We start from the raw sequence: 115,343 nt of genomic DNA, 5'->3' as shown, positions 1-115,343 counted from the left end.
CCCTTTACTTCAAGAAGGAAGTACCGTTTAACACTGTGTACGTGCACGGCCTGGTGCGCGATAACCACGGCCAGAAGATGTCCAAATCCAAGGGCAACGTGATCGACCCTATCGATCTGATCGACGGTATCGACCTTGAGAGCCTGGTCGCGAAGCGCACCAGCGGCCTGATGCAGCCGCACCTGCGCGAAAAAATTGAAAAGCAAACCCGCAAGGACTTCCCCGAAGGCTTCTCTGCCTTTGGTACCGATGCCCTGCGCTACACCTACTACTCACTGGCATCCACCGGCCGTGACATCAAGTTTGATGTGGGCCGTATTGAAGGCTTCCGCAATTTCTGTAACAAGATCTGGAATGCCTCCCGCTACGTGCTGCAAAACTGCGAAGGGCAGGACTGTGGCCAGGACAACAGCAGCGACTTCGAGCTGACTATCGCCGACCGCTGGATTATTTCCCAACTGCAGCGCACCGAAATTACCGTACGCGAAGCGATGGATACCTACCGCTTCGACCTCGCCTCCCAGGCCCTGTACGACTTTATCTGGAGCGAGTACTGCAGCTGGTACCTGGAATTGTCCAAGCCGGTACTGTGGGATGACAACGCCTCCAACGCAGTGAAGAAAGGCACCCGCCGCACCCTGATCCGCGTACTGGAAACCATTTTGCGTCTGGCTCACCCGCTGATGCCATTTATCACCGAAGAAATCTGGCAGCGCGTAAAAACCCTCGCCGGTTCCAACGGTGACACCATTATGCTGCAGCAGTACCCGGAAGCCGACAGCAGCAAGATAGACGAAGAAGCGGAAGCAGCTGTTGCCTGGTTGAAGCAGGTTATTGAAGGCGTGCGTAATATTCGCGGTGAAATGAATATTTCCCCAGCGAAGAAAATCCCACTGATCCTGCGTGGCGGTTCCAGCCGTGACAAAGAACTGCTGGAGCAAGCCCGCAGCCTGCTGATCAAACTGGCGAGCCTCGAAGAAATCACCTGGCTGGAAAGTGGAGAAGCTGCACCAGCCTCCGCCACTGCCCTGGTAGGCGATATGGAATTGCTGGTACCCATGGCCGGCCTCATCGACGTTAAAGCCGAGAGCGCCCGTCTACAAAAAGAGATTGATAAACTTTCCAAAGAACTCGCACGAGTTGAAGGCAAACTCAACAATCCCAAGTTTGTAGACAAAGCCCCCGAAGCCGTTGTTGCCAAGGAGAAGGACAAGCTTGCAGAAATGAAAGGTGCTCACGAGCGTCTGCAACAGCAACTTGAGGAAATCAGCAACCTTTAATGGTCCTGGTAATCTGCTCCGGTAAAGAGCGGATCTGGTTTAAAAAAGGGGGCCCTGCCCCCTTTTTTAAATCCAACTCTGAATTTTCTTTGATATATCAAAGCCAGAATAAGCTGACTTAAAACAATAGTTATATCTTGAGTACCATCGTACCAAGATTTAGCTGGAAACTATTATATGGAGATTATGTTAGTGGTTAGGAGTTTTAGGAATCTTTCTATTCTGTTAGTACTACTTGTAATGCCTACTTTAACCTGGCTATCAATTGATCAATATCAATATATTCCACTACACCTAGATATTGATGGAGATGTAGAGGAATTAGATATTGCATTGAAAGTAAAGGGAGAAAGTTTTGGTGGGCCGCTAAATCAATATCAAGGCAAATACCAAAAGGCTGCCAAACTCTATATAGATTTTTCAACTGCTCTCACCACTGGGAATATAGACCAAGCACAATCTATAGCTCTTGGTAACTCCGCTTCAGAATTGGAAAATCATAGAAAATTACTACTCGATGGCGCTAAATCTTGGGATGAAACCAATTTAATTTCTATTGTTGAGTATGACCAAAAATATGTTGGTCTTTTGGAGCATAAAATAAAAGGTATCGATTTTAAGCCATTCCGGCTTTTTACCATCGCCAACACCAATGAAGGGCTCAAAGTTGACTTAAGTAGAAAGTTGGACACTATTCAGCAAGAGTTGGTTAACCTCGGTTATTTTTCTAGAAGCTGTTTCATAACTTCTTTAACGTAATTAACATGCATGCAATATAGAAAAAAGCACGATAAGTGGACAAATATCGCTCCCATCTAACAACCAAACGGCGGTAATTTCCCAACCACGCAAAAGTCCGCTCAACTTTCCAACGGCGAGTATACCTTCTGAGCTTTCTACCATCCTGCCTTGAGGCTTTTTTCCTATTTATCCTGTGTGGACAGATAAGGTCGATTCCACGACTCAACAGACTATCTCTAAGAGGATCAGAGTCCGCCGCTTTATCATAAACTAAGCGATGAATCTTTGTATTTTTATACGTAACATCAAGCAATGGATGTAATAACTTTACTTCTGCTGGTGAGGCCGAAGTAATGGTGCCTCCCAGTGGAATACCTTCGCCATCGACCACCACCATCCACTTTGAACCCTTGCCCCGCTTGGTTTTCCCGACTTCGAAGCCCCCTTTTTTGCTGGTGCAAAGCTACCATCAGAAAAGACTTCCTCCCAGTTAAGCAAAGACTGTTGATCCAATAGCTCCAGGAATCTTCTCCATGCATGTAGCCAAGCTCCTTGCTCTTCCCAAAACTGAAGCCTTCTCCAGCATGTACTCGGTGATGGATAGTGTGAAGGAAGATCTTTCCATCGAGCTCCAGAACGCAAAACCCACAGGATGCCTTCAAAACAAGCTCGATTATCAATGGGTTTTGGGCCTCCCTTTCCTCGTTTTAACTCAGGAAGACAAGGTTCGATCAATTTCCATTGATCATTGGTTAACTCTGACTGGAATCGGCTCACTATTGCTGGACTTTTTTTAAGTAATTGCGTGAGAATAACCGATTTCAAGTTATGAAACAGCTTCTAGACAAAAAAACAAACCTCTCCGTTTAGCCGTAGGGAAAAATAGACCTAAGTTAGAACTTCTTTCCTGGCTTCACGGCAGCACGCCAATATCAAGTGACATTTCAATCTTATCCCTTAAGGAAATCACATCCGATCAATTTGACCAAAAAGTAAGCTCTGCTTTTAGATCTAATAAAAAACAATCAATAGAAGAGTTTCTCAAAAAAGTAGAAATTTCAGCTACTTCAAGAAAAAAAATCGACAGCTGGCTCGCAAGATATCAATCAACCACTCAAGATCTGGGTGCAACATCTCTATTTAAATCCCCTGTATTCAATAAAAACACAATTTTAAAAAAATCATTTCGGCTCAACAAGCAATGCCATATTTTGTATTTCTCCACCGATTCTGAAAAGCAACCTCACGGCATTTATATATGCAAATCAAAGAATAAGCCGGCATTAGTCAATGTTTTATCCAGGTCAACGTATAACGCATTTTTCGATAAGCAACTGCATAAATATCAGTCTTTTTCTAGCTAAACTTCTGTGCATATAATCAGTTTCTTACATTTACTGTAATAGGTGCTGTGGATTAGAAGTTCTGGAAAACTATCTTCGGGCTGGCCCCTAAAAGCGTGGTTTCGCCACAACGAGGCCTGTACTGCGCGCGTTAACCCGCCCAGTGGACTGGACGCGCCGCTGCTTCGCGGCGATCCATAATCTCAACCAACGCCATCCCCCAACACCCTCTCCTTTTGCACACGTCTATAAATTTCCTCACGGTGAACGGGTAGAGATTTGGAGGCACGTATGCCTATCTTTACCTGATTACCCTTAACTTCCAACACCGTAATTGAGACGTTCGCTCCAATCCGTAAGTTTTCACCTGTCCGGCGCTTTAAGATCAACATAATTGCTTCCTATGAATACTCAAACCATGCGTAGCCCCCCTTAATGGAAGGATTTGAAAGTAATTGTTAAGGAAGTATCTGGTGGGGCGCGAGAACGGTAGGCATAGAGGTAGAAAAGGCGGACGCAACGCTTCCAGAGCCAGGGAACATGCCCCAAACTGCTGAATGGACTCCACTTTATTGAAGACGAGCGGGTTTCTAGCGTATGATCCATATAGCCATTTTGATAGTCTAGTTATCAATTTGGTTAGCTGGCCCCAGGTGTTCCACCACCTTGGGTCAGCGCCTTTTACTTACTCTTACGTCACGCTACCGTTCTCCTTTGAGGAAATAGTTTTTAGAAAATTCTTGATTCTCTCGAATCTCTTTGAGCATCGGCCTTCAGAAGGCTGTTTAATGGCGACTCAAATATCGATAAATATCCACCGATTTTACGTAGCTTTGACACTAAAACAAACTGAATAAAATCCAATAAGATTATTTTTGTGCCTATATTTTGTGTTACTCAAGCTTTGAAAATTTTGGTTGTGCATAAAAATGGCCGTTAAGCTTGGTACTCTTTACTGCTTTTCAGTTTGGAACCCAGAAGCAATAGTTATCCCTAGAGGCTTTATCTTGCTGTTTTTATGTGCATTCTGTTGCTTTTCTGTGCTTCCTGTTCCAAAGATCAAAAGCAGCAAAATACCAAGGCATAATGCAGTCACAATGTATCCAGTAGAGTAAATTTCCATCATTGTTAGCCAACAATGCTGATTTATTTTTTCTGGCTAGAGAGATTTTCTCCTCTTAGAGTATATTGACTGCTGGTATAATGCGGCTTCTTATGAATACACTGCTAGCAATACACGGATAGTCCGTATAGCTGAATAAGTAAGGATGTAATAATGATAAAACCTGTCATCGATGACAGCTGGGGAAAGAAAGCATGCCGTAAGCTTGTAGAAATAGCTGAAAGCTGGTTTGTTAAGCATATATTTAGACCAATATTTTTTTTACTGCCCCCAATGTTGCTAACTTTCGCCGCAACTCGAAAAGGGCTCCAGCAAGAGATTATCGATTTAGCTGGTCGATCTGTCGGTGCATTCTTAAACAATTCAGCTCTCGTAATTATTATTGGTACATACTTGTATGTGGTTATATTGAAAGCGATATTTGCTGGAATAAAAGATTATTCTAAGCCAGAGAAAGAGTTAGAGGTTGATGATTTAATTGCCTTAATAAAAGCTATTGATATCGTTGTTGGTGATAAAACTAAAAGAATGGGAAATGAAGCCAAATCAATAATAAACAAACCTGATATTTGCCCTAAATCTACATTTAAACAAATAACAAGAGCAGATCAGCAAATACCACTACTAATAGCTGGGTTGCGTAGTGTTTTTGAATATATGGACGAACACCAAGCCATATTTCGAGTCGGATTAATAAGAGTGATTAAGAATAAACCCAATGAATGGTTTTCTTTTGATCCAGCGTCACTCCCGCCAAGAACGCCAGCGAGTAATTTATCAGCACCATCAAGCACCGTAAGTCATGCAATTAAGTCTAGGTCTATCATCATCGTTGAAAATATTCAAAAAGAGCTAAAAAAGAGAGCAAAAAAAGACCGCCGATTCATGAAAGGCAATATTCAAGATAATGAAAATGGTTCTCAGATCTCCTACCCTATAATTCACTCTGCTACAGGTGAAGTAGAATACGTCATTACTATTGCTACAAATCGAGAAGATTGCCTGAAAGATAAATATAAAGAATTATACTCATGGGTGATTAATCATTTTGCAGTTCGTATTACCATGGAACATAGTTTATTACTTATGAAGGAGAAAGCAGCATGAGCCAAAATGAAAATAAACAAAAAAATGAGAATGTTAAGGTTAAATTTGTTTTGGACCAGTCTTCGAGTTCTGCTGCCAAACAATTAAATTCTGAAGAGTTTAAGCAAGTGGTAAAAAATACAGCGAAAAAAATAGCATCTGAGAAACCTGAATAATGTATTACTAATAAGTCGATTTAAGGGACAAAAAATAGTTGGCTTTTACTCCTTCGCCACTAAATTTAGTCAACTATTTTATTGCCTCTTAACGGGGCGTTAGGGCAAAGAGTTACCCACGTTTAGTAGGCACCCTGTATAGGCCTAGCACGGAGGTGCATCATGGGTAAGAAAAGAACTCAGGCGTATACGTAGGGATTCCGTAGAGAAGCAGTTAAGAGAGCGGAAAAGCCTGTTTCTAGGTTCTGGAGAGGTGGCTATACCTCGCGGTAGTTATGGATCTGTACTCTCGACGTATTGTAGGTTGGGCATTTAACTCGCAGATGACCGATGAATTGACACGTCGAGCATTGAAAATGGCTTTAGAGCGACGACTAATAAAGCCTGGACTAATAGTTCACTCTGACAGGGGTGTGCAATATCGATCGCAGAAATACCAGGATCTCTTGTCCGAAAGCAAGTGCAAGCCGAGTATGAGTCGCCAGGCTAACTGTTGGGATAATGCGGCAATGGAATCATTCTTTAGCAGGCTAAAAGTCGAGCTGGTCTATGCCGGAACATTCGTAAGCGAAGAGCAAGCAAAATCTGAGGTGTTTGAATACATTGAGATTTTCACAATAGGGTTCGTAGGCACTCTGCATTGGGCTATGTAAGTCCAGCAGAGTATGAGCGTAAATATATACATAGTTAGAGTGTCTACTTTTTATGGGTAAAACCAACAAGAACAATAAGGTACTACGATGAATGTTGATCTAGCTAGGCTATTGGAAGAGTTTGAAGAGAAAACTAGCGAACATTGTATTTCGTCAAAGATTAATAATGCAACAGAAGACGATCAAAGCCCAGAAGCTATTGCCGAAAGACTTGCATTTGGATTTTGCGAGAATTATTCGGGTAAGCAGAGTAGCTGGGGCACATATTATGGCCCGATGATGGTATGGGTTGGCGACGATGGTAAGCCCTATGAAAGCCCGAGTCTTTCCTTGGTTGACCATGATATGATTGAGTATTGGAAAAACAGATCAAAGAATACAAACAATCCAATAATGAAGGCTCGATATTCAGGGATTGTCTGGGACCTTTCAGAAGCTGCTATTGGTGAAAAACCTAGTTACAGAATTGCCATTGATTATGTAAATGCCCTTCTTGAGGTGACCGATAATGATCTATGCGAACATCCAACTGAAACTATTACAAAAATCACAAGAGCATTTTCAGTCGCTTCCGCTTTAAATAACTCTGAGTTGATAAAAAAGAGCATTGAAAGTGCTATTAAGCTAGAAGACAGAATTGCAGAGGACGATAAGGCTGGGCTATGGGGGTTCAGTTTCGATCTTTTCGTATTAGGTAAATGTCGATATTTGTCTGATATCCAAAAACGGAAGCTAATAGAAGACCTTGAATCTCGACTAGAAAGAGTGTTTAAAGATTGCTCACCTTGGGTTTGTGAGTCAGCAGGTATTCCTCTAGCTACCTATTATCGCAGCAAAGGAATGGATGCTGATGTATCTCGAGTAATTGATATTGTTGGGCGTTGTTTTGAGAATGCATGTGAAGGTTCGGCGGCGATGTTAGCTTCGTCTTGGCTCCAACACGTTCATGACATCTATATCAACTATAACATGAAGAGTAGCGCAGAAAGAGTTTCGAGAAAAATTTCTCAAATAGGCCCGGAAGTTATAGAAAGTATGCAGGAATTTTCTCACAGCACGGAAATTCCCAGAAAAAAACTCGATGCTTATCTGGATTCTATGACAAGTGGTGACCTTGAAACGACCCTCAATAGAATTGCGATACAGTTCATCCCTAAAAAAAACCAGGCTGAGCAACAGGTACTGAAGCTGGCTAGAAAGTATCCGCTAACATATTTGTTTACCAAAACCCTGCAAGATCATAAAGGTAGGCCTGTCGCGACTATTGGTGGAATTGAGGAAGATTTAGAAGGAAACATTATTCAGCAGCTATCTCAGAAAATGAATATCGACTCCTTCTTTCTCAGACATTCATTCAACAAGGCTTCGGAAGTTTACGGGATGAGTTCTGACGAATTGACTAGCTTTATTTTGAGGTCACCGATATTCGAAGAATCCAAAAACAATATTGTACAAAAAGGCGTGAAAGCTTATCTGGATGAAGATTACATGTCCGCAATCCATATTTTGGTTCCCCAAGCTGAAGCAGCTATTAGAACACTAGTTGAATTAATGGGAGGGGCTACTTTAAGAAAAAATAGGCAAGGTGGCCTACAGTTGAGAACATTTGATGACCTACTTAGAGATGAAGGTGTTGAAAATTGTTTTGGCGCAGACACATCTTTCTATTTCAGGATGCTACTCACCGACCAGAGAGGATGGAATATGAGAAATGATGTATGCCATGGAATCAGCCCAGCGGGTGCATTTAATTATTCAACTGCGGACAGAGTCATGCATGTTATGCTTTGCTTATCACAGGTTAGAGAGAGCAATACCTAAATTGGGTAGCCGGTATTTTCTAGCTACGGGCCCCCACACGGTCCATCGTACAGGTTCGCAATGGGCTGTTCCCTACCCGTAATGAATCTCTACCCAAAGATAGTGTCGAACAGCTCTTCATTTGAGTTGAGTTGAGTGTCATGGCACTGCGCTATCTCAACTTTATCCAACCGGGAACATATCGGTAGGCTAGCCCTGTCTTTTAACTCGTGGGTTTTTAGTTCAGGCCTTCATCCTACCCAAGGTATTAATCTAGGCATTTGGCTACTAGGCCATCGGCTGACCTCTGTTTAATCACCTTAGTCACTACTGACCGAGGCGCAGCTGTGTTCCACCATTTTTTTCTGTCCCCGTGATGTTGGCTAGCGGGTTTGCCCTACCTATGAGTTAGCGGCCGCGCTGACAGCTTCACAGCAGCTAGCTAAACAGATCTCCCCAGATAGGAGAATAAACTTTCACTACACATCTGCATCATTGACTCTAACCGCTAGATCACCCGGCTTCGGTGCCCTTGGCCACCTCACCTCCAGGCTAAGCCTTATAGGATGTTTCTGTTCGTCTTTGCTGGCGGTCTCCACCCAACAAGACATCACGGTATTGCAGTTGCCATTCGCTAGTAGTTAGCATTTAATGGAACCCATTAAATGGTGATCTTCCTACAGGGGACTTTCACCCCATTAGTCCACGCCCATGCTTGGCGTACCAAGCAGCAGCACGATCGCCCACAAAACATGCGGACTGGACAGCCCACGCTTCACCTCAGTTGCTCGAGTGTTGGGCATTATGCGGGAAATCTAATACGATGAAGAAAGAAGGGATTTATTATATAAAGCTAAAAAAGCCGTATTTCGACTTATCAAAAGGCGATTTATTGTATATCGGAAAAGGCAATGATGTTGATTCTCGTCTTAAAGCCGAGTTGGGCTTAAAATCCAGCCATGCAACCTTTTTTAGATCTTTAGGCTTATTATTAAAAAAAGAAGTTGCTGAAAATTCTGGTAAGAAAGGCACTGGTTATAATTTTAAGTTTAAAAAACCACATGAAATTGTTAAGTGGATCGAAGAACATATTGAGCATGAAGTAAAGTACTGTAATTGGAGGGAGTTAGAGAAAAAAGAAATATGCAAGCACAAACCTTTGCTTAACATTGTATACAATAAGCAACATTGCCATTCAGAGCTAACAAGCTTAAGAAAACAAGCTCATGAAATTGCCAAAAAGTAAAGTATCGCATAAATCGGGTAGCCGATAGTTTCTAGCTACCGCCCCCTGCGGGTCCGCAATGGGCAATTCCCTATCCGTAATGAATCTCTACCCAAAAGTGAGGCGCTGCCATGTTCTACCACTTTTTTTCTATCTCCGTGATGGTGGGGCTAGCGGGTTGGGCCTACATATGAATCAGCGGCCACGCTGACAGCTTCACAGCAGCAAGCTAAACAGATCTCCCCAGATTTGAACGTGAACTTTCAATACACAACTGTATCATTGGCTCTACCCGCTAGATCACCCGGGTACGGTGACCCTCCTCACCTCGCCTCCAGGCTAAGCTTTATAGGATATTTCTGCTCGTCAGCTCGTAGCTTTACTAGCCGCTTCCTCCCCACAAGACCTCACGGTGTTGCAGTTGCCATTCGCTAGTAGTTAGCATTTAATGGAATCCATTAAATGGAGATCTTTCGACAAAGGACTTTCACCCCATTAGTCCACGCCCATGCTGGGCGTATCAAGCGTAGGCAATCGACCTCAGGCAACTGCCACCTTTTGTGCGGGGGAGCTACACAAAAGATGGCATTTACCTCCGGTGGCTGCTGCCGGCGTTATGGGACCTTACTATCAAGAGTAAATTTATAGAATGATAGATTCAAAAAAATATGTATCTATAGCCATTCAGGAATTAAAGCAGCCTACATTTGAGATTACGAAGCAATATCTTCAAGTTATGGAGGTTGAGCTTGAAAACGAAGTTCCTCGTGTAGCGAGGATTGATTTAGACCATATCAATGACTCTATTGCCGTTTATTTTTTTATAAAGGAAGAGCAATTTTTTATCGTAGTAAACCTTTCTAAAGGGGATACTCCACAAGTGGAGTGGGTATGGATTGAGTCTGGTCACCGGGTATATTTAACAGCTACATCGGAAGCATTGGGATACGATGAGTTGTCGAGCTACCTTCCATATAATTCCCTAACTGGCTGGTCTAAAGGTGATATTGATAAAAGTGGAAAGAGAGTATACAAATTTTCGAGAGTTTCTTACGAGCCGATCGTAAATGAAGCATATGGTCTTGAGGAGAAGCTGCTTAATTTACTTATAGATTTAGAAAGGTCATCAGGGGCGATTCGCAAGTTAGTTGAAAATTCAAAAGCCTACATTTCTATCTGTAGGCATCAATATATAAGCGCAAATGCGGGTATTCACCTGGATCTAGAAATATTACATCGACTCAGCTCGCTAAACTTGGAGCTAGATGTTGATACTTATATAACTGGAAATGAAATCGAGTAGGAGATGCCCCATAAATCGGGTAGCCGGTAGTTTCTAGCTACCGGCCCCCACACCACGCATCGTGCGGGTCCGCAATGGGCGGTTCTCAATCCATAATGAATCTCTACCCAACGATAATGTCGAGTAGCTCTTCACTTTAGTTGAATGTCATGGCAGTGTGCCACCTCAACTTTATCCAACTGGAAACATATCGCTAAGCTAGCCCTGTCCTTTAACCCGTGGATTTTGGGTTCAGGCCTTCACCCTGTCCAAGGTATTAACCTTGGCATTAGGCTACTATGCCGTCGGCTGACTTCTGTTTAATCACCTTGCCCATCCTTGACCGAGGTGCTGTTATGTCCCACCACTTTTGTCTATCCCCACAATGATGGCTAGCGGGTTGTACCTACTTATGAGCCAACGACCACGTTAACAACATCACAGCAGCAAGCTAAACAGATCCCCCCAGATAAGATCGTGAACTTTCACTACACAACTGCATCATTGACTATACCCATTAGATCACCCGGCTTCGTTGACCTTCCCCACCTCGCCTCCAGGCTGAGCCTTATAGGATGTATCTGTTCGTAAGCTCGTAGTTTTGCTAGCAGCTTCCTCCCCACAAGACCTCACAGTATTGCAGTTGCCATTCGCTAGTAGTTAGCATTTAATGGAACCCATTAAATGGTGATCTTCCTACAAGGGACTTTCACCCCAATTAGTCTACGCCCATGTTGGGCGTAGCAAGCAGCAGCAATCGCTCCCGTTGGCCACTAGGACAACCAAAATACTGCGCTTATTTGTCTATCCCTGTGTGGGGCGTTAACTTGTACGGAAGTTAAATTGACAAAAGGAATTGGAATGCAAGTTTCGCATCTAGAAACAATCAATAAATATGAGAAGTTGGGCTCTCAAGCTAGAGACGTGGCATCCAGAAACTTACCAAGGCACCTCCTCGGAAAAATCACGTTAGAGGCAATAGATCACAAAGCTCTTGCTGCTTTCAAATCAATAGATTTGAATCAAGAACGCTCTGTGAGCTGGAATTGGAATTTTTCTAGCCGGTACAAAATTTTCTATCCAAAGGCGTTTGACCTTTCTGTTTGGCACGGAAGTACTTTGTGCTCATTAACTCTCGGTCGACCGACCTACAGAGGCACAGCTATACGTTTGGATTTTATTGAGCGTTTCAACAAGCATGTTTTGTTCGCAAACGATATGTTTCCTGTTTCATTATTGGCCTATGAAGCGTATGCGCGTCTAATCGGCGCGACTCAAATTAGAGTAATGGATCCACTCAACGATAAATTGGTGAAATATTATTCATCTCACGGTGGATTTTCACTATGTCCTGGTAAGCAAGGCGTACCACATTATTTGGTAAAAGATCTATGAAAAATAGTGATGAATTAAAGAAAATTGAAGAAGAATTAAAGAAATCCTCAGAAGATCTCTTTAAGCCTCGCCCTAAAGACATCGAAGATGAGTTGAGTAAAAAAGATACATTCGGTTCTCCAGATAATCTGGTGGAACGGGGCGACGAGGAAGAATAAACTAAATCGGGTAACCGGTAGTTTCTAGCTACCGGCCCTCACACCACCCATCATGCGGGTTCGCAATGGGCGGTTCCCTATCAGTAATGAATCTCTACCCAACGATAGTGTCGATCAGCTCTTGAGCTGAGTGTCATGGCAGTGTGCCACCTCAACTTTATCCGCCTGGAAACATATCAGTAAGCTAGCCCAGTCTTTTTAACTAATGGATTTAGGTTCAGGCATTCACCCTGTCCAAGGTATTAATCTTGGCATTTGGCTACTATACCGTCGGCTGACTTCTGTTTAATCACATTAGTCATTACTGACCGAGGCGCTGCTATGTCCCACCACTTTTTTCTATCTCCGCGATGGTAGCTAACGGGTTGGGCATACTTATGAGTCAGCGGCCACGCTAACAGCTTCACAGCAGCAAGCTAAACAGATCTCCCCAGAAAAGAACGTGATCTTTCACTACACAACAATGCCATTTACTCTACCCGTTAGATCACCCGGCTTCGGTGTCCTTGGCCACCTCGCCTCCAGGCTAAGCCTTATAAGGTGTTTCTGTTCGTCAGCTCGTAGTGTTGCTAACGGCTTCCTCCCCACAAGACCTCACGGTATTGCAGTTGCCATTCGCTAGCAGTTAGCATTTAATGGAACCCATTAAATGGTGACACTCCTACAGGGGACTTTCACCCCATTAGTCCACGTCCATGCTGGTCGTACCAAGACAAAGCTGCGCCAGTGTTTGAAATGTTAAGCTTCAGGGAAATCGCAATATGAATATAGTTCGTTTATTTTCAATATTGATAATAGCCCTGCTATTTTCAAGCTGCGCAAATATTGATATGCATATCCCGGATCATGAAAAATCCGGGATTAAATCTTCAGAGATTATTATCTTGCCAGTTTCAGAAAACATTGGGCTTCAAATTTTTGGAAGTAGAGCAACAGGTATGGGGGCAATTGTAGATCTTGCAGCAGAGCTTAGCCTAAACTCCCGCTTAAAGAATTCAGACGAACCAATCTCAGAATTACACACTCTTTTAGAAGGCGGTAGATCAAGAGAATCTATAGCTTTTTCTATTTCAGAGAATCTTAAGGGTATGGAGTGGCTACAAAACGCTAATATATCAATAAGAAAAGATATTGAAGGCTTTAATTTAAATAATGATGCCCAAGAAACAAAATCCGAGGTAATCATTGTTATTTCTCCTAAACATCAATTATCACCGTGGTTAGATATGATTGAGACAAGAACAAAAATTCAGTTTTTCTATTCAAACAATATCGAAAAACCTTTTTACTCTACCCTTGCAATAACGCAGTCAAAGATTATTGATATGGCCTGGTTAAATAAAGGGGCTTCATTTCAGTCAAATAACAAGCCACTTGAGTCGTCAATTGAGTACTGGAAAAAGGATAATGCACAAAGTCTTCAACAATTAATTAATGTAGAGCTTGAGGAAGCGTCACGATTAATCTCTATCTGTATTGAAGAAGCTGTTTTTCCCAACGATGATGACCGAAAGCTTATCAGAGTAGAGCATGAAAATTTAGCCGGCCAAGGTTGGGAGTTTAGTTTGGATGGTTATTCGCTGTCACGCTATTCAACAGAGGAACGTGAGATTATCCGGCGAATTCCTCAACCAATGCAATATCCAGCTCATGCAATAAATGCGATATTCTCATTGCCAAGAGATCAAAAGCTTCAGAATATCAATAACAGGCATTAAATTGTGAACAAAAGCCTAAATCGGGTAGCCGGTAGTTTCTAACCACCGGCCCCCACACCACCCATCATGTGGGTCCGCAATGGGCGGTTCCCTACCCACAATGAATCTCTACCCAACGATAGTGTCGAGCAGGTCTTCTCTTGAGTAGAGTATCATGGCAGTGCGATACTTCCGAGTCAGCGGCCACGCCGACAACTTCACAGCAGTAAGCTAAACTGATCTCCCCAGATAAGAACGTGAACTTTCGCTACCTAACTGCATCATTGACTCTACCCGTTAGATCACCCAGCTTCAGTGCCCCTGGCCACCTCACCTCCAGGTTAAGCCTTATAGGATGCTCTGTTCGTCAGCTCATATTTTGCTAGCGGCTTCCTCCCCACAAGACCTCGCGGTCTTACAGTTGCCATTCGCTAGTAGTTAGCATTTAATGGAACCCATTAAACGGTGATCTTCCTACAGGGAACTTTCATCCCTATTAGTTCACGCCCATGCTCGCGGCATTAAACATAGAGTATTGATTGAAGAATGAGTAAAGAACAACCAAATAATCCGCTACATGGTATTACTCTTGAGAAAGTTGTTACACGTTTGCAGGTGCATTATGGCTGGGATGGATTGGCAGATAGGATTAATATCAATTGCTTTAAGAGCGACCCATCAATTAAATCTTCGCTCAAGTTTTTACGCAAAACCCAGTGGGCGCGCGATAAAGTCGAGAGTCTGTATATCTCAACTTTTGAAAATAAATCTCCGTGGGCTAATCGTAAATAAGCACTATTTGGTAACCACATAGATATAGCAATGATTAGGTAGGGACAGGCGCATAAATCGGGTAGCCGCTAGTTGTTAGCTACCGGCCCCCACACCACCCATCGTGCCAGTCCGCAATGGCCGGCTCCCTATCCGTTGAATCCCTACCCAACGATAGTATCGAGCAGCTCTTCCTTTGAGTAGAGTATCATGGCAGTACGCTACTTCTGAGTCAGCGGCCACGCTGGCAGCTTCACAGCAGCAAGTTAAACTGATCTCCCCAGAGTAAGAACGTGACCTTTCACTGCACAGCTGCACCATTGACTCTTCCTATTAGATCACCCGGTTTCGGTGCCCTCGGCCCCTCGCCTCCAGGCTAAGCCTTATAGGATGTTTCTGTTCGTCAGCTCGTAGTTTTACTAGCCGCTCCCTCCCCATAAGACCTCACGGTATTGTAGTTGCCATTCGCTAATAGTTAGCATTTAATGGCACCCATTAAACGGTGATTTTCCTACAGGGGACTTTCACCCCATCAGTTCACGCCATGCTGGGCGTGCTAAATTTAGGCAAGTGGACAAATTTACCAACCACAATAAGTTGTTATTATGCAGCCTTTTAATACTCAATTTACCTTATCTAGAGATTACCTTGCCGAATGCTATGATCAGTCTCTACCCTATGGGAAAAATGTCAAGCCCAATTATCTTCTTCCTACATTATTATTATCTACTGGTGCGGGATTGCTGTTATTTACTGAGCAACCTAAGATCGCAAGTTACACCTTAATTGCATTAGGCGTACTGGAACTGATTCACATTCGATTTCGACGAGCTTGGTGGTTAGCACGGCAAATGCTTGGGAGAAGTGCCGGTAGTGAAGTGAAATTAACAATAGATAAGGATGGAATCCAGACACAGAATCCTTATACGATAACAGCTCTGTCGTGGGCAGATATCGAGCATATTATTGAAACTGATTTAGGGCTTATTTTGGTGGCTAAATCTGGGGGGCAGCAGTACTTGTCTAAATCGTTATTACCTGCTGAATTAATTAATGAGATAGTTACCAAGATTAGGGGTAAACATTGATTTAAATAAAAATTAAAATCGTGCCTACAATGCAGCTAATACAATAAATAACAAGTTGCCCAAACGCGACAACCCTACGGGGGGAGGCTTCTAAAGGCACCCAACGTCAAAGCTGCCGCTTCGCTCTGGTTTTGCCACAGGTGCTTTAGGCATTAGAAGTAAGGAGTTTCAAATGAGGGCCATTTTATTAATAACCACTCTTTTTCTTGGTGCTTGCGAAGTATCCACTTCAAAGAATTATAATATTCAAGTTGAAGGAGGCCAGAATCATGAGGAGAACCTCAAGGCCGCCCCTGTCATAGCTAATCTTGTTTAGAATGGTAATTTACGTCATCAAATTCAAAAAGAAGTTGTAGAGCTCCAGGGTCAAGATTTAAGTAATCTTTTAGGTCTTCGCTACCAAAATATGTCTTTTAGTTCTGGTGAAAAAGGTGTTTTTATTCAATGCATATTTAAATCTTCATTCAATGACGAGGTGGGCGATAAAGTAATTGAGATTTGTAGGAAAGAAGTGGAAGCTCAAATTACTGACTACTTCACTACTAATAAGTCAAATCAATAAGACACAGCTGTCGCCTCGCCCGGCGTTTGAGACGTTATAATTTGACCAATGACACAATTTATTAAAACCCAAGACTTGGATAAATCTGCAGAACTCACTCTTGCCAACATGCAGGAGTACTATGACATGTATGGCGTTGACTGGACTTTATCAAATGTACGCAGTGCAATTGAAAATCTTGAGAACTATGATGTAGTGAACGCTGATGGAGTTATTGGGGTTGTTCGACTCTCATTCGAAAACAATCGCTGTCAACTGCGAGATATTCAAGTTGTATCTACTCAACAGAACAAAGGGTTAGGCGCTTTAATTATCTCTAAGGTAATCGAGCTTGCAAGGCAAAAACAACTAAGGTTCATTGATCTACGAGTATTTAAACGTAGTCCAGCATATAGACTTTATGGTTGCCTAGGGTTTGTTATAGAAAGCGAAGATGATAAATTTTATCAAATGACGTTTACAGTCATATAAATCGGGTAGTCGGTAGTTTCTAGTTATCGGCCCCCAAACCACCCATCGAAGATGGTCTGCAATTATGTGCTTAATGCACCAGCTAATGCCCTATATCACCGAGGCAATCTGGCAGCGCGCAAAAACTCGAACTGGCCCATAGGGCGAAACCATTATGCTGCATTACTACCCAGCACCCAGCACCCAGCACCCAGCACCCAGCACCCAGCACCCAGCACCCAGCACCCAGCACCCAGCGTCGACAATATCGATGAAGAAGCGGAGGCGGCTATCACCTGGCTGGAAGACAATGAATCAACAACCTTTAAGGTGGTCATTTTTTGTTGCTAATAAAAGGGGGCTCTACCCCCTTATTGATCATTATTTCATTACCCCCCCCCCCGACTCCCTTCTAAATATCGCCTCTTCACTCATTTATTTGTCCATTGATCCTTTTAAAAATTTCCATTTTTGGAATCAATGTGAAGACTTTTATTCAGTGTCGTTAATTCTTACAGAATGCCAACTAATAAAAACTAAAAGCGTAAGAAGTAAACGTTCCTTAGTGGCACTGGCGCAATCTACAGCTAGGCCTTATAAACAGTGAACGGCCAGATAAGGTTTTGGTTTTAAAAAACGCCCATTGAAACAGATGCCAATTCAAGAATAAAAGTCCATTGTCCAATTCGCTTTCATCAACAAGGAAAGCGCCCATCAAATATTATTGATCTAGTATTTTCGCGGCAGTACTAATAATCAATTCGGGCGGGGCCCAATAGAAAACGGGGAGAAAGAAGTTGAACTATCCAGAGCAGCTTAACCCGGAAGTATGGCCGCTGGTCGTTTATTGCCTCGCCGTACTCGCATTAATCGTACTTATGCTCAGTCTCTCCTACTTTCTTGGGCAAAAGAGAAGAGACCCCGCAACCGATGAACCCTTTGAGTCCGGCATTATTTCCCAGGGCAGCGCTCGGCTGAGAATATCTGTTGCCTACTATCTGGTTGCCATTTTATTCATCGTGTTCGATCTGGAAGCGGTCTATCTCTTTAGCTGGTCAGTTGCCTTCTATGAAACCGGATTACTCGGCTTTATCGAAGCCACCATATTTATCGTCATCCTACTAGTGGGATTGATCTACCTATGGCGCCTTGGCGCCTTGGAGTGGGGAGGAGAGCAGAAAAGCCTGATCAATCGCAAAAACCATCAATAAAGAAAAGCTGGAAAGACCATGCGCTGGAAGTTGAGTAAAGCCGACGATGTCATTGCCTCCGACTCACGTAAGACAGATAGCGTAGAGATGGAGGAAGACCTGCAAAAGAATGTCCTACTCGCCAAGTTGGAAGAGTTGGTTGCCTGGGGGCGCTCTAATTCACTTTGGCCATTTAACTTTGGCCTCTCCTGCTGTTATGTGGAAATGGCCACCGCATTTACCAGTCGACACGATATTTCCCGATTCGGCGCGGAAGTGATTCGTGCAACGCCAAGGCAAGCCGATCTTATCGTTATTTCCGGCACCGTATTCTTAAAAATGGCACCAGTGGTTCAGCGTCTTTATGAACAAATGATCGAACCTCGCTGGGTAATTTCCATGGGCTCCTGTGCCAATTCTGGAGGCATGTACGATATTTATAGCGTGGTGCAGGGGGTCGACAAATTTTTGCCCGTCGATGTATACGTACCCGGCTGCCCTCCTCGCCCAGAAGCCTTACTGCAAGGGCTTACCCTGTTACAAAAGTCCGTCGCCGCCGAGCGTAGAAACTTTAGTTGGGTAGTGGATGAACAGGGAACAAGAAAAGTAGCCAAACCGAGCCAGAGAGATTTACACCGAGAAGCACGTATGCGCACAGAACTATTGCGCTCTCCAGATACGGTTTAACAAAGCTTTAGGCGCACCAAGAAAAATAACAGTGGGACTTCCATGACAGGCGTTATAGCAAAAAGTATTCACAGCGAGACTGCCTATAGCAAGGAGGCTGAATTATTTCTGCGCGACCTCGACCTGGAATATCACTTACACAATTACTGGTTACAGCCTCACTGTGACGATATGCCCACCCTATGGGTAGATACCCAGTCCCTGACTCCACTATTGCAATTCCTTAAACACAGTATTTCTCGCCCCTTTGCCATGCTCTACGATCTCAGCGCGATAGATGAGCGATTGCGGGTAAATCGTGGAGAGGGACCTGAAAAGCAGCCCGCCAGTGATTTCACCCTGGTCTATCAGTTGCTCTCTTTCACTAGAAATTTATTTATCCGCATTAAGGTCGCACTGGCCGAATCCAAGCTTTCAGCACCATCGATTTCAAGTGTTTGGCAGAACGCCAACTGGTATGAACGGGAAGTCTGGGATCTCTTTGGCATCAATTTTGAAGGGCATCCTCACTTACGACGAATAATGATGCCCACCACCTGGAAAGGGCACCCCCTCCGTAAAGATCATCATGCGCGCGCCACAGAAGTCGACCCTTTCAGTCTCTCTGAAGAAAAAGAACGCAAGGAGCAAGAGGCACTATTGTTCCGCCCTGAAGACTGGGGTATGGCCCGCGCCAATGAAGACTCGGAGTTTATGTTTCTAAACTTGGGGCCCAACCACCCTAGCGTGCACGGTGTATTTCGTATCGCCCTGCAACTCGATGGCGAACAAATAGTAGATGCGGTGCCGGATATTGGATACCACCATCGCGGCGCGGAAAAGATGGCGGAACGTCAGGCCTGGCACACCTATGTGCCCTATACAGACCGCATCGATTACCTGGGTGGCGTTATGAATAACCTGCCCTATGTATTGGCCCTTGAGCAACTCGCCGGTATACAAGTTCCCGAACGTGCCCAGGTGATTCGAGTGATGATGTGCGAGTTTTTTCGTATTTCTAGCCATTTGGTATTTTTCGGAACTTTTGCGCAAGACGTCGGGCAAATGTCGCCTGTCTTTTACATGTTTATCGACCGGGAAAAACTCTTTGGGATTGTCGAAGCTATCACCGGTGGGCGAATGCATCCGGCCTGGTTTCGTATCGGCGGTGTAGCCCAGGACCTGCCGGAGGGCTGGGATAAAATGGTTCGGGAATTCCTCGACTATATGCCCGAACGCTTGCGCGATTACGACGGCATGGTAATCAAGAACAAACTGTTACAAAAACGCACTCGAGGAATCGGTGTCTACAATACCGCTGAGGCAATGGAGTGGGGAGTTACAGGCCCAGGCCTACGTGCAACCGGGCTTGAGTGGGATTTACGCAAAAAGCGTCCTTACAGTGGCTATGACCAATTTGAGTTCGATATTCCCAGCTATGATGGTGGTGACTGTTTTGATCGATGCCGTGTACGGGTGGATGAGATGTGGCAGAGCCTGCGCATCATTCGCCAGTGCCTGGAGAATATGCCGGCAGGCCCTTATAAATCCGATCATCCATTGACGACGCCGCCGCGAAAGGGGCGCACTATGCAGGATATCGAAACGCTCATTCAACACTTTGTCAATAACAGTTGGGGGCCGGTAATGCCAGCTGGTGAGGTGTGTTTCCCTATTGAAGCCACCAAAGGTCTCAACAGCTATCAAATTATCAGCGATGGGGGCACAACATCATATCGCACTAGAATACGCACCCCCTCATTCCCACACTTACAAATGATCCCTCTGATGTCGCGGGGATTACTAATTGCAGATCTAATCGCAATTATTGCCAGTATTGACTTTGTTATGGCGGATGTGGATCGATAACAACAAATAATCACTCTTAGATTTGGGAGGGGATATTTATGCATTTCGCAGTCCGATGTCCTCTTGCCGCAATAACATCCGGCGGCAACGGCATCTTCTAGATGCCTCCATGATACCAACATAGGAGGCGCAAATGTCCAGCTTATTAGAACCGGAACTTATTGAAGTAATGGAGAAAAGCAACAAGGATCCAGAAGAACTCTCAGGAACCCTTACTGACGAGGAAAAAAGAGATATTGATAAAGAGGCCGCTCATTATGAGGGAAAATCTTCAGTGGTTTTAGAGGCTCTCAGAATCGTACAGAAGCATCGGGGTTGGATTTCAGATAGCAGTCTTCAGGCTATTGCAAACTACTTGGAAATACCTGCGGCCCAACTAGAAGGTGTAGCCACCTATTATCAACTCATTTTCCGCCAACCTGTTGGCAAGGAAGTGATTTATCTATGTAAAAGTTCCAGCTGCTGGATTATGGGCTGCGATCAATTGCAAAAACATATAAGCCAGCGCCTGCAAATTGAACCTGGACAGACATCTGCTGATGGGATTTTTACCCTACTAGAAACACCCTGCCTTGGAGACTGTGATAAAGCGCCGGTGTTGATGCTTGGAGACGAAATGTATAGAAATCTCAATGAATCGGCCATCGACGCATTAATCGATAAAAAGAAACAAGTCCATGCTGACAAATCCCCTGACTAAAAACATCACCAAAGAGAATATCGCAGCGGATATCACACGATACCTGGCTAACGATGGTTATCAAGGATGGCGCAAGGCCCACGCTATGGCGCCGGATGACATTATCAATCTCGTCAAAGACGGTGGGTTACGTGGACGTGGCGGTGCGGGATTTAATACCGGATTAAAGTGGAGCTTTGTTCCCCGTGGAGAAGACTCACCAAAACAGAAATTTATAGTTTGCAATGCCGATGAGATGGAGCCAGGTACCTTCAAAGACCGCCTCCTGATGGAACGTGATCCTCACTTATTAATAGAGGGGATGGCAATAGCGGCCTACGCTATAGGTGCATCTGTTGGGTATATCTTCATTCGCGGGGAATATCATCTGGCTGCAGAGCGCTTGGAAATTGCAATTGAGGAGGCAAGATCCCAAGGATTCATTGGCAATAACATTTTTGACAGTGCGTATTCACTGGAAATCTTCGTCCATCGTAGTGCCGGTAATTATATCTGTGGAGAGGAAACAGCGCTGCTCAACGCCCTTGAGGGACGCCGCGCAATCCCCAGAGCAAAACCGCCCTTTCCACAGGTAAGTGGCCTCTGGGGCAAACCAACGGTGGTGAACAATGTAGAGACCTTCTGCAATATCCCACATCTGGTGGCCCTTGGAATCGACTGGTATCGCGGCTTGGGAGTGGGTCAGGATGCTGGCAGTAAAATTTTTGGTGTCAGCGGCAAGGTCAAAAATCCGGGCGCCTGGGAGCTGCCCATGGGAACGCCCATTCGCGAGATTATTGAGCAGTATGCCGGGGGCATGCGAGATGGACTGAGGCTGAAAGGTTTCCTTCCAGGTGGTGGCTCTACCGACTTCCTCGGACCCGACCACCTGGACCTCCCAATGGATTACGACATAATCGGCAAGGCTGGCAGCCGCATGGGAACCGGCACAATTACTGTCATGGATGATAAGACCTGTCCTGTAGGGCTAGTGCTAAACCTTACCCAGTTTTTCGCGCGAGAATCCTGTGGCTGGTGTACGCCCTGCCGGGATGGATTGCCATGGGTTGTGAAAGTTCTACAGCGAATAGAAAACGGGGAAGGTCTACCCGAGGATCTAGAGCTACTACAAGAGCAGTGTGAACGAATTGGACCCGGTAAAACCTTCTGTGCACTGGCTCCTGGAGCGGCAGAACCCATTCAAAGTGCCCTTAAATTATTTGAACAGGACTTCCTAGATCATATAAAGAAAGGCTGTTGCCCCTATAAATAATTAACAAACTATTTGTCCAGGGCTCCCAATATTATCGATAAAGCATAATGGATTAGCCATGCCAACCATTACAATCGACGGCGAGAAATATCTGGTTGATGGTGATCAGAACTTACTCAGTAGCTGCCTGACTCTGGGCTTTAACGTTCCCTATTTTTGCTGGCATCCAGAAATGGGCTCGGTAGGTGCCTGTCGTCAATGTGCGATGATCGAATATAAAGACAGTGAAGATGAATCAGGCCGCTTGATTATGAGCTGTATGACACAAGTTCGTGATGGTGGCATTTACAGTGTTAAGGCCGAAGCGGCCCAGGAATTTCGCGGCAGCATAATTGAAGATCTGATGACCAACCACCCTCACGATTGCCCAGTTTGTGAGGAGGGGGGTGAGTGTCATTTACAGGATATGACAGAAATGTCAGGCCATACCATGCGCCGCTACAGGGGCACAAAGCGCACACATCGCAATCAATATCTTGGCCCTTTTATCAATCACGAAATGAACCGCTGTATTACCTGCTACCGCTGTATACGTTTTTACAACGACTATGCCGGAGGAAATGACTTACAGGCACTCGGCCGAAATCATCAGGTTTATTTTGGCCGAGAGCAAGAAGGCCGTTTACAAAATGGTTTCAGTGGCAACTTAGTTGAAGTCTGCCCAACTGGTGTATTTACCGATAAGACTTTTAGTGCACATTTTGTACGTAAGTGGGACCTGCAAACTGCGCCATCGATTTGTGAGCATTGTGCGGTGGGATGCAATACTGCCCCTGGAGCAAGGGAATCCAGTAACAGCTACGAACCAATGTTAAGGCGTATTACCAACCTCTACCATCACGATATTAACGGTTATTTTCTCTGTGATCGGGGACGCTTCGGATACGAATATGTCAATAGCGCAGCACGTATTACTCATGTTTTAAGTGCACAGGACGAAGATCTCATCGGTTCCACTGCAGATTCAAAAGATCAACTCCATCGAAGGGTCAGCCCCCGTGATGGCGTCCTGCATCTATCGGTACAAATTACCGCCGCGCAACGCCAGCTGCGCAGAATCATCGGTATTGGCTCACCTCGGGCATCGCTGGAAAATAATTATGCGCTACGTCAGTTAGTCGGGGGCGATAACTTCTTCTCTGGACTAAATCGTCTCGATCACCAATTGCTTCAATTAGTAAACCACATACAAAGCGACAAACGGATTACCAGCCCCAACACGCCTGAAATAGAAGCCGCTGATGTGGTTCTGATAATCGGTGAGGATATCTATAACACGGCGCCACGAATTGCTCTGGCTGTACGTCAAGCAGCACGAAATCGTCAAAAGAAACAGGCACAGGATCTAAAGATACCTCTCTGGCAGGATGCTTCTGTAAGACAGCTAGAGGGTGATCCCAGCCCGATTATCTTTCTTGGAACGGAGCTTACTGAGCTCGCAGACATTACCGCAACCACCCTGTTTGAATCGCCAGATAAAATTGCCCTATTTACCCAAGCCCTTACCCAGCAAATTACTGGGTCAAGTAATCATTTCCCAGATATTTCTCTAGAACTTCAGAAAAATGTCAAACACACCACACAGCTACTACTCAATGCGACCAATCCACTCATTATTTCTGGAATTTCCAGCAGGAACTCCAGCATTCTAATGGCGGCAGCAGAACTGGCCGGTGTACTCAGCGATCATAGAAAGATGCCCACAAAGCTGTATTTAAACTGTGGCGAAGTGAATAGCCTGGGAATGATCCAATTATTCAATAAAAAAGAAGGCTATCTGGAACAACTTTTGGAATCACTAACAGACTCAAGCGGGGATATACCTACTAGTCTTATCGTACTGGAAAATGATTTATATCGGCGACTAGACACACCATCAGTAGAAAAAATATTTACTCTCGTGGATGAAGTGATTCTTATTGATACCCTACAGACACCCACTGCCAAGAGGGCAAACTGGATCTTTCCAGCATCCACAACCGCTGAGTCACAAGGTACCTATGTTAATAATAATGGTCTGGCACAGCGCTTCTATGCAGTCTATGAAGGAAAAGACTATATACAAGAGAGCTGGCGCTGGCTCGTGGATGCCGTAGAGTTTTGCACAGAGAAACCTGACAACCTTTCACCACTCTACAGCTGGAAGCACAGCACAGATCTCAGTGATGCCATAGCGAAGGAATTTAAGACATTAAGGATTCTCACTGAGCTAGGTCCAAATGAAGACTATCGTATTGATGGACTTAAGGTTGCTCGCCAAAGTGCTCGTTATAGCGGCCGCACAGCTATTCACGCCCAACAGCATGTCTCAGAGACACCTCCTGTAATTGATCCTGATGCTCCCATGAGCTTCAGTATGGAAGGCATACACAATCCCAATAAAACGCCACTGCAGGCTAATATTTGGTCGCCTGGATGGAATTCGAACCAGTCTATTTTTAAGTTTCAGCAACAAGTTGGCGGTGAGCGCAAAGGCGGTCCATCGGGTAAATATATTGAGCGCTCCCAACAGTCTCTCCATGAGTGGAATACTTCGGACGATCAATCAATAAAACCAACCGAAAATGACAATAAATTGCAGATGCTCCCCATTTATCGCCTATTTGGCAGTGAGGAGCTCAGTAATCAATCAATGTCATTTTCTGAAGTCATAGATGCTCCCTTCGTATTGATACATCCTGATGTGATAACTCAATACACTACCCAAGAGGGAGAGCTGGTAGATATTGAAACTAACTGTGGAGTCTACAGGGCTGAGCTAAAGAGCTGTATCAGCATACCTAACGGCTGTATTGGCATTCCTTTTGGTTTGCCTGGACTGGAAACCCTAGCTCCCCAGATCCCCGGCTATGCCGCTTTACGTCCGGTAGTGACACCTGCAATTAGCGAGGGGCAATAAGCCATGAGTACATCAATCTGGATGACTCTATTAAATATTTTCGGAGTACTTATCGTTACGGTATTACTGGCGGCCATCCTCACCTGGGGGGAAAGGAGACTGCTGGGTTTCTGGCAAGACAGGCCAGGTCCAAACCGCGTTGGTCCATTTGGCACATTGCAAGTCCTTGCCGATATGATCAAATTATTTTTCAAGGAGGATTTTATTCCTCGGTTTGCGGATATACCCGTCTTTGTTCTTGCACCAACTGTTGTTATGGCAACGATGTTAATTGCCTTTGCTGTTGTGCCCATGTCACCCAGTATTGGCGTTTCTGATCTTAATATTGGCCTGTTATTTGTGCTGGCAATGAGTTCTATTGCGGTTTACAGCATAATCCTCGGTGGTTATGCCTCCAACAACAAGTATGCTCTATTGGGAGGCCTTAGGGCCGCCGCTCAAACCGTGTCTTACGAAGTCTTTATGGGATTGAGCCTGATGGGCGTAGTGATGATGTCCGGTAGTTTCAACCTGCGAGATATTGTCAATGCCCAGGCCGATACCTGGTTTATCGTGCCTCAGTTTCTGGGATTTATAGTTTTTTTTATCGCTGGTATTGCCGAGAGTCGCAGAACACCCTTTGATCTCCCCGAGGCAGAACATGAATTGACTGCAGGATTTCATACCGAATATTCAGGCATGAAATTTGGAATGTTCTTCGTTGGTGAATATCTTGCCGTCATTCTGATATCCGCACTAATCACCACTTTATTTCTAGGGGGCTGGCATGGCCCCCTACTTCCTCCTATTATCTGGTTCTGCCTGAAAACCGCTTTCATGGTTGCCATTTTCATCCTGCTGCGAGCCGCCTTACCACGCCCCCGATACGACCAGCTGATGAAATTTGGATGGAAAGTCATGCTCCCCTTATCACTGGTAAATCTGCTCGCTACCGCTGGAATCTTGTTATGGGTCGCCTAGGTATTCAATCATATCTAGCCGGCATTGTCGGAGAAAGAAAATGATCGCCAGTCAAATACGCAGCATGTGGTTGGTTTTTAAGCATCTATTTCGGCGCAATGTTACTGTTCAGTACCCCGAGGAAAAACCCTACCTAGCACCACGCTATCGCGGAAGAATTATTTTAAGCCGGGACCCCAATGGGGATGAGCGCTGTGTTGCTTGTAATCTTTGCGCGGTTGCTTGCCCTCCCGACTGTATTTCATTACAAAAGACAGAAGACCCTGATGGCCGTTGGCGTCCTGAGTATTTCCGTATTAACTTTTCTCGTTGCATTATGTGTGGACTTTGTGAAGATGCCTGCCCGACTTATGCTATCCAGTTGACGCCTGACTTCGAGATGTGTGAATACGACCGGCAAAATATGGTATACGAAAAGGAAGATCTCTTAATTGATGGACCAGGAAAATATCACGACTACAGCTTCTATCAAGTCGCCGGCAAAGCAATAAAAGGGAAAGATAAGGGCCAGGCGGAAAATGAAGCAGAACCGATTAATATTAAGAGTCTTAATTTATAGCCCGAAAAATATGGTAATCAGAGAACCATTATCTTTTAAACAGATAAATCATGTACAAAGGACATAATCTCACGACCGAAATTATTACCAACTATAAATAAATACTCATAAAAATTATTCTAGCACAGCAGAAGATGCTGTTATCGATCACCTCTAAATTGGAAAAGATTTAATCTGGAGGGAACATCCATATGAATTTTATCTTCTACTTGACAGCAGCTATAGCGGTAGCGGCCACTACGATGGTGATCTTTCACAAAAATGCTGTTCACGCCCTTCTTTATCTTGTGACGTCGTTACTGGCAGTGGCTGTCATCTTCTACCAGTTTGGCGCCCCTCTTGCTGCAGCACTTGAAGTCATCATTTATGCAGGCGCCATTATGGTGCTTATTATTTTTGTGATAATGATGCTTAACCAGGGAGATTCCACAGTGGTACAGGAGCAAACATGGCTTCAACCCAGAACATGGTTCGGCCCAGCTTTATTATCTGCCCTATTGTTAGCTCAACTGATAATACTGGTAAGTAGTGGGCAGGTTTCTTCACATCAAACTTTCTATTACATAGGCCCCAAGCAAATTGGTATCGCCCTCTTTAGCCACTATGTCCTCGCCGTAGAGTTGGCCTCAATGTTATTACTTGCGGGGTTAGTCGGTGCTTTCCATCTGGCTCGGCGTAAGAAAATTGACACTGAGGATTCCAGCAATGCCAATTGAAACTGCACCAGGCCTTGAAGCAGGTATTCTTCTCGCATCCATTCTTTTTTGCCTTGGCCTAGCCGGCTTGATGATGAGACGAAATATCATCTTCATGTTGATGTGTGTAGAAATATGTACAAATGCAGCAGCATTGATGTTTGTTGTAGCCGGTGCGCACTGGGGAAATGCGGATGGTCAAGTGATGTTTGTATTTGTGGTCACCTTAGCAGCTGCGGAAGTTGCCATTGCACTCGCTTTGGTTCTGCAGTTTTACCATCGTAAACACACCGTCGATATTGATCAACTAAATGAACTGAGAGGTTAATATGCAGGGGCTATTGGCTTGGGTACCCCTTTTACCGCTAGTTGGCTTCCTGACTCTGGTTGCTATTCCCCTCTTTCATCGAAATGAGCCTCCGCAAAAGTTAGTAGCCTGTATCGGCGTAGGAAGTGTTGGCTTAGCCGCACTATTAACTATAACCGTCGCCATAACATTGTTTTGGAGAACTCCATCCGAGTTAGTCAATATTACTTTATGGCAGTGGATGCTGGTGGACAATTTGGAACTGGTTTTCAAATTCCACGTAGATTGGTTGACCATGGTGATGTTATTGATCATCACAGGGGTAGGTTTTTTGATTCATCTTTATTCAGTGGGATATATGCGGGAGGATCTAGATTTTCGCCGCTACTTCGCCTATCTGAATCTGTTTGTATGCGCCATGTTGATTCTAGTTTTGGCCGATAATCTGGTTTTACTCTATCTTGGCTGGGAAGGCGTTGGGCTCTGCAGCTACCTACTAATAGGTTTTTGGTATAAAGAGCCAGCCAATGGCACTGCTGCACAAAAAGCGTTTATTGTTACCCGTATTGGCGATACGGCGATGGCCATCGGTTTGTTCCTGCTTTTCTATGAATTTTCAACACTGAATATTCAACAACTTACCTTTGCTGTAAATAGTCAAGATGTAAATACCGAAGTAATTACTTTAGCTTGCTTGCTTCTACTCGGAGGTGCTGTGGGCAAGTCTGCACAGTTACCACTACAGACTTGGCTGCCCGATGCGATGGCAGGTCCAACACCTGTTAGCGCCTTGATTCACGCTGCCACTATGGTTACCGCGGGAGTTTACTTGATTGCACGCATGCATCCTCTTTATATGCTATCCGAAGTAGCAATGACTGCTGTTGCACTTGTCGGCGCTATCACATTACTGCTTTCGGGCTTTAGTGCAATAGCTCAAAGCGATATAAAAAGGGTACTCGCCTACTCCACAATCAGCCAGATCGGCTATATGTTCCTTGCGCTAGGTGTCGGCGCTTGGTCGGGTGCCATATTTCATTTGATGACGCATGCTTTTTTTAAGGCTTTACTTTTTCTCTCCGCAGGTTCTGTGATATTAAGCCTACACCATGAACAGAATGTTTTCTCGATGGGTGGCCTCTACAGAAAAATACCATTGACTTTTATCTGTTTTACTATCGGCTGCGCTTGCCTTGCTGCACTCCCCTTTACATCTGGATTCTATAGTAAAGACCATATATTGCTGAGTGCCTGGGAGTACCACCAGGGAGTCAATATTTTATGGCTTGCCGGTATACTCGGAGCATTAGTAACTGGGATTTATAGCTTCCGTCTATTATTTTTGGTTTTTCTCGGAAGAGAAGGCATAGCTTCCGCCCACTGTAAGGATGCCAACACCCCTGTGATGAGCATACCTCTCTGCATTCTCGCAGTGCTGGCGTTATTTGGTGGCTTATTAGCTCCACCCCTACAGTCTGTATTTGGTGTTCGCCCAGATGAAGACCACTCACCCTGGATCGAAGTGATTGCCATAGCAATGCCATTGATTGGCCTAACCATCGCTTGGCGATTATTTCTGCATGAACAGAAAGCCGGCGAACAACGCTCGCCCCTTATGCAATTTTGGTTCTCTGGCTGGGGCTTTGACTGGTTGTATGACCATCTACTAGTTAGACCCTTCAAGTACCTTACCAAAATAAACCATAACGATATTATTGACAGCTTCTACAAAGGGACCGCGGCAGCTAGTCGGCAGATTAACGCCCTTTTAAGCTCTTCTCAAAATGGACAGGTGCGTTGGTACCTAACCTCTTTTGCAATTGGCTCCATTCTATTCCTCGCACTTCTGGTGGCTTTATGACCCTATTGACAATCATTATTATATTGTTCACCGGCGGCATAGTAGCTTGGCTGTCAGAGCGATATTTTAAGGCTGGTGGACGTTGGATTAGTTTGATCAGCCTGCTACTCTCAGCCTTATTACTCACAAACTATTCCACATTTATTCATTCTACCGAGGTGGGGATAACGGAACCCTGGTGGGATAGTCTACAGATATCTTGGATTCCCCGATTTGGAATTGACTTCCATCTTGCCATTGATGGATTGAGCTTTCTCATGCTGGCGCTGACCCTGGCTATGGGAATTTTTGGGGTCTTGATGACCTGGAACGATATAAGTTTCCGCAGAGGATTTTTCTATTTCAATTACCTCTGGACTCTGGCTGGGGTTGCTGGTGTTTTTACCGCTATTGATCTTTTCCTATTTTTCTTTTTTTGGGAAGTCATGCTGATACCCATGCTCTTCCTTATCGCAGTGTGGGGATATGAGCAACGTATTTATGCCGCTATCAAGTTCTTCATTTTTACTCAGGCCAGCAGCCTTCTAATGTTGATTGCTATCGTTGCTTTGGTTTACATTCACTACACCAACACCGGGCAGCTAACCTTTAATTACAATGCACTATTAGATGCCCGCCTCTCTCCTGGAGTTGCCTACTGGTTAATGCTGGGATTCTTTGTTGCTTTTATAGTCAAATTACCAGCTCTACCTTTCCATACCTGGCTGCCGGATGCACATACTCAAGCACCTACAGCAGGCAGTATCCTTTTGGCTGCTATTCTCCTTAAAACTGGTGCTTATGGCCTATTACGCTTTAATCTACCTTTATTTCCCGAGAGTTCAATAGAATTTGCACCTGTCGCGATGACCATTGGAGCTATCAGTATTATTTATGGTGCGATGCTCGCGTTTGCCCAAAGAGACATGAAGAGACTCGTGGCTTACTCCAGTGTTAGCCACATGGGATTTGTTTTGCTTGGTCTTTACGCCCTTGACACTATTGCTATACAAGGGGCTGTAATGCAAATGATTGCTCATGGTTTGAGTACCGCAGCCTTATTTGCGCTAGTTGGGGCCTTGCAACATCGCCTCCACACCAGGGATATGCAGCAACTGGGTGGCCTTTGGGCCAGATTGCCAAAGTTATCTGCTGTTGCGCTTTTCTTTGCGGTGGCATCACTGGGACTTCCCGGCCTCGGCAACTTTGTTGCTGAATTCACAGTGCTTGTAGGGAGCTTCCGCAGCAATCACTGGATAACAGCCCTAGCGGCTATCGGACTTATTGGTGCAGCACTCTATGCCCTACTGATGATGCAAAAGGTCTTTTTCGGTAAGCTAAATAAAAGACTGGAAAAACCCATTCGAGAGCAAGAAACGACAGATCTTACTATACGAGAGTCCTGTGCCCTGCTCACGCTCGCCGGACTTTTGGTATTTATCGGTTTGCATCCACAGCCGATTTTCAATATTGCAGACCAGACCGTACAGAGATCGACCGCAAAAATTGAAGCAGCTTTGTATATTCAGAATTCCACTCGAGACAAATTATCTACTCAGATTCATCCGATTAAGCTTGAACACACCTCAATAGAGGAAAAAACTCCATGAGTGCTCAGGAACTTTTTGGGATACTGCCCCTACTGATACTAAGTGCAGGTATAGTGATTCTTCTGTTACAGGTATCTTTTTGGAGAGGACATCTGGGTGCGTTGGCAACCACCATGATTACCCTAGTGTTAGCCATGGCATCCTGCTTTTGGGTTGCTGGCACTCTATCTGGAGCGACCAGCTCTATTCAGGTGACTGCATTAATTCTAGTCGACTATACGGCTTTATTTTTCTGCCTCCTTTTACTCTTAACCGCCTTTGGGATTAGCATCATGGGTTTTAATTACCTGCGTTTGCGCTGTGATCCCAAAGGGATTTCGGGAAGTTATCCTGAGGAGTATTACATCCTGTTGCTGCTGGCAATGTTAGGAGCCTGCACGCTTATTTTTTCCAGTCACTTTGCTACCTTCTTTCTTGGACTTGAACTTATTAGTCTCTCTTTATATCCAATGCTCGGATTTTCATTGACTGGAGACCTATCCCCCAAGCGTGAGCAACTTAAATCCCTTGAATCGGCGATTAAATACCTGATTCTATCTGCTTTATCCACTGCATTGGGTCTATTTGGTATTGCACTGATTTATAGTGCAAGTGGCGCTTTGGATTTTGCCGGCATAGCTTCACGAATAACTGAGCTATCTCAAACTTCCACTTTATTTGCTACTGGAGTCACCTTGCTCCTTATCTCTGTAGCTTTTAAATTATCACTAGTCCCATTTCATATTTGGACACCTGATGTTTATCAAGGGGCTCCAACACCAACAACAGCCTTAATAGCAACCATAGGTAAAGGTGCCGTAATCGGATTTCTACTGCGATTCTTTAATATCCTGGATCTTTACAGTAGTCAGGTTTTGATTGATATGCTCTCTATAGCAGCTATAGCCAGTATGTTAGTTGGCAATCTTCTGGCATTAATGCAAACAAATATCAAGCGCCTTCTAGCCTACTCCTCTATTGGTCATATTGGTTATTTGATTGTGGCCTTTATCATTGGTAAAAGCACTTTTGGCACTGAGGCAGTTATTTATTACCTGATAGCATACATAATCACCACACTGGGATCTTTTGCGGTAGTAGGTTTAGTCGCTGATTCTGTTGAGGAAAAAATTCTTAAAGGTGAGTATCCTGAAAATCCCCTTTCAGACGCTCAAAACCCTTATCAAAGTGCATTCTACCAGGGCCTTTTATGGCGCTCACCTTGGCTGGCGAGCTGTTTTGCCGCTATGCTGCTTTCCCTTGCCGGTATTCCTCTAACTATCGGATTTATCGGCAAATTTTATGTATTTACTGCTGGAGTAGAAGGGCAAATGTGGGTACTCCTGGCAGGTGTAGTAATCGGCAGTACACTGGGGCTTTTTTACTATCTACGCTTGCTACTAACTATGGTTCAACGTGATAGCACACATGACACTGTCAACACAGGAACTGTACAAATCGCTGTATCAGGTCAGCTACTCTTGTTTATATTGACAGTTGCTCTATTAATCTTTGGTATATTCCCTCAAATCTTGATCAACTGGATAAATGCACTATAAAGATTAATTAGGGTATGGCCGCTAGAAGATACGACCATTTTCTGCCCAATAACAATTTCCTAGGTATCAAAGGGCAAATCTATGAAAACTTTTAAGCAGGCATTTGAAATCATTCAAGATGCCGAGAAATTTCACCTGGATATGGCTGGCTTATACGAGAATTTACTTGACAAATCTGAAGACTACAGAACACAGTTACTGTTAAAGCATATGTTGGAACACGAACAACGCATGGCGAGAAATCTTTCTAATTATGGAGAAATCGCTCAGCAAAGAGTCATGCAAACCTGGCTACAGTATACCCACGAAGAAAGCGCTCACGATTTTATTCGACAACTACCACTAAGTGATCCCCCAACTATTAAAGAGGTCAATAATATTGGACGGGAAGTGGATAGGTATTTTTCAAGCCTCTACGAAGCCGTTTATGGTGCTATTGAGTCGATGGAAGTAAAAGAAGTTTTCGAGGATTTGAAGCAGATACAAGACAAAGAACGCATTACCCTATCTATGGCAACTAATTCTCTCTGGGATATGTAACAAAAGCTAAAGGGTGAAGGTTTGCTAAGAGCAAAGCTCCCCCCTCTAATTTACCTTAGAGCTTAAAACTCATACTGTGCACGCACATAATAAAGCGCACCATTAAAGCCCATAGGCGCTGTTTCTGGGTACTCAGCACCTGCAACACCTGACCAGGGGTTTTTATCTGGGTAGTTGTTGAACAGGTTTTCAGCACCAGCAATCAGGGACAAAGACTCAGTAAAGTCGTATGCACCTTCGATATCCACAGTCCACTCATCACCGGCATCAATGGGAAATTTCGGGTCATCCAAGTGTGCTTCCCAATAACTACCGTAGTAGTTCAAACGTACCAAGCCACGCCAGCCATCACCAGCATGAGAGAGGGTAGCGTTCCCACGAACATTGGGAAGACCATCCTCCAGTTGACCTAAGCGCATATCACTAATGGTCTCCTCCCGATACTTAGTTACCTCAGTGTCGGTCCAGTTGGCAGCAAGACTCAGATCGGTGGCGTCACCAAGTGGGTAAGTTGCAACCAAGTCGATACCCCGTGTTTTAGTATCGAAATCGTTGGTATAGAAGCGGAAGTACGACAAAGAATCGGCTCCACTGATACCATCTGCAACCAATTGTGCACGTTCGGCATCACTTAGTTCCTGATCCGCAGATTGAGTGATGCGATCACTTACTGCTATCTGGAAGTAATCGAAAGTAATATCCCAATCTCCAGCAGCAATAATCGCTCCAATAGTGAAGCTTTCCGACTCCTCTGGTTCTAATTGCTTACCGCCTTTTAGTTGTGCAATAGGATTAGTCGGAGGGATGGTACCTTTATTTGCCAACTGTCCATTCGTAAAAGCGGTAGTCACATTACTGATATTTGACTGGGCTGGTGTAGGTGCGCGGAAGCCTGTACTGATAGTGGAGCGTAAAGCTAACATATCATTGACTACATAATGACCTGATAACTTGAAGTTGGAGGTATCACCAAAATCAGAGAAGTCCTCCCAACGCAGAGCCGCTCCCAGTCGTAAATTATCAGTCGCCTCCAATTCAAAGTCTGTATAGAGAGCAATATTATCTCGGTCAAAAGTACCGACGACTTCCGGACCAAATCCAGGGAATCCATTAGAGCCAATAGAGAAACTTTGCTCAGCCAAAGGCCCTTTAGCCCAGGAAGCTTCATCACCTAATGAAACTTTAAATTCTTCCTCACGCCACTCAAAACCACCGGCCATATACAGTGTCTTGCCAGCCAACTCAGTAGCCTTGGTCAGGTCAAGATTAAAGTTGGTTTCAGTTTGCGTATAACCACCAGGATTAAAGCTAGTAGGCGTCTCCGGGCCCATGGTGGCATTAATGGTATTGTAGATATGGAAATCTACTTTGTTCTGACCTCTGCTAGCACTGACATCGTAACCAATACCATTGGCAAAATCTCCGCGCAGACCGAAGACCATCGAGTAATCTTCCAGGTCACCACCAAATCGTGGAGTAAAGCCACCCGGGAACATCTCAGTAAAGGAGAAACACTCATCAAGATCGTGAGCTTCAGAGACACTGACATTTTGACAGTTATCTATACCATTACTGGGATCTAAGTCACCGATCAAAGGAACTAGAATTTTATCTAGCTCTCCATCACCATCTTTATCCTCATCTGAATCAACCTCCATTGCAAAAACGCCTGCCCGAGTCTCAGGATTACGATAATAGAACCCTCCATCGGTGGAACGGCTGGCGTAGTTACCAAAGGCATATAGCTCAACGGTATCATTCAGTTCAATAGCACTGTTTATAAAGAACTTAGTGTCATCATTTACTTCTGGCTGCCCCCAGATTTGCGCGGGGCTGGCAACATGGGTATTGCCATCGGCAATCAGCTGTGCGGCGTCATCCCGCTGGGTACTGCGACTGGTGGAATCCTGCTCGCGATACTCCATGCTGAAGTTGACGAAGCCGGAATCGGTCAGTGGCAGGCCGAAGTTAGCAGCAACCATACTCTGGTCACCATCACCTTCCGCGGTAGTGGCATGCTTCATTTCAACAGTGCCACCCTCGGCAGCATCTTTGAGCTGGAAGTTGATGACCCCGGCAATAGCATCGGAACCGTATTGGGCGGCTGCACCGTCGCGTAGTACCTCTACCTGTTTCAGTGCTATGGCTGGTATAGCGGAGATATCCGGGCCCTGAGCGCCATCCGATACACCACTTCCCAGAAAGGAGATTACAGAAGCACGGTGACGACGCTTGCCATTCACCAATACCAGAGTGCTATCCGGCGGCAGTCCACGCAGGTTGGCTGGGCGTACAATCGAGGCAGCATCAGAGATTGGCTTTGCATTCACATTGTAGGACGGCACCACATTGCGCAAAAGGTTGTTGAGATCCCCATCCCCCTGATTCACAAACTCATCACCAGTGACAATATCGATAGGTGCCGAGGAATCCGTCGCAGAGCGTCCTTCAACGCGAGTGCCGATGGTGATGACCTCCTCCAGAAGAGCATCCTCGGCAATTGCCGGGCTGGATACTGCAGCAACCGCCATTGCCAACAGCGATGGAGCGCCACAGGCCGCTAGCCAGCGCTTCTTATTTTCTTTCATGTAATTACCCTGTCAATTATTAGTTTTATCTTCTAATCCTAATCCATCCGATTTCGGCAGCGTGTTGGCTTACAAATGCACGAGGCCAGATACAGAGAAATCTGCGCCTGCTTTAGATAGCCTGCACTGAGTTACATACGAATTTAGCCAGAAAATCCCAATGATGAACATCATCATTTTTAATCACTGCAAGAAGCGTGACACAGGTAAAAAATGCCAGTAAAAATGGAAAATTAAAATACCTAAATAACAGATATTGACAATTTAAATCATGTCCAATCTAGAAATAATGTCATTTGTGACATTGAGGATATTAGGAATAAACCGAACTTAAAGGAAATTATCGAACCGAGAAAATTGGATGCGAGGTAAGTAATTATCATCCATATCGAGCACAGGTAGAATAATAAATGATATTTACCCTAAAGTGAAACTGACTGTCCTAAGAAATAAAAATTTGAAGGGATCATCATCCACTAAAGGGTACTGGGCTTCACTAGAACCTACTGTCTACTGTGAGCCCCTAGCAAAACCCCAAATAAGCTATATGTCGCCCAAGGCAAACTCCACAGCCTTATTTGCATGTATTAGAGTAGTATCCATCAGTGGAATCGCTATATCCTCCTGAGAGACCAACATACCAATTTCGGTACAGCCTAGAATCACAGCTTCCACCCCTTGGGCGGACAGAAAATGGATAATGCGGAGATACTCCTCTCTTGATGAAGCTTTGATCTTTCCTTTACAGAGCTCCTCATAGATCACACTATGTACTATTTCTCTATCAGGGACAGTGGGAACAATCAGGGTTATTCCATATTTTTCCTGTATATACTTACGGTAAAAATCCTGCTCCATGGTGAAAGCCGTACCCAAAAGTCCCACTTTCTGAACATCTTCCCTAAGTAAAATTTCAGCCACAGCGTCTGCAATATGCAGGAGAGGGATATCCACCGAAGTCGCTACCTGCTCGGCCACTTTATGCATGGTATTGGTACAGATAAGAACACAGTCCGCCCCAGCGGATTCCAATGCCTGGGCCGCCTGAGCCAGCACCTGCCCAGCCTCTTCCCATTGACTCGCTCGTTGGAGCTTTTCAATCCTGGCAAAGTCGACACTGTATAAAATAATCTCTGCGGAATGCAGCCCGCCAAGTTGCCGATTAACTCCTTGATTAATCAACTTGTAGTAGAGCTGTGTGCTCTCCCAACTCATACCACCAAGTAGCCCTATTCTTCTTACCGCCTTCTCCACCGTATTCTCACTTAATTCTGACAATTTGAAGCAATAAATTTATGCCAGGTAGCAACTAGAAACAACCAACTGTGGAATATTGCACTTTAGAAAATGTGAGACGTGTAAACACCAGCAGACTACTCATCATCTATGGATGGTTCCAAAGCCATACAGGAGGCTATTAAATTTCTTTTACTGAAATTATAACCGGAGAGAAAAGCCATCATGTTCTCCCTCCCTAAAAGTCTACGGGTAATTTCTTTTAAGGAGATTCCTTGTCGCCCCAACTCCTGGGCAGAACACGATAAGTTAAGCAAGTAATCATATTTATCTTGTAGTCGCTTCTTACCGTTTTCGACCATACCTCGATGGGGACATAAGATAAGTTCAAAATTATATTGAAGCACTTTGCGTATGCTTTGCATCAGAATTGGGATGCTCTCATCCTTGCGCAACATCTTCAGATGACTTGCCACATAGAGGTCTGCCGTGAATATCCAACCCCGATCCTCCATCAAATAGCAGGTCATATCCTTGGCATGCCCCGGAGCCGGGATAGCAATTACCTTCTCACCAGCTATGCGTAAATTCTTAGGCAGCTCTGCAGCTTCTGCGAGTCCCGGTGCCCCCCAAATAAGCCTTTGAAGTGGTGGTATACGGAAACCACGCTTTAAAATTTCTATCGTTGCTTTAGGGGCTCGAGGCTGAACACCTGTCAACTTATAGATTGCCCCAGCATTGCCGCTATGATCTTCATGGTGATGCGTTAGAAGAAGCTGACGAAAGGGTTTATTTTTCACGAACCACTTGACGTATTTCCATTGATTGCTAGGGCCTGCATCAATAATGGTGTCCTTTAATCGATAAACGATAAACGTGGTGTTAATTCCAAAGTCAAACCTGCCAACTCTCTGCGCATCGAGATCTTTGTAATCAAATGAATCGATGACCGACACACAAGCCTCCGTCACCTGAAATCAATAAATTGGGAAGACTAGAGATTTAAGATAGTTATATCTAGTGGTGAAGGGCTAGGTATCTGGGAAACAAGGGGTAAATAGCACGACATCTTAGGATGAGAAGATAGCGTTCACGCTTATGAGATTAATCCGTCAACTCCATCCGTAGTTTTAGTCCTAGCTTGGAGGTAGCCCCAGTGGTAACCCAAGCAATCTGTCCATTACTCCCCACGATAACCATCGTTGGCGTTACTTTGATCCCCCACTGGCCACTTATACTACCCATAGGGTCATTAATAGTTGGAAATTTTAAATTATGCTGGAGCATATATTCTTTAACCACTTCCTCATCTCCAGACCGCATAGCGACGCTCAAGACCTGATATTCACGCGCCAATTCAGAAATCTTAGGAGATACTATGCGACAATATGGACACCATGAGCCCCAGAAATAAATAAGCACCGGTCCATGTGTCGTCATATGTTTAAGGTCTATTAAATTCCCATTCAAAGTTTCCCCTTTCAGCGGTGGCGCCAGATCTTTTGGGATGTCCCGTTGCTGATAGTAGGCTACCGCCGCCATTACCAAAATAGCCAGCATGAAAAAGACTATCAGTTTTACCGACATTCGATACCAGTGAATACCCACTACAGTCTTCACCTATTTTCTCATTTACACTGAACCAATCTTACAGAACCAATAATCCCTAACGACTAGAAGCGGGCTTTTCTTCTTTATTTCGATTTTTCTTGGAGCTATCACTTTCATCGAATAAATCGATGATCATATATTCCTGCAATATCTGAGGCAATATTTGCGGTCTCTTAGCGCCTGCAGGATACCAGGCATAGACAGGTATTGAGTTACGCCCTAATGCCGCCAGAGATTCAGTGATCACAGGGTCCTCTCTGGTCCAATCGGCACGAAGTAGTAAAACGCCATTTTCCTGAAACACTTTTAATGTTTTCTCTTTATCGAGTACCCGCTTCTTATTCACTTGGCAGGTTACACACCAAGCTGCGGTATAGTCGACAAACACCGAACGTTTTTCTTGTTGCGCCTGCTTAAGCAACTGTGGATCATACTTCTTCCAGCCCATAGTAATGGGAAGAGACTTCTGCTCTTCTTTCCCTAAAAGCATAAAGCCTACTGGCAAACTAATGATTAGTATTCCCCATGAAATTAACCTGACGATTCCAGAGTAATTACGTATCATCAAGAGAGCAAAAGTTACCAGTAGTACCATTGAGGTACCTAGTAACCAGCCGGTTTCCCCTTCCATACGCCCAAAGACCCAGAGCAACCAAATCACCGTAGCGTAAAGGGGGAAAGCCAATAATTGACGGAGCTTATCCATCCATGGCCCAGGTGATGGAAGGCGATTCATAAGGGCAGGACTAACACAGAGAATCAAGAATGGCGCAGCCAAGCCTATCCCCATGCAAACAAAAATAAGCATGGCTTCTAAGGGAGGTAAAACTGTAGCGGTACCAAGTGCGACCCCCATAAAAGGTCCCGTACAGGGGGCCGCGACAAATACCGCAAGTACACCTGTCGCAAAGGTACCACCTTGGCTGAGGCCCGCCACCCTAACTAAGTAATGACCAAACTCAAATACACCATGAAAAGACATAGCCATCACCCAAAACAGTACTATTAGTGCCAATACCACAGATGGTGACTGTAGTTGAAACCCCCAGCCAATTGAGGATCCCCCTGCACGAAGTACCAAAAGTAGAAGGCCTAGTGCTGTAAAGGTAAGAACCACTCCTGCAGAATATAGAAGCCCCTCTCTTAATCTCGAACCACTGCTGTAGCCTCCTCCTATCAACCCAAAAAGCTTGATAGAAAGCACAGGGAAAACACAGGGCATCAAGTTTAGAATGACTCCCCCAGCAAAAGCTGCAAGTATGATTAGCCAAAGTGGACGCCACTTTGCTGCCGGCAAGGGACTGCTAAACGCTACTTCGTCAAGCTCCCAGGCGCGATGTCCATCACTCAATACAAAGCTGGCTGCTGCGGGGATTTTCACATCAGTTTGACGCTTAAAAATATAAACGAAGGTGTCACCATCACGTTCCATTATTGGCTTGGCGGGTGAGAAAACTTTTCCATTTAAAGGAAAAACCTGTGGCGCACGGCCTTGCGTACGAGCTTCGACCAACAGGCGTATACGGTCTTTTCCTTGCAATGCCACCGAGTCCAGCCTCCAAGGACTGCTTTCCTGTGGAAGAGGTACTCTTTCCGCAAACTGATTCCGAACTTCCAGATCTTCTAGGGCCCATTTGGACTGCTTCTCAACGGGGCGGGATAAAGTCATGGTGCCGCGACCTGGAATACACTCAATCTTACAGACAAGCCATTCCAGATCTGCCTTCAAAGAGACTTCCTGCGCCCCTGGCTTGGGCTTCAGATCAAAAAGATAGGCAACATTTCCCTTATAACCCAGGTTTGTTAGGTGCTCTACCCTAAGACGAGTGGGAAAAGGCCATTCTATTTTCCCCAGACTTGCGCCCTCGGCGTCTATATCAAAACGAGGTGGTGCACCTGAGTCTCCTGAATTTTGCCAATATACGTGCCAACCTGGATCCACTTCAAAGTAGAAGCCAATTTTTTCTGAAACCTTTTCCTCAAAAATGGAAGGGGCCAACCAACGAATTCGGACATGTTCACCTGAAGCCTGTTCCTGTGCATAAATGCAGGAACCACAACCAAAAGCCAAAATACCAATGACAATTATCAAGACAGACTTGATTTTTAACACACACTTTTCCTTGGGCTTTATGCCTGGAAAATGAATAAATTCATTTATAGATATCCACCAACAATATACTCCCGAATAACTACTTTAGATCAGTAATAGAGTCGTTTATTACCTTCTCATTATGCCCGCAATAACTCTCAGGGGTAGGCGCAGTCTCTCATTCGATAAATACGGCGCCCTCAAGGGTTATCCTGTAATTCTAAATTTTTTTCAGATTCCAAGGAGATTCACAATCTCAATCACACACTTGCCACCGCCCTTAGTACAAAGATGATAGCCTTAGACCAGCCAGATATCGCAATCTCATCCCCACATAAGAGTAGAATACTGATTGATCGGGGAAAGGATATGGGGGAATTATCAAGTTATCTCTAACTGGATCAGCGCCCTATTCTAGGACACTCTGGCGGTGCGCCCCACCTAGCTTCAGTCGCTTAAAGTATTCCTAATAGAGTTTATAAGATATCTCTCACCTCTCCAGCAGTACTCCTGGATGAAGTAGAAGTAACTTTGATACCGAAGAACCGGGTTCTAAAATTTATCGCGAGAATCCACGAGATTACTTTCTTATTAGATAGGCCTGTACTTTTGTTCTGCGTAGCGCCACTGAAGCTACTGGTAAAAATATCCAGTAAACTGCGCAAAAGCTCCCTCATATACAGCCACTCTATTGGGCGATCCAGGTTTTAAGGCCATATTTAAGACTTCTTTTAGAGCTGGAATGAATCAAAATATTGAAGGACTCTATGGAATGATAATAGCGATCTGGGGATTGCTAAATGATGAATTACGCAGATTTAACCGTCCAGTCAAAATCTTTTTTGGAAAAAACGATATTATAAACTTCAAAATGCCTTTATAAGTTTCGAAAAGGCCTCCCAACGAAAAAATTAATCCAGGCCTGAAGCAGGTTTACCTGCTGTCTACTTTATAATCAACACTTCAACAGCAGCTATTCTGTTGATTTTTTTCACACTCAATAATCAGCCACTAATGGTTGCTCCATATTGACAGGCACCAGATTTTCGAGAAAATCCTCAGTAGCCAAATCCCAACAAAAGGTTTTTGCCCTGGCAATACAATCATCCGCTTTACAGGAAAGGGCTCTTTGAATTGCCACCCTTAGATCATTATCCATAGCGCCAACAGGTGCATCACCAATGATATCCCTTGGACCCGTAACTGGATAAGCGGCAATTGGTAGGCCGCAGGCAAGCGCCTCTAGGTTCACTAAGCCGAAAGTATCTGTTAGAGACGGAAATACAAACACATCCGCCCCAGAATAACACTCTGTTAGCTCATCCCCTTCTTTTACGCCCAAATAGATAGCCTCTGGAAATGTTTTCTTTAAAGCACTCAGCTGGGGGCCATCTCCTACCACCACCTTGGTTCCAGGGATGTTGATAGATAAAAACCTATCCAGTGATTTCTCTACAGCAACACGGCCAACGCTTAACAGAATCGGCCTGGGCAAGCCTGCAAATATATCTGTTTTAACAGGGTGGAACTTGTCTAACTCCACTCCCCTTCGCCAGCGCACTATCCTGTTAATCCCCAAATCCTTGGCTTCGGCCTCCATACTTGCAGTAGTTACCATCGTTTGTGCTGCTGCCTGATGGAAATTAACTAATAACTTATGCAGCCACTTCACTGGGATTTTATAACGCAGGGAAACATACTCAGACAATCTGGAAAGCCAGGAAGTGGTAAATCTTAACCCCCTTTTTTTGCAATACCTACGCATTGAGATACCAATTGGTCCCTCGGTCATAATATGAATGGCATCAGGGGAGAATTCATCCACAATACGGGCAAGTCGAGATCCGGGGAATATGGCAATTCTTATTTCATGGTACCCTGGCCAAGGGATATATTTAAAGTCATCCACTGACAAGAGCTTAATCTCATGCCCTCGTGCAGATAATTCTTTTATCGTTTTCTCAAGAACCCGCGACACACCATTGAGCTGCTTTGGATAAGTATCCGTAGCAATTAATATTTTCATACCAGAAAACCTTCATCCCTAAAGATAGAAGCGCGCCCCATCACGTATTAATGAATATACTAATACACAGCATATATATGGATCGGCCCCTCTATTTACCACTTTGACAAACAAGGTATTTTTCTTTGATCACATCGACCGGAATACTTTTTTGCCACCTGCTCTACTTCAGTAAGAAGTTCCTCGTTTAGGGTAATTGGTCGCAACCCCATCTCCAGCAACTGATCATTAACAGCCAATAAGTCATTCTCTGCAGATTCTTTTCTTGGGTTATCCACATAGGCTATATCCACCCCCGTTTTGTCTGCTATCAACTTGGCCAAATCCCTGACGCGGTGTATCTCAGTCATCTGATTCAGTATTTTGACTCGATCCCGGTTTTCTGGAGGATGCTCAATAGCCAACTGAATACAGTGACAGGTATCCTGAATGTGAATAAACGCGCGCTTCTGTCCACCAGTCCCATGGACAGTTAGAGGATAATTAATCGCCGCCTGCATTAGGAAGCGATTTAGTACAGTGCCATAATCCCCATCATAATCAAATCGATTGATAAGATATTGATCTCGGCGAGTTTGAGAGGTTTGAGTTCCCCAAACAATACCCTGGTGTAAATCAGTAATACGCAACCCATCATTTTTATTGTAAAAAGCAAACAACAACTGATCCTGTGCTTTGGTCATATGATAGATAGACCCGGGATTAGATGGGTATAGTATCTCTCTACTCCTACACTCACCATCCTCTTCAACCTGTACCTTAAGATATCCTTCCGGAATCTTCATCCCGGCAGTACCGTATCCATAAACCCCCATAGTACCCAGGTGAACAAGATGTATATCCAATTTACTTTCTACAATTGCGGCAAGAACATCGTTAGTCGCACTCAAATTATTATTAACCGTCAAACGTCTATGACTTGAGGATTTCATTGAATAAGGCGCTGAACGCTGCTCTGCGAAATGCACAATCGCGTCGGGTTTCTCGGTAATCAACAGCTCTAGCAGCTTGCGATATTCTTTACCGATAGTAATTGCAACATGCCGAATATTTCGGCCCGACACATCCTGCCAGACCCTGAGTCTCTCCCCTAAAGGCCGAATCGGGGTCAGAGACTCTACTTCAAGCTCTATATCTGTTTTCCTTCTGGAAAAATCATCAACAATGATAACTTCATAGCCTGCATCAGAAAGATGAAGAGATGTTGGCCACCCACAGAATCCATCCCCGCCAAGAACCAGTACTTTTCTCACCCTGACCCCTTTGATTAGTGACAAAAAAATGACATTGGATCGAGTAAAAATCCCTCTGCAGCAAGTAGCTCGCTGACCTACCTCTCTAGAAGGGACTCCGATCCAAGAGCAAAATCCATTCGCTTATTGGTTAATTCAATCGCTAAGCGTCATCCGAGCTTATGTCCCAGAGAAAGCCAACGATCTCTACTAGAACTATCTCACTGTTTGCAGTACGAAATATATGGCGTCAAAGACAATTAACACGCCAATTGAAGGATTATGGCGCCAATTTAAGTTTTCTCCGCCTTTTAGAGGAGCAAGAGTAGGCCATTCGATAATCTGGAGGCGCCTTGCATCCTCCCCAATGTACCCTGGTTATGCCGCCCAGAAAGCAAAGGTATAAAGAAACATACAATCATTTTTGATTATGCTCTCTTTTAAACTGCGGGAATAACCTATGTGAAAAGCAAAATAGGAGATGGGGTTGCTAACTAGCAGTTAGTAAAACCGGTAATCAATGACAATACCAAAGATAAATAATGTTTCACTTGTTTTAATCCAAGCTGCAATAACCCTTATTTCATAGTTATTGCCGTCCACGTTTGAGTACATAGCCCACGCCAACTCCTAGCAAGATGCATTGAAAAATTGCCCTAGACCTTGCTTCAAAGCTCGAGGAAAACCAAAAACTTAACTAACCCTTTATCTTTTTGTCATTTGGACCAGCAGCCCCTACTAGCCTGACCACAAGTAGGGATACCTTCGCTCTTAGGTTTCCTGTCACCGAAAAACAACTTTTTGATTTCCGCAAAAAATGGGGAACTTCAAAGACTGAGGTGACAACTAAGACACGTAAGACAAATACAAAAGGCCTGCGCGAATGCGCAGAGGGTTATGGGCAAAAATAAATATTTGGGGTCGTACTTCGGGCATTAGCTCTAACGGAAAGTTAGCCCTCTCTTAAAGCTATCTTTCGGTAAATCTCCCTATTTTTTTGAGCCTAATCCCACTAGTGGTTTTCCACGAGTGGCTTGCAAGGATGCATTTTAGCGTTATTGAGATGCACTTTGTGAGAATGAATAGGTCCTTGCCTAGGTTCTATTTAGCAATTTTTCCTGTGACTGTCTGGACAGATACTAAATAGATTGCCGTTATTTCTTCCGGTGCATTTCCATAAAAAATACTGCTCCATCCGCACCCTATTTCGTACCGGGAGATATAGCTGATGATTTCAAAAAGACACTTATTGCCTATTTCCCTGGCAATATCAGCTCTAACATTTACTGCACCACCAGTCCTTGCGGATTTTGGTTCTAAACACGATAAACATCGGGTGCCCAAGAGCGCTAGAAAGGGCCCTCGACCGCCAAGGCAACAACCCTTTGATTTCAGTGCGATCTTTAACACCGTACAAATTCTGGAAGCCGGTGCTGTAGAAATACATCTCGGTGGCCATATTAACCAGGCCGAACTAGAAGCCATGGATCCTATCGAGGCCTATGTTCATGCTTTCGACGAAGGCGATGAGCTATTTGAGATAAATTACAACGCCCTCGACGGAGTGGGCGTTAATGTCGGCAACGGCAAGCGCTTCACCAGTTTCCCTCGCCCAGATCTCAGGGGCCCAATGGCCTGGGCCAATATTTTGCCTCACCGGGCAACAGGTCCCAACGGCGATTCCTGCATCAGTTGTCACAATGTCCCCGTTGCTGATGGCGGTGGTGGTGTGAACGACAATGTAATCCGAATGGACCCTGAGCGTAAACAGAAAGGCTTCATTGAGCGTAACTCCCCTCACCTGTTCGGCATGGGTGCAGTGCAGCTGGTGGCTGAAGAAATGACCACCGAATTACAAAGCCTAAGGGATCAAGCCGTCGCTGACAGCTGTGCTTCTGGTGAAAGTGCCACCGTGGAGATGGCAGCCAAAGGCGTCAGTTTTGGAGATATCACCGTCTCCTGTGAAAACGTCAACTATGACAATCTCGCCGGCATTGATACTGACCTCATTGTTCGTCCCTTTGAATGGAAAGGCTTAACGGGTTTCGTGCGGGCCTTTGTTCGCGGAGCCGCGCACCAGGAGCTTGGTATGCAGGCCACCGAACTGGTAGGCGATGCTGATAGTGACTTTGACTCCATCACTAATGAGCTGAGTGTCGGGGATATCACCGCATTGACGATCTACAATGCCGCACAACCGCGACCAGTCACCAAGCTTGAGCTGAACAGCGTGATTGACACCCTGAATGAGGAAGAAAAAGAAACCTACGGTTTACCTCTCAGTGAGGCGGACATTGCCAGCATTCAGAATGGTCAGGAAATTTTCTCTTCCATCAGCTGCGCCTCGTGTCACTCCCCCGAGATGGAGGTCGCCTCACCTGTATTTTATGAACCCTCGAAGCACGCCAGCTATCGCGATGAGACCTACCCCGCAGGCAATATTGCCGGACTACCCGCCACTTCACTGCAATTTAACCTGCTAACAGACATTCTCGATAACCCTCAGGAGCTGCCCTCCGGTCAGACGCTGGGACAATTCGAGGAATCTGAAAATGGTGGAGCGATTGTGCGGCTCTATGGCGACCTGAAACGACACGACATGGGCCGGGCCCTTGCTGAGGAATTCGATGAAGGTAATGTGGGAGCCTCCGTATTCCTCACCGAAAACCTATGGGGAGTAGGCTCCACAGCACCCTATCTGCATGATGGCCGCGCCACCACTATGACAGAAGCTGTTCTCTTTCACGGTGGAGAGGCACAATCCAGTAAGGAGCAATTTGAAGCCCTCAGTAATGCAGACAAAGCCGATCTGCTGAAATTCCTGGATAACCTGGTGCTCTACTTGGCTCCATAGCGGCCCCATAGCAAGCTTTTTACTACTTAGCACCAACTGCGAGGCGGCCAATGGCCCGCCTCGCTAACTATCCAGCCCCAAAGCCTTTACCTTTTCTTATAAATTATGGCGTTGATGCCACTCTGCCAGTGACTCATCTGGATACTCATCAAATTGTTTGTCCTCGGCTCTAATATCTGGCTCTACCCAGGCTTTGGCAAAAGCCAACATCACATGGGTACGCTCAGGCGGTATGGGCAGTTCAGTATCTATCGCAGAGGCAAATGGGTGGACCAGATCGGGCCAGCGGGGATCCCACAGCCAAAGCGCACTGCCACATCGAGAACAGAAATGGCGATGTGCTGGGCTGGTGGTACTGCTACCAGATTCGTCGCGCAATACCGCCTGATACACTGAAATAAACTCCTTCCCCTTAATCACCAGCGACTGATAGTCCCCACCCAGATTCACAGCATAGCCACCTCCCCCAGCTGCCTTGCGGCAAATCGAACAGTAGCAACGGGTAAATGGGTAGGGTTGTTCACATTTGAGGCTAAAACGCACCGATTGGCAGTGGCAGGAACCATTGAGTTTCACTGTTGAACCTCCCTGTTTTACTGGGCAACAACTTTATTCACTGTATCTAGGCTAGACTGGTAAGCGGTCCCACTACCAAGGGTTATGCCGCCATGACGTCAGAGAAATCCACCAGACACGACAAATGGCAGGCCCAGGAGTATGTGAAGGTCTCCTCCATGCAGTGGCGTCAGGCCATGGAAGCCATCCAGCGCTGCAGCTATCAAGGGGCCAGCGCTATCCTCGATGTGGGCTGTGGCGATGGCAGAATCACTCGCTATCTGGCCGAGCGCCTCAAGAATGGCAAAATTATCGGTGTGGACCTCACTGAAGATATGATTTGCCACGCCCGCAAAGCCCACGCCGACGTACCCAACCTCGCCTTCGAGCAGATGAGTGCCGATGAAATTCAGCTTGAAGAGCAGTTCGATATTATTTTTTCTTTCAGCTGCCTGCACTGGGTGGCAGACCAGAAAAAAGTCTGGGGTGGATTTTACAAATACTTAAAAGAAAATGGGAAAATTGTGGTTGGCTTCCAGGTTGACCACGAAAATTTCTGGGACACGGTGTACGAATTCCAAAATAGTACTCAGTGGCAACCTTACTTTGAGAATTTTCTCGATCCCTACAACCACTATACGCTGAACGAAATGCGCAATTATATTGAGGAGGCCGGATTTTACCTCCCTAGGATCGATGAAATTCATCATGTGGAAAACTTTGGAACCCAAGATACGCTCACTGCATTTTTCTTATCTTGGGTGCCTCAATTTCGACACCTGCAGAACCCGCAAAGACAAGAATTTGCCCAGCAAGTGATGGATACTTACTACCAAAAAATACATCCAGTAATGCGCAACCATGCTGGAGTACGGATCAAGCGGTTTATCATCGAAGCTAATAAATAAGTCAGTTTCCGCCTCGCAACTGACAAACCACCACACAAAGTTCATGCAAGTCAATTATCTACGAGTACGCTTCACTCTCTGAGCACTTAGTAAAGTCATAGGATGTAAAAGCAAGAGCCACTCTTTTATTTCTTGCAGAACAAACAACAGAGTAAAGAATTAAAAGCGGGCCATACCATCTAAATCAACCTTCAAACAAGAGGCAATTAGGTTCCTCTTACAAAAGTTGTAGCCAGTTAAAACGCTAACCAAGCCCTCTTTCCCCAGCAAGCGCAGAGTAATTTGCTCTAAAGGAAGCCCCTGTTGTTCGAGTTGTTGGGCTTCTGCAGATATATTTAACAAGTATTCATATTTCTGATGCAACTGCTGCCAGCCATCCTCCACAACCCCTCTATGTGGACAGAGAATCACTTTGAAGGGGTGGTCCAGTACATTTTTAATACTGTTTAACAGGATGGGAATATCTTCGTCGATACGCAGAAACTTTAAGTAATTGGCGATAAATAAATCCGCACTGAACAGCCAGCCGCGCTCTGGCAACAGGTAGCAAGTCATATCTTTGGCGTGACCAGGGCTAAACAAAGGTTGCACTTTCTCTGTGCCGATACGTATATCCTCTGGTAGTGGCGCCACTTCGGCTTTTCCGGCAGTTCCCCAAAAAAGTTTTTGCATGGGGGGGATACGAAAGCCCCTTTTTAATATCCCAATGGTTAAGTCCGGAGCAAAAGCCTGCACGCCGGTGAGCTTTTGGATAGCACCGGCGTTACCACTGTGATCCTCGTGGTGGTGAGTAAGCAATAGTTGTTTTAGCGGTATATTCTCAATAAACGGCTTAACATATTTCCATTGGTTGCTGGGGCCAGTATCTATTACCGTGCCATTAAGCCTATACACGACAAAGGTGGTGTTGATCCCCATATTCAGACGACCTACACGAATTGCTTCCAGGCCCTGATAGTTAAACGTTTCTCTTACTGACATGGGGCACTCTCTTACCGGTTTTGGGTATTTTCAGGCAAGTGCTACAAGTCGAGAAATTGCAATTTCCTCGAATGTTGGTGACATATCACTACTATCTACCACAGTATCCAAAGTAAGAAGTCGCTAGCGAAAGAAAAAACCCTTTACTTCTGAGAAAAAAGTCTTCACAAAGACTCCAGTGACACCACCTCAATCCCATTTTCCATATAGCGCCAACACAAATTAAAACCACACAGAGCCATACCATAAATGCGCTGTGGATCACTTTTCTGATAGGCAGGCCTGGGGTCCTGGGCCAGTACCTGTTCAATTAACCTGGGCAGATCTGTGCCCCAGTCATCTTTATAGGCTCTGGCCTGATGAAGGATCTTTTCAGGGATATTTACTGGGATTAATGCCGGGGCGGCATCGGCAAAGGCACTTTCAGCATGGTGCAGGGCATCCGCATAGGGTACGTAGGGCTTTATATCCAAAACTGGCGTGCCATCCACCAGATCGGCTCCGCCAACAATTAATTCGACTTTTGGCGAGGTTCGCACCTCCAATAATCGTACCACCGAAAGGCCGATATTATTGGGGCGAAAGGGGGAGCGTGTGGCGAGTACACCGAGCTTTTTATTGCCGCCCAGGCGTGGGGGGCGCACTTTGGCGGACCATTGTCCTGCGGCCTGGTGAAACTGAAAGACAAGCCAGATATGGCTGTTTTCCTCGAGCCCTGCTACCGCATCCGCTACATTCAGTGGCGGTAGCAGTTCAATACTGGCCCGACTGGCATCGGCGAGCAGTGGTTGCCGGGGAACGCCAAATTTTTCACCAAAGCAAGAGTGCACACGGGCTATGGGCTCAACAACCATGGAAATTCCATAAAACCAATTTTCAATGATGAGCCCGGCATTTTAAACCAGTTGAAGACGTTATTTATCCATACCTGCGATACACAGATATTTTATTTCCAGGTAATCCTCGATACCGTATTTGGAACCTTCCCGCCCCTGTCCTGATTCTTTCACACCGCCAAATGGAGCCATCTCATTGGAGATGATGCCTTCATTGACCCCTACCATGCCATATTCCAAAGCTTCTGATACCCGGAAGATCCGGCCGATATCACGGGAGTAAAAATAGGAGGCGAGACCGAACTCAGTATCGTTGGCCATACGAATCACCTCTTCTTCTGTGGAAAACTTGAACAGGGGTGCTACCGGACCAAAGATTTCCTCTTTGAACAGATTCATCTTCTCTGTGGCATCGCCCAATATTATGGGGGCATAAAACTGGTCTTCCATAGAGCCAGGGCCGCCAGACACCAGCGTTTTTGCACCTTTTTGCAGGGCGTCTTCCACCAACTCCTCTACCTTTTCTACCGCCTTGGTGGTTATCATGGGGCCGATATCTGTTCCCTGCTCAAAGCCGTTGCCCATCGTCAATTCATTCACTGCCTTGGCAAATTTTTCTGCAAAGGCCTCATAAACCCCTTCCTGAACAAAGATCCGATTGGCGCAGACACAGGTTTGCCCCGCATTGCGGTACTTGCAGACGATGGCGCCTTTCACTGCTTCATCTAAGTCCGCATCGTCAAAGACAATAAACGGCGCATTGCCACCCAGCTCCATAGAAGTTTTCTTCATGGTTTCTGCGCACTGGGCCTGTAGCTGCTTGCCCACGGCCGTGGAACCGGTGAAGGTAAACTTACGTACCAGGGGGTTTTTGGTCATCTCGGCACCAATATCCTTGGCCGATGACCCTGTGACAATACTGAAAATACCAGCAGGGATACCCGCTTCCTCCGCCAATACCGCGAGTGCCAGGGCAGATAGCGGTGTTTCTTGAGCCGGCTTGGCGATAAATGGGCAACCGGCAGCCAGAGCCGGTGCCATCTTGCGGGCAATCATGGCGTTGGGGAAATTCCACGGTGTAATCGAGCAGGTGACCCCTACGGGCTGCTTGATCACTACAATGCGGCGGTCGTTGGCAGGTGGGGCTATGACATCCCCATAAACGCGTTTGGCCTCTTCGGCAAACCACTCGATATAGTTGGCGCCATAGACAATTTCAGTGCGGGCCTCGGAAAGAGGTTTACCCTGTTCGGCGGTGAGAATTCTGGCCAGGTCCTCGGTGTTTTCAATCACCAGGTTGTACCAGCGCCGCAGTAACTTGGCCCGCTCCTTGACGGTAGTGGCGGCCCAATCAGACCAAGCGGCACTGGCCGCCTCAATAGCGCGGCGGGTTTCCGCAGCGCCAAGGTCGGCTACGCTGGCGACCACCTTACCGGTGGCCGGATCTTTGACATCGAAAGTGGCGCCGGAATCGGCATCGATCCACTGGCCATTGATATAAGACTGGGTGCGCAACAGCGCAGGATTTTTAAGCTCCAGCATCGCCATCTCCTTAGGTGTCTTCCCTGATCCCGGTCGGGCCGCGATCAACCGCTAAGGATATTAACCCGTAAAGTCCCCCCCGCAGTGCAACACTAGGGGGGAATTGACGACACTCTGGCTTGCTGGCGGATAAAGCTTTATTTTTTCTTTTTCACAAACTTCATCAGGCGGCGCTTCTTGGCCTTCTGGCGATCACTCAGTTTATTTTTCCGACCCGCATAAGGGTTGTCCCCAGTGCGGAATTCGATCTTCACCGGTGTTCCGTGCAATTCCAAAGCCTTGCGGAAAGTCTTTTCCAGGTAACGCACATAGTGCCCCGGTACCTGCTCGGTCTGGTTGCCGTGAATCACGATTACCGGCGGGTTTTGACCACCAGCGTGTGCGTAACGCAGTTTGATACGGTGTCCGTGTACTAGAGGTGGTTGGTGCTCACTTACCGCCCACTGCAGGATGCGCGTGAGGTGATTGGTGGAAAGCTTATCTGTGGCACTCTGATAGGCAGCCTCGATAGACTCGTACAAATGGCCAACACCAGTGCCATGCAGCGCGGAGATAAAATGCACATCGGCAAATTCAACAAAGCGCAGACGGCGCTCCAGCTCCGCTTTGACATAGTCGCGGTGCTCCGCCTCCAGGCCATCCCACTTGTTTAACGCAACTACCAGCGCGCGCCCCGCCTGGATCACACTGCCCATCAGGTGCATATCCTGATCTACCAGACCCTCGCGAGCATCGATCACCAGCACCACCACATTGGCGTCTTCCACCGCCTGCAGGGTTTTGACGATGGAGAACTTCTCCACCGATTCCTTAATGTTCTTGCGTCGGCGGATACCTGCGGTATCGATCAATGTGTAAGGCTTTTCATCGCGCTCGTAATTGATGTAGACACTGTCACGGGTAGTGCCGGGCTGGTCGTATACCACCACGCGGTCCTCGCCCAGCAGGCGGTTGACCAGGGTAGATTTACCCACGTTGGGGCGCCCGACGATGGCGATCTTGATTCCGGTGGCCTCTTCAGGCTCCTCTTCTGCCGCAGGCTCCGGCAGGTCTTCCATCACGCGCTGCATTAGGCTGCGCACACCGCGACCATGGGTGGCCGTGGTGGGGAACAGTTCACCGATGCCCAGCTCGTAGAAAGGCGCCAGGGCGATATCCGGGTTGACCCCATCGACCTTGTTGGCCACCAAAAAGGTGGGCTTTGAGCGGGTGCGCAGCTGGTCGGCGATCATTTCATCCGCCGGTGTCAGACCATCGCGGCTGTCCACCAGGAACAGCACGATATCCGCCTCTTCGATAGCCTGCATGGACTGTTGCGCCATAGCCGCATCGATACCCTCTTCCCCGCCGGTGATACCTCCGGTGTCGACAAGGAGCACCTTGCGTCCGTCGATTTCGGCCTCGCCGTACTTGCGGTCGCGAGTCAGACCGGCGTAGTTGGCCACCAAGGCGTCGCGGCTCTTGGTAAGACGATTAAACAGTGTGGATTTGCCCACGTTGGGGCGCCCGACCAGGGCGATAACTGGCAGCATAGAATTCTGGCTTTAGCCTAATAAATAAATACAAACGCCCGCACAAGGCGGGCGATTTCAATTCACCTGCGAAGCAGGCTCCTTTTGCGGGCTTTGTGCCCCATGGCGGACTGCCTGTCCGCCGCAGCAAACTTGCGCGATTAACCCCGAGCGAGGGTCAGAGCAACCAGCTTGCCGTCGTCAGACAGGACAAACAGCAGGTCGCCATCCACCAGCATAGGAATGCGGATCGCGTCATTATCGACCTCTTCTCGGCCGATAAACTGACCGGAATTGGGGTCGAGCACATGCAGGTAACCTTCCAGGTCACCGACAACCACAACATCCTGGAAGTACGCTGGGCCACTCAACTCGCGGCGCAGCAATTCGTTGTTACTCCAGGCAATCTGCCCGGCGCCCACATTGTAAGCGTACACACTACCCGAGGCACCGCTCAGGTAAACATTGCCTCCTCCCACAGCTACCGCGTGATGAGTGGAGGCATCGCGCGCCCAAAGGCCGCGGCCATTTTCTTTGGACAGGGCAACAACCCGGCCCTGATAGCTGGCGGCAAACACCAGATCACCGCGCACTACCGGCGAGCCATCGATGTCCACAACTCGCTCCAGTTCGGCGGAGCCCTGCGGTATGGCAACGCGCTGCTCCCAGCGGGGAATGCCATCGCGGGCATCCAGGGCGATCAATTTGCCGTTGTCGAGACCGGCGACCACCAGGCCGCCGCTGATCACCGGCGCCGCGGTGCCGCGTAAAGTCAGTACCGGCAAGGTGGTGTTGTGGCTCCACAGTTCTTCGCCGTTGCTGGCATTGAGACCCACCAGCTTGCCGTCCACGGTTTGCAGGACCACAACCCCGGAGCCAACCGCCGGCGCGGAGACCACTTCACCGGAAACCTGGTACTTCCAAAGCTGGGCGCCGTTGTTCAGATCCAGGGCTATTGCGCGACCGCGATAGTCCACTACTACGGCGAGGCCGAGGCCAACGCCGACGCCACCGCTCAATTCAATATCCAGGTCGGTTTCCCACTGGGGCCTGCCACTGCTGCGATCGAAGGCGGTCACCTCACCATCGCTACTGGCGGCGACCAGTTTGCCGTCTGCCAACCCAGGTTGCAGCATGGCGTAGCGCTTCTCGTCGATACTGCCCACATCTGCCGACCAGACTTCGCGCAGCTGGACGCTAGGGGCGAAATCCACCAGCTCCACCGGCTCGACATCTTCCTTGCTCTCGTTGGAGGCGCAGGCACCCAGGGCTACCGCCAGGGCAACTGCTGCCGTGCGCCCCACAGCGCGATTGAGAAATCCCATCACTCGTCTCCCTCAGGTGCTGGTTCGCTTGGTTTCTGTTCCTGTTCCTGTTCCTCGCCAGAGGCCACCGCCAGGCTTTCCACTTTTAGGCGCAGCAGCTGTGTGCTGCCGGCCTGTTCCGGCAGCAGCTCGGATAATGCCTGCTCATAGGCACTGCGGGCACCCGCATCATCGCCTTTCTGTCTGAGGATATCGCCGCGGGTCTCGGAATAGAGGGCAGCGAAGGCCGGGGGCACATTGCCCTCGATCAATTTCAGCGCTTCGTCCGGGTTGCCGCGGGCGGCAATCACGGTGGCGAGGCGGCGCTTGGCCAGTAACTCCAGGGCTTCCTCTTTGGTGTTGTCGAGGACCCATTGCAGTTGTGTCTGTGCAGCTTCCAGATCATTCTTGTCGGCGGCGATAGCGGCCAGGCGCAGAGAGGCCTGACTGGCATAGATACGGCCACCGTATTCGTTTTTCAGTTGCTCGGCGAGGGTTTTCGCAGTCGTCAGCTGCTTGTTGTCCGGCTGGTTGTTATTGGCGGAAACCGCTTCAATAAATCCTTGGTACAGGTCGGATGCCGCCTCGGCCTTAGCGCGCTGGTCACCCTGCCACCACTGGTAGCCGAAGTAGCCGACCAGAGCCAGGACCACGCCGGTTACAATGCCCCTGCCGTTTTCCGCCCACCAGCGCTTCAGCGTTTCTATTTGTTCTTGTTCGGTAAGATGCTCAGACATTGGGTAAATCGCCTTTCCTGTGGTTTTCTAACTATCCCGGCGGGGGCCTCCGCCACCCTGAGTATTTGAATCAGCTCTGCAGCAATGCCGCCAGCTCTGTGAGCGCGAGGGTCTGTTGCTGTTGGTCGGAGCGCAGATACTTCACTGTAATCTGACCGTTAGCAGCCTCATCCTCGCCGATAATCAGTGCGTAATCGGCACCGCTTTTATCCGCTTTCTTAATTTGGCTCTTAAAGCTACCGCCTCCGCAGTGTGCCTGCAGGCGCAGCCAAGGCAACTCGTCGCGCAATTGCTCGGCGGCGGCCAGGGCGGCTGATTGTACATCACCCACCGCTACCAGGTAGGCATCTACCTGTTGCGCCAGGCTCTCTGGCAATACTTCGAGGGTTTCCAACATCAGCACCAGGCGCTCGGCACCCAGGCCAAAGCCCACTGCGGGAGTGGGTTTTCCACCCATCTGCTCCACCAGGCCATCGTAGCGGCCACCGGCACAGACAGTGCCCTGGGCGCCGAGGCTGTCGGTCACCCACTCGAAAACGGTTTTTCCGTAGTAATCGAGACCGCGCACTAACTTAGAGTTGATCTCATATTTCACCCCCGCCGCATCCAGTATTTCGCGCAGTTGGGCGAAGTGGGCGGCGGATTCCTCATCGAGGAAATCCAGTAGACAGGGAGCGTCGGCGAGCAGTTCCTGGGTTTGCGCATTTTTACTATCGAGAATACGCAGGGGATTGCGCTCCAGGCGGCGCTGGCTGTCCTCGTCCAGCTGTTCGCGGCGCTCGCTGAGATAGGCCACCAGTGCCTCGCGGTAGGCCGCGCGGCTGTCGGAGTTGCCCAGGCTGTTCAACTGCAGGGTGACATGTTCACCGATACCCAGCTGTCGCCACAGGCGCGCGGTCATAATCAGGATTTCCGCATCGATATCCGGCCCTTCAATGCCGAATACTTCCACACCAAACTGGTGGAACTGACGCAGGCGGCCCTTTTGCGGGCGCTCGTAGCGGAACATCGGGCCGAAATACCACAGGCGCTGGGGCTGATTCAGCAGGTTGTTCTGGATCGCCGCGCGCACGGTGCCGGCAGTACCTTCCGGGCGCAGGGTAACACTGTCCCCGCTCTTGTCCTCAAAGGTGTACATTTCCTTTTCGACAATATCAGTAGCCTCGCCCACGGCGCGACTGAACAGCTGGGTTGCCTCCAGGATGGGCGTGCGGACTTCACTGTAGCCGTAGCGGGCAAAGAGTTCACTGAGAGTGGCTTCCACATACTGCCAAGCCGGTGACTGTTCCGGCAGCAGGTCGTTCATGCCGCGAATTGCGCGAAGTTGTTTCAACGCTGTTCCTTAAATTTCTAAATATCTTAAATCAACGATTCAGTTGCGGTGCAAGGGGCGTGCCCGTTACGCCTTGGCGATGATATCCGCCTCGCGCTCGGCCTTGGCTGCGGCCTTTTCACGAATCAGGCGTTCCAAATCATCCACCAGGTTCTCATTCTTGAATTTGCGGTCCGGCTGGCCATCTACATAGACCGCATGGCTCGGGGTGCCGCCGGTGAGGCCGATATCCGCCTCCTTCGCTTCGCCGGGGCCATTGACGATACAGCCGATCACCGCCACATCCAACGGTGTCGTGACGTCTTCCAGGCGCGTCTCCAGCTCGTTCATGGTTTTGACCACATCGAAATTCTGGCGGGAGCAGCTGGGACAGGCGATAAAGTTGATCCCTTTACTGCGCAGACGCAGGCTCTTGAGTAGGTCCCAACCCACCTTCACCTCTTCCACCGGGTCTGCAGCCAGGGAGACCCGCAGGGTATCGCCGATGCCGTCGAGCAGCAGGGCGCCGAGACCAATTGCGGATTTCACCGTGCCGGCACGCAGACCGCCGGCCTCGGTAATACCCAGGTGCAGAGGCTGCTCAATCTGCTGGGCCAGTTTGCGATAGGCCGCGGTAGCCATAAAGATATCCGAGGCCTTCACGCTCACCTTGAAATCCTGGAAATTCAGGCTATCGAGAATCTCAACGTGGCGCAGAGCCGACTCCACCAGTGCATCCGGGGTGGGCTCACCGTATTTTTTCTGCAGGTCTTTTTCCAGGGAACCCGCATTCACACCGATACGAATCGGAATATTCAGATCGCGGGCCTTATCCACCACCGCGCGGATGCGCTTCTCGCGGCCGATATTACCGGGGTTAATGCGCAGGCAATCCACGCCCAGATCGGCCACGCGCAGGGCAATGCGGTAGTCGAAGTGGATATCCGCCACCAGTGGGACATTCACCTGCTTTTTAATTTCCCCGAAAGCCTCGGCGGCCTCCATGCTGGGCACCGAGACCCGTACGATATCCGCACCGGCTTTTTCCAATCGCTGGATTTGGTCCACCGTGGCGGCCACGTCACAGGTTTCGGTATTGGTCATGCTCTGCACCGAGATCGGCGCATCGCCACCGACCGGTACATTACCCACCATGATCTGGCGCGACTTGCGGCGGACAATGGGAGATTCAAATTGCATAGGGCTGACCTGGCAGTATTGCTGCTAAAAAATCGAGGGGGAGATTATAGAGAGATTGGGCGCAAACCTACAGAGTTCGCGCCCAAACGGCGAAGATCCTTTAATCGCCCACAATCAGGCGGCGGGTGCGGCGGCTGCCGATAGGGTCACTTTCGATGGTTTGCTCGCGGTAAACCACCCTGGTTCCGCGGGCATTACCGAGCATCACTTCAAAGGGAGCGCGCCCATCCAGGCTCTTGGAAGTACCCGCTTCCTGCACGCCGGCAAGCAGCACTACGCCCTCGGCATCCTTCACTTCAACCCAGGAGTCCTCATCGAAACTGAGACGCAGGGCTCCCTGCAACTGCTGATCCAGCTGCACTACCGCCGCGGGAAGCTGCGCTGCCGCTTCTTCAATTTGCTCGCTGGGCTCGGGCTCGGAAAGCGCATTTGGCTCGAGGGCCTGAGCCTCCTCCGCCATTTCTTCCACGGCTTCCTCGGCGAGCTGTGGCTGTTGCTCCGGTACCGCGGCCACCTGCAGCTCAGTCGAACGCGGCTCCGAAAATTCACTTTCGCTGGAGGTAACGGATGGCTCGGTCGCTTCGGCAAGGGGTATATTTTGTTCTGCTGATTGTTCTGTTGGTGTCTGCAGGCCGGGAATATTTACCGGACCACCATAGAGCCACCAGAACACAGCGCCTGCCGCCGCCAGCGGCAGTAGCGCCAACAAACCGTGGCCACGTTTGCTCGCCGGGCGCAGGGAATCGGCTTTGATCTCGATCCGGCGTGACTCTCTGCGCGCTTGCGGCTTCGGGCGTGCAGCATCATAGGCCGCGAGTACCGTTGTGGAGTCAATACTCAGCTCGCGGCAGATATTGCGGATATAACCCCGCGCATAAACCGCTTCCGGCTGGCGCTCGTAGAGGTCTGCTTCCAGCCACTCGACAGTGTTATCGATAATACACAGGCGCCGAGAAAGCTCCTCGCGGGAGAGTCCTGCCGCCTCGCGCGCGGCGAGCAACAGCGCACCGGGAGAAACCTGTGTATTGCTTTCAGTTTGGCCGCTGTCACGGTGCACGGAATTACTATCCGTCATTACCACTCAACTCCTGATATTTCAGTGTTTCCGCAGAGTACGGGTACAAATTTTTCAGCGCAAGAGCATAACTCAGCTCCTTGTCGCGATTGCCAAACACCTTCTCAATACGAATCCCCAACCATAAAGATTGCGGTGTTTGACGGTAATTTTCGCTGTACTGGTCCAGGTACTGCTTAGCCTTGACGTAATCGCCGGCATCATATTTGAGTTCTGCCAACTCCAATAGGGCAACGGGCAGATTGCTGTTCAGGGCGAGGGCGCGTGTGTAGGCCCGTTCGGCCTCCTCCACCATCCCCAGGCGATTGGCGGTGCGGCCGTAGTTCACCAGGGCAAAGAAGCGGCGATTATAGGTCAGGTCATTGGAGGCATGATGGAACTGCTCCAAAGCGTCCTCGTAGCGCTCCTGTTGGTACAGGAAAACCCCATAATTGGTGCGCGCCATCGAGAAGTCATCGCTGTAGCGCAGGGCTTTTTTAAAGTGGGACTCTGCCACCGTTAATTCACCATCAGCCTGATACAGTAGGGCCAGGCCGTGGTGAGCCAGCGGGTCTTTGGGACCCAACTCCAAGGCCTTATTAAAGTGACGGCGAGCCTGCTCACGGTTATCTCCACTCTGCAGGTAGCGAATACCCAGCTGAACGTGAGTTTCCAGTGCCTTGTCCAGGTTCACCTCCTGGCGCTCTGGCAAGCCAGTGGTCACACATCCCCCCCAGTAACACAGTGAGAATCAGGCCAAGGAACGGCAGGCCAAAAGATTTTGCAGACACGACATCACCTGTACATTTATTTTTCATCTATCCATCAAGCGGGGTCGCAATGATTGATCACTATCGATCAACAAACTGGGGTGGAGTAGGTTACAAAACAGCTTCGTGAACCTTTTTGCAGCAAAACTGCCCCCATATTCACTCAGTTACCCCATCATCAGCCCGGTTTAACCCCGCTTTTCCCCCCTCATATAGTGCCGCAAAGTACTGCCAGTTTCAGCCGTATACACCTAATAAATTCCAATTGGCTCGACAGCGCCTCCTTTATGTAGCGAAAAAAAATCTAAACACACTGCTATAAGAAAACCCGGAGAGCGACCAGCTCTCCGGGGAATCAAAGGCTCTCCAAGGATGAAGGGGTTTATGCCGCCATTAGAGCTCGTTACCGGCGCCATCTTTAGCATCAAGCTGTTTGCCATCTGGGCCGCCGTCGCGGGGAGGGATCAGAGCCTGGACGGGGTTGGATGCCGCATTGGCGGCATCCGGGTCTGTCAGTGTCTCGAGAAAGCGTACTACCAGATCAATCTCGGCATCGCTGAGATTATTACCCGCATCCCCGCCAGTAGCCGCGAGAATCGCCTGAGAGAGCGCGGGGCCATTAGGGGCCACTTTATTGGCGCAATCTGCTAATTCCTGAAACTGTGCCAAATGGCACATTTCGCTATTGGTGTAGTACTGGTTAACCGATGCAGCGCGATCGCGATAGTGTTCAACATTTCTACGCAAAGTCGCAAATTGACCACTGTGCCCCCAGGGGCCAGTGAGCGCGACATTCAATAGTGTTGGTGGGCGGAAAGCACCAGCACCGTTCGCACCCAGATCCGCGCCGCTGCCATTTTCATCGGTGCCAATACCAATTTGTGGATAGTTCGCAGGTCGCGGTCCTTCCGTAGTAAAAAATGCACCCGCATGGCAATTGGTACAGCCGGAATTGCCCGACATAAAGGTAATGGCTCCGCGCTTCTCATCACTATCGAGCGCATTCACATCGCCATCCACATAATCAAAGAAGGGGTTATCGATAAAAAGCTGTACCGCTTCAAAGGCCGCTATGGCCTGTGCTATGCGACTGAAAGTAATCTGGTCATCACCAAAGGCCGCACTGAAGAGAGCGCCCCAGGATTCCCGCTCCAGATTGGCCGCTATGATGTCCTCGCGATAATTCGTATTGCCGCTGTCAGTAGTGTCATCGTAACCAAACTGGGTGACATCACCCATCTCCGCAGGATTGGTTACTGGAAAATGCGCCTGCGCCATCATCAACGTCAAGGTGCCAGTGCCCACCGCCGCTTCAGTATTGAGACTGACATCCCGTGAGTCGGTGCGTAATCCACGATCAGTGAGCGCCACCCGGTTATCCCAGAAGAGCCCGCTGCTCCACAATGCCACATTACAAATAGGCTGGGCGTTTCTGGGCACTATGGGTACCTCATTGATACCATCAGAGCGGCCAGGGCCAACCAATGCAGGGTCTAGCGGATTCACACCCACGGGCATGGAGAGATTATCACCGCCACAGCCGATAGCGGCGTGGTGGCAGGAGGCACAGGCCACGTCACCATTGGCACTGAGGGATTGACTGTAGAACAGGCGCATACCCAGCTCGACCATGGCAGGGTCTTGTTCACTTCGCACCCTGGCAGCAAAAGCACGTATATCCTCTAAATGCCCGGCCATGTTGTTCAATTCCAGCATGGCTGCCAGGCAGGTATCCAGATCTTCATCCAATAAACTCAATGCGCTGCGAACATTTTTGCATTCGTTAATGTTCACCAGGCGATCGAGGACCGGTGCCGCAACTGCCCCATTACTGAGGCCGCTATTAGTGTTATTGATTAGTGTTTTCGCAGTAACCTGTGCCGTCTCACTATCGCTGCCCAAATCGCCACTGGTTACCGAGTAGCTGTACGCGGTATTGACTGAAAGCCCCTGATCTACGTAATAGCTATTACTGGTCTCGGCAATTTTTTCCCCACCGCGATAGATGGTATAGGTCACCCCATCGCGCTGCCAGGAGAGGCCGATACTGGTTCCGGAAAAGGCATTGGCGATCAGCTCCTGCGGGGCAGTACCCTGCCCGCTTCCTGTGCCGGTGTCTGTACCCGTATCTGTATCGCCGTTATCGTCCGTATCATCACCCGCCTCTGTATCGCCACCAGAATCAGTATTGCCTTCTACGGTTTCCGAGCTGGTGCTGTCATCGCCACCAGAAGAACCGGAACTACAGCCTACCGCCAGCAAAAATAGCGGCAAGATCAGCAATCGTAGCAATGCCATTACCGGCACAATTGAATTTTTGCTTTGTGATTCCATAAAACCTGATCGACCCTGCCCATTAAAATCGTTAGAGAAACTCTGGACAGGCAATGGGTAAACTAGTGCCCTAGACGGCACCAAAAGCTAATACTCCCAGAGCTCTCCGATTCCTGACAATTTCGCCGGGCATAAAAATAACGAGCCTAAAGCCTTAACCCTGCGAATTCTGTTGAGAGAGTCGCAAAGCACTTACACTCGGCGAGTGAAATGAGATAGTGTGAATTACCTCAGGATATAAAAGAGGCAAAAGGCACAGTGACAAAGCCAACCACTTGGCAGCCCTACCTCAGCTGTGACCTAAGCAGAAATATTAAATGCACAAAACCTGCTGCTATCACAGAAGAGGGCACAAAGAAGTCAAAAATCAGCAACCCCTATTATGCCCATCATTTTATTTCTAATTATTTCTAGCCATTCACAGGGCTATGCTAGGGATCAAACTGGAGACTATAGATTATCCCCATTCCGGTTTTTAGCATCCAATTGTTTGCCGTCTGGGCCACCGTCTCTGGGAGGGATCAGGAACTGGATCTCATTCGAGCTGCTATTTGCGGCATTTGGGTCGGTAAGGGTATCCAGGAATGTTACAACAAGATCAATCTCATCATCGGTCAGGCGATTAACTCCACCGCCATCGTTTCCTGCAAGAATATCCTGGGACAGGGCCAGGCCATTAGGGGCCACTTTACTGGGGCAATCCTGTATTTCTTTAAACTGCTCAAGGTCACACATCTCATTATTGGCAAAGTAGCTGGCAATTGAGGCTCCCTGATCCCTGTAATGCTCAACATTCCTTCTCAAGCTAGCAAACTGCCCGTTATGTCCCCAGGGGCCCGTAATTGCCACATTTAACAAGGTGGGAGCGCGGAAGGCTCCAAAACCCAAGGAACCCTCTCCGCCCAAGTCCACTCCGCTTCCACTCTCGTCAGTACCTATTCCAATCTGCGGATAGTTGGCAGCCATCAGTGCCTCGGAAGTGAAGAAGGCCCCTTTATGACAAAAAGTACAGCCAGCATCTCTTGACATAAACGTGATAGCGCCACGTTTTTCTTCGGCACTGAGCGCTTGTATATTGCCCTCGACATAGGCAAAAAATGGATTGTCGATAAATATCTGTACTGCTTCATAAGCGGCAATGGCCTGGGCGATACGACTGAAACTAATCTCGCCATCACCAAATGCAGAAATAAATAGCGATTCCCAGGCTTCAGTATCCAGGTTAGCTGCCAAAATATCTTCGCGGTAAGCGGTAAAGTTCTCATCGACAGTATCATCGTAGCCAAAGTCGATAATGTCCCCCATTTCAGGCGGAGCTGTAACGGGGAAGTGTGCCTGTGCCATCAGTAATGCCAAAGATCCAGAACCCACGGCATCGGCGGTATTATTCGTAACATCTCTCGAGTCCGTGCGAAGAACTCCATTGGGACTCATTGAAACCCGGTTATCCCAGAACAGACCGCGAGACCATAAAGAAGCATTACAAATCGGCTGAGCGTTCCTGGGTACCAAAGGCACCTCGTTAACGCCATCAGAGCGTCCGGGACCCAGCAGAGCAACATCTATCGCATTAACCCCGACCGGCATCGACAGGTTGTCACCACCACAGCCTATTGCGGGATGATGACAGGATGAGCAAGAGGCATCTTGGTTAGCACTTAAGGATTTATTGTGAAACAGCCGCATACCCAGCTCCACCATGGCTGGTTCCTGCTCGCTGCGAACACGTGCGGCAAAAGCGCGTATATCCTCAACAAGGGAAGCCATACGATTGAGTTCGAGCATAGCTGCCAGGCAGTTATCCAAGTCCTCTTCGAGTAGATCAAGCGCACTGGAGGCATTTTTACACTCGGCAAAAGTGGATATGCGCTCATTTAAGACATCGTCTTCTGTGCCGTTATTTAGCCCCGCATTCGTATTGTTGACTAATGTTTTTACCGCAACCTGGGAAGCTCCTATTTCGCTGGCAGTATCAGCTGTATTTACCGAATAAACATATTCGGTATCCACCGAAAGATCGTGATCGACGAAAAAACTGTTGCTGGTTTGTGCAATTTTTTCGCCATTTCGATAGATAAAATAGGTTTCACCATCCCGCTCCCAAACAAGACCGATACTGGTTCCAGAATAGGCATGACCAATCAATTCATTGGGCGCACTACCCTCCTCTGGCTCGGGATCAGGCTCAGGTTCTGGCTCTGGCTCTGGCTCGGGATCAGACTCTGAATCAGTGCCAGAATCAGAGTCAGGGTCATTCTGTACGGCATCTGGAGCTGGATTGTCGCCACCTCCTGATGACCCTGAATCACATCCAGCCAACGATAAAAAGAGCATGAGGAAAAAGAGCCGCAAAAGCTCCCTGGAAAAAACTTTTGTATCCAGTATCTGAACTCGCATAAGTTAAAACAGTCCTTTCTTTCGATTTTTAAAGTTCTGGACTGTTAACGCTGTATCAGGGAGTTTGGTTGACACCAAAAAGAAAAAACTGTGCCTCACCAAGACGCAAGCAAGGTGCGATCACAAATACTTTCAGGGAAACTAAAAAGTTGAAAGTAAGTTCTTCTACCAACGCCACAAGTGATAAGTGCGCAAATGATAGAGGTTACCAAGACAGCCCGGACATGTAATAGCGATCAGCTAATCAAGACTTCCGGGCTGAATAGAATAATCTGTATAAAACGATCAGCCGACAATACGCACCGGGCGTTCAGCGTTGCGATAGCGCTCGGAGCGGCGGGTGCGGTCATTCACACTTCCAGCCAATTGGCCACAGGCCGCATCGATATCGTCGCCGCGGGTGGTACGCACGGTAACGGTATAACCCTTGTCGAGCAGAATCTGCTGGAAGCGGCGCAGAGCATTGTTGCTAACACGCTGGTAGTCGGACAGCTCGAATGGGTTAAAGGGAATCAGGTTGATCTTCACCGGAATATCCCGCAGCAATTCTGCCAGTTGTTCGGCGTGCTCGGGGCGGTCGTTGATCTCACGCATTAGCGTGTATTCGATCGTCATCTTGCGGTGCGTATCCGGCATACGCTCGATATAGCGCTTGGCGGAATCCAACAGGACGGCGATGGGATATTTTTTGTTGATCGGCACCAATTCGTTGCGCAACTCATCATTGGGCGCGTGCAGAGAAATTGCCAGACTCACATCGGTCACATCGGCGAGGCGGTCCAGTGCCGGTACCACACCCGAAGTCGACAGGGTCACACGTCGCTTGGAGATACCGTAGGCATTGTCTTCCATCATCAGGTTCATGGCATCGACCACATTGTCGAAGTTGAGCAACGGCTCACCCATGCCCATCATCACCACGTTGGTGACTTTGCGCGGACCTTTCGGCTCTAACTGGCCAAAAGATTTACAGGCAATCCACACCTGCCCGATGATTTCTGCCGCAGTCAGATCGCGGTTGAAACCCTGTTTGCCGGTGGCGCAGAAGCTGCAATCCAGGGAGCAGCCCACCTGGGAGGAGACACACAGAGTGCCACGATCCCCATCGGGGATATAAACAGTCTCGATAGCATTGCCACCTTCGACTTCAATCAACCATTTGCGCGTACCGTCGGCGGAATCCCATTGCCCCAATACTTTCGGCGCGCGAACTTCGGCCACTTCCGCCAGTTTCAGGCGCAGGGCCTTGCTGACATTAGTCATCTCAGTAAAGTCATCGACCCCATTCTGGTGAATCCACTTTAAAACCTGAACCGCGCGGAAGCGCTTCTCGCCCAATGATTCAAAAAAGGCGGCCAGCTTTTCGACAGAAAGGCCGAGCAGGTTGGTTTTCTCTGTGGTCATTCAGTTCACCTCGGGGGAAGAGTTGCACCGGTCCGGACGGGCCGGTGCGATTCAGGGCGCGAATTAAGCGCGCGGGCAGATTTCGTCGTCAGCGAAGAAGTAGCTTACTTCGCGGGCGGCGGACTCTGCAGAGTCGGAACCGTGTACGGCGTTGGCGTCGATGCTTTCAGCAAAGTCGGCGCGGATGGTGCCGGCAGCAGCTTCTTTCGGGTTGGTCGCGCCCATCAGTTCACGGTTAGCCAGGATAGCGTTTTCGCCTTCCAGAACCTGTACAACAACCGGACCGGAAGTCATGAAGTCAACCAGGTCTTTGAAGAAAGGACGCTCTTTGTGCTCAGCGTAGAAACCTTCGGCTTTCTCGCGGGACAGGTGCGCCATCTTCATAGCAACGATGCTCAGGCCAGCTTTCTCGAAACGGCTCTCGATTTCACCGATTACATTCTTGGCTACTGCGTCCGGCTTGATGATAGAAAGGGTACGCTCCAGGGCCATGGTTATCTCCAAATTGATTTTTCGTAACTGAACTTACATACAGAAAGAGCAACCTGCTCAGTTGCTCTTCCGTGATATTCCTTTCATACCCACCGGGGGTACTCAATTTTTAATCACCGCTTTTCGCGGCCGGCGGATTATACGGGGTATTGATCGACTTTTGTACTCCAATACCAATACCCCCTTAAAACCGGTCTAGCTAGTCGCGCTCCTCAATCCAGGCGGCCTGAATAGCCTCCAGAATCTTCTCGCCACAACGGCTGGGGTCATCATCAAATTCCGGCAACGCCATTACCCAATTGCGCAGATCGACAAAATTGACCGTGAGCGGGTCTACATCTTCATGCCTGTCACAAAGCTCGATAGCGATATCGTGAATATCAGTCCACTTCATTGATTCAGCTTCCTCAATACCGCCGTGCTCAGTGCTTTTCCGACACTTGGTTGATGGTGTACTTGGGAATTTCTACAACCAGGTCTTCATCCTCAACGATCGCCTGACATGACAGGCGCGACTCTGGCTCCAGGCCCCAGGCCTTGTCCAGCAGATCCTCTTCCAGTTCGTCGGGCTCTTCCAGGGAGTAGAAGCCTTCGCGCACAATGACGTGGCATGTAGTGCAGGCACAGGCTTTTTCACAAGCGTGCTCTATCTCGATGTCATTGGCCAGGGCCGCATCGATCACACTGACGCCGCTCTCCGCTTCCACCACTTTACCCTCGGGGCACATTTCCGGGTGGGGTAAAAATACTATCTTCGGCATGGGTACTGACTCTCTATGGTCTCAATCCGACGGGGGCAAGCCCCGGCCGCAGGTTGTGCAGGCTGGGCGCCCACCGATTATTTATCAAATTCGTCCAGGCTGTGACCGCGCATGGCGCGCTTAATCGAAGCGTCCATACGCCGTGCAGCGAAAGGCTCAGACAATTTGTTCAGGGCCTCCATACGCAGGCGGATCTCCTCTGCGTCGCCGGCATTATGAGCCAGCCGCAGAGCTTCCATAGCGTGTTCCAGCTCGCTCAACTCATGCTCTTCCAGCAACTGGGCTCCGTTTTCACGCAGGGCAACCAGCAGGCTCTCCAAGGTCCGTTCCGCCTCTACCTGGGCCTCGCGCAGGGCGCGCAGGGCGATATCCTCGGCGGCATGGGTGTAGGATTCCTGCAGCATGCGTGCAATATCCTTATCCTCCAGGCCGTAGGAAGGTTTCACCACGATATCCGCGCTGACGCCACTGCTCTTCTCCATGGCGGTCACAGAAAGCAGGCCATCCGCATCCACTTGGAATGTCACGCGGATATGGGCAGCACCCGCCACCATTGCGGGAATGCCGCGCAACTCGAAGCGGGCTAGCGAGCGGCAGTCGCTGACCAGCTCCCGCTCACCCTGCACCACGTGAATCGCCATAGCAGTTTGCCCATCTTTAAAAGTGGTGAACTCCTGAGCTTTAGACACCGGGATAGTGGTATTGCGCGCAATCAGCTTCTCGGTAAGTCCACCCATAGTCTCGAGTCCCAGAGACAGGGGGATGACATCCAGCAGCAGCAGGTCGTCATCGGACTTGTTGCCCACCAGCACATCGGCCTGCAGGGCGGCACCAATTGCCACCACTTGATCCGGATCGATCTCCGCGTGGGGCGCCCGGCCAAAATAGTCTTCAACACGTTCCCGCACCCGCAGCGTACGAGTGGAACCGCCCACCAGAACGACTTCCTGTACTTCATCCACGCCGATATCCGCATCGCGCAGGGCGCGTTTACAGGAGCGCAGAGTCTTGTCGATTAGAGGGTCCAATAGTGAAGCCATGGTTTCCCGATCGAGCACACCGGTCCAGTCCCCGTGACGAAGCTCTGCCTGCTCAACATTGGCCAGGGCTTCCTTAGCCGCACAGGCGCTATCCAGCAACCGCCGCTGGGTGGACGCATCCAGGTCGGTGCCGAGGCCCGCCTGCTCGGCAATCCAGGCAGCGATAATGCGGTCAAAGTCATCACCACCCAGTGCGGTGTCGCCGCCGGTGGCCATTACTTCGAAAACGCCGCGAGACAGACGCAGAATAGAGATATCAAAGGTGCCACCGCCCAGGTCATAGACGGCGATCACACCCTCTTCTCCCCGGTCGAGGCCGTAGGCCACCGCCGCCGCAGTGGGCTCGTTGAGCAGGCGCAGTACCTTGAGACCGGCCAGCTTGGCGGCATCTTTGGTGGCCTGGCGCTGGGCATCGTCAAAGTAGGCCGGCACGGTAATCACTGCGCCGTCGAGTTCCCCGCCGGCTTTGCCGTAAAGTGCATCGCGGCCGCGCTGGGCCAACTTCTTGAGAATTTCCGCAGACACCTGCACCGGATTGACCGGTCCGGCAGCGGTTTCGATAGTGGGCATGCCGCCATTACTATCGGAAAAATGGTAAGGCAGCTGCTCACCCAGGCTTTTCACATCCGCCACACCGCGGCCCATCAAACGCTTGATCGACAGCATGGTGTTGTAGGGATCCGCAGCGGCGCGGGCGCGGGCCTCGGCGCCAACAGTGATGCCCTCACGGCTGTAATGCACCGCCGAGGGCAGAATGACACTGCCATCCTCTGCAGCAATGGCTTCTGCCGAGCCGCTGCGCACCGTGGCCACCAGCGAGTTGGTGGTGCCCAGGTCGATGCCCACCGCATACTTGCGCTGATGGGGGTCGGGGCTCTGTCCCGGTTCAGAAATCTGCAGTAATGCCATTACTTATCTCTTCTGTCAGCGGGATTTATCGCACTGGCACTGCCTGCGCCAGATCCCGGTTTATTTTCTGATAGCGATTGTTTAATCGCCGAACAAATCGGCTTCCAGCTCTTCCACCTGCGATTGCAGCTTCACCAGAAACTGCTGCTTGCGCAGGGAGTCCTCGGCTTCGCTGAACTTGCCTGCGGCATAGGTCTCGGCAAATTGCCGCTGTTCACCGCGGTAGAGGCCATCGACCTCATCGGCAAGTTCCTCCAAAGCGACGGCGGGATTTGGCTGTTCACGTACTTCTTCGAGACGCTCGCGCAGCAGCATTTGCTGCATCAGGAATTCCGTATCGGCGGTAGTCTGCTCCGGCGGCACTTCCACTCCAGCGAGTTTGAGTAGGTAGGCGGCGCGCTGTACCGGATCGCGAAGAACCGTGTGGGCTTCATTGATCTGCGCGGCCATCTGGATAGCGAGCAGCTGTTCGCGCTCGGATTTGGAGGCGTATTTGTCCGGGTGAAATTCCCGCTGCAATTCCCTATAGCGCGCGGCCAGGGCGCTGCGATCGAGCTCAAAGGCGGGCTCTAGCCCGAATATTTCGAAATGGGTCAGGTTGGTTGCCATCTCAGTTCACCTGCCGGCACTGGGCCTTAAAAACTGGGCGGCGGCGCCCCACCCGGCGATTGCCGGGCCAATAAAAAGGCCGGTATGCACAGTGCACCCGGCCTCTCTGTAGCGGGCCACACTCAGACGTGAAAACTCTCGCCGCAGCCACACTCATTCTTAACGTTGGGGTTGGTGAAGGTAAAGCCCTCGTTGAGCCCTTCCTTGACGAAATCGAGCTGGGTACCGTCCAGGTAAACCAGGCTCTTGGGGTCCACGATCAGCTTTACATCATCCTGCTCGAACACCACGTCTTCGGCCTCTGCCGAATCGACAAATTCCAGTACATAGGCAAGGCCTGAGCACCCGGCGGTCTTCACACCCACACGAATACCGATACCTGTGCCGCGCTTGGCCAGCTGACTCTTAATATGAGCCTGAGCGGCCTCGGTCATGGTAATAGCCAAAACAATACCTTCATTACTATGGGGCTCGGGGCCCGATGGTTAACCTGCGGCGGATTCCGGCGCGTCAGCGGCTTCGGCAGACTCACCGCGCTTTTCACGGATATTGCGCACAGCGGCCTTGATCGCATCTTCCGCCAGCACGGAACAGTGAATCTTCACCGGCGGCAGGGCCAGCTCTTCGGCGATGGCAGTATTTTTGATCTGCTCCGCCTCGTCGATGGTCTTGCCTTTTACCCATTCGGTGAGCAGCGAGCTGGAGGCGATGGCAGAGCCGCAACCGTAGGTTTTGAACTTGGCATCTTCAATCACACCCGCGTCGTTCACCTGAATCTGAAGGCGCATCACGTCACCACAGGCGGGCGCGCCCACCATGCCGGTGCCCACGTTGTCCGCCTTGTCGTCCATACGTCCGACGTTGCGGGGGTGTTCGTAGTGGTCAATTACTTTATCGCTATAGGCCATGACTTTTCTCCTAACTCATGCGCGCGCTTAGTGAGCGGCCCATTCAATCTTGTTCAGGTCGACACCGTCTTTGTACATATCCCAAAGCGGCGATAATTCACGCAGTTTCTCCACCGCCTTGCGCACGGCGGCCGCTGCGGTATCCACGTCCTGCTCGCTGGTGAAGCGGCCGAAGCTGAAACGCAGTGAGCTGTGTGCCAGCTCATCGTTTACGCCCAGGGCGCGCAGCACGTAGCTGGGCTCCAGGCTCGCAGAGGTACAGGCGGAACCGGAGGAAATCGCCAGGTCACGCAGGGACATAATCAGGCTCTCGCCCTCTACAAAGGCAAAGCTGACATTCAAGTTGCCCGGAACACGCTGTTCGGCGGAACCGTTGATATGGACTTCTTCCATATCTTTGATCTGACCCCAGAAACGGTTGCGCAGGGACACCAGACGCTCGCCTTCTTGCACCATTTCTTCTTTGGCAATACGGAAGGCTTCACCCATACCCACAATTTGATGGGTGGGCAGGGTGCCGGAACGCATACCGCGCTCGTGGCCACCGCCGTGCATCTGTGCTTCCAGTCGCACGCGGGGTTTGCGGCGAACATACAGCGCGCCAATGCCTTTGGGGCCGTAAATCTTGTGGGCGGAGAAGGACATCAAATCGACCTTCATCTCTTGCAGGTCGATGGGCAGCTTGCCCGCGCTCTGCGCCGCATCCACATGGAAGATCACTTTGCGCGAACGACACAGTTCGCCGATTGCGGCGATGTCGTTGATCACACCGATCTCGTTGTTCACGTGCATCAGGCTCACCAAAATAGTGTCCTCACGCAGTGCTTCCTCAACCTGTTGCGGGGTAACAATGCCGTCTTCACGGGGATTCAGGTAGGTGACCTCGAAGCCTTCACGCTCCAGCTGGCGACAGGTGTCCAGCACTGCTTTGTGCTCGATCTTGGAGGTGATGATGTGCTTGCCACGACCCTGGTAGAAGTGCGCCGCACCCTTGATCGCCAGGTTGTCTGACTCGGTGGCACCACTGGTCCAGACGATCTCGCGGGGATCGGCATTAATCAGTTCGGCCACCTGGCGGCGGGCATTTTCCACCGCTTCCTCGGCCTTCCAGCCGTAGAGGTGGGACCGGGAAGCCGGGTTACCGAAGTTGCCTTCCATCGTCAGCTGCTCTGCCATCTTTGCAGCGACACGCGGGTCAACCGGACAGGTAGCTGAATAATCCAGGTAGATGGGAAGCTTCATAGTCATACCGTTTCCGCTCAATAATTCTCAAATATTCCGCTTTGGCCACAACCGTGGCCGATATTTACAGACCGCCGAGTACGGCGACCCGCTGTTCCGGTGCTTCACGCATATCCTGGCGGCGCGCCACTTCCTGCACCTCGGCGCGCGATACCAGATTGGCCAGACTGATACCGCTCAGGAAACCGTGAATCTGGTCGCTTAGATCGGACCAGAGGTAATGGGTCAGACACTGCTCGCCATTGGCGCAATCGGCGTTGCCGCCACAGCTGGTGGCATCCACCGATTCGTTGACCGCATCAATAATTTGAGCCACAAAAATCTCTTCGCCATCCCGGGCCAGGCGGTATCCGCCGCCGGGACCGCGCACACTGGACACCAGCCCAGACTGCCGCAGGCGGGAAAATAACTGTTCCAGGTAGGACAGGGAGATGCCCTGCCGTTTGGAAATATCTGCCAAGCTGATCGGCCCACGCTCTGCATGCAACGCCAGATCCAGCATGGCGGTTACCGCATAGCGGCCTTTGGTTGTTAAACGCATACCAGCTCCCAACTGATGTACAGCCTTTTCCGATCGGGGCGCGAGTATGAAATAACCCAGCACCTTAGTCAAGTATATAACCGAGCAAAGTACTCGGGTACTCAACCCGCTAGTCGGGGCGACCCTTACCACCAGAGCGGTGGATATAGTTCTGAATGGCGGTGAGCATGCCGCGCAGGATGCCCAACTCCATATCGTCCGGGCGCACACGACTATACAGTCGGCGCAAACGGGTCATAGTTTGGCGGGGATTGTCCGGGTCGATAAAGCCGAGTTCGCCCAGCGCCTGCTGCAGGTGATCGAAATAGAGCTCCATGTCACTGGCTTTAGCCGGTGGGCGATCCCAGTCGGCATAGCTAACAGGCTCGCCTTTTTCCGCTTCCAGTGCCGCCATACGCACTTCATAAGAGAGCACCTGCACAGCAGTTGCCAAATTTAGAGAACTGTACTCCGGGTTGGCGGGAATATGCACATGGTAATTGCACGCCTGTAGCTCTTCATTAGTGAGGCCGCGATCTTCTCGGCCAAACACCAGCGCCACCGGGTGGCTGGAGGCCTCGGCCACTGCGCGCTCGCCGCACTGGCGCGGCGTCAGCAAAGGCCAGGGGATGCGCCGCTCGCGGGCGCTGGTGGCCACCACTAAGCCGCAATCTGCCACCGCTTCTTCCAGAGTGTCCACCACCACGGCGCTATCCAGCAGCTCCGCTGCGCCGGCAGCGCGCCACACGGCATTGGCCGCAGGGAATTCCCGCGGTGCCACCAGATAGAGCTGGCTCAGGCCCATATTCTTGAGGGCGCGCGCGGCACCGCCGATATTTCCGGGATGGGCGCTGTTAACCAGAACCACGCGCACATTATCGAGCGCGCTGAGCGGAGTCGTGTCTAAAGGGGACTTGGCCATACTGAAAGTAATAATTCGGTGTCATGGGGGCGCGCGAGTGTAGCAAAAAGGAACGGGAATCCATACAATCGCGTCCGCTGCGGTTAACCCGCGGTCTGCTTTTTAACCACTTCAACCACTCAGTGCGGAATAGTTATGGAACCCATGCTAAATATTGCCCTGCGCGCGGCGCGCAAGGCCGGAGAATTGATCGAACGGGCCTGGGAGCGCGGCGACCTGATGAAATTCGAGGAAAAAGCGCGCAACGATTTCGTCACAGAAGTGGACAAGGCCAGTGAACAGGAAATTATTTACCACCTGCGCAAGGCCTACCCCAAGCACAGCATCCGCGCTGAAGAGAGCGGCCTGATCGAAGGCGCCGAGCCCGACTACGAGTGGATTATCGATCCCCTCGACGGCACCACCAACTTTATCCACGGCGTACCCCAGTTTGCGGTATCTATTGCCTGTCGCTATCGCGGCCGCATCGAGCACGCGGTGGTACTCGACCCCATCAAGCGTGAAGAATTTACCGCGAGCCGCGGCCGCGGCGCGGCCCTGAACGGCCGCCGCATCCGCGTTTCCCCACGCCAGGGTTTGCGCGGCGCGCTAATCGGCACCGGCCTACCCTTCAATGGCCCAGCTCTGGAAAACATCGACCCCTACCTGGGCGCTTTGAAAGAGATCGCCGGGCAGACTGCCGGCGTCCGCCGCCCCGGTGCCGCCGCGCTGGATCTGGCCTATGTAGCGGCCGGGCGCTTTGATGGCTTCTGGGAGATGTACCTGAATACCTGGGATATCGCGGCAGGCTCCCTGTTGGTCAAAGAGGCCGGTGGCCTGATCAGCGATTTCCGCGGTGGTGAGGACTACCTGGATTCCGGACACCTGGTGTGCGCCACCCCCAAGGTCTTCAAGCCACTGCTGCAGATCGTAGGCAAGCACCTGGGTTCTGTGCGCTAATTCCTACCCGCTCACTGGCCCGGCTGTCGTCGGGCCAGCTCTTCCCTGTTCTTGAATTAAACCGACCTTCCTGAGCGTCCAAGGGTTTCCGCCAGTACACGGGATAACTGCATAAAATCAAACTCTGCCGGCAGAACCGGGTAGCTCTCCCCATTCGGTTTTTCACCTACCAATACAAAGCGCATAGCCCTGGTGGCGATATCCTCCTGCAAAATAGACAATAGGTCGGCGGCAGACATACCCGGTACCTCACTGTGAAACAGCAGTACATCGGGGCGTTGGGTTCGCGCGATAAAAATGGCCTCCACTACATCGGTGGCAACCAGGCATTGAATCTGAGGAGTCTCCTTTAGCATCTCCCTGAGCTGATCCGCCGCAGCTGGGCGGTTATCCACAAGCAGCAGCCGCCCTTCCGGCAGCTTCGGCGGTTCCTGTGGATGGGCGGAAAAACTCATCAGGGCATCGGGCGCATCGATCATGGGAAACTCAATCCAGAAAACCGAGCCCTGCCCCTCCTGACTGTCAAAGTCGATACGCCCGCCCATAGCCTCTGTGAGGCGTCTGGCGATTGCCAAACCTACACCGGTGCCTTCGATATGGCCCTTCTCTTCTCCCAATCGATTGAAGGGTTCGAACACCTCACTGCGCCGCTCCGGCGGAATTCCCTTGCCAGTATCGAGAATACTCAGGCGCAGCCATCCCTCCGCCTGGGGAGTGAAGTTAATAATGACCCTGCCATTATCCCGATTGTATTTCACCGCGTTGCCGGCGAGATTTAGCACCACTTGTTTGTAGCGCACCGGGTCCGCGCAGATATAGGCGGACTCCCAGCCGAGGGGCTCGTAAACCAGGCTGACCCGGCGGGTCTCTGCCAGAGGTTCCAGCAGGCGTTTACACTCGGCCACTAATTCCACCGGGCGCACTGACTCCATTGAAGGGCCGAGCCGGCGGCTGTCGATGCGGGCGAGCTCCAGTACATCGCCCACCAGGTGTAATAAATGCTGACCGGCACGGCGAATCTCCCCAAGGCGCTGGCGTTGATCGGAGTTCAGACTCTGATCCAGTTCCACCATTTGGCTGTATCCCAAAATGGCGTTTAGTGGGGTGCGCAACTCGTGGCTCAGGCTGAATAAAAGATCGGCGCGGTGGGCATTTTCCTCGCGCTGCTGGTGCAATTCCCGCTCTAGGCGCGCCTGGGTCTCACGGCTTGCACTGACATCCTGCAAAATCCCGAGTACTCGCACCGGCTGGCCGCGACTGTCGAGCTGCGCCTTGCCGCGGCAACGCACCCACACCAGGCTGCCATCAGAGCGCCACAAGCGGAATTCCACATCCAGGGGCAGGCGGTCGCGCACATGGTCCAACATGGATTGCTCCACCCTGGCTATATCCTCTGTGAGGATGCGCGCCTTCCACTGCTCGGCGGCAGAGCGCCCGATACTGCGTATGGGGCTCACCTCGTAACCGAGAATTCCCCAGCAGGCGTCGTCGAGAACCATTTCATCGGCGCGTAAATCCCACTCCCACAAGCCGTCCCCAACCCCGGAAAGCGCCTGCAGTGGTCGCTCGCTGGGCAAGCTTGACAGGTAGCGCTGGGACAGAGCCTCGCTGTAGTCGGCACAAGTGCCTATAGCGATCACCTCGCTGCCGTCAGCACTGGTGGTCGCCCGCCCACAAAAACGCAGCCAGCGCAGCTGGCCGGTGATGTCATAGGCACGGAAGGCGATATCAAAATACCCCCCCTGACTGGCGATTCGGTGGCGCAGTGAGAGAATACGGTGGCGCTCATCGGAGTGAACCGGGTGCAACTCGGTACCAGACCACAGGGCCTGAAGGGCCCGATCGGCACTGTCGGCGAACAGGTGCCAGATATCCCCCTGGGCGCGCTGGGCACCGCTGTTCAAGTGCCATTCCCACAAGCCAGAATCCACATCCATCATCAGCCCCTGCAGGCGACCAGTTTGATGGGCAAGTTCCAGCGCACCCAAGGAATGCAGCTCCTCTGGAGTGGACAGCAGGAAGGGGAGATGGGGCGGGACGGGGTTTTGAGGTTCGGACACGCTTAACTCGATTCGTTGGCATTGCAGGCAAAACAAAGGGGGCCTTTATACCTAGGCGCGAATGGGGCGTCTATTTACCAGGCATTAGTGCCAATCAGAATTCCACACAGAGTCACAAAAATAAAATTTTTTTCAGACGTGAGTGTGAGGGAAGGTAGTGAGAAGAAAAAAGACCCCGCAGTGCGGGGCCGTAATCAGCGATGATGAGAGAAAACGGGAAGTTTCTCAGTGGAAACGGTTTGCCATAACCCCATGCAAACTCCCCGAAGTACGGGTCATGCGTCCCGTACACTTCTAATTTTGCAATCGGTGTGCCAAGTTTTTTTGCCGGATTTAGTGAGAACTGACCTCTCTACCCATGGATCACCCCAGGCAAGTTGACCCAACAAGTGCCAACAACCTTATTTATCGCACCAAAAAGAGGCGCCATGTGCCAGAACTCGCTTTTCTAACCAGAACTCGCCTTTCAAAAAGGGCTCGCGGACTTGCGCTACTCAGGCCAACCAATAAATTTGTGCCACAATTTTCACTGGGATGTTATTCAGCGCCAAATCTCCCTCTCAGGGCGAAGGGCTTTGTAACAGCCAATGCTAAATGTGCTGCTGATCTCCGGGGTAGAGCGGATGGGTACAGTTTCGGCAAGCAATACGGCGAAAAGAAAACGCTATTGGGCCCCTACACTTCTCTTCGCCAGCACGGGCTTCCTCGCGTTGACTGCCGTGCCTCTGTATGGGCTCGAATATGGTTACTCCTGGCAGCAATGGCTCGCCTTTATACTCATTACCGGACTGTGCGGTATATCTATCTCTGCCGGTAACCATCGCCTGTGGACTCACAGAACTTACAAAGCCCACTGGATGCTTCGCTTATGGTTTGCCCTTTTCAGCGCTGCAACCCTACAAAACACCACTTTGAACTGGTGTTCGGCACACCGGCTGCACCACCGCTATACCGACAATAATGACCTGGACCCCCACTCCTCTAAGCGGGGTCTCTGGTTTTCACACCTGGATTGGATGATGCGCGAATATCCATCAGGCAGGAAAACCTACGACAATGTCAAAGACCTTCAGCAAGACAAAATTGTGATGTGGCAGCACCGTCACTATCTGCCGATCGCCATCGGTATGAACTTTGCGATCTGCCTGATCCTCGGTCTGATTACCGGCGATATTATCGCCATGTTTTTACTGGCGGGCGTGTTGCGTATGGTGGTCAATCACCATGCCGCTTTTGCCCTCAACTCTTTCGGGCACCGCTGGGGCAAAAGAAAATTTAAGGGCGATATTTCCGCTCGGGACAACCCTATTATCAATATCTTTGCTTTTGGCGAGGGCTATCACAATTACCATCATGCCTTTCCCGCAGACTATCGCAATGGCGTTGGTTGGTTTGCCTACGATCCGACCAAATGGCTGATAAAAAGCCTCAGCTGGCTCGGCATCACCTGGCAGCTGAGAGCTGCCACAAAGCTACAGATTTATAGAGCAACTCAGGAGGTGGAAATTGAACGGGCCGAACAGCAACTGGAGAAACTAGCGACACAGGATCAGCAATACTGGCGCGAACTATTACAGCGAGAGCGCCAGGATTTCTGTGAAATATTCGATCGCTGGCAAGCATTAATGACCCAGCGTCGCGCCATAGACCCAGATAACGCCTCGGGAAGATGGAAGCTGGCGACTATTCAAACACAAATTCGCGAGCTGAAATTCCGGCTAAAAATGCAGAGCGAACGCCTGCGACTCATGATGCGCCAGCTCCCCCTGAGCCCCGCAACGACAGGCTAGGCCGGGCTCTGGATTTGGCTTAGTTAGCTGCCGTGACTCCACCAGGTTGGCGAGGCGCCACAAGGGGGAAAGGCTTGATTGCTGGCCATCAAGAACCCTCTGCGCCTCCTCCCAATAATTATCTATATTCTCTGAGTACCGTTATGCAAGTACCGTTATGCAAGTACCGTTATGTAAGTATCGTTATGTGAGTACCTTTATGTTTGTAGCCGGGAACTACTCCCAGGAATACACCGCTAAGTACCTTAATAGAAAAACTGCGCCACCCAAATAAGGGGCTTCCCCGAGACCGTTTCACAGACAGGCTCGAAATATGAATAACGCTTCGTCGACATCCACAACCAAACGCAAATGCTTTTGGGTCCCCACAGTGCTGTTTGCCAGTACAGGCTTCCTGGCCCTGACCGCCGTGCCCATCTACGGGCTGATGGTTGGATATCACTGGTACCAGTGGCTCGCCTTCGCTCTATTAGCCGCCTTGTGCAGTCTTTCAGTGACAGCGGGTAATCACCGGCTCTGGTCTCACAAGAGCTACAAAGCCCACTGGTCGCTACGCCTGTTCTTTGCCTTATTCAGCGCGGCTGCCCTGCAAAACTCTACCCTGACCTGGTGTGCCGCCCACCGCTTACACCACCGACATATTGACGACAATGATCGCGACCCCTACTCGGCGATGCGCGGCTTTTGGTTTTCCCATATCGACTGGATGATGCACGAGTATCCGAGCAGTCATCTCGATTACAAAAATGTCGAGGACCTGAAGCGGGACAAGATCGTGATGTGGCAACACAATCACTATATCCCCATCACCCTCTCCATGAATCTGGGCATTCCCATCGTACTGGGGCTCCTCACTGGAGACCTGATAGGTATACTTTTGCTCGCAGGAATACTGCGTATCGTAGTCAACCATCACACAACATTTCTGGTGAACTCCCTCGCCCACATGTGGGGCAAGCGCCCTTATAAAAACGATATCAGTGCGAGGGATAATCTCTTTCTCAACCTGTTTGTATTTGGCGAGGGATACCACAACTATCACCACGCCTTTCAGACCGACTACCGCAATGGCATCCACTGGTATCAATACGACCCAACCAAGTGGCTAATAAAGCTACTGAGCTGGGTTGGCATTACCCGCGACCTGAAAACTCCTCCTGCGGTGCAGATACAAAAAGCCAAGCTGGCAGTGCAGTTCAGCCAGGCGAAGGAAAAGCTCGGGGGTAGCGCGCACAGGGAGGACTGGTTAAAGCTATTGGAGAACGAGGCCATACAGTTTGCCAGGGCACTGGAAAACTGGAAAAACCTGCAGTTACAGCGCGCCCACTGCCGCGGGGATCGAATCGCAGAAAAGTGGCGCTCACTGGCCATTCAAAGCAAGATTAAAGAACTGGAATTCAGTTTGAAAATGCAAAGCCGGCGCCTGAGCAGGCTGATAAAGCAGTGCCAGTCGGATTCAGCTACATCCTCCTGACACACCGCTTGCGAAAAGAATAAAACTGGTAGCGAATGCGCGCAGCCGAATAGATTAAAGGGTTTTTTCCGCAGCGAATTCACGCATGGAAAATGCCACCCGCTCGTCGACTTTTTTCTCGTGCATTTCCTCGTCCAGCCCCTCGATAAAACGCAGGCGCTGGCGCAAACCGACGCCGTTAGCCACCTGAATGGCGAGGCCTGGACGAGCATTGGCTTCGAGCAGCAGCGGACCGCGCTCGCGATCCAGAACGATATCGCAACCGAGATAACCAAGGCCGGTCATTTCGTAGCAGCTTGCCGCTAAGCGCACTAGATCGTACCAACCGGGGACTTTCAACTCACCGAAAGACATCTTCGTATCCGGGTGGTGCTGGATACGCAAGCCGCGCTGAACCGCGTGGCAGCTTTTGCCCGTGGCCAGGTCAATACCCACCCCCACAGCTCCCTGGTGCAAATTGGCCTTGCCATCGGAGCTATGAGTGGAGCAGCGCAACATCGCCATTACCGGGTAGCCACGGAATACGATCACACGAATATCCGGCACCCCCTCAAAGGAGTAATCCTGGAAGATGGGATCGAAATCCACCAGCGCTTCCACCATCACCCGGTCGGGCTTACCGCCGAGACTGTAGAGGCCACTGTGGATATTGTTGACATGGCGCAAGATATCCAGGGCTTCAATTTGAGAGCCGGAAATCTTCTTGTACTTTTCCCCTTCGCGCCCGGCAATGACCAGGATGCCTTTTCCCCCAGAGCCACGCGCAGGCTTGATCACAAACTTCCACAGGGGATCAATCACTTCCATCACACGCTTGCGGCTGGCCGGGGTTTCAAAAGCCGCGATCAACTCCGGCACCGGAATTCCCGCGCGCTTGGCCGCACGTTTGGTATTAAGTTTGTCATCGACAATGGGGAATTTTTCCCGGTCGTTGTAGCGCGCAATGTAGTTAATGTTGCGCGCATTCATGCCGAGAATGCCCATCCTGTTCAAGGCCAGCGGCGAAACGATACCGCCGCGGACCTTGTTAATGATGTGCTTGAATGAGAACTGCAGCATCGCTATCCCCTACTTGACCAACGGCCGGAAACGCATCAGCTCGCTAAGGCGATAGCCGGTGTAGTTACCCACAACCAGGATAAAGGCCAGCAGTACCAGCAGCAGCTCTGGGAAATTAAAGGTCCAGTGCTCCACATAGCGGTTAGTCATCACCCACCAAGCCAACACTGCCACCAACAGGCTGCCGCCGGCTTGCACCACCACCTCGTAGGGACCATCTTCTTCCCACACGATGGACATGCGCTCAATGGTCCAGGCCAGAATAATCATCGGGAAGAAGGTCACCGTCAGCGCCTGCTCGATACCGAGCTTATAACTGACCACACTGATCACTCCCATAATCAACACCACCGTGACCACCACGGCGGCGATCCTCGACACAAGGAGCAAATTAAGCCGACTCAGATAGAAGCGCACCCACAGGCCGAGCACCAAGATCAAAACGAAAATTGCCAGGCCGGTAAACAGCTGAGTTTCAATGAAAGCAATCGCCAACAATACCGGCATAAAAGTACCGGAGGTGCGCAGCCCAACAAAGATACGCAACAGTACCACCACCAGAGCACCCACCGGCACCAGCAGGATCAATTTAAAGATGCTCTGCTGCTCGATAGGCAAGCTGTAGATGGAGAAATCCACCAGCGCCTCTTTCTCACCCTGCGTGCTGCGCATAGAAACATCCCGTGCGGGCACGTCGTTGGAAATCACCGAGAAGGTCACCTGCGAATTGCGGCCACCCTCCAGATCGAGCAGGCTCTTGCCGCCGCGCTGCCAGATAAAGAAATTGTCGGGAATGCCTGGCAAGCCGCTAGTGGGTTCAAACACAATCCAGCGCTGGCCGTCATACACCTCAAGCAGGTCCTCTGGATCGAGGCGGCGGCGGTCGTCCTCTAAATAGAGACCGCGGATGCGGTGGGCGGGAATATCGGCGGTGGCGAGCATCAGCAGAGCCACATCCACCAGGGATTTATCGGCGTAGTGGCGGAAAACCAGGTTGCGATCCTGGTTGCCATCGTCATTCAACTCAAACAGCAACTGGGTAGTAAAGGACTCCACATCAGAGGAGCGTTCGCGGGCCTGCTTCACCAAGGAATCGATGGCTAGGCGCACGGCTTCCTGCTCACGCGCACCGAGGAAGGGTTTCTTCACCTCAGTGCTGAGGTTCAGAGGCTGCTCCAGCGCCGCACCGGGCGTCTGATAGACATCAAGGCGGTAGAAGAGGGACTGGGAGCCCTCGGCGGAGCGACGCGTCCACACCGCCCGATACTCATCATTTTCCCGGGCGATAAAAAAGCCAAAACCGGAGGAACTGAAAGTTTCCCCAAGAATTTCCATATTGCGCTGCTCGCGGGGCAGCGTTAACGCCGCTTTGACCGGACCGCCTTCGGCAACGAAGCCCACCTTGGCTTCGATAGTCCAAACGGTGCGGTATTCACCCGGCAACAGTGGAAAACCCAATTCAAAATGTTTGTAAGCGGTGAGACCCGCTCCGATCAATGCGAGCAGTGCCGCAATAACATAAACTTGAACGCGCGGCGACATTCGCCCTTCCCCATAAATCTATGGTTCCAAAGGGAACCTAACTGTATATGCAATAAGCGGTCTATTTATTCCCGAACACTCGAGGTTGCCCCTGGATATTGCGCCGGCTCACATCGACAACCGCAGCATCCTTTAGGAAGTTGCGGCCCAGTACCATCATAATATCGTTGCCGCCCTCATCGGTCAGGCTAACCTCGACCATATGGGTAACCTCACCCACAGTCAGGTTCATTTCCACCACCGGGCGACGCTGGCTCGGAAAGCCGACACGGTTCGCGCGGATATGGCGCTGAATAGGCAGCTCTATGGAAGAGGTTTTGGCTTTGCCATCTACTTCCGGCAGTGCCAATTCGATTCTGATCCAGTCTTCACCGTCGCGCTCGAAGCGTGTCAAAGTCTGCGCGCGCAAGGTGGTTGTCGGTGCGCCGGTATCCACAACAGACTCAATAACCAGGCCTGAGGGTTCGATGGAGATTTCCTCTACCGCTCCGAGAACCAGTTTGTCTTTGGCGACGGGCACTTCGACTACTTTTTCAACAGTTCGTTCGACGACCTTCTCAACAACCCTGACCTCAGGCTCTGCACAAATCACCTCTACAGGCTCTGGGCACTGCAGTATTTCTCCCTGAGGTTGTCCCGGTTGCGCAGCAGTGGGCTCAGCCCCCTGCTGGTTCTGTTCGGGATACATCAGCGACTTGCAGCCCACTAGTAACTGGACCACCACCAATAACCACAGAAGGGAAAATTTCTGCATCCTAACAATTACCTCTTGCCCCATTAGCATTCAAATCCGACCACGCCGTCTGCGCAGCGTTCACGGTTGCAAGCGCAGAAATTCCTCCCCACGCAAACAAAAAGTCGATATTAGCCTATGAAAGAGCCCGGTGAACAGGGATGTTCCTACCGTCGAGCGATGCAAGCGCGACAATGTGACACGCGCCAGATCTTGAGAATTCGGTTGCTAGGCGTGAATCGTTACCGGTTGGGAGGTATTTGAAGATAGCCGAAAAGAAGCCTCGGCGCCCTGCGGGTAGGCGCCGGACAGAGGTACTCAACCGCGCTGTAAGCGCTCGTCGATGCCCTTAAGGATAATGACCAGGGTCTCGGCACCACCGCGGTCCTTAAAAAACTCCTCAGCAATCGGCGCTATACCGCACTGTTGCGGTAGCGGCATCTCCCCCTCAATCAGCTGGCGCATACGCGGCAGGAAAATGAACTGCAGCCATTGGGGCAGAGTCAGGGTGTCGACACAGAAAGGTTCAGTACTGGCCAGGGCTTCCGCCGTTGGGGCATCCTCCTGCCACAGGGCCATGCGACGCAACTCCGCCTCGAGCTGCAACAGTTGATCGGCGACTTCAAAGTAAATAGCTTGCATAAATCCAATACCTGGGACCGCCTTAGCGGCGGTGTGTGATTCCAGCCCCCCTGGCAGGCACGCCAGACCGAGAGTCGAAAATGGGGCCCACTTCAGTAAGAGGTTATTCGATACGACGGTTAAATGGCGGCAGAGAATTGAGAATGGCCTGGCCGTAGCGACGGCTCACCACCCGGCGATCCAATAATGTCACCGTGCCGCTATCCCCTTCCGCTCGCAGCAGGCGACCGCAGGCCTGCACTAACTTCAGGGCCGCATCCGGTACCGTGATCTGCATAAACGGATTGCCGCCCTTGGCCTCAATCCATTCCGCCAGGGCCGCCTCAATAGGGTCATCGGGCACTGCAAAGGGCAACTTGGCAATTACCACATGTTTGCAGTAATCCCCGGGGAGATCGAGTCCCTCGGCGAAGCTGGCGAGACCAAACAGCACACTGCTTCCACCACCATCGACGATTTCACGGTGAGAGTCGAGTAACTGCTGGCGGGATTGCTGCCCCTGCATCAGGATTCGGTTGCGCCAGGTACCCGGCAACGCCTCGTAGACGGTCTCCATTTGCCGGCGTGAGGAAAACAGCACCAGCGAGCCGCCGGAATCCTTGAGCAGCTCCGGTAAGGCATCAATCACCGCATCGGTGTGCTGGTCCGCATTGCCCGCATCCACTGCGCTGGCAGGTACCTGCAAGGTGGCACGGGAAAAGTCGAAGGGACTGGGTACTACCTGGTAGCTGGCATTTTCCGGGGTGCCGGCACGCATGCGCAGGCGATCAAATTTGCCCAGTGCGGTGAGGGTCGCAGAGGTAAGCACCGCACCGTAACAGCGACGCCATAAGCTGTACTCCAGGGTCTTGCCAGCCAGGATTGGCGAGCAGCACACTTCGAAATCTGTCGAACCACCCCAATCTACCAGGGTGACCCAGCGCGCCTGTGGCAGAGCGCCATCCGCGTCGGCGCGGGCATAGTTAGCCCAGAGCATCAAATTGGCCTCGGCACGCCCATACCAGCTGCCGAGTTGTGGATACCAGCGCTCCAAGTCAACAATAGGCACAGGAGAGTGGGCGTCCTCCAGCATGCGCTGAGCGGTTTGCAACATTTTGCCAAACAGGCTTTCCAGCTCGTCGAAATCCTCGCGCAGCTTTTCCGCTAACTGCATCATGGAGTCCGGCACCACGCCGCCCTCGAAGCGGTGGCGAGTAGTATTGCCGCGCTCATCCTCGAATTCGCACAGCTCTTCGATCAGCGGCCACATCTGCTCCAAGCCCTGCTTGGCGGAGGTGAGCACCGCCGGCAGCTGTTCACCACAGCGATCCAGTTCGGCGCCATCGCCAATCTCACTGAGCATCTGCCCCAGGGCCTTATTGGCCTGGTCGAGCCAACCAGTAGAGGCACCGACGCGGCTGTGGTGGGAGAAGTGGTTGAGGGCTTTGTCCGGCAGGTGGTGAGCCTCGTCGAGCACATAAATCGTCTCTTCTGGCGGCGGTAATATGGCGCCACCACCCAGGGCCAGATCCGCCAACAGCAGGTCGTGGTTGGCAACAATCACCTGGGTCTTGCCCAGACTCTCCCGCGCCCGGAAAAAACTGCAATTGGTTACATGGGGACAGCGACGACCACTGCACTGGCGGTGATCTGTTGTTACCCGGCTCCAGTCATCAACCTCAATCGTCTCCGGCCAGTTGTCGCGGTCTCCATCCCAGCGGCCAGAGGCCAGGCTGTCAGTCATTTTCTGATAAAGGGCAACACTGTCTTCCCCCACCTGGGGCAGCTCGTCTTCATACAGCCCCAGGGAAAGGCCGGTACCGCTGGAGGAGAAACTGGAAAGCAGCTGATCCAATTTGGACAGACACAAGTAGCGGCCACGCCCTTTGGCCAAAGCGAACTCAAAGTTGAGACCACTGTGGCGCACCACCTCGGGTAGGTCTTTGTGGATAATCTGCTCCTGCAGGGCCACGGTAGCGGTGGAGATCACCAGGGTTTTGTCCTGGGCCTGGGCCAGGGGAATGGCGGCGAGCAAATAGGAAACCGTTTTGCCGGTGCCCGTGCCGGCTTCTACCACACAAATATGCTCGCCATCGGTTTTATCGCTGTTGCGCTCACCACTGGCATTCTGTGCAATCGAACCTAGAGTGCGGGCAATGGCCGCCACCATCAGTTTTTGCCCGTAGCGGGCCTTGAGACCACGGTTGGACAAGAACTGGCTGTAGGCAGCCTGGATGGCGCTTTTGTGTTTGTCGTTGAGCACAGGGGAGAATCTATTCGCTAGTGGGTGGCGCAGGGGGCGCTATTATCCACTAAGCGCCCGCTCGCCACCAGCACCGCTAGGACAAAGCATCCCCAGCAGTGATCATTCAAACGCCAGGCGGGAAACCACCGGATTGGCGTAAGCCTGAATGGCCTTTTCCCGCCAGCGCTCATCGATCTTGGCCATGCGCGCCTCAAACTTCTCGCGGGTTTCCCGATGTTCGCTGGCGTCCCAAGGCTTGTGTGGATAGCCCACCGGCAACCCGGACACTTCGCCGTAGATCATCTCGTAGGCGATCAGGTTGGTGGGATGCAGAGTGTAATTGCCAACGATCTGCCGATCGATCTCCTCGGCAAGGCTGTTGACATCATTGAAGTCAGCCTCAATAGGTGTACCAAATGCGGTATGCACCCGCCCTTTGAAACCGATCACACCTTTGCCAATGGAGGCTAGATCCTCGTTTTTGGCTTTCTTGTACTCTTCCTTGTGTTCGGTGATGTAGAGCTCCTTGGCCTTCTGAGCATCGCAGGGGTCCCATTCATAAGAGATGGACAGCGGCACTATGTGCAGCTTGCGCCAGAAGTCGGCAAAGGACATATCCCGATCCTTGGTCATGGCGAACATGGCCGCCAAAGCCGGGTTGGTACGGTCCATGCCGTCCTTCGCACGCCCGGAGCGCTGCGCAATCCAAACGTGCTCATTGTCATTCACAATGGAGTGGTAGATATAGTTGGACAACTCCATGGCGGCCTGTAGCTTTTCACGACGACTGCCGGAACTGCGTTTGACCGTAAAGCACTTGTTGAGCTTCATAATATCGCTGGCAAACTGCTTGCTCAGCAGGTTGTCGCCGATGGCGATACGGGAGGTTTCGTGTCCCTCTTTATACATGGACACAATGGCGAAAGCCGGGTCCATGGCGATATCGCGGTGATTGCTCACAAACAAGCAGGCGCGGTCCCTCGGTAGAGTATCCAGCCCGGAAATCGTCAGCCCCGCGGTGGTGCGATTGACCACTTTGTCGATGTACTTTTCCACAACCGCCTGTACACCGCGCACATCGTGCACCTTGCGGAACTCAAAACGCAGGAACTGACGCACCAACCAGGCCAGGGGGCCCTCCAGGCGCGCCAGCTTGGGAATCAGGAAATGCGCTACGGCGTGGGACATTTCCGGGTCGGCAATCAGCCGATCCAATACAGCGCGCACTTCATCATCGCGATAGGGGCGCATATCCTCAAATTGAGCGGGGTCTAACTCACTTGCTCTCATGACATCACTACCTGCCGGACTTACTAACCAGAGGCGATCCGGGCTCATTGTATTTTTGCGGCCAAAAAGCGACCGGGATAAGAAATCGGCGCAGAACATACCGGAAGCCTCGCCGAACTGCTAGCACCTCTCCTGACCAGATGGCTGACCGAAGTGATGAAAGTATGTTTAGTCCGCTCAGTCAGCTAAAAGATCCTCCTGCCCTATTCGCCATTCAAAGTAGACTTCACCGCCCCAAGCCGGGAGAATAGGAAGGTCAACCGCCGCCGACGGCAAAAACAACGATAACGAATACGGCACAAGCCACGCAGCCAAGCAGGAGTCCACCTTGTCTCAAGCCACCCCCACTAATGAACCGCGCACGCCCAGCCTGCTGGACGCGCTGATCCCCCTGGGGATCCTGATCGCTCTCTTGTCGCTGTCAGTGTATTTCTACGGCGCCGACTCCTCCTACGGCCCCAACCAAATCGCACTGTTGTTATGTGCCTGTGTGGTTGCGCTGATGGGTATGAAGAACGGCCACAGCTGGAGCGATATGGAAGGGGGCATGCTGCACGGCATCGGCCTGGTATTCGGCGCGATTCTGATATTACTAGCCGTGGGCGCTCTGATTGGCAGCTGGATATTGGCCGGCACTGTGCCATCGATGATTTATTACGGGGTACAAATACTCTCGCCCCAGTGGTTCTACGCCGCCAGCTGTATTATCTGTGCCGTGGTAGGCCTCAGCATCGGCTCCAGCTGGACCACCGCCGGCACCCTGGGTGTGGCTCTGATGGGGATTGCCGGCGCTCTTGGCTTATCCCCGGAAATCACTGCCGGCGCGGTAATTTCCGGCGCCTACTTTGGCGACAAGATGTCGCCGCTGTCTGACACCACCAACGTGGCTGCGGCGGTAACATCCAACGATCTGTTCCAGCATATCCGCCATATGATGTCGACCGCGATTCCAGCCTTCGTGATCGCTCTGGGGGTATTTGCTTTCCTCGGGTTTACCTCAGAAGCCAGTACCGCCTCCGCCTCGGATATCGAGTCTCTCCTCACCGCCCTGAAAAGCGAATTTAAGATATCCATGATCAGCTTGCTGCCTCTGATCTTGCTGCTCGCTATGGCCTGGCGCAAAGTCCCCGCCTTCCCCACTCTGATCGTCGGCTCCCTGGTGGGCTGCGCCATTGCGTTGATTTTTGAGCCGGAGACTGCCCGCCGCCTGGGTGGCGACGAAGGTGCCCTGGCCGCACTCAAAGGCGCCTGGTACAGCCTGTTCGATGGCTATAAATCCACCTCTACGAATGAGAATGTCGCTGCACTCCTCTCGAAAGGCGGTATGAGTAGCATGCTCAATACCGTGTGGCTGATCACCTCCGCCATGGCCTTCGGTGGCGCCATGGAGCGTGCCGGTTTCCTGCAAGTGATCGTCAACTGGACCCTGACGCGTATTAAAACTGTGGGCGGCCTGGTGACTTCCACGGTATTCACCTGTTTCGGCATGAATGCCGCTGCCGGCGACCAATACATGGCGATTATTATTCCGGGCCGCATGTTCCGAGAAGCCTTTGAAGAGAAGGGCCTGCACGGCCTGAATCTGTCCCGCACCCTGGAGGACTCCGGCACCATCACCTCGGTGCTGATTCCCTGGAATACCTGTGGGGCCTATATGACGGCTACCCTTGGCGTTTATACCTTCTCTTACCTACCCTACGCCCTGTTCAATATCATCTGCCCACTGCTGGCCATCGCCTACGGCTGGTTGCACTTTAAGCAGATGCCAATCTCAGTGGCGGCCACAGCATCCCCCAGCAAAGAAGGAAATCTACAAAGCTGTCATGAGTGAAAGCGGTACCCTGAGCGCCCTGATCGAAGAGGCGGACTTTAAATTACGCTGGTTCGATCTGGGCCGGCGTCTCCAGCCTGTGCCAAAGTCCACAGCCGAGGCTTTCGAGGCGGGACAAAAAGCCTGGCCTTATCCCTATTTGCGCCAGGCTTGGAGTGGGCTCTTATTGCAGCCCGCCGAAGGTGGTGAACCCGCGGTATGGTTTCTGCGCTTTCCTCTCGATGAGCAGGGTAAACTGCAATTGCAGGCCCGCGATGGCTTGCTGCGCGCCCTAGCCCAGGAACTCAAACAGGCGCCCGCTTCCGAATCTGCGGTACAACTCGATCAGCTACTGCAGCAAAGCGGCCTACTCTTTACACCCTCTAGCGAGCGCCAAGCGGCATTCCACGCCTATACCGCAAAACTATTAAAACAGACACCCAGCACACACTATGCAGCGGTGCTCGATTACTTCAGTGACCCTCAAAGTTCCCGCTGGGACAATCTCGGGCTACAGGGCATCGCTGACTTGGCTACCCGCTGGGAGCCACAGAAAGAACTGTTGCTGCGCCAACTTCCACATATTGCCGCCCCGGTTTTTATCAACCTTTGCCACTGCCTGGAAAATGAAGCGATCGATCACCAACTGGTGGAAGTAATCGCCACTCGCGCACGCGAGTCATTGAATATTGACACCCAAGATACCCCAGACTTCACCCTGATTGCCGCCGCAGTGCGGGGTATTTCCAATTCGCCAGCGCAAGGCCTACGCCACTCTCTGCTAAAAGAACTGCTAGAGGCACTGCAACGGCAACCGTCGTCAAGCGATATTCGGTCTACCTCGGTTCCACCCATCTCGGTTCAACCCATCGAACTGCTCGCCGCCATCGGCAGCCGCTGCCCCCTGGACCTGGAAAATCAGCCGCTAGCCCAGCTCTGGCTCAATGCTCTGGCACAGAGTAACAAGCAAAGCACATTCAATTTATTGCTCTCTGACCTGATGTTCCTCCCCCAAGTGCGAGCCTCTTTGCTAAGCACATTGCGCGACCCCGCACGTGATGAAACCCTGGCCCAGGCTTTTGGAAATTTCCTCCACGGTCCGAAGCCCATCCATTAAGGTTGCTTACTCGACGTTGAAGCAGCTAGGTTCCCACCTGTTTCAACGCCAAACTTTTTCCTTTTATTCACCACTGATCATCTCCAGGCAGCCAATAGTGCTGCCGCCCTTTACCAAACAAACAACTCACTTATTCCCAAAGTAATAAGCTGCCATTTTTTTAAGTCTTCTTACCCAACCCAGAAAAAGCCACCTAAAATATATTGCTCAAGAAACACATCACCCAATTAAAATTTAATTTAAAAAAAATAAAAGCAAAGTGATTTAGAGAAACCACTCAAAACTTCGACACACCGCACATCAAGCCAAAGAAAAAACCCGGTTTTTACAGGAATAAATTCATAAACTGGCGCCAACTTCTTCCCGAATTCCCTCCTGACAGCATTTTTCTCTCTGCGCCTATTACACTCAATTAGGCGGCATCTTTGTAAAACACATTTTGCAAAGCTGACCAACAGGTGACGTTTTATTGGCTATGCTAATGGCTAACATCAACGGAAAGGAGTTAGGGGATGAATTTCACTCCAGCCAAGTACTTAATCGGTATTATCAGTGCACTGGTTCTAGCAGGTTGCTGTAGCCCTCCGGCACCGCCAGCTTACTGCCCACCCGGCGCTGAACAAATTCCAACTTCCATGGCCTGCCCCGCAGATGCTGACTGCTGGATGGCTTCTGATAGAGTACGCTGCATGAAAGTGGTGAAGTAAAATCATTTCAAGCAGAACAGCGTGGTGATTCATACTAAATGAGGTTTTGACTAAATCTGCACTGATAGACACATAAGGAACAAAGCATTATTTAGTATGAATCACCACCAAATGCCGCTTTCACGAGCGGCATTTGTTTTTTTGGGGCACCCATCCTTACCGTAATCGCATTTTCTGTAATAGACTGTACCGTCTGGGCACTGGTTCAGCGAAGGTAATGCGTTAGCATTGCCAACCTTTTACCAGCAAGTGTCGATAAGCTTGCAAACACCGCAATAATAAATTTCTCACAAGAGAGTTAATTAACGACCACCATGACAAGTGAAACTTTAACTCTGAGCCGCTCCTCAGCAATTCAACAATTACAATCTCATTTCGAACAACAAAAGTGGTCTTTACGTGAGCTTTTCGCCACCGACCCCCAGCGCACAACCAGTTTCAGCTGCGAGGCGGCCGGCATTTATTTAGATTTCAGTAAAAATCACTTGCGGCAAGAGACATTACGGCTGCTGCTCGAGTATGCCGAAGACCAGGAATTGACCCGCCAGATTGCAGCCTTACTTAGCGGTGCCAATGTCAACAATACCGAGCACCGCCCAGCACTACACACTGCGCTGCGCTTTCAAGGAACGCCCAAAACCGAGCATGAGCGCGCCGTGGCCGATTGTCGCGCTCAGATGCAACGGTTTGCGGATAGCATCCACGAAGAACAATGGCTGGGGTTTAGTGGCAAACCCATTCGCCATATCGTGAATATCGGTATCGGCGGCTCCGATCTCGGTCCTCGTATGGTGGTCGAGGCTTTGGGCTCATGGCACAAAAAAGGTATTAGCGTACATTTTGTAGCGAATATTGATGGTGCTGACCTGAGCAGTACTATCCAAAATCTCAACCCGGAGGAGACACTCTTTATTGTTGCCTCCAAGTCTTTCTCCACCCTGGAAACCCGAGAGAATGCCTTAAGCGCGCGCCGCTGGGTTTTGGCCTCTGGCGCCAATGAAAAACAATTATCCCAGCACTTTGTGGCGGTCAGCAGCAATATTGTCGCAGCACAAGACTTTGGCATCGCCCCGGAAAATATTTTCCCCATGTGGGACTGGGTGGGTGGTCGCTACTCGCTGTGGTCTGCAATTGGCCTGCCGATCATCCTGGCCTGTGGCTATGAGGTTTATGAGGAACTTTTAGCCGGTGCTCATGGCATGGACACCCATTTTGCCAATGCCCCACTGGAGGAAAATCTGCCGGTATTGCTGGCGCTTATTCAGTTCTGGTATCGCCAGTGCTGGGGTGCCGGCAGCCAGGTGATTCTGCCCTACGCTCAGCGCCTGTCCAAGTTTCCCGCCTGGATGCAACAATTGGATATGGAAAGCCTGGGCAAAAGCGTAGACAAAGAGGGGAAGCCTCTGGAGTATCCCAGCGGCAGTGTGATCTGGGGCACCGAAGGCACCAATGGGCAGCACTCCTTCCATCAGCTATTGCACCAGGGTACCGATCTGATTCCTGCGGATTTTATCGCTATCAAGCAGCCTACCTCCGAGCTGCACGAGCAACACCGCTGGCTACTGGCCTGCTGTATCAGCCAAAGCCAGGCTCTATTACGCGGCAAGTCCCTTCACGAGGCACGCCAGGAGCTGGAAGATACCGGCTATACCCACCGCGAGGCCCATGCGTTGGCTCCGCACAAAGCCATCCCCGGTAATCGCCCGAGTAATACCCTCATCCTGGAGAAGTTAGATCCACATCACCTGGGCGCGCTGTTAGCACTTTACGAGCATAAGGTTTTCACTGGCGGTTGCCTTTTGGGAATTAACCCATTTGACCAGTGGGGTGTAGAGCTAGGCAAACAGTTAAGTACAAAGATATACAAAGCCGCCGAAGGACATGTGCCTGAAGATTGGGATAGTTCTACCCGCTCTTTAATGGAAAAGCTCTTATAAAATAATTTGCCAAGAGCCCCACTAAATAGGCCGCATCCCAATGCGGCCTTTTTAGTTCCGTTTACCAGAAAAATGCGCTTTCTTATTTTTGTGCCTCAGAACCGCGCTTCAACAAAGGCTCAATCAAATCCAGCGGCAAGGGAAATACAATCGTTGAGCTATTATTTGCTCCGGCGATATCAATCATGGTCTGCATGTAGCGCAAAGTAATCGCGTTGGCATTTTGCGATAGCTGATTGGCCGCTTCCGTTAATTTTAAGGCCGCCTGCGCCTCGCCCTCTGCGTGGATCACCTTGGCTCGCCGTGCCCGCTCGGCTTCGGCCTGCTGGGCAATGGCGCGCACCATACTCTCATCCAAATCGATATGTTTAATTTCAACATTAGTGACCTTCACTCCCCAGGCATCGGTCTGCTCGTCGAGGATTTTTTGAATATCCACATTAAGTTTGTCACGCTCGGAAAGCATTTCATCCAGCTCGTGTTTACCCAGCACCGAACGCAGGGTGGTCTGTGCTAACTGGCTCACAGCCTCGTGATAAAATTCAACATTGATAATCGCCGACTGCGAATTGACGACCCGGTAATAAACAACCGCGTTCACTTTTACCGAGACGTTATCGCGACTGATCACATCCTGCGTGGGCACATCCATCACTACGGTTCGCAAGTCCACCCGCTCCATAGTTTGAATAATCGGGATAATGATAATCAGGCCAGGACCCTTAACTGTCTGAAAGCGCCCCAGGAAAAAGACCACCGCGCGCTCGTATTCCCGCAAAATACGGATGGCATACATCAATAGCAGTAATACCGCGAGCACCAACAGCCCAACAAAATAACTGACCATGCTTATCTCTCCCTATAACCGCTTGTAAATTTTCTGGGGTAAATTCGCCCAGTAAAAGCCAATTTAATTGACAGCCGAAATGACTAGCCCGGCTCCACATAGAGCAGCAAACCGCGCTGAGCAATAACACGCACTCGCTGCCCGGGTTCCAGTGGCGTCTCGCAGTGCGCCCGCCAAATCTCTCCATCGAGGTGCACCAGCACCTCTTTCTCACTTACATTACTCACCACCGCCACTCGTCCCACCAGGGCCTGATCGGAGGCAAGCCGCGGTTTGCGTAAACTCCTACCCACCGCCATTAAAAGACCCAAAAGAAAAACACCGCTTACGCCGGCAATCGCTGCGATCAATTTTCGCGACACCTGCATGCCGGGCACATCGGTGTCGATCAGCATCACCGAGCCAATCACCAGGGCAATAATTCCACCAATTCCCAGGGCACCAAAACTCGGCATAAAAACTTCCGCCACAATCAAAAGCGCGCCAACGATAATCAGTGCCAAACCTGCATAATTAATCGGCAAAACCTGCAAAGCATAGAAGGCCAATAACAAGCAAATAACCCCTACGATGCCGGGCACAAAAGCTCCGGGGCTATACCCCTCGAAAATCAGGCCATAAATACCAATTAATAAAAGAATATAAGCCACCTGGGGATTGGTAATCAGGGCTAGTAACTCATTGCGCCAATCCGGCTCGTAATTTTCTATAGGGAGCTGGGCAATCTCTGGCGAAATAGTAATGTCGCCGGAATCGAGAGATACTTTGCGCCCGGCCACCTGCTTTAATAAATCCTCATCATTCTTGGCAACAATATCGACAACATTCATCTCCAGCGCTTCCGAGGCAGTCAGGGTTGCCGCTTCACGAACGGCTTTCTCCGCCCACTCCGCATTGCGCCCATTGCGTTGTGCTAAACCTCGAATAAAAGCAACGGAGTCATTCACCATCTTGCGCTCCATGGCAGTGCCGGATAATGGTTTCTCCTTTTTTTCCTCCTCTTCACCTTCTTCGTCCTCTTTATTCGCCTCTTCTGCCTCCTCTTTTTGGTCGTCCTCTTTTGGGTTGCCACCGGGAGATGGCGTTCCTGGGGGCCCGCCTATTTGCACTGGCGTGGCTGCCCCTAGTGTTGTAGCCGGGGCCATTGCCGCTATCTGGCTGGCATAGAGGATATAGGTGCCGGCACTGGCTGCACGAGCACCCGAGGGATATACATAGGTAGCAATAGGAATGGGGGAGGAAAGGATATGTTGGATAATATCCCGGGACGCTGCATCGAGACCGCCAGGAGTATCGATATGCACAATAATTAACTCGGCACCGCGCGCGCCGGCATTCTCAGTGGCGCGCTTAAAATAATCGGTTGTGGCCGGGCCTATGGCACCATCAATAGACAACAATGCCACATGGGGGGAAGCATCTTCTTGTGCGGCACTTTTCGAGATCAAAACGACAAGGAGCAGCGTCAGGATGAGCGCGCCGCGCAAGAATACCGCTGACGATATCTGATTCGACATGCATCCTTCCCTGATGCGATTGCGGAGAAACCCCGGCCAGCCATTGTATTTCTGGCCGGGGTAACTCAATCAGATTAACAGAAAAAAGCGGCGTTATCCGAAAACAAGGAAAGTGACGTTAAACCGGGTTGCGGCGGCTGTGCCAATGCACTTCACGGGCGTATTTATCCACTTGGTTTTCCACTCCAAGTAATAGGGCGAACAGAGCCATACGCACCAGCAGTCCATTATCGGTCTGGCGGAAAATTGCCAGACTCGGATGTTCATTCAAATCAATATCCAGTTCGTTGGCCTCTGCGCGTGAATCCCTCGGCAGAGGGTGCATAATCACCGTATTGGGCTCTGCATAGCGAGTAAATATCGCCCGGTTTAGGCGGAAACGCCCACGGTAGCGGTTGGCCTCATCCTGGGAGGCAAAGCGCTCTTCCTGGATACGGGTGGAGTAGACGATATCTACATGGGCGATAGAGGATTCCAGCTGGTCGGTCACCGTTACCTCGTGCCCCACCTCGCGCAGCTTCTCCACAATCGCCTCGGGCATTGCCAGCTCCGGTGGGGAGACCAGAGTGATATGCACGCTGCCAAATAAGCACAGCAGCTTGCACAGGGAGTGCACGGTGCGACCGTGTTTGAGATCGCCAATCATGGCAATGCGGAAATCATCCAGGGTGCGGCCATGGGCGGCCAGCTCTTTGCGAATAGTGTAGAGATCCAACAGCGCCTGGGTGGGATGCTCATTAGCGCCATCACCGCCGTTGACCACCGGCACACGGCTCGCTGCGGCAAATTCAGCCACAGAGCCCTCCTGCGGGTGGCGCATACAAATCACATCGCTGTAGCCCGACAGTACCCGTGCCGTATCGTAGAGGGATTCACCCTTGGCCATAGCGCTGGCAGTAATCCCCACAGTTTCCCGTACCGTGCCACCCAATAAGTTAAAAGCAGCCCCAAAACTCAAGCGGGTACGGGTGCTCGGCTCCATAAACATATTGCCGAGAATCGCTCCCTCCAACACGCGTGTGACTTTTTCACGTTGTGCGTAAGGGGTCATGGCGTCAGCTACATCGAATACGCGCTCTATATCGGCACGTTCGAACTGGCTGACGGACAGAATATTGGCTCCGATAAAGTCCATGGTTACTCCAGTGATTGCGCCTTGTGGGCGCGGGTGTTCGCGAGCGGCATTCTACTCGGGCACAGCAATAGAGCCCAGTGAAAGAATGGCCGCTGACGCGATTCAACACATTAGGCGAGTAGGCTATCGCCCCAGTTTTCCAGCTCGGTAATCAGCGATATCCGCTCTGGATGCTGTACTCGCAGTTCGGCCAGCTGGCGGAAGTAATCTTCGAGGGTGATAGAGGCCCCTGCGGTGGGATCGGTTAACCGCTGGAAACACCAGATCTGCCAGCGCTGATGTTCCTCGTCCGATAGAGTCTCTGGGAAGTTGCGCGCACGCATGCGGAACAATAACTCGGGTAGGCGCTTGTCACTGAATGGCACTTCGCCAGCTAGGGCCTCGGGCCCGCGGGCTGCCAAGCCGCGGTGCAGCTCACGGCAGATATCGCGGTCGGCATCACTGAGGAAACCGCCGTAGAGATCCGCTTCCACATCCTTCTGGGGAAACTCCCGATCCAGAAATACGTTGTGCAGTTTCTCGGTCAGATCAACGCTTTTCAACTTCTGCCAGTTGGCTTCGCAAGCCGCCCGGTCGATGCCCAATTCACTGGCACGTTTATCGTCGAGCATATTGGCTGGAGCCAATATCGGGCATTTGTTCAAGTGCACCAGTTTCAGCCCCACCGGCAGTTCACTTTCACCTAGCTGATCGCGAGCGGTATAGAGGCGCTCACGCAGCGTATCCGCATCCAGGTTGAGTAAAGGCTCGGGGTCCATCGCCAAATTGGCAACAATTACGGCGTTGCGATTCACCGGATGGCTGGCCAGTGGCATCACGTAGGTCAAATGCCCATGATTGGCAGAGATCTTGCCGGAGATATGCAACAGCGGGCGGCGCTCGCGCATATCAATCATCTTGGCGGCTTCCTGCTTACGGCGCAGGCGGAATACATAATCGTAAAGCTTCGGTTGCTGCTTGCGGATCAGTCGCGCCATATCAATCGTAGCGTGGACATCAGAGAGTGCATCGTGAGCGCCCTCGTGGGAAATTCCATTGGCAGCGGTCAGTTCTTCCAGACGGAAAGACGGCGCACCGTCTTCGCGTGTCGGCCACTGGATACCCTCGGGGCGCAGGGCGTAAGTGAGACGCACCATATCGATAATGTCCCAGCGGCTATTGCCGAAGCGCCACTCGCGCTCATAGGGGTCGAGCAGGTTGCGGTACAGGGTATAGCGGGTCACTTCGTCGTCAAAACGCAAACTGTTGTAGCCCACACCACAGGTACCGGGCGCACCCAGCTCGGCGAGGATGCGCTGGATAAATTCAATTTCCGGTACGCCATTGGCCAGGGCCTTTTGCGGGCTGATGCCGGTCACCAGACTCGCCATAGGCTGCGGCAGGCAGTCCGCTGAAGGGCGGCAGTAAATCATCAATGGCTCGCCGACGATATTCAGCGCTTCGTCGGTCCTGATACCGGCAAACTGCGCCGGCTTGTCGGCACCCGGGTCTGTGCCCCAGGTTTCATAATCATGCCAATAAAGTGTGGTAGAACTCACGGTACCTCCATAATTTGGCGGCATCATACCACTGAGCACCACGCCATCTGGACACCTGAACCCAGATTTGAGTCGCTCACCAGTGAACGCTGGTTGCAAAGCCGCCACCGCCCATTAAAATTCGGCGTTTCCACGAATTTAAGACAGCTATAACCCTCTATGAATATTCGCCAACTCCTCTCCGACAAATTCCAGGCCGCCATGCTTGCCGCCGGTATCCCCGAAGAATGCGGCCCGATTGTGGCACCTGCGAAGAAAGCCGGATTTGGCGACTATCAGGCCAATGGCGCTATGGGTGCTGCGAAGCGACTGGGCACCAACCCGCGTGAGCTGGCCAGCAAGATCCTTGAGCAGCTGGACAAGGGCGATATGATCGAAAAGGTCGAGATCGCGGGCCCCGGCTTTATGAATATCCATCTGAGCGAGCAGTGGCTGAGCCAGCAGCTGTTGGCTGCCCAAGGCGACAAGCGTCTCAATATTGCCTCTGTTGAAGAGCCCAAAACTGTAGTCATCGACTACTCCCACCCCAACTTGGCCAAGGAAATGCACGTAGGCCACCTGCGCACCACCATTATCGGTGATGCCCTGGCGCGCTTATTGGAGTTCCAGGGTCACAAGGTGGTCCGCCAAAACCATATGGGCGACTGGGGCACCCAGTTCGGTATGTTACTGGCACACCTCTCCGACAAGCTGGCAGACAATGATGCGGAAGTAGCCCTAGCCGACCTGGAAGTCTTCTACCGCGAAGCCAAAGTGCGCTTCGACGAGGAAGAGGGTTTTGCAGACCGCGCCCGTGAATACGTTGTGAAACTTCAAGGTGGCGATGAGCAGTGCCTGAAACTGTGGAAACAGTTTATTGATATTTCTATCAGCCATTGTGAAGAGATCTACTCCAAGCTCAATGTCACCCTTAAGCAGGAAGACGTTTACGCGGAGAGCCAGTACAACGACGATTTGCCGGTGCTGGTTAAAGAACTGCTAGATAATGGCATCGCCGTAGAGGACCAGGGTGCTATCGTAGTATTCCTGGAAGAGATGGCCGATAAAGAAGGCAATCCAAGCCCGATGATTATCCAGAAGAAGGGCGGTGGTTACCTATACGCTACCACCGATCTGGCTGCCATTCGCTACCGCGCCAACCAGCTCAACGCAGACCGTATTCTCTACGTAGTGGATGCCCGTCAATCCCTGCACTTACAGCAGGCCTTTGTCGCCTCACGCAAAGCAGGCTTCCTGCCAGAGTCCGTTTCTCTTGAGCACTGCGCTTTTGGCACCATGATGGGCGACGATGGCAAGCCATTTAAAACCCGTACCGGCGGTACAGTAAAGCTGGCCGCCCTGCTGGATGAAGCGGTGGAACGTGCGAAGAAACTGGTAGCCGAGAAAAACCCAGAGCTGGATGCTGAAACCTGTGCGGAAATCGCCCGCAAGGTGGGCATCGGCGCGGTGAAATATGCGGACCTGAGCAAGACCCGCACTAACGATTACATCTTCAGCTGGGAATCCATGCTCAGCTTTGAAGGCAATACAGCCCCCTACCTGCAGTATGCCTATACCCGCGTACGCAGTATTTTCCGCAAGGCCGGTATTGAGCCGGGTGAACTCAAGGGCGATATTAATCTGGAAAGTCCCCAAGAGCGCGCACTGGCAGTAAAACTCAGCCAGTTTGGCGAAGTCCTCGATCAGGTAGCCAAAGACACCTTCCCACACGTACTCTGTACTTATTTATACGAGCTGGCCAGTGCCTATATGAGCTTCTACGAAGCCTGCCCGGTACTGAAAGAAGGCGTAAGCGAAGAGCAAAAACATAGCCGCCTGCAATTATGTAACCTGGTGGCCAGTACGATCGCGACTGGCCTCGGCTTGCTCGGCATTGAAGTCATGGAGCAAATGTAAATTGTTCCTGCCCGGCCCCACCTCCAGCAACCATGCAGGCAGGCTGGCCGGGCGGCTCTCTGGCGGGCAGACTTCTCCAGTCTCCCGCCAAACCATCCCACATCATCCATTGCCCCACATAGGCCACCGTTTCCCCACCGGCCAAATCGAAGGAAAGTAACTCGTGAAAATCCTGATTACCGGCGCCTCCGGCCTGCTGGGCCGTAGTGTATTTAAGCAACTTTCCAACAACCCTACTTTTTCCGTAATCGGCACCGCTTTTTCCCGCGCGGATGAAAAGTTAATTCGCCTGGACTTATCCGATAGCAGCGCAGTCAAAGCATCTCTGCGGGAAATTAAGCCGGATGTGGTAATCCACTGTGCCGCCGAGCGCTGGCCAGACCGCTGTGCCGACAATCCAGATACCGCCTGGCAGCTCAATGTCGGCAGTACTGAGTTATTGGCAAAGTACTGTAGCGAAATCAATGCTCAGTTGGTGTATATCAGCACCGACTATGTCTTTGATGGTACTGCCCCACCCTACACTTCCGATGACATACCCAATCCCGTGAATTTCTATGGCCGCAGCAAGTTGGCAGGAGAAGAAGCGGTACTGAAAAACGGTAACCATTGGGTATTAAGATTGCCCTGGCTGTTTGGACCCGTCGCCTACCTGGAGGAATCTGGTATTACCGCCCTATTAGAGACGCTGCGAGAACAAAAGCCGGTCACACTGGATCACTGGGCAATCCGCTTTCCCACCAGTGTGGAGGAAGTGGCAGAAGTATTGGAGCAATGCCTGTCGAAAATCCAAGGTGGCACCCAGTTTGAAGGAATCTACCAGTGGAGCGGCGACACCGCCTGCACCCGCTTTGAACTCGCGCACATTATTGCCAAAGTATGCGAATTGCGTGCTGACCATATCAGCGCGGATAGCAAACCCAATTTTTCAGTACCGCGCCCCTACAATTGTCAGCTGGATAAATCTCGCTTAACAAACCTGGGCATCAAAGGGACCGAACCATTGCCTCAGCAACTGGCACGTAACCTGAAATCTTTTATCCAGAATTAAAATCTAATGGAAAACCAATAAAAGAAAGCAAATGGTATAGGGATGTACCTGTGCCGGTCTTTAAGCCGGCATCAACTTTTGTAATTGAGCACTATTTATAGCTAACAAGCGTTAATGGTAGTTATTACAGGAGTGGCCATGTATCGACTCAGGGAAGGGTCGTGAAATCGCCAATTTAATACACTCGAACCTTAGGGAAATATAGATGAAATTAAAACGTTGGCTTTCTGCTGGTGCTCTGATTCTGGGTAGCTTTGCAACCCTGGCCTCCTGCCATGCGGATAATGGTCGCCATGGAAAGCGCCTGCACCAAGCAACCAAGAATGAAGATGCCCAACCGATTATCTGGATCGGCGACTTCAATAACTTTGATGATGCCGTAGCATTGATGCTGATTGCCAAAGACCCGCGCTATACCCTGGAACTGGCAGTGGTTGAAGACTCCTTCAATACTGTAGCGCACGGAGCCAACACGGTTTACAACATCCTCGAGTGGCTGGGCAACAACGATACTAAAGTGATTCGCGGTGCCTACTTTGCCACAGAGGAGGTCGCTTATGGGGCTAACGGTAAGGCCTCCAGTATTCCGGTAAATGACGACAACGCTGTAGCTGGCCGCGATGATTACCAGCTGCCTAACTCCTCCGATTTCACCACCGGCACCTGGAACCTGGAACGCCGCAATGCCATGGGCATTAATCTCTATGGCCAGTATGTGCCTGGACCATGGCGCGACAACGGCTCCACCCTGTACGGCACCGACCATCTGATCCCCCGCGCAAAACAGGATCACTATCGCTACCAAGGTAACAATGGTGTTTCTTTCAACTTTGAGCTGGCTGAAAACATTATCCTGGAAACGCTGGATAACCTGAAGCAGTCTCCAGTCGTTTTCAATACCGGCAAACTGACCACCCTGGCCCGTGTACTCGGCAAGGCCAATGAAGAACAGCTGGCTAAAATTGACCGTGTGATTATGATGGGCGGCGGCTTTGAAAATTACCAACCCTTCACCGCAAATCACGAGGCTGCTTGCTTCGGCGATAAATCCCGCAACTTGGGCGGGAATATTTTTTCTCACCCAAGCTTCGGCTGTGAAAGCGACTTCAGCACTCATCAGGAATTCAATATTCTGCTCGATCCACTTAGTGCACAGTGGGCCTTTGACGCCCTGAGCGAAAATAATATTGAAACCTATCTGGTGCCAACCAACTCCACCGATATGGCCAAGGTACAAGGCAGCACCATCGAATCCCTGGCAAAACGCCGCGCAACACCGGAAGCCTGTTACACCTCCCAACTGCTCAGTTCCATTCGTGAATTTGAAGGTGGGGATTTCCAGGGTAACGGCGACTTCGCCATGGATGCCGTTATTCGCCTGTGGGATATTATCGCCGCACTGGTGCTGTTGGAGCCTGAAACCCTGGAGATGGATCTGGTACCTGGGTTTATCGAAGTCGACCAGCTAAATGCCGGCCTGGCCGACAGCATGACGCCTTATGACCCCATCACCTTCGACCCCACCGTGGGTAAAACCACCTTTACAGAAAACGGCAAGGGCTTGGAAGTGAATGTGGTTATGGGCATCAACCATGACGCTGCTCGTACAGCGATGATTGAGCGTCTGCGTGATCGTTTTAATTCTGCGCGGAAGGGGCCTAGATGCCAAGCTAAACAGCGTTAATTTACATCCGAATTAACAGGGAACCTTTCAATATTCACCCATTCCGTGGATACATTAAAGGTTCCCGATTTGGTTTACCTCTACCTGGCACGATGGTTTATGAACATAACATTCCAACATTAAAGTCTTTACTAACAGCTAACTAGCATTACCCGGAAAGAGAAAAGATAAACTACAAAAATAAAGCATCTATTTTTCTTCCCCCCTCCAAATCCCCTTTAAGAGAAGCTGATCACTTTTCTTGCCACCATAAATCTGGCACCTTTCCTTTCAACATCTCTCCATCAGCATCTCAAATTATCACCGAAGGATTAACTGGTAATCCTGATAAAACCAATCAACCAGAAGTGAAATGCTCTTTATAATTAAACAGCCCTTAAACCTCATTCAATAGTGATTAACAAATATTCATCCTTGGCTATTGCTAATCCACTTCTCAAGCCTTGCTCTATCTGTTATTTATCCCCCACGAAAAAATTGGTACAAAATATCGCGAGCAGTTTGAGTTCTGCAAGGTGTGAAATTCTTCACAGATCAAATATAAAAAAATTACAAGCCATTACAAATAGCGAGACACTTTTGGTTGAATTTTCACCGCCACAGGCACGCTTCAAAATTCCACTCTGACACTATTTTTTTAACCGCTGAAAAGCCTAAAGGCTGTCCACCCAGTCATAAAACTTACAGAAACGGTTTTGATACAAGCCTGTATCTTCGAATGTACAGAAGATGATCCTACTGGTAAATTATGCGCCGAATTATTATCCAGCCCACCTTTGGACCTATCGGTAGAGGGGGCATATATCGACAGGGATGAATTATGAACAATCTTCCGGCATCCGCCAGCAATTTGGGACTCAAGGCTTTCGGTAATTCTGGTTCAGGCCGCTCTGTGCTGGCGAATAATCAACTCCACCAGATACTCGAAGGCTTCCAGGAAATGAGCCGGGTACCAAGCAGCGAAGGTTACCACGCACTCAGCCTCACGAAAGCCGTAAACAGTCTCAGGGGAAGCGCTGTGCCGGTGAATTCATTTCTCAAGAATGGCAGCGCGACTCGCCGCTGTATTGTCGGGGCCGGCTTTGAAATAGAATACGAATTGAACAATTACTACGGTGGCCCTCAAACGGATGTGGTGATTCTTGATGTTCGATTGGTGAATGACCAGGCCGAAAAGAGAAGAAGAGCCGCTTTATGGGAAGCTAATTGGAAAACAAGTGGGCAAGGTAATAATAATGATGGGCGCTGGTTGCATAGTAAAGAACCTACCGTATTTCTAGGGAGCAATGGGAAGGTAACTGGCAAGGAGGATAATCCTCTTAAAATTGGTATTAATGGTTTTAGCAATGGGTTGGAGCATGCAACTGGACTAATGCCATCTCATATCACACGCGGTGACAAAGTAGCTGAAGAAAAACTGCAAAGTAGTGGCTATACGCTTTTTTATGTTCCGCAAAGTGGAATTATTAAATCTGGCTGGAAATGCGTTAAGAATTTAGGCCAAGCAGCGACCGTGGAGGATATGGAAGCGGCACGGATATTGGCGGGACATATGAAAGAGGCCCATGACAAAGGTTTGTATGTTGAATGGACCAGTCATAGAGGTGGCTCTAAGGTCTTAACCAAGGCTATGGAGCAGCTTTACCTGCGGCAGATAAATGTGGATGGCAAACAGAAAATATTTTTGAGTGACCCAACTTCCAGTCACTATACTGCTGATGATTTACGTCGCAAAATTGGTATGAATACTAATGATTCCTCATGGCACAACTCCACCCCAGGCCTGGCACAATTAGTTGGAGGTTCACGCTTTGGCACCGCCGATTTTGCCATGTCAATAAATGTATTATGTAACTACACAGATAAAGAAAACAGGGCTGATAAACTGGTTGACTCATTCCATCAAGGGGTAAAGTTTGGCGAAGCCGCCAAGAAAACCGTTGTTACTGCAACCGCTATTGTAGGTGGAGCAGCTCTACTGTCGACCATGGGGATTTCCTTTACTGCAGCGCAAGCATTGTTAGGGGTATTAGGTTGGAAAACAGTGAAAGGTGCTGCCGGAACCACCCTGGCAAGTATTCCCAGCTTAAATGAAGGCTATCATAAGGGCCCAGCGGAACCAACTAAACAGCTGTTACGCAAGCTACTTTCTAAATAGTGGATGTTAGTAGATGAACTTTCTGAAAGCACTTTTTCCTCGCCCACCTAGTTTTCGTCGAGCACGAAAGGTTGAGAAAGATTTATCGGGATGCATACTATCTTTCGAGGTGCCTCCCTACTCCGATCCTTTTTCAGCAAATAAAGAGTGGGAGACCGAGCCAGACTCAATCGATATCTATGATGAGGATGCTTACCACCTCATCAAATACCATTCGGCAATTAACTTTGATGAGCTAATTGAATATTCCAACATCGAAGTGAGGTCCGTATTTTCCAGTATTTGGACCGTTAAGAGTACTCCAATTATTTCAATTTATGGGGGGGATATACAGCTTGGTATTGGCATTGCTACTATAAATGATCTCCCTATCAATGAAACATTGTTCAATAATAAAACCTTACTTCATGAGGTTTTTCGGCGATTTGATCTGACGAGACTTCAGAACTTTAATAAAGGAATTAAAAGTGACTTCTTTGACCTCACCCAATATCGCTGGCCTAGCTATCTGGGCCCACTAAATAGTCAATGGGTTGAGCAGGGCGGATTAGATTGGCTTTATTTCGAAACACAGCCGCTCGTTAGCGACTCTGATAGTATCAGCTGGCATACGGCCATAAGTGACAAGCATATCCTCAGTTGCTACTTTACCATTACTCGATCTGTCTCAAATGCTGGCAATGCTTTCCGTATAAATCAGCGCATGCCTTGGGATAATTATATAAATTTCAGCCAGAAAATAATGGATTCGCTCAAACTTGGGCTATCACCAGAGCTAAATGCTCGACGTACAGAAGTTCAATCACAACTGGGTGCTAATAGTAAGCCAATTTTTGGTTGTAGTCCTCAGCAGGTCGAAGATGCTAAATATGTAATGAGAATGTGGAGCGATACTGGTTATATGGAGGCAGGGAAAAGTCGAGATGCGGATCTTCGTGCTACTCCAGAAGAAGTTTCAGAGTTTATTGATAAACGTATTCAGCCCAGACCACTACATAACAGCTACCCTCTCGAAGAGAAAATTGAAGTTGTTTCCAGACTTCCGCCTGAGTTGATCCAGCGACCTTTGATCGGCCCCAGATAGTTTATGGGGCATGTTTTTTAGTAGCCCCTTATTTCAAGTGTAAAAAGGTATAATTCTTCTGCTACCACCTTAGCGAGTGCTCAAAGCCTCAATGAAAACTAACATAAAGGCCTAGCGGAAACTATTAAGTAACTGCTGCTGAAGCTTCTTTCTAAATAGCGGATGATAGTAGATGAAATTTCTGAAAACGCTTTTCCCTCGGCCTCCAAGTTTTCTTCGAGCGCGAAAAATTGAGAAAGGTTTGTCTGAATGCACACTTTCATTCGAGGCTCCCCCTTACTCCGATCCTTTTTCATCAGTACAAGAATGGGAGACTGAGCCGGATTTATTGGATATATTTGACTCAGACAACTATCACCCGATTAAATATTCATCTACTGGCAAGGTTGAGAGAGATGCTGAGTTTCCCCATCTCAATTTACTAGGCGTATTTTCTAGCCGGTGGACCTTCAAAGAACTCTCAGTTTTTGAACGTTACGGAGGCCATATTGGTTTTGGTATTGAAATCAGCGCTGTAGATGATCTTTCAGTCAATGAATCTCTGTTTGAGAATAGCGTTTTACTACAAGAAGTTTTTCGTAAATATGAACTAATGATTTTTTGTGAGTTCAATAAAGGTCTGAAGAGTGACCCCGTTGACCTTACTCAATATCGCTGGCCCAGCTATCTGGGCCCACTGAATAGTCAATGGGTTGAGCAGGGCGGATTGGATTGGCTTTATTTCGAGACACAGCCGCTCGTTAGCGGCTCTGATAGTATCAGCTGGCATACGGCTATAAGTGACAAGTATATCCTTAGCTGCCACTTTACCATTACTCGAGCCGCCTCAAATGCAGGCAATACCTTCCGTATAAATCAGCGCATGCCTTGGGATAATTATATTAATTTCATCCAGAAAATAATGGATTCGCTCAAACTTGAGCTATCACCAGAGCTAAATGCTCGCCATACAGAAGTTCAATCACAACCGGGTGCTAACAGTAAGTCCGTTTTTGGTTGTAGTCCTCAACAGATTGAAGACGCTAAGCATGTAATGCAAATGTGGAGCGGTAGAGGGTATACAGATAGTAGCAGGGATAAGAACGAAAGCCACCGAGCTACTCCAGAAGAAGTTTCAGAGTTTATTGATAAACGCATCCAGCTCAGACCACTACATAACAGCTACCCTTTAGAAGAAAAGATTGAAGTCGTTTCCAGACTTCCGCCTGAGTTGATCCAGCGACCTTTGATCGGCCCCAGATAGTTTATGGGGCATGTTTTTTAGTAGCCCCTTATTTCAAGTGTAAAGAGGTAAAATTCTTCTGCTACCACCTTAGCGAGTGCTCAAAACTTCAATGATAACTAACATAAAGGCCCAGCGGGAACTATCAAGTAACTGTTGCTTAAGCTTCTTTCTAAATAGTGGATGATAGTAAATGAAATTTCTGAAAATGCTTTTTCCTCGGCCACCAAGTTTTCGTCGAGCGCGAAAGGTTGAGAAAAGCTTATCTGGATGCACACTTTCATTCGAGGCTCCCCCCTACTCAGACCCTTATTCATCTATACAAGAATGGGAAACCGGTCCTGACTCGATCGATATATTTGAAGGAAACACTTTTCACCCAATTAAATATAGGTCCGCTAAAGATATCGATAATTTCATTGAATACTCAGGCATTAAAGTCAGGAGATTATTTTCCAGCATTTGGGCTTTTAAGAGCATGCCATTCTTTTCAAATCATGGCGGGGATATTCAGTGTGCAATTAGCGTATCTGCTATAGAGGATCTCCCCATCAATGAAACATTATTTAGTAATAAAACTTTCCTTCAGGAAATTTTTCGACGGTATGATTTGACGAAGCTTCAGAACTTTAATGAAGGGATAAAAAGTGACCTATTTGATCTTACTCAATATCGCTGGCCCAGCTATCTGGGCCCATTAAATAGTCAATGGGTTGAGCAGGGCGGATTAGATTGGCTTTATTTCGAGACACAGCCGCTCGTTAGCGGCTCTGACAGTATCAGCTGGCACACGGCTATAAGTGACAAGCATATCCTTAGCTGCCACTTTACCATTACTCGAGCTGTCTCAAATGCTGGCAATGCTTTCCGTATAAATCAGCGCACGCCTTGGGATAACTATATTAATTTCATCCAGAAAATAATGGATTCGCTCAAACTTGACCTATCACCAGGGCTAAATACTCGTCGTACAGAAGTTCAATCACAACCGGGCGCCAACAGTAAGTCCATTTTTGGTTGTAGTCCTCAACAGATTGAAGACGCCAAGCATGTAATGCAAATGTGGAGCGGCAGAGGGTATACAGATAGTAGCAGGGATAAGAACGAAAGCCACCGAGCTACTCCAGAAGAAGTTTCAGAGTTTATTGATAAACGTATTCTGCCCAGACCACTACATAATAGCTACCCTCTCGAAGAGAAAATTGAAGTTGTTTCCAGACTTCCACCCGAACAAATTCAGCGGCCTTTGATCGGTCCGAGGTAGTTTATTTCGGCATACTTCTTAAAGTACAAAATGGTAAAAAGTACTACCGTTAATGCCCTAGCCAGCATCTAAATTTAAAAGAACTTTAGTCGCCTTTTTACCATCCTTGGTTTCAAGTTATAACTCATTTCAATCATCTCGCAGACCATGGGGGACGCCCAGTGTATTCTCACCCTTCAACCCCAAAAGGATGGCTAAGTTCCTAACATAAGATTCCTTGAAAGTTCTATGCACCGGGCTGGTCAGCAATATTTGGCTGGTCGGAAGATCAATCCCTCAAAACAAAGCAGAGCCGACATCCAGCCGCTTCCAAAAGTTATCCACAGCCAATTTATTTGCCTTCCCTATCCAGCAACCTGACACCTTTCGCCAAGTCTGCTCTGTCCCGCGTAGAACAAAATCGCCCCAACCCCCATCTCACAGGATTTAACCCACTTTTTACGCCCAAATTTAGCAGTTTCCTCGTTCAAATCCCGCAGATTGCCGACACCCGCAACGGTTGCTAAGATGCGCGCCTGCCGCTATGGCCCGGCTTCCCCTCTGGTTCCGTATTGCAACACTGGGGCTGCCAGCAAACCGATTATCCCAAGCGTTACCCTCGCCTATCCGCTACGCGGAGGACCGAGGCTTTCCACAGGAAAAGCGGTATCGAGGCCAGGTGCTATTTTTAACCGCGAGCGCACCGCGACGACTCCCTGCGACTACAGGAACGAAGTTTATGACCCAACCATCGCTGCAGCAGTTGGAACAACACGACGCCTTTATCCATCGCCATATTGGCCCCGATGCCAAACAGGTAGAGGCCATGCTGGAAACCCTCGGAGTTGCCAGCCTCGACGAGCTGATCGAGAAAACCGTGCCCGAAGCCATTCGCAAGACTGATGAGCTGGATCTGGCCGATGCGATCAATGAAGTTGAGGCCCTCGCGGAGCTGAAAGATATCGCGGCGCGCAACAAGATCTACCGCACCTTTATTGGTATGGGTTACCACGACACCATTACCCCCAATGTGATCCTGCGCAATGTGCTGGAGAACCCGGGTTGGTACACCGCCTATACCCCTTACCAGCCGGAAATTGCCCAGGGCCGCCTGGAAGGCCTGCTGAACTTCCAGCAAATGATTATGGACCTCACCGGTATGGAACTGGCAAACGCCTCCATGCTGGATGAAGGTACCGCGGCAGCTGAAGCCATGGCCATGTGTAAGCGCCAGGTCAAACGCAACAAATCCAACGTCTACTTTGTGGACCAGGACTGCCACCCGCAGACCATCGCCGTCGTTAAAACCCGCGCCGAGCACTTCGGCTTCGAGGTCGTTGTAGGCGATGTGGAAAAAGATATTCCCGCCGAGCTGTTCGGTGCCCTGCTGCAATACCCCGGCAGCACCGGTCGCGTACGCGACCTGACCGACATTATTACCAAGGTGCACGAAGCCAACGCACTGGTAACCGTGGCCGCAGATCTGATGAGCCTGGTAGCCCTGCGAGCACCGGGTGATATGGGTGCAGACGTAGTTGTTGGCTGTAACCAACGCTTCGGCATCCCCATGGGTTACGGTGGCCCTCACGCTGGTTTCTTCGCCTTCCGCGAAGCTTACAAACGCTCCGCACCAGGCCGCATTATCGGTGTTTCCGTTGACAGCAAAGGCAAGCGTGCCCTGCGCATGGCCATGCAGACCCGCGAACAGCATATTCGCCGCGAGAAGGCCAACTCCAACATCTGTACTTCCCAGGTACTGCTGGCGGTAATGAGCGCTTTCTATGCGATTTACCACGGCCCTGAAGGCCTGAAAACCATCGCTGCCCGCATCCAGCGCCTGGCAGATATTCTCTCTTCCGCCCTGCAACGGGAAGGCTTCAACCTGGCCCACGACAGCTGGTTCGATACCCTGAATATTACCGTTGGCGCCAAGCAGGAAGAGATTTACCAGCGCGCCCTGGCCGCCGAGATCAACCTGCGTAAAGTTGGTGAGGACGCCCTGGGTGTGAGCCTGAGTGAGACCGCCACCCTGCAGGATGTGTCCGACCTGATCAATGCCTTTATCGGCACCGAACACAGTATCGACCTGCATACTCTGGACAGTGAAATTGCCAGCAAGGGCTCTCTGGGTGTACCCGCCTCCCTGGTGCGCGATACTGAATTCCTGACCCACCCGGTGTTCAACACTTACCACTCCGAGACCGAGATGCTGCGCTATCTCAAGTCTCTGGAAGCCAAGGATATCGCCCTGAATCACTCAATGATTCCCCTGGGCTCCTGCACCATGAAGTTGAATGCCACCGCCGAGATGATCCCGGTCACCTGGCCCGAGTTCGGTAAGCTGCACCCCTTCGCACCAGTCGATCAAGCGGAAGGCTACGCGGAAATGTTCCGCCAGCTACAGCAAATGCTGTCCGCCTGCACCGGTTACGATGCCGTTAGCCTGCAGCCCAACGCCGGTTCCCAGGGTGAATACGCAGGCCTGGTTGCTATCAAGAAGTACTTCGAAGCGAAGGGCGAAACCCAGCGCGACATCTGCCTGATTCCCGCCTCGGCCCACGGCACCAACCCGGCTTCCGCCATGATGGTGAGCATGAAAGTGGTTGTGGTTGCCTGTGATGATAAAGGCAATGTGGATATCGAAGACCTGAAAGCCAAAATCGAAGAGCACGGCGACCGCGTTGCCGCGCTGATGGTGACCTACCCATCCACCCACGGGGTATTCGAGGAAGGCATACGCGAAGTTTGCGATCTGGTGCACCAAGTTGGCGGCCAGGTTTATATCGACGGCGCCAACATGAATGCCTTGATCGGCGTCGCCGCTCCGGGCCAGTTCGGTGGTGACGTATCCCACCTGAACCTGCACAAAACTTTCTGTATTCCTCACGGTGGCGGCGGCCCCGGTATGGGCCCTATCGCTGTTGGTGAACACCTGAAGCCCTACCTGGCGGCCCACCCGGTGACTGAAGTACCGGAAACCAAGCTGGATAACGGCACCATCTCCGCCGCTCCCTGGGGCTCAGCCAGCATCCTACCGATCAGCTGGATGTATATCCGTATGATGGGTAAGCAGGGTATGAAGCAAGCGACCGAAATGGCGATCCTGAACGCCAACTACGTGGCCAAGAAACTGGGTGAACACTACTCCCTGCTCTACACCGGCACCAATGGCTTTGTTGCCCACGAATGCCTGGTGGACCTGCGCCCACTCAAGGAAGCCAGCGGCATCACTGAAGAGGATATCGCCAAGCGCTTGATGGACTTCGGCTTCCACTCCCCCACCATGTCCTTCCCGGTAGCCGGCACCCTGATGATCGAGCCTACCGAAAGTGAATCCAAGGGTGAACTAGATCGCTTTATCGAGGCTATGGCAACAATTCGCCAGGAAGTGGAAGATGTCACCAGCGGTAAATACACCCCAGAGGACAATCCGCTGCATAACGCCCCTCACACCCTTGAGGACGTGATGAGCGATGAGTGGACTCACAGCTACTCCCGCGATATCGCTGCGCGCCCGGCGGCGTGGCTAAAAGAGCACAAGGTATGGCCGGCCTCTAACCGTATCGATAACGTGTATGGCGACCGCAACCTGATCTGCTCCTGCCCACCGATCGAGAGCTACGCCGAGTAAGATCCAACACTCTCACAGGTGGATTTAAAAGCGGGCTTTATGCCCGCTTTTTTATTCGAACCACAATACTTTTATCGAACTGGCACAAACTCTCTCTTCCTGTATAGCTACGTATTTGCAACCATCACCTTCCAACAATATTATTCTGCGTTAACTTAATTAAAAATCCTCACATAGGCGGCGCCTAACAACAAAGAAACGGTACTAGTACGTTTTGGCAAAAATTTAGCCAAACTTTCTAATCGCCCCAAGCTTTCAACATCGGAGGTGAAAGTGAGCATTAAAGTTTTAAAAGAAATATTAATTGCGAAGGGAAAAGCAGACTCTTACTCTGACGGTCAAACACCCATAGATCTATGGAGAGCTCTGAACAAAAAATCAGACCAAGGTGTCTTCGACTTTATAGAAAAAGGTTTCATTCTGTCTAATGGACGTCCTAGACCAGCAGATATCACCATAGAATACCGCGATGGGACAGAGTGGGTTTGCATAAAGGATCGTCCCAGGGGACTCAGCACTTTTGATAAACCAGGCTTACCAAAAGGCAAAAACTGGGAGTACTACAAAATTCCTGCAGGGACAGTTTTGCCAGAAGGAATTGCAATTGTAAAAGATGAATATAATACCAGGTTTGAGGCAACACACTATACGATAGCCCCAGCCTACGACATGCCTCTGAATCAATTTAAGAATAAGTTAAAAATACTAGAAAAATCCTTAATTAAGGAAGCTATATAATGGAAGTACCTAATACCTGGGCACCACTACTAATTTCTGCTGTTAGAGATGCCGTTTTGTATCAAGAAGGCCTTTTAAGAAGTGAGACCATAGGCGACAAGACAGATTATGAGGAGCACCACTTACAGCTGACTCAATTCCTAGAGTTCCTTAAAGAGGAATATAAAGTGATTGAAAAGGAAACAGGTATACCCTTAGAAAAACTATTATAAAGCTTTTCTTCAGGGTGGCTTCAAACCACCCTGAAGCATATTAAGCTAAACAAATATATCCACACCACTTACTACCCATAGCTGTATAGGATATCCCCATAAAAAAAGTAATAATACAGGCATTTCTGCCTGTACTGAGTAGTTAGCTTTAGCACATCCCCGCTTCAGCAAGTCACACAAGATTCCACGGGGAATTTTTAACTACTTAAGGCAATTCGGGATCTCTGAAGTACCTGGCCACACTGTAGAAAGGTAGCTACTAGAATCTTTAGTCACATTAAATATCATAGTGCCGCCACCCAGATTATTATTTTCATTACAGGAAGCTAACGCACTTGCAGCGGAAGCGCTATTCATCACAGTGGAAGCTCCAACACCTAGCTTAGATTTATCAACACCCAGATTGATATACTTCTGGGTTCTGGAAGTACAACTTGAGCCCAACCAATAGCTCATCTCCCAGCCATAGGTTAGTTGATCGCCCAGTTTCTTGCCATTCCATTCAGCTTGAAAAGCATCGGTATCACTCCAGAGTGCTTTGGAAATGATTTTATTCGGCATTTTCTCTCGCAATGCACTAGTCACTTTTACCAGGGAGTCAGAATAGGTTTGGCTGCACTGTGAGTACTCATCATCAATATCAATACCATCCAGACCATATTGATCCACTGCATCTTTCAACTGCTGCGAAAAGTCATCTGCGGATTGCTCATCGGCAAAACAAGACCAACCTGCATTTTGGTGATTTCCGAGAACGCTGAGTACCACTTTCGTACCCTTGTCTTGCAAGTCTTGTACTGTACTCAAATTGTTATTGAGCAAGTCTGACACTTGGTCATTAAAATGCAGTACAGCTTTCTGACCATCATAATTAATATTTGCCGCAAAGATCACAGCTATATCGAACAACTGGCTGCCATCACTCTCTGTAAAGCAGCCTGCATTGCCCAGGTTATTACTATTAACTTCTACGTAAGCAACTTTGGGAGCAGATCCATTTTCTTGAGGAATATCAGATTTACACAGGGTGGAGCCCAGCTGACGGATTTCATTCTTGCGTGAACCACACCCATAGCCACTGCCATCCATGGAGGCATTATCGGCAAGGTTTGCAATTTCCCAATCCCCCAGAACAGAGCACAGCTCATCTTTATAAATTTGTGCCTCAAGATAGGTAACCGGGTCTGCATCGGACGAACAACTGCTTCCACTAACAACATGTGGTGCTGAAGGTTCAGACTTACATAGTGTCTTGGACATTTGTCGACTTTCATTGTCCGTCAATTGGCAATTGTCACCCAGGTGCTCTATTGAAGCCCCTCCTGATAGACCGACAAGATCACCACTATTGAGAAGACCACAAAATTCATCAGGATAATCAAGCGCTTCAGAATAGCTTACTTTGGTAGCATCAGAAGGACATACGTCTGAACTGACCACTTCAATACCTGCGTAGGCACCAGCCTGAAATAAAAAGGTGGCACAAGCAGCTTGCATTGCTCTAAGTGTTGGTTGTTTCATATCTATGCTCATTTTTTATTATGTAGTTATGTGAATTGTACAATCTAACCTCTAAAGTCAAAAATGGTGTAGTGCGTTTGCTCTACAACCAATACTACGATCAACGAGGTGTTAGAATTTATAGTTTGCACCAATATAAAATCGGCGCCCAGAGTAGTTGTTGTATGTCATCCGATTTTCCTGTTTCCAATATCCCTCCGCCACTTCTTCAGTTAAATTGATAATAGAGGCAGAGATATTAAAGTTATCAGTGAAGGTATAGGTTGCATTCAGATCCAACTGTCCGTAGTCCTTATCGTATACCGCATACCCACGATGTAAACTTGTAACCCTGTCATCCACCCAATTATAGGAGGCACGAACACCGAAATTTTCATTCTCATAAAATGCAGATAAATTATATTGGTGTCTCGCGGTACCAGGTATCTCAGCTTCGATTGACGCATTAGCAAGAATGATGGTGGAAGTGCCGGTATCGGTGAATGTATAGTTGGCCATAAGACCGAAGCCACTTTCGAAAGCATGCTGGGCAAACAACTCCACCCCTCTAGAAGTTGCGTTTCCTCCCCCTATCTGCCCCTTCATTTCCACTTCAATAGGGCCATTACAACAATCGTGCTCACGCTCAACAATTTCAGTTACTTGGATTGGCAGATTGTCAATATCTTTGTCAAATAAAGTTACACCCAATGCAGAACCATCGGCGTGATACCACTCTAGGCCCAGATCGAACTGCTTGGAGATCATGGCCTCCAGATCCGTATTGGCAAAGGTGCCACTTCCTCGCCCCGTCCAATCATCTGGAGAAATAATATGAACTGGTGGACCATAAGTTTCAGCCTGCCCCAAATAAGCGTAACTCACCCTTGACATGGCTTTAGAGGCTGTAAATCGTATTACCAGATCATCAGTTAGATCCCAGGCAACATTCAAACTTGGCAAAAATTCTTTTGTGGTATTACTGCGGGAGTTAGCAATAACTTCATCCGATTCCATTCCAGTAATATCATCATACGTTTCTGTAGATAATTTTGTGCTGACATAGCGAACCCCCAAGTTTCCGCGGAAGTCTCGCCATATAAAATCAGCCTGGGCATAGGTTGAGAATATTTCTTCATCAATTGTATAAGTGCCAGATAACACTGGCATAACAGTGAGGTTGAAGTTTTCACGCACATAGTCCATCAAGGCATCGGTATC

The 115,343-nt window shown here is 49.8% G+C and carries 94 protein-coding genes and 1 pseudogene (2 of these 95 running past the window's edge); 48 read left to right on the top strand and 47 right to left on the bottom strand.

Annotated features, from left to right (window positions below; genetic code table 11):
* Together ACJJID_RS02215 and ACJJID_RS02210 are read left to right on the top strand one after the other, a co-directional pair.
* A protein-coding gene (locus tag ACJJID_RS02215) for a valine--tRNA ligase (protein ID WP_444921299.1) crosses the window boundary here: on the top strand, window positions 1-1,280 show its end. 1,495 nt of this gene lie to the left of the window's left edge; only the last 1,280 of its 2,775 coding nucleotides appear in the window; its start codon lies beyond the left edge, outside the window; the stop codon is at window positions 1,278-1,280.
* 177 nt (window positions 1,281-1,457) lie between these two features.
* The gene (locus ACJJID_RS02210) at window positions 1,458-2,039 is read left to right on the top strand and encodes a hypothetical protein (protein WP_444921298.1); all 582 of its coding nucleotides are present in this window, start codon (window positions 1,458-1,460) and stop codon (window positions 2,037-2,039) included.
* On the opposite strand, the pseudogene ACJJID_RS02205 reads toward ACJJID_RS02210, so the two are convergent.
* From ACJJID_RS02205 to csrA, 3 genes and pseudogenes are all read right to left on the bottom strand, one after another.
* Window positions 2,020-2,436, bottom strand: a pseudogene (locus tag ACJJID_RS02205) (transposase); the annotation flags it as partial. The gene ACJJID_RS02210 and the pseudogene ACJJID_RS02205 overlap by 20 nt on opposite strands.
* Window positions 2,349-2,798, bottom strand: coding sequence for a transposase (locus ACJJID_RS02200; RefSeq protein ID WP_444922596.1), 450 nt, complete (start codon window positions 2,796-2,798; stop codon window positions 2,349-2,351). The gene ACJJID_RS02200 and the pseudogene ACJJID_RS02205, both read right to left, overlap by 88 nt.
* Before the next feature lie 769 nt (window positions 2,799-3,567).
* Window positions 3,568-3,756 carry a carbon storage regulator CsrA gene (csrA, locus tag ACJJID_RS02195; protein WP_444921297.1) on the bottom strand — a complete coding sequence of 63 codons (189 nt, stop codon included), beginning with the start codon at window positions 3,754-3,756 and terminating at the stop codon, window positions 3,568-3,570.
* Between the two features lie 884 nt (window positions 3,757-4,640).
* Here csrA and ACJJID_RS02190 point away from each other — a divergent pair.
* The 27 genes from ACJJID_RS02190 (at window position 4,641) to ACJJID_RS02060 (ending at window position 33,455) form a co-directional block, all read left to right on the top strand.
* Entirely contained in the window at window positions 4,641-5,594 is a 954-nt protein-coding gene (locus ACJJID_RS02190) for a hypothetical protein (protein WP_444921296.1), read from the top strand.
* On the top strand, window positions 5,591-5,749 hold the full coding sequence (locus ACJJID_RS02185) for a hypothetical protein (RefSeq protein WP_444921295.1): 159 nt from the start codon (window positions 5,591-5,593) through the stop codon (window positions 5,747-5,749). The genes ACJJID_RS02190 and ACJJID_RS02185 overlap by 4 nt, the downstream gene beginning before the upstream one ends.
* 245 nt (window positions 5,750-5,994) lie before the next feature.
* Window positions 5,995-6,402, top strand: coding sequence for an IS3 family transposase (locus ACJJID_RS02180; protein WP_444922595.1), 408 nt, complete (start codon window positions 5,995-5,997; stop codon window positions 6,400-6,402).
* A gap of 87 nt (window positions 6,403-6,489) precedes the next feature.
* On the top strand, window positions 6,490-8,223 hold the full coding sequence (locus ACJJID_RS02175) for a DUF4209 domain-containing protein (RefSeq protein ID WP_444921294.1): 1,734 nt from the start codon (window positions 6,490-6,492) through the stop codon (window positions 8,221-8,223).
* An 802-nt stretch (window positions 8,224-9,025) separates the two neighbouring features.
* The gene (locus ACJJID_RS02170; RefSeq protein WP_444921293.1) at window positions 9,026-9,448 is read left to right on the top strand and encodes a GIY-YIG nuclease family protein; all 423 of its coding nucleotides are present in this window, start codon (window positions 9,026-9,028) and stop codon (window positions 9,446-9,448) included.
* A 628-nt stretch (window positions 9,449-10,076) separates the two neighbouring features.
* Window positions 10,077-10,730, top strand: a complete 654-nt coding sequence (locus tag ACJJID_RS02165; RefSeq protein ID WP_444921292.1) for a DUF4279 domain-containing protein — start codon at window positions 10,077-10,079, stop codon at window positions 10,728-10,730.
* 822 nt (window positions 10,731-11,552) lie between these two features.
* Entirely contained in the window at window positions 11,553-12,104 is a 552-nt protein-coding gene (locus ACJJID_RS02160) for a hypothetical protein (protein WP_444921291.1), read from the top strand.
* Window positions 12,101-12,262, top strand: coding sequence for a hypothetical protein (locus ACJJID_RS02155; protein ID WP_444921290.1), 162 nt, complete (start codon window positions 12,101-12,103; stop codon window positions 12,260-12,262). The genes ACJJID_RS02160 and ACJJID_RS02155 overlap by 4 nt, the downstream gene beginning before the upstream one ends.
* Window positions 12,263-13,023: 761 nt before the next feature.
* Window positions 13,024-13,980 (top strand): hypothetical protein, encoded by a 957-nt coding sequence (locus ACJJID_RS02150; RefSeq protein WP_444921289.1) that lies wholly within the window; start codon window positions 13,024-13,026, stop codon window positions 13,978-13,980.
* 525 nt (window positions 13,981-14,505) lie between these two features.
* The gene (locus ACJJID_RS02145) at window positions 14,506-14,751 is read left to right on the top strand and encodes a VF530 family protein (RefSeq protein WP_444921288.1); all 246 of its coding nucleotides are present in this window, start codon (window positions 14,506-14,508) and stop codon (window positions 14,749-14,751) included.
* A gap of 584 nt (window positions 14,752-15,335) precedes the next feature.
* Entirely contained in the window at window positions 15,336-15,818 is a 483-nt protein-coding gene (locus ACJJID_RS02140) for a YcxB family protein (RefSeq protein ID WP_444921287.1), read from the top strand.
* 610 nt (window positions 15,819-16,428) lie between these two features.
* Window positions 16,429-16,851, top strand: coding sequence for a GNAT family N-acetyltransferase (locus ACJJID_RS02135; protein WP_444921286.1), 423 nt, complete (start codon window positions 16,429-16,431; stop codon window positions 16,849-16,851).
* 66 nt (window positions 16,852-16,917) lie between these two features.
* Window positions 16,918-17,181: a hypothetical protein gene (locus ACJJID_RS02130; RefSeq protein WP_444921285.1), complete on the top strand. Its 264-nt coding sequence runs from the start codon at window positions 16,918-16,920 to the stop codon at window positions 17,179-17,181.
* Window positions 17,182-17,627: 446 nt separating this feature from the next.
* The gene (gene ndhC / locus ACJJID_RS02125) at window positions 17,628-18,041 is read left to right on the top strand and encodes an NADH-quinone oxidoreductase subunit A (protein WP_152451996.1); all 414 of its coding nucleotides are present in this window, start codon (window positions 17,628-17,630) and stop codon (window positions 18,039-18,041) included.
* Between the two features lie 18 nt (window positions 18,042-18,059).
* Complete coding sequence (locus ACJJID_RS02120; protein WP_444921284.1) at window positions 18,060-18,707, top strand: NuoB/complex I 20 kDa subunit family protein; 648 nt, start codon at window positions 18,060-18,062, stop codon at window positions 18,705-18,707.
* Window positions 18,708-18,749: 42 nt separating this feature from the next.
* Window positions 18,750-20,555: an NADH-quinone oxidoreductase subunit C/D gene (nuoC, locus tag ACJJID_RS02115; RefSeq protein WP_444921283.1), complete on the top strand. Its 1,806-nt coding sequence runs from the start codon at window positions 18,750-18,752 to the stop codon at window positions 20,553-20,555.
* 133 nt (window positions 20,556-20,688) lie between these two features.
* Window positions 20,689-21,255: an NADH-quinone oxidoreductase subunit NuoE gene (nuoE, locus tag ACJJID_RS02110; RefSeq protein WP_444921282.1), complete on the top strand. Its 567-nt coding sequence runs from the start codon at window positions 20,689-20,691 to the stop codon at window positions 21,253-21,255.
* Window positions 21,233-22,507 carry an NADH-quinone oxidoreductase subunit NuoF gene (gene nuoF, locus ACJJID_RS02105; RefSeq protein ID WP_444921281.1) on the top strand — a complete coding sequence of 425 codons (1,275 nt, stop codon included), beginning with the start codon at window positions 21,233-21,235 and terminating at the stop codon, window positions 22,505-22,507. The genes nuoE and nuoF overlap by 23 nt, the downstream gene beginning before the upstream one ends.
* A 58-nt stretch (window positions 22,508-22,565) precedes the next feature.
* On the top strand, window positions 22,566-25,406 hold the full coding sequence (gene nuoG, locus ACJJID_RS02100; protein WP_444921280.1) for an NADH-quinone oxidoreductase subunit NuoG: 2,841 nt from the start codon (window positions 22,566-22,568) through the stop codon (window positions 25,404-25,406).
* Between the two features lie 21 nt (window positions 25,407-25,427).
* Entirely contained in the window at window positions 25,428-26,366 is a 939-nt protein-coding gene (nuoH, locus tag ACJJID_RS02095; RefSeq protein ID WP_444921279.1) for an NADH-quinone oxidoreductase subunit NuoH, read from the top strand.
* Between the two features lie 40 nt (window positions 26,367-26,406).
* Window positions 26,407-26,925 (top strand): NADH-quinone oxidoreductase subunit NuoI, encoded by a 519-nt coding sequence (gene nuoI / locus ACJJID_RS02090; protein ID WP_444921278.1) that lies wholly within the window; start codon window positions 26,407-26,409, stop codon window positions 26,923-26,925.
* 191 nt (window positions 26,926-27,116) lie between these two features.
* Window positions 27,117-27,641: an NADH-quinone oxidoreductase subunit J gene (gene nuoJ, locus ACJJID_RS02085; RefSeq protein WP_444921277.1), complete on the top strand. Its 525-nt coding sequence runs from the start codon at window positions 27,117-27,119 to the stop codon at window positions 27,639-27,641.
* The gene (gene nuoK, locus ACJJID_RS02080) at window positions 27,631-27,948 is read left to right on the top strand and encodes an NADH-quinone oxidoreductase subunit NuoK (protein WP_444921276.1); all 318 of its coding nucleotides are present in this window, start codon (window positions 27,631-27,633) and stop codon (window positions 27,946-27,948) included. The genes nuoJ and nuoK overlap by 11 nt, the downstream gene beginning before the upstream one ends.
* Before the next feature lies 1 nt (window position 27,949).
* The gene (nuoL, locus tag ACJJID_RS02075) at window positions 27,950-29,788 is read left to right on the top strand and encodes an NADH-quinone oxidoreductase subunit L (protein ID WP_444921275.1); all 1,839 of its coding nucleotides are present in this window, start codon (window positions 27,950-27,952) and stop codon (window positions 29,786-29,788) included.
* Window positions 29,785-31,377 (top strand): NADH-quinone oxidoreductase subunit M, encoded by a 1,593-nt coding sequence (gene nuoM, locus ACJJID_RS02070; RefSeq protein WP_444921274.1) that lies wholly within the window; start codon window positions 29,785-29,787, stop codon window positions 31,375-31,377. The genes nuoL and nuoM overlap by 4 nt, the downstream gene beginning before the upstream one ends.
* The gene (locus tag ACJJID_RS02065) at window positions 31,374-32,915 is read left to right on the top strand and encodes an NADH-quinone oxidoreductase subunit N (RefSeq protein ID WP_444921273.1); all 1,542 of its coding nucleotides are present in this window, start codon (window positions 31,374-31,376) and stop codon (window positions 32,913-32,915) included. The genes nuoM and ACJJID_RS02065 overlap by 4 nt, the downstream gene beginning before the upstream one ends.
* A gap of 81 nt (window positions 32,916-32,996) precedes the next feature.
* On the top strand, window positions 32,997-33,455 hold the full coding sequence (locus ACJJID_RS02060) for a hypothetical protein (protein WP_152451972.1): 459 nt from the start codon (window positions 32,997-32,999) through the stop codon (window positions 33,453-33,455).
* Window positions 33,456-33,517: 62 nt separating this feature from the next.
* Here ACJJID_RS02060 and ACJJID_RS02055 read toward each other — a convergent pair whose 3' ends face one another.
* The 7 genes from ACJJID_RS02055 to ACJJID_RS02025 all read right to left on the bottom strand — a co-directional run bounded on the left by ACJJID_RS02055 (window position 33,518) and on the right by ACJJID_RS02025 (window position 44,261).
* The gene (locus ACJJID_RS02055) at window positions 33,518-36,043 is read right to left on the bottom strand and encodes a TonB-dependent receptor plug domain-containing protein (RefSeq protein ID WP_444921272.1); all 2,526 of its coding nucleotides are present in this window, start codon (window positions 36,041-36,043) and stop codon (window positions 33,518-33,520) included.
* 543 nt (window positions 36,044-36,586) lie between these two features.
* Complete coding sequence (locus tag ACJJID_RS02050) at window positions 36,587-37,297, bottom strand: aspartate/glutamate racemase family protein (protein ID WP_444921271.1); 711 nt, start codon at window positions 37,295-37,297, stop codon at window positions 36,587-36,589.
* A gap of 119 nt (window positions 37,298-37,416) precedes the next feature.
* Window positions 37,417-38,235 (bottom strand): MBL fold metallo-hydrolase, encoded by an 819-nt coding sequence (locus ACJJID_RS02045; RefSeq protein WP_444921270.1) that lies wholly within the window; start codon window positions 38,233-38,235, stop codon window positions 37,417-37,419.
* A gap of 148 nt (window positions 38,236-38,383) precedes the next feature.
* Window positions 38,384-38,899, bottom strand: a complete 516-nt coding sequence (locus ACJJID_RS02040; RefSeq protein ID WP_444921269.1) for a protein disulfide oxidoreductase — start codon at window positions 38,897-38,899, stop codon at window positions 38,384-38,386.
* 46 nt (window positions 38,900-38,945) lie between these two features.
* Window positions 38,946-41,003, bottom strand: coding sequence for a protein-disulfide reductase DsbD family protein (locus ACJJID_RS02035; protein ID WP_444921268.1), 2,058 nt, complete (start codon window positions 41,001-41,003; stop codon window positions 38,946-38,948).
* A 976-nt stretch (window positions 41,004-41,979) separates the two neighbouring features.
* On the bottom strand, window positions 41,980-43,008 hold the full coding sequence (locus tag ACJJID_RS02030; RefSeq protein WP_444921267.1) for a glycosyltransferase family 4 protein: 1,029 nt from the start codon (window positions 43,006-43,008) through the stop codon (window positions 41,980-41,982).
* A gap of 95 nt (window positions 43,009-43,103) precedes the next feature.
* Window positions 43,104-44,261, bottom strand: coding sequence for an NAD-dependent epimerase/dehydratase family protein (locus ACJJID_RS02025; protein ID WP_444921266.1), 1,158 nt, complete (start codon window positions 44,259-44,261; stop codon window positions 43,104-43,106).
* A gap of 1,207 nt (window positions 44,262-45,468) precedes the next feature.
* On the opposite strand from ACJJID_RS02025, the gene ACJJID_RS02020 reads away from it, so the two are divergent.
* Complete coding sequence (locus ACJJID_RS02020; protein ID WP_444921265.1) at window positions 45,469-47,094, top strand: di-heme oxidoredictase family protein; 1,626 nt, start codon at window positions 45,469-45,471, stop codon at window positions 47,092-47,094.
* 96 nt (window positions 47,095-47,190) lie between these two features.
* Here ACJJID_RS02020 and ACJJID_RS02015 read toward each other — a convergent pair whose 3' ends face one another.
* Window positions 47,191-47,670, bottom strand: coding sequence for a GFA family protein (locus tag ACJJID_RS02015; RefSeq protein ID WP_444921264.1), 480 nt, complete (start codon window positions 47,668-47,670; stop codon window positions 47,191-47,193).
* 92 nt (window positions 47,671-47,762) lie between these two features.
* Between ACJJID_RS02015 and ACJJID_RS02010 the strand changes: the two genes are divergently transcribed.
* On the top strand, window positions 47,763-48,557 hold the full coding sequence (locus tag ACJJID_RS02010) for a class I SAM-dependent methyltransferase (protein WP_444921263.1): 795 nt from the start codon (window positions 47,763-47,765) through the stop codon (window positions 48,555-48,557).
* 159 nt (window positions 48,558-48,716) lie between these two features.
* On the opposite strand, the gene ACJJID_RS02005 is transcribed toward ACJJID_RS02010, so the two are convergent.
* The 23 genes from ACJJID_RS02005 to trmJ all read right to left on the bottom strand — a co-directional run bounded on the left by ACJJID_RS02005 (window position 48,717) and on the right by trmJ (window position 73,342).
* Window positions 48,717-49,538 (bottom strand): MBL fold metallo-hydrolase, encoded by an 822-nt coding sequence (locus tag ACJJID_RS02005; RefSeq protein ID WP_444921262.1) that lies wholly within the window; start codon window positions 49,536-49,538, stop codon window positions 48,717-48,719.
* 164 nt (window positions 49,539-49,702) lie between these two features.
* The gene (tsaA, locus tag ACJJID_RS02000; RefSeq protein ID WP_444921261.1) at window positions 49,703-50,392 is read right to left on the bottom strand and encodes a tRNA (N6-threonylcarbamoyladenosine(37)-N6)-methyltransferase TrmO; all 690 of its coding nucleotides are present in this window, start codon (window positions 50,390-50,392) and stop codon (window positions 49,703-49,705) included.
* A 60-nt stretch (window positions 50,393-50,452) separates the two neighbouring features.
* Window positions 50,453-51,916 (bottom strand): NAD-dependent succinate-semialdehyde dehydrogenase, encoded by a 1,464-nt coding sequence (locus tag ACJJID_RS01995; RefSeq protein ID WP_444921260.1) that lies wholly within the window; start codon window positions 51,914-51,916, stop codon window positions 50,453-50,455.
* Between the two features lie 137 nt (window positions 51,917-52,053).
* Window positions 52,054-53,448 (bottom strand): ribosome biogenesis GTPase Der, encoded by a 1,395-nt coding sequence (gene der, locus ACJJID_RS01990; RefSeq protein WP_444921259.1) that lies wholly within the window; start codon window positions 53,446-53,448, stop codon window positions 52,054-52,056.
* Window positions 53,449-53,588: 140 nt separating this feature from the next.
* A complete protein-coding gene (gene bamB / locus ACJJID_RS01985; RefSeq protein WP_152451941.1) occupies window positions 53,589-54,752 on the bottom strand; it encodes an outer membrane protein assembly factor BamB in 1,164 nt (387 codons plus the stop codon).
* On the bottom strand, window positions 54,752-55,468 hold the full coding sequence (locus ACJJID_RS01980) for a YfgM family protein (protein ID WP_444921258.1): 717 nt from the start codon (window positions 55,466-55,468) through the stop codon (window positions 54,752-54,754). The genes bamB and ACJJID_RS01980 overlap by 1 nt, the downstream gene beginning before the upstream one ends.
* Window positions 55,469-55,538: 70 nt before the next feature.
* Window positions 55,539-56,801, bottom strand: coding sequence for a histidine--tRNA ligase (hisS, locus tag ACJJID_RS01975; RefSeq protein ID WP_444921257.1), 1,263 nt, complete (start codon window positions 56,799-56,801; stop codon window positions 55,539-55,541).
* A gap of 66 nt (window positions 56,802-56,867) precedes the next feature.
* Window positions 56,868-57,980 carry a flavodoxin-dependent (E)-4-hydroxy-3-methylbut-2-enyl-diphosphate synthase gene (gene ispG, locus ACJJID_RS01970; protein WP_152451935.1) on the bottom strand — a complete coding sequence of 371 codons (1,113 nt, stop codon included), beginning with the start codon at window positions 57,978-57,980 and terminating at the stop codon, window positions 56,868-56,870.
* 100 nt (window positions 57,981-58,080) lie between these two features.
* Window positions 58,081-59,055, bottom strand: coding sequence for a RodZ domain-containing protein (locus ACJJID_RS01965; RefSeq protein WP_444921256.1), 975 nt, complete (start codon window positions 59,053-59,055; stop codon window positions 58,081-58,083).
* The gene (pilW, locus tag ACJJID_RS01960) at window positions 59,045-59,758 is read right to left on the bottom strand and encodes a type IV pilus biogenesis/stability protein PilW (RefSeq protein ID WP_444921255.1); all 714 of its coding nucleotides are present in this window, start codon (window positions 59,756-59,758) and stop codon (window positions 59,045-59,047) included. Before pilW ends, ACJJID_RS01965 begins: the two co-directional genes overlap by 11 nt.
* 439 nt (window positions 59,759-60,197) lie before the next feature.
* Entirely contained in the window at window positions 60,198-62,138 is a 1,941-nt protein-coding gene (locus ACJJID_RS01955; RefSeq protein ID WP_444921254.1) for a cytochrome c peroxidase, read from the bottom strand.
* 450 nt (window positions 62,139-62,588) lie between these two features.
* A complete protein-coding gene (locus tag ACJJID_RS01950) occupies window positions 62,589-64,535 on the bottom strand; it encodes a cytochrome c peroxidase (RefSeq protein WP_444921253.1) in 1,947 nt (648 codons plus the stop codon).
* A gap of 285 nt (window positions 64,536-64,820) precedes the next feature.
* On the bottom strand, window positions 64,821-65,939 hold the full coding sequence (rlmN, locus tag ACJJID_RS01945) for a 23S rRNA (adenine(2503)-C(2))-methyltransferase RlmN (protein WP_444921252.1): 1,119 nt from the start codon (window positions 65,937-65,939) through the stop codon (window positions 64,821-64,823).
* Window positions 65,940-66,002: 63 nt separating this feature from the next.
* On the bottom strand, window positions 66,003-66,431 hold the full coding sequence (gene ndk / locus ACJJID_RS01940) for a nucleoside-diphosphate kinase (RefSeq protein ID WP_152451925.1): 429 nt from the start codon (window positions 66,429-66,431) through the stop codon (window positions 66,003-66,005).
* Window positions 66,432-66,630: 199 nt separating this feature from the next.
* Window positions 66,631-66,825 carry a Fe-S cluster assembly protein IscX gene (gene iscX / locus ACJJID_RS01935; protein ID WP_444921251.1) on the bottom strand — a complete coding sequence of 65 codons (195 nt, stop codon included), beginning with the start codon at window positions 66,823-66,825 and terminating at the stop codon, window positions 66,631-66,633.
* Between the two features lie 28 nt (window positions 66,826-66,853).
* Window positions 66,854-67,192: an ISC system 2Fe-2S type ferredoxin gene (fdx, locus tag ACJJID_RS01930; protein WP_152451921.1), complete on the bottom strand. Its 339-nt coding sequence runs from the start codon at window positions 67,190-67,192 to the stop codon at window positions 66,854-66,856.
* Between the two features lie 77 nt (window positions 67,193-67,269).
* Window positions 67,270-69,141 carry a Fe-S protein assembly chaperone HscA gene (gene hscA / locus ACJJID_RS01925; protein WP_444921250.1) on the bottom strand — a complete coding sequence of 624 codons (1,872 nt, stop codon included), beginning with the start codon at window positions 69,139-69,141 and terminating at the stop codon, window positions 67,270-67,272.
* Between the two features lie 81 nt (window positions 69,142-69,222).
* Window positions 69,223-69,750 (bottom strand): Fe-S protein assembly co-chaperone HscB, encoded by a 528-nt coding sequence (gene hscB / locus ACJJID_RS01920; protein ID WP_152451917.1) that lies wholly within the window; start codon window positions 69,748-69,750, stop codon window positions 69,223-69,225.
* 122 nt (window positions 69,751-69,872) lie between these two features.
* The gene (gene iscA, locus ACJJID_RS01915; RefSeq protein WP_444921249.1) at window positions 69,873-70,184 is read right to left on the bottom strand and encodes an iron-sulfur cluster assembly protein IscA; all 312 of its coding nucleotides are present in this window, start codon (window positions 70,182-70,184) and stop codon (window positions 69,873-69,875) included.
* A 51-nt stretch (window positions 70,185-70,235) separates the two neighbouring features.
* Window positions 70,236-70,658: a Fe-S cluster assembly scaffold IscU gene (iscU, locus tag ACJJID_RS01910; RefSeq protein ID WP_252084807.1), complete on the bottom strand. Its 423-nt coding sequence runs from the start codon at window positions 70,656-70,658 to the stop codon at window positions 70,236-70,238.
* Window positions 70,659-70,685: 27 nt separating this feature from the next.
* The gene (locus ACJJID_RS01905; RefSeq protein WP_444922594.1) at window positions 70,686-71,900 is read right to left on the bottom strand and encodes an IscS subfamily cysteine desulfurase; all 1,215 of its coding nucleotides are present in this window, start codon (window positions 71,898-71,900) and stop codon (window positions 70,686-70,688) included.
* 64 nt (window positions 71,901-71,964) lie between these two features.
* Entirely contained in the window at window positions 71,965-72,441 is a 477-nt protein-coding gene (gene iscR / locus ACJJID_RS01900; protein WP_152451911.1) for a Fe-S cluster assembly transcriptional regulator IscR, read from the bottom strand.
* A gap of 109 nt (window positions 72,442-72,550) precedes the next feature.
* A complete protein-coding gene (gene trmJ, locus ACJJID_RS01895; protein ID WP_444921248.1) occupies window positions 72,551-73,342 on the bottom strand; it encodes a tRNA (cytosine(32)/uridine(32)-2'-O)-methyltransferase TrmJ in 792 nt (263 codons plus the stop codon).
* A gap of 135 nt (window positions 73,343-73,477) precedes the next feature.
* Here trmJ and ACJJID_RS01890 point away from each other — a divergent pair, with 135 nt between their 5' ends.
* Complete coding sequence (locus tag ACJJID_RS01890) at window positions 73,478-74,281, top strand: inositol monophosphatase family protein (protein WP_444921247.1); 804 nt, start codon at window positions 73,478-73,480, stop codon at window positions 74,279-74,281.
* Between the two features lie 56 nt (window positions 74,282-74,337).
* Here ACJJID_RS01890 and ACJJID_RS01885 read toward each other — a convergent pair whose 3' ends face one another.
* Window positions 74,338-76,341 carry an ATP-binding protein gene (locus ACJJID_RS01885; protein WP_444921246.1) on the bottom strand — a complete coding sequence of 668 codons (2,004 nt, stop codon included), beginning with the start codon at window positions 76,339-76,341 and terminating at the stop codon, window positions 74,338-74,340.
* Between the two features lie 587 nt (window positions 76,342-76,928).
* Here ACJJID_RS01885 and ACJJID_RS01880 point away from each other — a divergent pair.
* Window positions 76,929-78,131: a fatty acid desaturase gene (locus tag ACJJID_RS01880; protein WP_444921245.1), complete on the top strand. Its 1,203-nt coding sequence runs from the start codon at window positions 76,929-76,931 to the stop codon at window positions 78,129-78,131.
* A gap of 313 nt (window positions 78,132-78,444) precedes the next feature.
* Window positions 78,445-79,605, top strand: coding sequence for an acyl-CoA desaturase (locus ACJJID_RS01875; RefSeq protein WP_444921244.1), 1,161 nt, complete (start codon window positions 78,445-78,447; stop codon window positions 79,603-79,605).
* A 54-nt stretch (window positions 79,606-79,659) separates the two neighbouring features.
* Here ACJJID_RS01875 and ACJJID_RS01870 read toward each other — a convergent pair whose 3' ends face one another.
* The 6 genes from ACJJID_RS01870 to ACJJID_RS01845 all read right to left on the bottom strand — a co-directional run bounded on the left by ACJJID_RS01870 (window position 79,660) and on the right by ACJJID_RS01845 (window position 87,095).
* Entirely contained in the window at window positions 79,660-80,664 is a 1,005-nt protein-coding gene (locus tag ACJJID_RS01870) for an alpha-L-glutamate ligase-like protein (RefSeq protein WP_444921243.1), read from the bottom strand.
* Window positions 80,665-80,673: 9 nt separating this feature from the next.
* Window positions 80,674-82,206: an inactive transglutaminase family protein gene (locus ACJJID_RS01865; RefSeq protein ID WP_444921242.1), complete on the bottom strand. Its 1,533-nt coding sequence runs from the start codon at window positions 82,204-82,206 to the stop codon at window positions 80,674-80,676.
* A gap of 61 nt (window positions 82,207-82,267) precedes the next feature.
* Window positions 82,268-82,960: an ATP-dependent zinc protease family protein gene (locus ACJJID_RS01860; RefSeq protein ID WP_444921241.1), complete on the bottom strand. Its 693-nt coding sequence runs from the start codon at window positions 82,958-82,960 to the stop codon at window positions 82,268-82,270.
* 297 nt (window positions 82,961-83,257) lie between these two features.
* Window positions 83,258-83,581: a YqcC family protein gene (locus ACJJID_RS01855; protein WP_444921240.1), complete on the bottom strand. Its 324-nt coding sequence runs from the start codon at window positions 83,579-83,581 to the stop codon at window positions 83,258-83,260.
* 103 nt (window positions 83,582-83,684) lie between these two features.
* Complete coding sequence (gene dinG, locus ACJJID_RS01850; RefSeq protein ID WP_444921239.1) at window positions 83,685-85,823, bottom strand: ATP-dependent DNA helicase DinG; 2,139 nt, start codon at window positions 85,821-85,823, stop codon at window positions 83,685-83,687.
* Window positions 85,824-85,925: 102 nt separating this feature from the next.
* Window positions 85,926-87,095 carry a 1-acyl-sn-glycerol-3-phosphate acyltransferase gene (locus tag ACJJID_RS01845; RefSeq protein WP_444921238.1) on the bottom strand — a complete coding sequence of 390 codons (1,170 nt, stop codon included), beginning with the start codon at window positions 87,093-87,095 and terminating at the stop codon, window positions 85,926-85,928.
* 328 nt (window positions 87,096-87,423) lie between these two features.
* Here ACJJID_RS01845 and nhaC point away from each other — a divergent pair, with 328 nt between their 5' ends.
* The 4 genes from nhaC to pgi all read left to right on the top strand — a co-directional run bounded on the left by nhaC (window position 87,424) and on the right by pgi (window position 92,666).
* Entirely contained in the window at window positions 87,424-88,926 is a 1,503-nt protein-coding gene (gene nhaC / locus ACJJID_RS01840) for a Na+/H+ antiporter NhaC (RefSeq protein WP_444921237.1), read from the top strand.
* On the top strand, window positions 88,919-90,022 hold the full coding sequence (locus ACJJID_RS01835; RefSeq protein ID WP_444921236.1) for a DUF3549 family protein: 1,104 nt from the start codon (window positions 88,919-88,921) through the stop codon (window positions 90,020-90,022). The genes nhaC and ACJJID_RS01835 overlap by 8 nt, the downstream gene beginning before the upstream one ends.
* A 512-nt stretch (window positions 90,023-90,534) precedes the next feature.
* Window positions 90,535-90,729 (top strand): hypothetical protein, encoded by a 195-nt coding sequence (locus tag ACJJID_RS01830; RefSeq protein ID WP_152451883.1) that lies wholly within the window; start codon window positions 90,535-90,537, stop codon window positions 90,727-90,729.
* A 314-nt stretch (window positions 90,730-91,043) separates the two neighbouring features.
* Window positions 91,044-92,666, top strand: coding sequence for a glucose-6-phosphate isomerase (gene pgi, locus ACJJID_RS01825; RefSeq protein WP_444921235.1), 1,623 nt, complete (start codon window positions 91,044-91,046; stop codon window positions 92,664-92,666).
* Window positions 92,667-92,748: 82 nt separating this feature from the next.
* Here the strand turns inward: pgi and ACJJID_RS01820 are convergent, their stop codons facing one another.
* The 4 genes from ACJJID_RS01820 to sbcB form a co-directional block, all read right to left on the bottom strand.
* Window positions 92,749-93,513, bottom strand: a complete 765-nt coding sequence (locus ACJJID_RS01820; protein WP_444921234.1) for a slipin family protein — start codon at window positions 93,511-93,513, stop codon at window positions 92,749-92,751.
* An 83-nt stretch (window positions 93,514-93,596) separates the two neighbouring features.
* On the bottom strand, window positions 93,597-95,030 hold the full coding sequence (locus ACJJID_RS01815) for an NfeD family protein (RefSeq protein ID WP_444921233.1): 1,434 nt from the start codon (window positions 95,028-95,030) through the stop codon (window positions 93,597-93,599).
* Window positions 95,031-95,148: 118 nt separating this feature from the next.
* Window positions 95,149-96,165 (bottom strand): aspartate carbamoyltransferase, encoded by a 1,017-nt coding sequence (locus ACJJID_RS01810; RefSeq protein ID WP_444921232.1) that lies wholly within the window; start codon window positions 96,163-96,165, stop codon window positions 95,149-95,151.
* A gap of 110 nt (window positions 96,166-96,275) precedes the next feature.
* Complete coding sequence (gene sbcB / locus ACJJID_RS01805; RefSeq protein WP_444922593.1) at window positions 96,276-97,727, bottom strand: exodeoxyribonuclease I; 1,452 nt, start codon at window positions 97,725-97,727, stop codon at window positions 96,276-96,278.
* A gap of 135 nt (window positions 97,728-97,862) precedes the next feature.
* On the opposite strand from sbcB, the gene argS reads away from it, so the two are divergent.
* From argS to ACJJID_RS01755, 10 genes are all read left to right on the top strand, one after another.
* Window positions 97,863-99,599 (top strand): arginine--tRNA ligase, encoded by a 1,737-nt coding sequence (gene argS / locus ACJJID_RS01800; protein ID WP_444921231.1) that lies wholly within the window; start codon window positions 97,863-97,865, stop codon window positions 99,597-99,599.
* 163 nt (window positions 99,600-99,762) lie between these two features.
* Window positions 99,763-100,650: a dTDP-4-dehydrorhamnose reductase family protein gene (locus ACJJID_RS01795; RefSeq protein WP_444921230.1), complete on the top strand. Its 888-nt coding sequence runs from the start codon at window positions 99,763-99,765 to the stop codon at window positions 100,648-100,650.
* Window positions 100,651-100,855: 205 nt separating this feature from the next.
* Window positions 100,856-102,334 carry a nucleoside hydrolase gene (locus ACJJID_RS01790; protein WP_444921229.1) on the top strand — a complete coding sequence of 493 codons (1,479 nt, stop codon included), beginning with the start codon at window positions 100,856-100,858 and terminating at the stop codon, window positions 102,332-102,334.
* Between the two features lie 820 nt (window positions 102,335-103,154).
* Complete coding sequence (locus ACJJID_RS01785) at window positions 103,155-104,492, top strand: hypothetical protein (RefSeq protein WP_444921228.1); 1,338 nt, start codon at window positions 103,155-103,157, stop codon at window positions 104,490-104,492.
* Between the two features lie 13 nt (window positions 104,493-104,505).
* Entirely contained in the window at window positions 104,506-105,576 is a 1,071-nt protein-coding gene (locus tag ACJJID_RS01780) for a hypothetical protein (protein ID WP_444921227.1), read from the top strand.
* 172 nt (window positions 105,577-105,748) lie between these two features.
* Window positions 105,749-106,819, top strand: a complete 1,071-nt coding sequence (locus ACJJID_RS01775; protein WP_444921226.1) for a hypothetical protein — start codon at window positions 105,749-105,751, stop codon at window positions 106,817-106,819.
* 172 nt (window positions 106,820-106,991) lie between these two features.
* Window positions 106,992-108,062, top strand: a complete 1,071-nt coding sequence (locus ACJJID_RS01770; protein ID WP_444921225.1) for a hypothetical protein — start codon at window positions 106,992-106,994, stop codon at window positions 108,060-108,062.
* Between the two features lie 718 nt (window positions 108,063-108,780).
* On the top strand, window positions 108,781-111,672 hold the full coding sequence (gene gcvP, locus ACJJID_RS01765) for an aminomethyl-transferring glycine dehydrogenase (protein ID WP_444921224.1): 2,892 nt from the start codon (window positions 108,781-108,783) through the stop codon (window positions 111,670-111,672).
* Between the two features lie 273 nt (window positions 111,673-111,945).
* Complete coding sequence (locus ACJJID_RS01760; RefSeq protein WP_172975315.1) at window positions 111,946-112,410, top strand: Tse2 family ADP-ribosyltransferase toxin; 465 nt, start codon at window positions 111,946-111,948, stop codon at window positions 112,408-112,410.
* A complete protein-coding gene (locus ACJJID_RS01755) occupies window positions 112,410-112,622 on the top strand; it encodes a hypothetical protein (protein WP_152451865.1) in 213 nt (70 codons plus the stop codon). The genes ACJJID_RS01760 and ACJJID_RS01755 overlap by 1 nt, the downstream gene beginning before the upstream one ends.
* A 201-nt stretch (window positions 112,623-112,823) precedes the next feature.
* Here the strand turns inward: ACJJID_RS01755 and ACJJID_RS01750 are convergent, their stop codons facing one another.
* The gene (locus ACJJID_RS01750) at window positions 112,824-114,143 is read right to left on the bottom strand and encodes a glycosyl hydrolase family 18 protein (RefSeq protein WP_444921223.1); all 1,320 of its coding nucleotides are present in this window, start codon (window positions 114,141-114,143) and stop codon (window positions 112,824-112,826) included.
* A 111-nt stretch (window positions 114,144-114,254) separates the two neighbouring features.
* Window positions 114,255-115,343, bottom strand: partial view of a TonB-dependent receptor gene (locus ACJJID_RS01745; protein ID WP_444921222.1) — the 3' end only. Its footprint extends 1,710 nt past the window's final position; only the last 1,089 of its 2,799 coding nucleotides appear in the window; its start codon lies off the right edge, out of view; it ends in the stop codon at window positions 114,255-114,257.

This window comes from Microbulbifer sp. CnH-101-G (assembly GCF_052466775.1).
This window is presented reverse-complemented; position numbering and strand designations above follow the sequence as displayed.

Bases quoted from the DNA above. Each gene is read 5' to 3' on its own strand.
- pgi (WP_444921235.1), top strand. From the start codon at position 91,044: ATGACAAGTGAAACTTTAACTCTGAGCCGCTCCTCAGCAATTCAACAA.
- ACJJID_RS01890 (WP_444921247.1), top strand. From the start codon at position 73,478: ATGGAACCCATGCTAAATATTGCCCTGCGCGCGGCGCGCAAGGCCGGA.
- ACJJID_RS01875 (WP_444921244.1), top strand. From the start codon at position 78,445: ATGAATAACGCTTCGTCGACATCCACAACCAAACGCAAATGCTTTTGG.
- ACJJID_RS02060 (WP_152451972.1), top strand. From the start codon at position 32,997: ATGAAAACTTTTAAGCAGGCATTTGAAATCATTCAAGATGCCGAGAAA.
- ACJJID_RS02135 (WP_444921286.1), top strand. From the start codon at position 16,429: ATGACACAATTTATTAAAACCCAAGACTTGGATAAATCTGCAGAACTC.
- ACJJID_RS01860 (WP_444921241.1), bottom strand. From the start codon at position 82,960: ATGCAGAAATTTTCCCTTCTGTGGTTATTGGTGGTGGTCCAGTTACTA.
- ACJJID_RS01785 (WP_444921228.1), top strand. From the start codon at position 103,155: ATGAACAATCTTCCGGCATCCGCCAGCAATTTGGGACTCAAGGCTTTC.
- ACJJID_RS01880 (WP_444921245.1), top strand. From the start codon at position 76,929: ATGCTAAATGTGCTGCTGATCTCCGGGGTAGAGCGGATGGGTACAGTT.
- sbcB (WP_444922593.1), bottom strand. From the start codon at position 97,727: ATGCCGCCAAATTATGGAGGTACCGTGAGTTCTACCACACTTTATTGG.
- hscA (WP_444921250.1), bottom strand. From the start codon at position 69,141: ATGGCATTACTGCAGATTTCTGAACCGGGACAGAGCCCCGACCCCCAT.
- ACJJID_RS02065 (WP_444921273.1), top strand. From the start codon at position 31,374: ATGAGTGCTCAGGAACTTTTTGGGATACTGCCCCTACTGATACTAAGT.
- ACJJID_RS01965 (WP_444921256.1), bottom strand. From the start codon at position 59,055: ATGACGGATAGTAATTCCGTGCACCGTGACAGCGGCCAAACTGAAAGC.
- iscU (WP_252084807.1), bottom strand. From the start codon at position 70,658: ATGGCCTATAGCGATAAAGTAATTGACCACTACGAACACCCCCGCAAC.
- ACJJID_RS01855 (WP_444921240.1), bottom strand. From the start codon at position 83,581: ATGCAAGCTATTTACTTTGAAGTCGCCGATCAACTGTTGCAGCTCGAG.
- nuoE (WP_444921282.1), top strand. From the start codon at position 20,689: ATGTCCAGCTTATTAGAACCGGAACTTATTGAAGTAATGGAGAAAAGC.
- nuoJ (WP_444921277.1), top strand. From the start codon at position 27,117: ATGAATTTTATCTTCTACTTGACAGCAGCTATAGCGGTAGCGGCCACT.
- ACJJID_RS01865 (WP_444921242.1), bottom strand. From the start codon at position 82,206: ATGTCGCCGCGCGTTCAAGTTTATGTTATTGCGGCACTGCTCGCATTG.
- ACJJID_RS01790 (WP_444921229.1), top strand. From the start codon at position 100,856: ATGAAATTAAAACGTTGGCTTTCTGCTGGTGCTCTGATTCTGGGTAGC.
- fdx (WP_152451921.1), bottom strand. From the start codon at position 67,192: ATGCCGAAGATAGTATTTTTACCCCACCCGGAAATGTGCCCCGAGGGT.
- rlmN (WP_444921252.1), bottom strand. From the start codon at position 65,939: ATGACCACAGAGAAAACCAACCTGCTCGGCCTTTCTGTCGAAAAGCTG.
- ACJJID_RS02175 (WP_444921294.1), top strand. From the start codon at position 6,490: ATGAATGTTGATCTAGCTAGGCTATTGGAAGAGTTTGAAGAGAAAACT.
- iscA (WP_444921249.1), bottom strand. From the start codon at position 70,184: ATGACCGAGGCCGCTCAGGCTCATATTAAGAGTCAGCTGGCCAAGCGC.
- ACJJID_RS02140 (WP_444921287.1), top strand. From the start codon at position 15,336: ATGCAGCCTTTTAATACTCAATTTACCTTATCTAGAGATTACCTTGCC.
- der (WP_444921259.1), bottom strand. From the start codon at position 53,448: ATGCTGCCAGTTATCGCCCTGGTCGGGCGCCCCAACGTGGGCAAATCC.
- ACJJID_RS02150 (WP_444921289.1), top strand. From the start codon at position 13,024: ATGAATATAGTTCGTTTATTTTCAATATTGATAATAGCCCTGCTATTT.
- nuoH (WP_444921279.1), top strand. From the start codon at position 25,428: ATGACTCTATTAAATATTTTCGGAGTACTTATCGTTACGGTATTACTG.
- ACJJID_RS02185 (WP_444921295.1), top strand. From the start codon at position 5,591: ATGAGCCAAAATGAAAATAAACAAAAAAATGAGAATGTTAAGGTTAAA.
- ACJJID_RS02210 (WP_444921298.1), top strand. From the start codon at position 1,458: ATGGAGATTATGTTAGTGGTTAGGAGTTTTAGGAATCTTTCTATTCTG.
- ACJJID_RS01750 (WP_444921223.1), bottom strand. From the start codon at position 114,143: ATGAAACAACCAACACTTAGAGCAATGCAAGCTGCTTGTGCCACCTTT.
- nuoF (WP_444921281.1), top strand. From the start codon at position 21,233: ATGCTGACAAATCCCCTGACTAAAAACATCACCAAAGAGAATATCGCA.
- nuoG (WP_444921280.1), top strand. From the start codon at position 22,566: ATGCCAACCATTACAATCGACGGCGAGAAATATCTGGTTGATGGTGAT.
- argS (WP_444921231.1), top strand. From the start codon at position 97,863: ATGAATATTCGCCAACTCCTCTCCGACAAATTCCAGGCCGCCATGCTT.
- ACJJID_RS01810 (WP_444921232.1), bottom strand. From the start codon at position 96,165: ATGGACTTTATCGGAGCCAATATTCTGTCCGTCAGCCAGTTCGAACGT.
- ACJJID_RS01905 (WP_444922594.1), bottom strand. From the start codon at position 71,900: ATGAAGCTTCCCATCTACCTGGATTATTCAGCTACCTGTCCGGTTGAC.
- gcvP (WP_444921224.1), top strand. From the start codon at position 108,781: ATGACCCAACCATCGCTGCAGCAGTTGGAACAACACGACGCCTTTATC.
- trmJ (WP_444921248.1), bottom strand. From the start codon at position 73,342: ATGGCCAAGTCCCCTTTAGACACGACTCCGCTCAGCGCGCTCGATAAT.
- ACJJID_RS01845 (WP_444921238.1), bottom strand. From the start codon at position 87,095: ATGAGAGCAAGTGAGTTAGACCCCGCTCAATTTGAGGATATGCGCCCC.
- ACJJID_RS02055 (WP_444921272.1), bottom strand. From the start codon at position 36,043: ATGAAAGAAAATAAGAAGCGCTGGCTAGCGGCCTGTGGCGCTCCATCG.
- ACJJID_RS01830 (WP_152451883.1), top strand. From the start codon at position 90,535: ATGAATTTCACTCCAGCCAAGTACTTAATCGGTATTATCAGTGCACTG.
- iscX (WP_444921251.1), bottom strand. From the start codon at position 66,825: ATGAAGTGGACTGATATTCACGATATCGCTATCGAGCTTTGTGACAGG.
- nuoM (WP_444921274.1), top strand. From the start codon at position 29,785: ATGACCCTATTGACAATCATTATTATATTGTTCACCGGCGGCATAGTA.
- ACJJID_RS01775 (WP_444921226.1), top strand. From the start codon at position 105,749: ATGAAATTTCTGAAAACGCTTTTCCCTCGGCCTCCAAGTTTTCTTCGA.
- nuoL (WP_444921275.1), top strand. From the start codon at position 27,950: ATGCAGGGGCTATTGGCTTGGGTACCCCTTTTACCGCTAGTTGGCTTC.
- hscB (WP_152451917.1), bottom strand. From the start codon at position 69,750: ATGGCAACCAACCTGACCCATTTCGAAATATTCGGGCTAGAGCCCGCC.
- ACJJID_RS02170 (WP_444921293.1), top strand. From the start codon at position 9,026: ATGAAGAAAGAAGGGATTTATTATATAAAGCTAAAAAAGCCGTATTTC.
- ACJJID_RS02155 (WP_444921290.1), top strand. From the start codon at position 12,101: ATGAAAAATAGTGATGAATTAAAGAAAATTGAAGAAGAATTAAAGAAA.
- csrA (WP_444921297.1), bottom strand. From the start codon at position 3,756: ATGTTGATCTTAAAGCGCCGGACAGGTGAAAACTTACGGATTGGAGCG.
- ACJJID_RS01995 (WP_444921260.1), bottom strand. From the start codon at position 51,916: ATGCTGGAGCTTAAAAATCCTGCGCTGTTGCGCACCCAGTCTTATATC.
- ispG (WP_152451935.1), bottom strand. From the start codon at position 57,980: ATGCAATTTGAATCTCCCATTGTCCGCCGCAAGTCGCGCCAGATCATG.
- iscR (WP_152451911.1), bottom strand. From the start codon at position 72,441: ATGCGTTTAACAACCAAAGGCCGCTATGCGGTAACCGCCATGCTGGAT.
- ACJJID_RS02120 (WP_444921284.1), top strand. From the start codon at position 18,060: ATGCGCTGGAAGTTGAGTAAAGCCGACGATGTCATTGCCTCCGACTCA.
- ACJJID_RS01780 (WP_444921227.1), top strand. From the start codon at position 104,506: ATGAACTTTCTGAAAGCACTTTTTCCTCGCCCACCTAGTTTTCGTCGA.
- ACJJID_RS01820 (WP_444921234.1), bottom strand. From the start codon at position 93,513: ATGGTCAGTTATTTTGTTGGGCTGTTGGTGCTCGCGGTATTACTGCTA.
- ACJJID_RS01835 (WP_444921236.1), top strand. From the start codon at position 88,919: ATGAGTGAAAGCGGTACCCTGAGCGCCCTGATCGAAGAGGCGGACTTT.
- nuoK (WP_444921276.1), top strand. From the start codon at position 27,631: ATGCCAATTGAAACTGCACCAGGCCTTGAAGCAGGTATTCTTCTCGCA.
- ACJJID_RS01980 (WP_444921258.1), bottom strand. From the start codon at position 55,468: ATGTCTGAGCATCTTACCGAACAAGAACAAATAGAAACGCTGAAGCGC.
- nuoI (WP_444921278.1), top strand. From the start codon at position 26,407: ATGATCGCCAGTCAAATACGCAGCATGTGGTTGGTTTTTAAGCATCTA.
- bamB (WP_152451941.1), bottom strand. From the start codon at position 54,752: ATGGGATTTCTCAATCGCGCTGTGGGGCGCACGGCAGCAGTTGCCCTG.
- ACJJID_RS01870 (WP_444921243.1), bottom strand. From the start codon at position 80,664: ATGCTGCAGTTCTCATTCAAGCACATCATTAACAAGGTCCGCGGCGGT.
- tsaA (WP_444921261.1), bottom strand. From the start codon at position 50,392: ATGGTTGTTGAGCCCATAGCCCGTGTGCACTCTTGCTTTGGTGAAAAA.
- ndk (WP_152451925.1), bottom strand. From the start codon at position 66,431: ATGGCCCTGGAGCGTACCCTTTCTATCATCAAGCCGGACGCAGTAGCC.
- ACJJID_RS02145 (WP_444921288.1), top strand. From the start codon at position 14,506: ATGAGTAAAGAACAACCAAATAATCCGCTACATGGTATTACTCTTGAG.
- ACJJID_RS01815 (WP_444921233.1), bottom strand. From the start codon at position 95,030: ATGTCGAATCAGATATCGTCAGCGGTATTCTTGCGCGGCGCGCTCATC.
- ACJJID_RS02030 (WP_444921267.1), bottom strand. From the start codon at position 43,008: ATGAAAATATTAATTGCTACGGATACTTATCCAAAGCAGCTCAATGGT.
- ACJJID_RS01770 (WP_444921225.1), top strand. From the start codon at position 106,992: ATGAAATTTCTGAAAATGCTTTTTCCTCGGCCACCAAGTTTTCGTCGA.
- ACJJID_RS02165 (WP_444921292.1), top strand. From the start codon at position 10,077: ATGATAGATTCAAAAAAATATGTATCTATAGCCATTCAGGAATTAAAG.
- ACJJID_RS01755 (WP_152451865.1), top strand. From the start codon at position 112,410: ATGGAAGTACCTAATACCTGGGCACCACTACTAATTTCTGCTGTTAGA.
- ACJJID_RS01950 (WP_444921253.1), bottom strand. From the start codon at position 64,535: ATGCGAGTTCAGATACTGGATACAAAAGTTTTTTCCAGGGAGCTTTTG.
- ACJJID_RS02010 (WP_444921263.1), top strand. From the start codon at position 47,763: ATGACGTCAGAGAAATCCACCAGACACGACAAATGGCAGGCCCAGGAG.
- ACJJID_RS02020 (WP_444921265.1), top strand. From the start codon at position 45,469: ATGATTTCAAAAAGACACTTATTGCCTATTTCCCTGGCAATATCAGCT.
- ACJJID_RS02005 (WP_444921262.1), bottom strand. From the start codon at position 49,538: ATGTCAGTAAGAGAAACGTTTAACTATCAGGGCCTGGAAGCAATTCGT.
- ACJJID_RS02190 (WP_444921296.1), top strand. From the start codon at position 4,641: ATGATAAAACCTGTCATCGATGACAGCTGGGGAAAGAAAGCATGCCGT.
- ACJJID_RS01955 (WP_444921254.1), bottom strand. From the start codon at position 62,138: ATGGAATCACAAAGCAAAAATTCAATTGTGCCGGTAATGGCATTGCTA.
- nuoC (WP_444921283.1), top strand. From the start codon at position 18,750: ATGACAGGCGTTATAGCAAAAAGTATTCACAGCGAGACTGCCTATAGC.